Origin of the sequence: Streptomyces sp. NPDC006365, assembly GCF_042870755.1 — a bacterium.
GTDB lineage: Bacteria > Actinomycetota > Actinomycetes > Streptomycetales > Streptomycetaceae > Streptomyces > Streptomyces xiangluensis.
This window is the reverse complement of record NZ_JBIAHS010000011.1, coordinates 167,084-279,888: the sequence shown is the minus strand read 5'-3', so window position 1 is coordinate 279,888 and position 112,805 is coordinate 167,084. Positions and strand designations below refer to the sequence as shown.

General features: G+C 70.0%; 95 protein-coding genes and 3 pseudogenes (1 of these 98 cut by a window edge). 62 read left to right on the top strand and 36 right to left on the bottom strand.

The genetic code is table 11. From position 1 onward, the window contains the following. The first annotated feature begins 672 nt into the window (after nucleotides 1-672). Nucleotides 673-1,845 carry an ROK family transcriptional regulator gene (locus ACFYO0_RS28535; RefSeq protein ID WP_388681605.1) on the top strand — a complete coding sequence of 391 codons (1,173 nt, stop codon included), beginning with the start codon at nucleotides 673-675 and terminating at the stop codon, nucleotides 1,843-1,845. A gap of 171 nt (nucleotides 1,846-2,016) precedes the next feature. On the opposite strand, the gene ACFYO0_RS28530 is transcribed toward ACFYO0_RS28535, so the two are convergent. Further along, a complete protein-coding gene (locus tag ACFYO0_RS28530; protein WP_388681602.1) occupies nucleotides 2,017-3,369 on the bottom strand; it encodes an MFS transporter in 1,353 nt (450 codons plus the stop codon). A 588-nt stretch (nucleotides 3,370-3,957) separates the two neighbouring features. Between ACFYO0_RS28530 and ACFYO0_RS28525 the strand changes: the two genes are divergently transcribed. The 14 genes and pseudogenes from ACFYO0_RS28525 to ACFYO0_RS28460 form a co-directional block, all read left to right on the top strand. Further along, on the top strand, nucleotides 3,958-4,824 hold the full coding sequence (locus tag ACFYO0_RS28525; RefSeq protein ID WP_388681621.1) for a 2-amino-3,7-dideoxy-D-threo-hept-6-ulosonate synthase: 867 nt from the start codon (nucleotides 3,958-3,960) through the stop codon (nucleotides 4,822-4,824). Continuing rightward, nucleotides 4,821-6,053 (top strand): 3-dehydroquinate synthase II family protein, encoded by a 1,233-nt coding sequence (locus tag ACFYO0_RS28520; RefSeq protein WP_388681599.1) that lies wholly within the window; start codon nucleotides 4,821-4,823, stop codon nucleotides 6,051-6,053. Before ACFYO0_RS28525 ends, ACFYO0_RS28520 begins: the two co-directional genes overlap by 4 nt. Further along, a complete protein-coding gene (locus ACFYO0_RS28515) occupies nucleotides 6,053-7,477 on the top strand; it encodes a class I adenylate-forming enzyme family protein (protein ID WP_388681596.1) in 1,425 nt (474 codons plus the stop codon). Before ACFYO0_RS28520 ends, ACFYO0_RS28515 begins: the two co-directional genes overlap by 1 nt. 131 nt (nucleotides 7,478-7,608) lie before the next feature. After that, nucleotides 7,609-7,884 carry an acyl carrier protein gene (locus ACFYO0_RS28510; protein ID WP_386342343.1) on the top strand — a complete coding sequence of 92 codons (276 nt, stop codon included), beginning with the start codon at nucleotides 7,609-7,611 and terminating at the stop codon, nucleotides 7,882-7,884. After that, a complete protein-coding gene (locus ACFYO0_RS28505; protein ID WP_388681593.1) occupies nucleotides 7,881-8,192 on the top strand; it encodes an acyl carrier protein in 312 nt (103 codons plus the stop codon). The genes ACFYO0_RS28510 and ACFYO0_RS28505 overlap by 4 nt, the downstream gene beginning before the upstream one ends. Next, a complete protein-coding gene (locus tag ACFYO0_RS28500; RefSeq protein WP_388681591.1) occupies nucleotides 8,182-9,402 on the top strand; it encodes a beta-ketoacyl-[acyl-carrier-protein] synthase family protein in 1,221 nt (406 codons plus the stop codon). The genes ACFYO0_RS28505 and ACFYO0_RS28500 overlap by 11 nt, the downstream gene beginning before the upstream one ends. Beyond that, on the top strand, nucleotides 9,399-10,250 hold the full coding sequence (locus ACFYO0_RS28495; protein WP_388681588.1) for a hypothetical protein: 852 nt from the start codon (nucleotides 9,399-9,401) through the stop codon (nucleotides 10,248-10,250). The genes ACFYO0_RS28500 and ACFYO0_RS28495 overlap by 4 nt, the downstream gene beginning before the upstream one ends. Beyond that, entirely contained in the window at nucleotides 10,237-11,919 is a 1,683-nt protein-coding gene (locus ACFYO0_RS28490; protein WP_388681586.1) for a class I adenylate-forming enzyme family protein, read from the top strand. Before ACFYO0_RS28495 ends, ACFYO0_RS28490 begins: the two co-directional genes overlap by 14 nt. Then, entirely contained in the window at nucleotides 11,916-12,470 is a 555-nt protein-coding gene (locus ACFYO0_RS28485) for a hypothetical protein (RefSeq protein WP_388681584.1), read from the top strand. The genes ACFYO0_RS28490 and ACFYO0_RS28485 overlap by 4 nt, the downstream gene beginning before the upstream one ends. A 3-nt stretch (nucleotides 12,471-12,473) precedes the next feature. Then, on the top strand, nucleotides 12,474-13,394 hold the full coding sequence (locus ACFYO0_RS28480) for an NAD-dependent epimerase/dehydratase family protein (RefSeq protein ID WP_388681582.1): 921 nt from the start codon (nucleotides 12,474-12,476) through the stop codon (nucleotides 13,392-13,394). Next, nucleotides 13,391-15,361 carry an FAD/NAD(P)-binding protein gene (locus tag ACFYO0_RS28475; RefSeq protein WP_388681580.1) on the top strand — a complete coding sequence of 657 codons (1,971 nt, stop codon included), beginning with the start codon at nucleotides 13,391-13,393 and terminating at the stop codon, nucleotides 15,359-15,361. The genes ACFYO0_RS28480 and ACFYO0_RS28475 overlap by 4 nt, the downstream gene beginning before the upstream one ends. 5 nt (nucleotides 15,362-15,366) lie before the next feature. After that, entirely contained in the window at nucleotides 15,367-16,782 is a 1,416-nt protein-coding gene (locus ACFYO0_RS28470) for an adenylosuccinate lyase family protein (protein ID WP_388681578.1), read from the top strand. Further along, nucleotides 16,779-17,972 (top strand): annotated as a pseudogene (locus tag ACFYO0_RS28465) (MFS transporter); the annotation flags it as partial. The gene ACFYO0_RS28470 and the pseudogene ACFYO0_RS28465, both read left to right, overlap by 4 nt. A 418-nt stretch (nucleotides 17,973-18,390) precedes the next feature. Beyond that, nucleotides 18,391-18,516, top strand: a pseudogene (locus ACFYO0_RS28460) (SDR family NAD(P)-dependent oxidoreductase); the annotation flags it as partial. A 3-nt stretch (nucleotides 18,517-18,519) separates the two neighbouring features. Here ACFYO0_RS28460 and ACFYO0_RS28455 read toward each other — a convergent pair. The 5 genes and pseudogenes from ACFYO0_RS28455 to ACFYO0_RS28435 form a co-directional block, all read right to left on the bottom strand. Next, nucleotides 18,520-19,400: pseudogene (locus ACFYO0_RS28455) on the bottom strand (IS200/IS605 family accessory protein TnpB-related protein); the annotation flags it as partial. Between the two features lie 8 nt (nucleotides 19,401-19,408). After that, the gene (locus tag ACFYO0_RS28450; protein ID WP_388681575.1) at nucleotides 19,409-20,332 is read right to left on the bottom strand and encodes a carbamate kinase; all 924 of its coding nucleotides are present in this window, start codon (nucleotides 20,330-20,332) and stop codon (nucleotides 19,409-19,411) included. 63 nt (nucleotides 20,333-20,395) lie between these two features. Beyond that, nucleotides 20,396-21,304: a universal stress protein gene (locus ACFYO0_RS28445; protein ID WP_388681572.1), complete on the bottom strand. Its 909-nt coding sequence runs from the start codon at nucleotides 21,302-21,304 to the stop codon at nucleotides 20,396-20,398. Nucleotides 21,305-21,725: 421 nt separating this feature from the next. Next, nucleotides 21,726-22,631 carry a universal stress protein gene (locus tag ACFYO0_RS28440; protein WP_388681570.1) on the bottom strand — a complete coding sequence of 302 codons (906 nt, stop codon included), beginning with the start codon at nucleotides 22,629-22,631 and terminating at the stop codon, nucleotides 21,726-21,728. A gap of 303 nt (nucleotides 22,632-22,934) precedes the next feature. Further along, nucleotides 22,935-23,960 (bottom strand): 2-hydroxyacid dehydrogenase, encoded by a 1,026-nt coding sequence (locus ACFYO0_RS28435; protein ID WP_388681567.1) that lies wholly within the window; start codon nucleotides 23,958-23,960, stop codon nucleotides 22,935-22,937. Between the two features lie 290 nt (nucleotides 23,961-24,250). Here ACFYO0_RS28435 and ACFYO0_RS28430 point away from each other — a divergent pair, with 290 nt between their 5' ends. Further along, a complete protein-coding gene (locus ACFYO0_RS28430; protein WP_388681564.1) occupies nucleotides 24,251-25,822 on the top strand; it encodes an oleate hydratase in 1,572 nt (523 codons plus the stop codon). 120 nt (nucleotides 25,823-25,942) lie between these two features. Here the strand turns inward: ACFYO0_RS28430 and ACFYO0_RS28425 are convergent, their stop codons facing one another. Together ACFYO0_RS28425 and ACFYO0_RS28420 are read right to left on the bottom strand one after the other, a co-directional pair. Then, nucleotides 25,943-27,070, bottom strand: a complete 1,128-nt coding sequence (locus ACFYO0_RS28425) for a tetratricopeptide repeat protein (RefSeq protein ID WP_388681561.1) — start codon at nucleotides 27,068-27,070, stop codon at nucleotides 25,943-25,945. Beyond that, nucleotides 27,067-28,383, bottom strand: a complete 1,317-nt coding sequence (locus tag ACFYO0_RS28420) for an AAA family ATPase (protein WP_388681558.1) — start codon at nucleotides 28,381-28,383, stop codon at nucleotides 27,067-27,069. The genes ACFYO0_RS28425 and ACFYO0_RS28420 overlap by 4 nt, the downstream gene beginning before the upstream one ends. Before the next feature lie 239 nt (nucleotides 28,384-28,622). Here ACFYO0_RS28420 and ACFYO0_RS28415 point away from each other — a divergent pair, with 239 nt between their 5' ends. Together ACFYO0_RS28415 and ACFYO0_RS28410 are read left to right on the top strand one after the other, a co-directional pair. Beyond that, nucleotides 28,623-30,845: a DEAD/DEAH box helicase gene (locus ACFYO0_RS28415; protein WP_388681556.1), complete on the top strand. Its 2,223-nt coding sequence runs from the start codon at nucleotides 28,623-28,625 to the stop codon at nucleotides 30,843-30,845. A gap of 244 nt (nucleotides 30,846-31,089) precedes the next feature. Then, nucleotides 31,090-32,670, top strand: coding sequence for a S8 family serine peptidase (locus tag ACFYO0_RS28410; protein ID WP_388681554.1), 1,581 nt, complete (start codon nucleotides 31,090-31,092; stop codon nucleotides 32,668-32,670). Nucleotides 32,671-32,718: 48 nt separating this feature from the next. On the opposite strand, the gene ACFYO0_RS28405 is transcribed toward ACFYO0_RS28410, so the two are convergent. After that, nucleotides 32,719-33,930, bottom strand: coding sequence for a serpin family protein (locus ACFYO0_RS28405; RefSeq protein ID WP_388681552.1), 1,212 nt, complete (start codon nucleotides 33,928-33,930; stop codon nucleotides 32,719-32,721). A gap of 33 nt (nucleotides 33,931-33,963) precedes the next feature. Between ACFYO0_RS28405 and ACFYO0_RS28400 the strand changes: the two genes are divergently transcribed. From ACFYO0_RS28400 to ACFYO0_RS28375, 6 genes are all read left to right on the top strand, one after another. Then, nucleotides 33,964-35,223 carry a DUF4190 domain-containing protein gene (locus tag ACFYO0_RS28400; RefSeq protein ID WP_388681550.1) on the top strand — a complete coding sequence of 420 codons (1,260 nt, stop codon included), beginning with the start codon at nucleotides 33,964-33,966 and terminating at the stop codon, nucleotides 35,221-35,223. 166 nt (nucleotides 35,224-35,389) lie between these two features. Further along, a complete protein-coding gene (locus tag ACFYO0_RS28395; protein ID WP_388681548.1) occupies nucleotides 35,390-36,142 on the top strand; it encodes a GntR family transcriptional regulator in 753 nt (250 codons plus the stop codon). 216 nt (nucleotides 36,143-36,358) lie between these two features. Then, on the top strand, nucleotides 36,359-36,550 hold the full coding sequence (locus ACFYO0_RS28390; protein ID WP_388681546.1) for an SPOR domain-containing protein: 192 nt from the start codon (nucleotides 36,359-36,361) through the stop codon (nucleotides 36,548-36,550). 10 nt (nucleotides 36,551-36,560) lie between these two features. Further along, nucleotides 36,561-36,986 carry a (deoxy)nucleoside triphosphate pyrophosphohydrolase gene (locus ACFYO0_RS28385; protein ID WP_388681544.1) on the top strand — a complete coding sequence of 142 codons (426 nt, stop codon included), beginning with the start codon at nucleotides 36,561-36,563 and terminating at the stop codon, nucleotides 36,984-36,986. A gap of 200 nt (nucleotides 36,987-37,186) precedes the next feature. After that, on the top strand, nucleotides 37,187-37,645 hold the full coding sequence (locus ACFYO0_RS28380) for an ATP-binding protein (RefSeq protein ID WP_388681542.1): 459 nt from the start codon (nucleotides 37,187-37,189) through the stop codon (nucleotides 37,643-37,645). A 251-nt stretch (nucleotides 37,646-37,896) separates the two neighbouring features. Then, nucleotides 37,897-40,581 (top strand): SpoIIE family protein phosphatase, encoded by a 2,685-nt coding sequence (locus tag ACFYO0_RS28375; protein ID WP_388681540.1) that lies wholly within the window; start codon nucleotides 37,897-37,899, stop codon nucleotides 40,579-40,581. Between the two features lie 33 nt (nucleotides 40,582-40,614). On the opposite strand, the gene ACFYO0_RS28370 is transcribed toward ACFYO0_RS28375, so the two are convergent. From ACFYO0_RS28370 to ACFYO0_RS28355, 4 genes are read right to left on the bottom strand one after another with little or no spacing between them, the layout of a single operon-like run. Further along, entirely contained in the window at nucleotides 40,615-41,385 is a 771-nt protein-coding gene (locus ACFYO0_RS28370) for a succinate dehydrogenase/fumarate reductase iron-sulfur subunit (RefSeq protein ID WP_388681537.1), read from the bottom strand. Beyond that, a complete protein-coding gene (locus ACFYO0_RS28365; RefSeq protein WP_388681534.1) occupies nucleotides 41,382-43,325 on the bottom strand; it encodes a fumarate reductase/succinate dehydrogenase flavoprotein subunit in 1,944 nt (647 codons plus the stop codon). Before ACFYO0_RS28365 ends, ACFYO0_RS28370 begins: the two co-directional genes overlap by 4 nt. Continuing rightward, nucleotides 43,325-44,146, bottom strand: coding sequence for a hypothetical protein (locus ACFYO0_RS28360; protein ID WP_344394048.1), 822 nt, complete (start codon nucleotides 44,144-44,146; stop codon nucleotides 43,325-43,327). Before ACFYO0_RS28360 ends, ACFYO0_RS28365 begins: the two co-directional genes overlap by 1 nt. 20 nt (nucleotides 44,147-44,166) lie before the next feature. Continuing rightward, nucleotides 44,167-44,454 (bottom strand): hypothetical protein, encoded by a 288-nt coding sequence (locus ACFYO0_RS28355; protein WP_388681532.1) that lies wholly within the window; start codon nucleotides 44,452-44,454, stop codon nucleotides 44,167-44,169. A gap of 381 nt (nucleotides 44,455-44,835) precedes the next feature. Here ACFYO0_RS28355 and ACFYO0_RS28350 point away from each other — a divergent pair, with 381 nt between their 5' ends. From ACFYO0_RS28350 to ACFYO0_RS28315, 8 genes are all read left to right on the top strand, one after another. Then, nucleotides 44,836-47,154: an ABC transporter family substrate-binding protein gene (locus tag ACFYO0_RS28350; RefSeq protein ID WP_388681529.1), complete on the top strand. Its 2,319-nt coding sequence runs from the start codon at nucleotides 44,836-44,838 to the stop codon at nucleotides 47,152-47,154. A 252-nt stretch (nucleotides 47,155-47,406) separates the two neighbouring features. Then, nucleotides 47,407-49,314 (top strand): translational GTPase TypA, encoded by a 1,908-nt coding sequence (typA, locus tag ACFYO0_RS28345; RefSeq protein ID WP_388681526.1) that lies wholly within the window; start codon nucleotides 47,407-47,409, stop codon nucleotides 49,312-49,314. Nucleotides 49,315-49,743: 429 nt separating this feature from the next. Next, complete coding sequence (locus ACFYO0_RS28340; protein ID WP_388681523.1) at nucleotides 49,744-50,781, top strand: ABC transporter permease; 1,038 nt, start codon at nucleotides 49,744-49,746, stop codon at nucleotides 50,779-50,781. 104 nt (nucleotides 50,782-50,885) lie between these two features. Next, on the top strand, nucleotides 50,886-52,682 hold the full coding sequence (locus tag ACFYO0_RS28335; RefSeq protein WP_388681520.1) for an ABC transporter substrate-binding protein: 1,797 nt from the start codon (nucleotides 50,886-50,888) through the stop codon (nucleotides 52,680-52,682). A gap of 108 nt (nucleotides 52,683-52,790) precedes the next feature. Then, a complete protein-coding gene (locus ACFYO0_RS28330; protein ID WP_388681518.1) occupies nucleotides 52,791-53,768 on the top strand; it encodes an ABC transporter permease in 978 nt (325 codons plus the stop codon). A 10-nt stretch (nucleotides 53,769-53,778) separates the two neighbouring features. After that, nucleotides 53,779-54,840, top strand: coding sequence for an ABC transporter ATP-binding protein (locus ACFYO0_RS28325; protein WP_388681515.1), 1,062 nt, complete (start codon nucleotides 53,779-53,781; stop codon nucleotides 54,838-54,840). Nucleotides 54,841-54,853: 13 nt separating this feature from the next. Beyond that, nucleotides 54,854-55,990, top strand: a complete 1,137-nt coding sequence (locus tag ACFYO0_RS28320) for an ABC transporter ATP-binding protein (protein ID WP_388681513.1) — start codon at nucleotides 54,854-54,856, stop codon at nucleotides 55,988-55,990. A gap of 240 nt (nucleotides 55,991-56,230) precedes the next feature. After that, the gene (locus tag ACFYO0_RS28315; RefSeq protein WP_388681510.1) at nucleotides 56,231-56,617 is read left to right on the top strand and encodes a VOC family protein; all 387 of its coding nucleotides are present in this window, start codon (nucleotides 56,231-56,233) and stop codon (nucleotides 56,615-56,617) included. A gap of 149 nt (nucleotides 56,618-56,766) precedes the next feature. Here the strand turns inward: ACFYO0_RS28315 and ACFYO0_RS28310 are convergent, their stop codons facing one another. Next, the gene (locus tag ACFYO0_RS28310) at nucleotides 56,767-58,887 is read right to left on the bottom strand and encodes a prolyl oligopeptidase family serine peptidase (protein WP_388681507.1); all 2,121 of its coding nucleotides are present in this window, start codon (nucleotides 58,885-58,887) and stop codon (nucleotides 56,767-56,769) included. A 155-nt stretch (nucleotides 58,888-59,042) separates the two neighbouring features. On the opposite strand from ACFYO0_RS28310, the gene ACFYO0_RS28305 reads away from it, so the two are divergent. From ACFYO0_RS28305 to ACFYO0_RS28290, 4 genes are all read left to right on the top strand, one after another. Next, nucleotides 59,043-59,237: a hypothetical protein gene (locus ACFYO0_RS28305; protein WP_388681505.1), complete on the top strand. Its 195-nt coding sequence runs from the start codon at nucleotides 59,043-59,045 to the stop codon at nucleotides 59,235-59,237. 149 nt (nucleotides 59,238-59,386) lie between these two features. Beyond that, nucleotides 59,387-60,301 (top strand): N-acetyl-1-D-myo-inositol-2-amino-2-deoxy-alpha-D-glucopyranoside deacetylase, encoded by a 915-nt coding sequence (mshB, locus tag ACFYO0_RS28300; RefSeq protein ID WP_388681503.1) that lies wholly within the window; start codon nucleotides 59,387-59,389, stop codon nucleotides 60,299-60,301. Continuing rightward, nucleotides 60,301-60,741: a DUF6113 family protein gene (locus ACFYO0_RS28295; protein ID WP_388681501.1), complete on the top strand. Its 441-nt coding sequence runs from the start codon at nucleotides 60,301-60,303 to the stop codon at nucleotides 60,739-60,741. The genes mshB and ACFYO0_RS28295 overlap by 1 nt, the downstream gene beginning before the upstream one ends. A 166-nt stretch (nucleotides 60,742-60,907) precedes the next feature. Further along, entirely contained in the window at nucleotides 60,908-63,550 is a 2,643-nt protein-coding gene (locus ACFYO0_RS28290; protein WP_388681499.1) for a hypothetical protein, read from the top strand. Between the two features lie 5 nt (nucleotides 63,551-63,555). Here ACFYO0_RS28290 and ACFYO0_RS28285 read toward each other — a convergent pair whose 3' ends face one another. Further along, entirely contained in the window at nucleotides 63,556-64,458 is a 903-nt protein-coding gene (locus ACFYO0_RS28285) for a tetratricopeptide repeat protein (RefSeq protein ID WP_388681497.1), read from the bottom strand. A gap of 84 nt (nucleotides 64,459-64,542) precedes the next feature. Beyond that, nucleotides 64,543-65,523 (bottom strand): GNAT family N-acetyltransferase, encoded by a 981-nt coding sequence (locus tag ACFYO0_RS28280; protein WP_388681495.1) that lies wholly within the window; start codon nucleotides 65,521-65,523, stop codon nucleotides 64,543-64,545. A gap of 191 nt (nucleotides 65,524-65,714) precedes the next feature. Here ACFYO0_RS28280 and fdxA point away from each other — a divergent pair, with 191 nt between their 5' ends. Both fdxA and ACFYO0_RS28270 read left to right on the top strand, forming a co-directional pair. Next, entirely contained in the window at nucleotides 65,715-66,035 is a 321-nt protein-coding gene (gene fdxA / locus ACFYO0_RS28275; RefSeq protein ID WP_018089397.1) for a ferredoxin, read from the top strand. Nucleotides 66,036-66,156: 121 nt separating this feature from the next. After that, nucleotides 66,157-67,248 (top strand): bifunctional succinyldiaminopimelate transaminase/glutamate-prephenate aminotransferase, encoded by a 1,092-nt coding sequence (locus ACFYO0_RS28270; protein ID WP_388681492.1) that lies wholly within the window; start codon nucleotides 66,157-66,159, stop codon nucleotides 67,246-67,248. 68 nt (nucleotides 67,249-67,316) lie between these two features. On the opposite strand, the gene ACFYO0_RS28265 is transcribed toward ACFYO0_RS28270, so the two are convergent. Continuing rightward, nucleotides 67,317-67,781 carry an ATP-binding protein gene (locus ACFYO0_RS28265; RefSeq protein ID WP_388681489.1) on the bottom strand — a complete coding sequence of 155 codons (465 nt, stop codon included), beginning with the start codon at nucleotides 67,779-67,781 and terminating at the stop codon, nucleotides 67,317-67,319. Between the two features lie 351 nt (nucleotides 67,782-68,132). Beyond that, the gene (locus tag ACFYO0_RS28260) at nucleotides 68,133-69,107 is read right to left on the bottom strand and encodes a heavy metal transporter (protein ID WP_388681487.1); all 975 of its coding nucleotides are present in this window, start codon (nucleotides 69,105-69,107) and stop codon (nucleotides 68,133-68,135) included. Nucleotides 69,108-69,214: 107 nt separating this feature from the next. Between ACFYO0_RS28260 and dapE the strand changes: the two genes are divergently transcribed. Then, entirely contained in the window at nucleotides 69,215-70,294 is a 1,080-nt protein-coding gene (gene dapE, locus ACFYO0_RS28255) for a succinyl-diaminopimelate desuccinylase (protein WP_388681484.1), read from the top strand. A 123-nt stretch (nucleotides 70,295-70,417) separates the two neighbouring features. After that, nucleotides 70,418-71,176: a TIGR00730 family Rossman fold protein gene (locus ACFYO0_RS28250; RefSeq protein WP_388681481.1), complete on the top strand. Its 759-nt coding sequence runs from the start codon at nucleotides 70,418-70,420 to the stop codon at nucleotides 71,174-71,176. A 548-nt stretch (nucleotides 71,177-71,724) separates the two neighbouring features. Here the strand turns inward: ACFYO0_RS28250 and folP are convergent. Then, nucleotides 71,725-72,585, bottom strand: coding sequence for a dihydropteroate synthase (gene folP / locus ACFYO0_RS28245; RefSeq protein WP_388681478.1), 861 nt, complete (start codon nucleotides 72,583-72,585; stop codon nucleotides 71,725-71,727). Nucleotides 72,586-72,765: 180 nt separating this feature from the next. Between folP and ACFYO0_RS28240 the strand changes: the two genes are divergently transcribed. Then, nucleotides 72,766-73,116: a DivIVA domain-containing protein gene (locus tag ACFYO0_RS28240; RefSeq protein ID WP_388681476.1), complete on the top strand. Its 351-nt coding sequence runs from the start codon at nucleotides 72,766-72,768 to the stop codon at nucleotides 73,114-73,116. After that, nucleotides 73,113-73,694 carry a DNA-3-methyladenine glycosylase I gene (locus tag ACFYO0_RS28235; protein ID WP_388681474.1) on the top strand — a complete coding sequence of 194 codons (582 nt, stop codon included), beginning with the start codon at nucleotides 73,113-73,115 and terminating at the stop codon, nucleotides 73,692-73,694. The genes ACFYO0_RS28240 and ACFYO0_RS28235 overlap by 4 nt, the downstream gene beginning before the upstream one ends. Before the next feature lie 52 nt (nucleotides 73,695-73,746). Here ACFYO0_RS28235 and ACFYO0_RS28230 read toward each other — a convergent pair whose 3' ends face one another. Continuing rightward, complete coding sequence (locus ACFYO0_RS28230) at nucleotides 73,747-74,562, bottom strand: enoyl-CoA hydratase/isomerase family protein (protein ID WP_388681472.1); 816 nt, start codon at nucleotides 74,560-74,562, stop codon at nucleotides 73,747-73,749. A gap of 367 nt (nucleotides 74,563-74,929) precedes the next feature. Here ACFYO0_RS28230 and ACFYO0_RS28225 point away from each other — a divergent pair, with 367 nt between their 5' ends. After that, complete coding sequence (locus tag ACFYO0_RS28225) at nucleotides 74,930-75,097, top strand: DUF3117 domain-containing protein (RefSeq protein ID WP_003966491.1); 168 nt, start codon at nucleotides 74,930-74,932, stop codon at nucleotides 75,095-75,097. Nucleotides 75,098-75,247: 150 nt separating this feature from the next. Here ACFYO0_RS28225 and ACFYO0_RS28220 read toward each other — a convergent pair whose 3' ends face one another. After that, nucleotides 75,248-75,946 (bottom strand): O-methyltransferase, encoded by a 699-nt coding sequence (locus ACFYO0_RS28220; RefSeq protein WP_344394133.1) that lies wholly within the window; start codon nucleotides 75,944-75,946, stop codon nucleotides 75,248-75,250. Between the two features lie 213 nt (nucleotides 75,947-76,159). On the opposite strand from ACFYO0_RS28220, the gene sigE reads away from it, so the two are divergent. From sigE to ACFYO0_RS28195, 5 genes are all read left to right on the top strand, one after another. Further along, nucleotides 76,160-76,861, top strand: coding sequence for an RNA polymerase sigma factor SigE (sigE, locus tag ACFYO0_RS28215; protein ID WP_165341134.1), 702 nt, complete (start codon nucleotides 76,160-76,162; stop codon nucleotides 76,859-76,861). Beyond that, nucleotides 76,858-77,808, top strand: a complete 951-nt coding sequence (locus ACFYO0_RS28210) for an anti-sigma factor family protein (RefSeq protein ID WP_388681469.1) — start codon at nucleotides 76,858-76,860, stop codon at nucleotides 77,806-77,808. The genes sigE and ACFYO0_RS28210 overlap by 4 nt, the downstream gene beginning before the upstream one ends. A 139-nt stretch (nucleotides 77,809-77,947) precedes the next feature. Further along, nucleotides 77,948-79,861: a trypsin-like peptidase domain-containing protein gene (locus ACFYO0_RS28205; protein ID WP_388681466.1), complete on the top strand. Its 1,914-nt coding sequence runs from the start codon at nucleotides 77,948-77,950 to the stop codon at nucleotides 79,859-79,861. 185 nt (nucleotides 79,862-80,046) lie between these two features. Continuing rightward, nucleotides 80,047-80,493 (top strand): sec-independent translocase, encoded by a 447-nt coding sequence (locus ACFYO0_RS28200; protein ID WP_388681463.1) that lies wholly within the window; start codon nucleotides 80,047-80,049, stop codon nucleotides 80,491-80,493. Nucleotides 80,494-80,738: 245 nt separating this feature from the next. After that, a complete protein-coding gene (locus ACFYO0_RS28195; protein WP_388681461.1) occupies nucleotides 80,739-81,398 on the top strand; it encodes a hypothetical protein in 660 nt (219 codons plus the stop codon). A gap of 78 nt (nucleotides 81,399-81,476) precedes the next feature. On the opposite strand, the gene ACFYO0_RS28190 is transcribed toward ACFYO0_RS28195, so the two are convergent. From ACFYO0_RS28190 to ACFYO0_RS28180, 3 genes are read right to left on the bottom strand one after another with little or no spacing between them, the layout of a single operon-like run. After that, nucleotides 81,477-82,610 carry an Mrp/NBP35 family ATP-binding protein gene (locus ACFYO0_RS28190; RefSeq protein ID WP_388681458.1) on the bottom strand — a complete coding sequence of 378 codons (1,134 nt, stop codon included), beginning with the start codon at nucleotides 82,608-82,610 and terminating at the stop codon, nucleotides 81,477-81,479. Between the two features lie 43 nt (nucleotides 82,611-82,653). After that, nucleotides 82,654-83,232, bottom strand: coding sequence for a DUF1003 domain-containing protein (locus ACFYO0_RS28185; protein WP_388681456.1), 579 nt, complete (start codon nucleotides 83,230-83,232; stop codon nucleotides 82,654-82,656). Beyond that, complete coding sequence (locus tag ACFYO0_RS28180; RefSeq protein ID WP_388681453.1) at nucleotides 83,222-84,508, bottom strand: magnesium transporter MgtE N-terminal domain-containing protein; 1,287 nt, start codon at nucleotides 84,506-84,508, stop codon at nucleotides 83,222-83,224. The genes ACFYO0_RS28185 and ACFYO0_RS28180 overlap by 11 nt, the downstream gene beginning before the upstream one ends. Before the next feature lie 188 nt (nucleotides 84,509-84,696). Between ACFYO0_RS28180 and ACFYO0_RS28175 the strand changes: the two genes are divergently transcribed. Beyond that, complete coding sequence (locus ACFYO0_RS28175; RefSeq protein WP_388681450.1) at nucleotides 84,697-85,449, top strand: hypothetical protein; 753 nt, start codon at nucleotides 84,697-84,699, stop codon at nucleotides 85,447-85,449. A 100-nt stretch (nucleotides 85,450-85,549) separates the two neighbouring features. Here ACFYO0_RS28175 and ACFYO0_RS28170 read toward each other — a convergent pair whose 3' ends face one another. Both ACFYO0_RS28170 and ACFYO0_RS28165 read right to left on the bottom strand, forming a co-directional pair. Then, nucleotides 85,550-86,068, bottom strand: a complete 519-nt coding sequence (locus ACFYO0_RS28170; RefSeq protein ID WP_388681448.1) for a hypothetical protein — start codon at nucleotides 86,066-86,068, stop codon at nucleotides 85,550-85,552. A 63-nt stretch (nucleotides 86,069-86,131) separates the two neighbouring features. Further along, nucleotides 86,132-87,241, bottom strand: a complete 1,110-nt coding sequence (locus tag ACFYO0_RS28165; RefSeq protein WP_388681446.1) for a magnesium and cobalt transport protein CorA — start codon at nucleotides 87,239-87,241, stop codon at nucleotides 86,132-86,134. 504 nt (nucleotides 87,242-87,745) lie between these two features. Here ACFYO0_RS28165 and ACFYO0_RS28160 point away from each other — a divergent pair. The 4 genes from ACFYO0_RS28160 to ACFYO0_RS28145 all read left to right on the top strand — a co-directional run bounded on the left by ACFYO0_RS28160 (nucleotide 87,746) and on the right by ACFYO0_RS28145 (nucleotide 90,724). Then, on the top strand, nucleotides 87,746-88,342 hold the full coding sequence (locus ACFYO0_RS28160) for a suppressor of fused domain protein (protein WP_388681444.1): 597 nt from the start codon (nucleotides 87,746-87,748) through the stop codon (nucleotides 88,340-88,342). Between the two features lie 124 nt (nucleotides 88,343-88,466). After that, the gene (locus ACFYO0_RS28155; RefSeq protein ID WP_386342211.1) at nucleotides 88,467-89,108 is read left to right on the top strand and encodes a DUF6758 family protein; all 642 of its coding nucleotides are present in this window, start codon (nucleotides 88,467-88,469) and stop codon (nucleotides 89,106-89,108) included. Nucleotides 89,109-89,190: 82 nt separating this feature from the next. After that, a complete protein-coding gene (locus tag ACFYO0_RS28150; protein WP_388681441.1) occupies nucleotides 89,191-90,057 on the top strand; it encodes a PHP domain-containing protein in 867 nt (288 codons plus the stop codon). A 61-nt stretch (nucleotides 90,058-90,118) separates the two neighbouring features. Further along, nucleotides 90,119-90,724 carry a MarC family protein gene (locus ACFYO0_RS28145; protein ID WP_344394089.1) on the top strand — a complete coding sequence of 202 codons (606 nt, stop codon included), beginning with the start codon at nucleotides 90,119-90,121 and terminating at the stop codon, nucleotides 90,722-90,724. 78 nt (nucleotides 90,725-90,802) lie between these two features. On the opposite strand, the gene ACFYO0_RS28140 is transcribed toward ACFYO0_RS28145, so the two are convergent. Continuing rightward, entirely contained in the window at nucleotides 90,803-90,955 is a 153-nt protein-coding gene (locus ACFYO0_RS28140; RefSeq protein WP_328768821.1) for a hypothetical protein, read from the bottom strand. A 210-nt stretch (nucleotides 90,956-91,165) separates the two neighbouring features. On the opposite strand from ACFYO0_RS28140, the gene ACFYO0_RS28135 reads away from it, so the two are divergent. Continuing rightward, nucleotides 91,166-92,080: an NYN domain-containing protein gene (locus tag ACFYO0_RS28135; RefSeq protein WP_388681438.1), complete on the top strand. Its 915-nt coding sequence runs from the start codon at nucleotides 91,166-91,168 to the stop codon at nucleotides 92,078-92,080. Nucleotides 92,081-92,084: 4 nt separating this feature from the next. Here ACFYO0_RS28135 and ACFYO0_RS28130 read toward each other — a convergent pair whose 3' ends face one another. Continuing rightward, a complete protein-coding gene (locus tag ACFYO0_RS28130; RefSeq protein WP_388681435.1) occupies nucleotides 92,085-92,981 on the bottom strand; it encodes an alpha/beta fold hydrolase in 897 nt (298 codons plus the stop codon). 118 nt (nucleotides 92,982-93,099) lie between these two features. Next, nucleotides 93,100-95,289, bottom strand: coding sequence for a DEAD/DEAH box helicase (locus ACFYO0_RS28125; protein ID WP_388681433.1), 2,190 nt, complete (start codon nucleotides 95,287-95,289; stop codon nucleotides 93,100-93,102). A 469-nt stretch (nucleotides 95,290-95,758) separates the two neighbouring features. Between ACFYO0_RS28125 and ACFYO0_RS28120 the strand changes: the two genes are divergently transcribed. Further along, the gene (locus tag ACFYO0_RS28120) at nucleotides 95,759-96,517 is read left to right on the top strand and encodes a ferritin-like fold-containing protein (RefSeq protein WP_386342199.1); all 759 of its coding nucleotides are present in this window, start codon (nucleotides 95,759-95,761) and stop codon (nucleotides 96,515-96,517) included. A gap of 120 nt (nucleotides 96,518-96,637) precedes the next feature. On the opposite strand, the gene ACFYO0_RS28115 is transcribed toward ACFYO0_RS28120, so the two are convergent. From ACFYO0_RS28115 to ACFYO0_RS28100, 4 genes are all read right to left on the bottom strand, one after another. Continuing rightward, nucleotides 96,638-96,904, bottom strand: a complete 267-nt coding sequence (locus ACFYO0_RS28115) for a hypothetical protein (protein WP_388681430.1) — start codon at nucleotides 96,902-96,904, stop codon at nucleotides 96,638-96,640. A gap of 205 nt (nucleotides 96,905-97,109) precedes the next feature. Continuing rightward, nucleotides 97,110-97,337 carry a DUF3107 domain-containing protein gene (locus tag ACFYO0_RS28110; protein WP_033319983.1) on the bottom strand — a complete coding sequence of 76 codons (228 nt, stop codon included), beginning with the start codon at nucleotides 97,335-97,337 and terminating at the stop codon, nucleotides 97,110-97,112. Nucleotides 97,338-97,472: 135 nt separating this feature from the next. Beyond that, complete coding sequence (locus ACFYO0_RS28105; RefSeq protein ID WP_344394096.1) at nucleotides 97,473-98,114, bottom strand: TetR/AcrR family transcriptional regulator; 642 nt, start codon at nucleotides 98,112-98,114, stop codon at nucleotides 97,473-97,475. A gap of 183 nt (nucleotides 98,115-98,297) precedes the next feature. Further along, nucleotides 98,298-98,528, bottom strand: a complete 231-nt coding sequence (locus ACFYO0_RS28100) for a hypothetical protein (RefSeq protein ID WP_388681427.1) — start codon at nucleotides 98,526-98,528, stop codon at nucleotides 98,298-98,300. Between the two features lie 251 nt (nucleotides 98,529-98,779). On the opposite strand from ACFYO0_RS28100, the gene ACFYO0_RS28095 reads away from it, so the two are divergent. The 7 genes from ACFYO0_RS28095 to moeZ all read left to right on the top strand — a co-directional run bounded on the left by ACFYO0_RS28095 (nucleotide 98,780) and on the right by moeZ (nucleotide 107,727). Next, nucleotides 98,780-99,772, top strand: coding sequence for an alpha/beta hydrolase (locus ACFYO0_RS28095; protein WP_388681425.1), 993 nt, complete (start codon nucleotides 98,780-98,782; stop codon nucleotides 99,770-99,772). Between the two features lie 8 nt (nucleotides 99,773-99,780). After that, the gene (locus ACFYO0_RS28090) at nucleotides 99,781-101,433 is read left to right on the top strand and encodes a DUF3152 domain-containing protein (RefSeq protein ID WP_388681423.1); all 1,653 of its coding nucleotides are present in this window, start codon (nucleotides 99,781-99,783) and stop codon (nucleotides 101,431-101,433) included. A gap of 236 nt (nucleotides 101,434-101,669) precedes the next feature. Beyond that, complete coding sequence (locus ACFYO0_RS28085; protein ID WP_388681421.1) at nucleotides 101,670-103,373, top strand: glycosyltransferase; 1,704 nt, start codon at nucleotides 101,670-101,672, stop codon at nucleotides 103,371-103,373. After that, nucleotides 103,370-104,632: a hypothetical protein gene (locus ACFYO0_RS28080; RefSeq protein WP_388681418.1), complete on the top strand. Its 1,263-nt coding sequence runs from the start codon at nucleotides 103,370-103,372 to the stop codon at nucleotides 104,630-104,632. The genes ACFYO0_RS28085 and ACFYO0_RS28080 overlap by 4 nt, the downstream gene beginning before the upstream one ends. Nucleotides 104,633-104,788: 156 nt before the next feature. Beyond that, nucleotides 104,789-105,748: an NAD-dependent epimerase/dehydratase family protein gene (locus ACFYO0_RS28075; RefSeq protein WP_388681415.1), complete on the top strand. Its 960-nt coding sequence runs from the start codon at nucleotides 104,789-104,791 to the stop codon at nucleotides 105,746-105,748. Continuing rightward, nucleotides 105,736-106,485 (top strand): spherulation-specific family 4 protein, encoded by a 750-nt coding sequence (locus ACFYO0_RS28070; protein ID WP_388681412.1) that lies wholly within the window; start codon nucleotides 105,736-105,738, stop codon nucleotides 106,483-106,485. Before ACFYO0_RS28075 ends, ACFYO0_RS28070 begins: the two co-directional genes overlap by 13 nt. Before the next feature lie 63 nt (nucleotides 106,486-106,548). Continuing rightward, nucleotides 106,549-107,727: an adenylyltransferase/sulfurtransferase MoeZ gene (gene moeZ / locus ACFYO0_RS28065; RefSeq protein ID WP_388681410.1), complete on the top strand. Its 1,179-nt coding sequence runs from the start codon at nucleotides 106,549-106,551 to the stop codon at nucleotides 107,725-107,727. A gap of 86 nt (nucleotides 107,728-107,813) precedes the next feature. Here the strand turns inward: moeZ and ACFYO0_RS28060 are convergent, their stop codons facing one another. From ACFYO0_RS28060 to ACFYO0_RS28050, 3 genes are all read right to left on the bottom strand, one after another. Further along, complete coding sequence (locus tag ACFYO0_RS28060) at nucleotides 107,814-109,370, bottom strand: alpha/beta fold hydrolase (protein WP_388681407.1); 1,557 nt, start codon at nucleotides 109,368-109,370, stop codon at nucleotides 107,814-107,816. Between the two features lie 116 nt (nucleotides 109,371-109,486). Next, a complete protein-coding gene (locus ACFYO0_RS28055) occupies nucleotides 109,487-111,037 on the bottom strand; it encodes an alpha/beta hydrolase (RefSeq protein WP_388681405.1) in 1,551 nt (516 codons plus the stop codon). 99 nt (nucleotides 111,038-111,136) lie between these two features. Then, nucleotides 111,137-112,805, bottom strand: the 3' portion of a protein-coding gene (locus ACFYO0_RS28050) for a lysylphosphatidylglycerol synthase domain-containing protein (protein WP_388681403.1). It continues 1,133 nt past the right edge of the window; only the last 1,669 of its 2,802 coding nucleotides appear in the window; its start codon lies beyond the right edge, outside the window — the gene reads right to left on this strand; it ends in the stop codon at nucleotides 111,137-111,139.

Below are 112,805 nucleotides of genomic sequence, written 5' to 3'. Positions count from 1 at the left end.
GAAGCCCGGCTCCAGCGGCTCGATCACGAACCGGGAACGGAACTCGTCGACGACCTCTTCGGTCAACGAGGGACGCTGAGCAATCAGCACGGGGTGTTGCCTCCAGTGGTTTTGCGCCCGCTATGTGACGCCGTAGACATTACGAAGGGTACGGGCCGTACGGGCGATACGGTCTCCGGCGAGGCTGAGCCGCCCGTCTCCCCAACTCAACCAGGAGGCTTCGGGTCCCCCTGGGAACAGGAACAGGCCGACTCCCGCTCCAATGCGTCTCTGCATCCCTTGAGTGCTGCACCTCAGCATCGATCCAGCTATACGGCGCGCATGAAGCGGGGCGCTTCCCAGAGCTCCCGTTCTGCCTCCTCATCCATTTTCTCAGAGGAGTTCTCCGCGTTTCCCGCCTGCCACGCCCGGAGCCCTCCCCGTGAACCTTGCACTGCCTGACGCCGATAGACGTCAAGGCCGCTGTGGACACCGTTCCCCAGGAGGCGATCGTCGGCGGACGGCGGCCAACCGTCACCGCGAAGAGGCCATCCGACAGCTGCGCCATCTGTCGGGCCTGCCGAACCTCCTCGGCTGCTGTGATCAGCATCTTCGCCGACGCCCACGGGCAACTCGGCAAGTCCGGCAGAGATCACTGGTTCGGACTGCGTATGGCCTCGCTAAGGTCATGAGGTGAGCAGCATCAACCCCACACCACGCGACCACAACAAGGCAAGTGTCCTTGGCGTGCTTCTCTCCCATGCGCCGTTGACCCGGAACGATCTCATCGAGCTCACGGGGTTGAGCAAGGCGACGGTGTCGCGGGCCGTCGAGGAACTGCGCTCTGACGGGTTCGTCGTGGACGGGGGAGTCGACGCCGTCGCCGGGCGTGGCCGTCCGTCGACGTACCTCGATGTGCCCGAGACGGCCGGACACGTCGCGGGGGTCGGCTTCGGCGCCGTGACCACCGGCGTGCTGGTCACCGACCTACGCGGCCGTGAGATCGGGCACGTGATCGTTCCGACGGTCGAGCACCACGACGTCCCCGCTGCCGGCCGGTGGCTGGTCGACCTGATCGCGCAGACCAGCGCATCCGCACGAGGGCCACTGCGCCAGGTCGTCGCGGCACTGCCCGCCCACGTCCGCGACGGCGCCGAGGTCTTTCGGCCTGCCGATCCGATGAAAACCTTCGCCGGCAGAGACCTCCAGCGAACCGTCGAAAAGCTCGTCGATGCTCCAGTGACCTTCGACAGTGACGCGAACGCGTCCTTGCTCCAGGTGCTCACGGACGACGCGAGCATCCATAACGCCGCCCTGTTCAGCGTCAGCAGCACCCTGAATTTCGCCACCTGCAGGGACCAGGATCTGGCTCGGGGACGTACTCCTGCGTTCGGCGACATCGGTTCCCTCTCCTCGGGCATCGAAGACCGCACTCTCGACGGGCTGCTGAGCACCGCAGGGCTTGTGAAGTTCGCTCGTGAACACGGACTGGACATCGAACGCGTCGAGGACCTGTGGCTGGCACCTCAGGACCATCGAGCCCGTGCGGAGATACTCAAGGCGTTCACGACGGCGGTCACGACCGCCGTGAGCATCGTCGCCGTGACACTCGATCCCGAATCCGTCTACTTCGTCGGCCGGTTGCGCCCCTTGGTGGACGAGGTGCTCCCCGACGTACGCAAGCGACTCGACCAGACCTTGCCTGCCATCCCCCGGATCACGACCGTCTCCCAGGTTCTGGGACTCTCGGTAGCACGCGGCGCGGTGCATGCCTGCCTGGCCATGACCCACAACCGCCTACGGGACGCGCTGCTCAAGGCACGCAGTCAGGGACCGCGGCAGGGGCAAGCTGCGCCGGCATTCTGATCCGGACCGCGAGCATGGCGGCCATCCTTGCTTACCACTGGCTTCGGGGTGCCTTTCAGGGCTCGCCCGCCAGCTTCCCCACGCTCAGCAAGCCCACTGGGAGCACTCCGGTGCATGCGGTTTGCCGCGGACACCGGCCCGGGTGGGTCAGGAATACGAACCGTCAGCCGGTCAGGCGTCGAATTCGTGATCGCGGGTCTCCGGCAGGGCAAGCAGGCACAGGAGACTCAGCAGGCAGAGCCCGCCGGTGTAGAAGCCGAGGACGAGCGGTGATTCCCAATGGCTGTGCAGCCAGGTGGCGACGAGAGGGGCGAAGCCGCCGCCGAGGGTGTTCGCGAGGATGAAGGCCGCGGAGGCTCCGGTGTAGCGCAGCCTGGCGGGAAACAGCTCGGCGAGGAAGGCCGCCACCGGGGAGAACATCAGCGCGAGCAGCATGAGTCCGACGGTGTAGGCGCCGGTTATCAGCAGGGCGTTGCGCGAACTCAGCGAGGCGTACATCGGCACGGCCCACACCACACAACCGGCGGCTCCGGTCAGCATCACCGGGCGGCGGCCGATCCGGTCGGCCAGCCTGGCGACCGGGAGGGTGATGGCGATTCCGGCCGCCGCGCCGATGCTCGCGGCGGTCAGCATCGTGTTCTGGGGAATGCCGAGCGACTTCGGCCCGTACGAGATGCTGTAGACGATCGTCAGGTAGTAGACGGCCGAGCCGCCGATCGCCGCGCCGATACCCAGCAGCAGCCGGCCGGGGTGCTGTCTGACGAGCGCACCGAGCGGAAAGCGGGACGCCGGTGCCTGTGCCGTACGGCGAGCCGGAGAACTGAACACGGGTGACTCGGAGACAGTCGTGCGCACCCACAGCCCGATCACGACCAGCACGGTGCTGAGCAGGAACGGGATCCGCCAGGCACCGTTCGTGAAGCCGTCCCGGCCGGCGATGTGGAGGGTGGGCAGGATGACGGCGCTGGACAGCAGGAAGCCGAGCGATGGGCCGACATTGGGGATGGACGCGTACAGCGCACGGCGTCCGGGCGGCGCGTGCTCCGCGGCAAGCAGCACCGCCCCGCCCCATTCGCCGCCCATGCTCACGCCTTGCAGCAGACGCAGCGTCACCAGCAGTACGGGAGCGAGGAGTCCGGCGGTCCCGTACGTGGGGAGCAGGCCGACGCCGACCGTTGCCACGCCCATCAGCAAGAGGGACGTGACCAGGGCCTGTCGGCGGCCCAGCCGGTCACCGATGGTCCCGAACAGTACGACGCCGAGGGGGCGGGAGAGGAAGGCCGCGGCGAACGTGAGGAACGCGGCCAGGGAGGAAGCGGTGGCATTGCCGGAGGGGAAGAAGGCGGGGCCGAGGACGAGCGCGGCGGCAGTGCCGTACACGGCGAAGTCGTAGTACTCGATCGTGGTGCCGACCAGGCTGGCGACGGCGACCCGCGACGCCTCGCCCTTCGCTGCCGCCGATGGTGCCGCGGCCGGTCTGGGGCCGGCGGCCTCGGGAACGGTCTTGGACGTTGAATCGGGCATGGGGGGATCACTTCCGGTACGCCCGGAGCGGAGGAACGGTCCGGGTCCAGGTGGGGGACGGCCTCGCATGTAACACGAACCGGAGTGCGCCTGTCACCCTAATCTCGGGAATTCAATTTCAACAAGGATGCCGCCTCGTCCGATTTACCGAACAAGGCCGCCGGGATCCGTGAAGGAATAAGCACCCATTGACACGTGGCACTGACAAATAAGGCCTCGATGCGGCTGTGAGCAAGGGGAGGCCGCCTCGGTGTGCATACAGCACACTGCACCCACCTTCTGACGATTTACTGCACAAAGCCCCCACGAACACCACACCTCGGCCCCGTCAACCCCCTCATTCCTGTCAATTCGCTGTCAATATTCATGCGACGGATGGCATGGAAATTCACCGGGGATCACACCTTGCCAATCGGAGATCACCCATGAATGCTTACGCGAGGTCGAACTTGAAAGTTCTACAACCCTCGTTTTTCGGACACCGGGACCCCAAACGGAATGATGCTGTTCGACTTTCCGAAAGTGTTCAATCGAAGCCGCTGCCGGACCTTTGCCATGCAGCCTTTGGGCTGGGGAGGCGCATTATCCATGCTGAAAACTGGCAAGCCATTGCGTATACGAAGACTGTCGTTGGCGGGTGATGACCGGTACTTGTTCGTCCCGCTCGACCACAGCGTGTCGGACGGCCCGCTCGTCCCCGCCGGCCAATGGGACGATCTGTTGCGGGCGCTGGTCGCCGGCGGGGCCGACGGGATCATCGTCCACAAGGGACGTGCCCGTGCCCTCGCACCGGAGGTCATCAGAAGCTGCGCGCTGGTGGTGCACCTGAGCGCCAGCACCGCCTGCTCCGCCGATGTCGATGCCAAGGTGCTGGTCGGCGACGTCGAGGAGGCGCTGCGGCTCGGCGCGGACGCGGTCAGCGTCCATGTGAACATCGGCTCGGACACCGAGGGCCGGCAACTCGCGGATCTGGGGGCGGTGGCCCGCTCCTGCGATGACTGGGGCATGCCGCTGATCGCGATGATCTACCCGCGGGGCCCCCGGATCGAGAACCCGCGCGATCCCGCCCTCCTCGCGCATCTGGTCAATGTCGCCGCGGACCTGGGTGCCGACATGGTGAAGACCTCTGTCGCCCTGCCGCTCGACCGGATGGCCGAGGTGGTGGCCCACAGTCCTATCCCCGTCCTGGCGGCCGGAGGGCCGCCGGACGGCTCCGACCTCATCGAGTACGGCACCGCGGTGATGGCCTCCGGCTGTCAGGGGCTGGCCGTCGGTCGCCGGATCTTTTCGGCCCCCTCACCCGCCTCTCTGGTGGCCGGGCTCGCCGCGGTGGTGCACGGCCGCGGGGCGGACGGCACCACGCCGGGGGACACCGGACAGGCGACGCACCCAGACGGAACAACCGATGACATGGGCATGACTCACTACTCGACGATCGTGGCAGGTGTCGCATGAGGTTCGCGTGGATCGATCTCCGTGAAGTCCCACGGCCGCAGCTCCAGGCGGTGGTGGACGCGGCCATCCACACCCGGATGGCCGGGGTGCTGGCCACAGATGCCGAGCTGCTCGGGACGCTGCCTCCGACCATCACCCGGGTGCTGGTCCCCGCGAGTCCGGCCACGGCCGGCCCGAAGAAGCCGGGCGACAAGGAGGTGCAGGGCACCGGGGGCACGAAGGACGCCAAGGGCGCCAAGGAGGCCAAGTCCGCGGTCGACGCCACTTCCTCAACCGCCGCCACCTCCCCGGCCGGAGCCGGAATCGACGTCCTGCTGCGGCAGTTCAGCACCCAGGACGAGCTGGACGCGCTCGCCGCCGACAACCGTGCCGCCGGTGGCGCGCCCGCCGTCGGCCTCATCGACGTACGGGACGACCGCACCCTGCAACTGTCGTGTGCGGGCGCCGTGGCGCTGCCGTACACCGTCATCCACTTCGCCGACCCGACCAAGATCCCTCTGGAGATCGTGCTCGCCGCAGCGGACTCCGCCGACGGCAAGCTGGTGACCGTCGTCGACGACCTGGAGGAGGCTGCGATTGTCTTCGACGTCCTTGAGCGCGGCTCGGACGGCATCCTCTACGCGCCCCGCAGTGCCGACGAGGTGTTCGCGCTGGCACGGCTGCTGGAGGCCACTACACCCCAGCTGGAGCTCTCCACGCTGACCGTGGAGAGTATCCGGCACGTCGGGCTCGGCGACCGCGTCTGCGTGGACACGTGCTCGCACTTCGATGAGGACGAGGGCATCCTCGTCGGCTCGTACTCCTCGGGGTTCGTGCTCTGCTGCAGCGAGACCCACCCGCTGCCGTACATGCCGACCAGGCCGTTCCGGGTCAACGCCGGTGCCCTGCACTCGTACACGCTGGGGCCCGACAACCGCACCAGCTACCTGAGTGAGGTCGGCTCCGGCAGTGCCCTGCTGGCGGTCGGCGCCGACGGTCGAACGCGGCGGGTCGTGGTCGGCCGGGCCAAACTCGAATCCCGGCCGCTCCTTGAGATCCGCACCCACGCCGAGGACGGACAGCTGGTCAGCCTGACGGTGCAGGACGACTGGCACGTACGGGTGCTCGGCCCGGGAGGGAAGGTCCTCAACGTCACCGAACTGCAGACCGGTGACGAGCTGCTCGGCTATCTGGCCCGGGACAAGCGCCATGTGGGCCTGCCGATCGGCGAGTTCTGCAAGGAGGTCTGATGGGCGAGTTCGCAGACCTCGCAGACCTCGTGGATGACGCGGACGACGAGATGGGCCCTTTCATCCAGCGGCTGTTCGACGCGCGGGACGACGGCCTGCCGTATCTGACGCATCAGCAGGAGACCGTCACCCGGGCCGAGTTCGGGGAGCGGGTCGCCAAGCAGGCCGCGATCTTCGCCGGATACGGCATCGGCCCCGGCAGCACGGTGGGCCTGCGGACACCGCCCAGCTTCACCCAGGTCGAGGTGCTGCTCGCGCTCTGGCGGCTGGGCGCCCAGGTGCTGCTCTTCGACTTCCGGCTCAAACCGGCCGAGGTGGAGGCGCTCTGCGCGTCCTGCCGGCCGCAGTTCATGGTCAGCGCCGGTGTCAACGTCCGGGCGACGTTCGGTTTCCGGCCCGAGTACGAGCTCGTCACCGAGTGCCGCGGCACAGGCCGGGCCGCCACCACCGGACACCGGCTGGTCCAGTTCAGCTCGGGCTCCACCGGGCGGCCGAAGGTGATCGGCAGGACCGCCCGCTCGCTCGCCGCCGAGGTGGAGGCGTTCGCCGCGGTCCCCGGCATGCCGGGCGAGGGCGACCGGCTGCTGCTGCTCAGTTCGACGGCGCACAGCTTCGGCCTGATCGGCGGGCTGCTGCACTCGCTGGCGGCCGGTGTCTCCGTGGTCTTCGCACCCCGGGTCTCCGCCCGCGATCTGCTGCGGACCGCGGTGGACCACCGGATCACCGCCGTCTTCGGGGTGCCGATGCACTACGAACTGCTCGCCGCCGCCGTCGATCCCACCGCACTGCCCGACCTGCGGATCGCGGTGTCGGGCGGTGAGCTGATGCCCCCGGAGGTCGCGGCACGGTTCGCCGAACGGTACGGCGTCGCGGTCGGCGAGGCGTACGGGACCACGGAGACCGGCATCGTCGCCATCGACGTCGGCGGCACGCTGCGACGGTCGGTCGGCCGGGCCGCACCGGGTGTGGTGCTGCGGGAGCACAAGGGTGAACTGGACGTCGCCCTCGATGAGTCGCCGTATCTCTTCGACTCGGGAGGCACCCAGTACGCGGACGGCTGGCTGCACACCCGCGACCGGGCCACGGTGGACGGCACCGGAGCAGTCCGGGTGCACGGCCGCGCCGACTCCCTCGTCGTGATCGGCGGGCTCAAGGTGGACCTCACCGAGGTCGAGAACGTGATCCGCGAGCACCCGGCGGTCGAGCAGGCGGTCCTGGTCCACGAGGGCATGACCGAGGCGTATGTCGCGGTGGCCGCCGGGTATGAGCCCCCCTCCGCCGAAGAGCTGCTGCGCTGGTGCCGGGAGCGGCTGGCCGACTACAAGCTGCCACGGGTGATCCGGCTCCTGGAGTCCCTGCCCCGCACGTCCAACGGAAAGCTGGTGCGCCACGCGGCCACGCTGCGGGAGCGCTCCGCCGGGTGAGCCGGGGTATCGCCGGTTGTTTGTTGTCTGCGGGCCCTGTTGTGGCTTGTCGTGCCCCCTGGCGGAGCCGCAAACGTCACAGCCTCGCGCCCCTGCGGGGCACCCATTTCCTCCCTCACTGGAGATTGATCATGAGCACGTCAACCTTGGAAGACGAGATCCGCGAGTTCGTCCTGACCGCGGTCATCGACGAGATGAACATCCTGCCGAGCCGCGAAGGCCTCACGGACGAGAGCCCGGTGACCGTCGGCGGGCTGGATGTGGACTCACTGAGCCTCATCGAGCTCACCTTGCGGCTGGAGTCGCGGTTCGGCGTGGAGATCCCGGACACCGACATCGAGCCCCTGGCCTCCCTGACCCTCGGCGGACTCGTCGCCGAGGTCGTCCGACGCGGTGCGAAGGCATGAGCGCGGGAGCCACGGCGAGCGACGCGGACTCCTCGCTGTCCGCCATCACCACCGACACCGTCCGGGAGCTGCTGTCGGACCGCAAGATCTTCCCCGGGCTGCCCGACGACCTCGACGAGGATGCCGAACTGGTCCTGGACTCCCTCGGGTTGGTGTGGCTGCTGCACGTGGTCGAGGAGCGCTATGGCCTGGTCGTGGAACCCACCGACGAGGACATCGCCGGGCTGACCTCGCTCCGGCGGCTCGCTGGGTTTCTGCGCGCTGCCCAGACGGACCGGGCGGAGGGGGGCGGCCACGATGATCGGTGAGGTGACGGTGACCGGATTCGGCGTACGCACCGCGTTCGGTACGGGCACCGAGGCCCTCCGGCGCGGGGTCTTCGCGGGAGTCCCTTCGTTCAGGCCCACCACGAGGTTCGACACCGGCCCGTACCGTACGCCGATGGCGGCCGCAGCCCCGGACGGACCCGACGCGGTCGAGGACTGGGCGCTGCGGCACGCGCTCGCCCAGTGCGGCGCGGAAGCCCTCGACATGGCCGGCCTGCGCCCGGGCAGGGAGGCGGCGGTCCTGCTCGGCGTCGCCGGGGACCACACCGGCATCACCCGCTACTGGCGAACCGCCGCCGACTCCCCATCCCCAGAGCCCGTCCCGGACGGCCCAGGCGACCGGGACGGCCCGGACGGCACAACGTGCCGGAACGCCGACGCCGTGCCCGCGCACCTCGCCGAGTTGCTGGCCAAAGGCCTCGGGCTCACCGGGCCGCGGCTCACCTTCACCAATGCCTGTGTCGCCTCCGCCGCCGCGATCATCCACGCTTGCCGGCTGATCTCCTCCGGCCGGATCGATACGGCGGTCTGCGCGGGCGGATACCTGGTGGAGGAGGAGACCTTCGGCAAGTTCGACTCCGGCCGGGCACTGTCCCGCGACGGCATGGTGCGCCCGTTCAGCGCCGACCGCAGTGGACTGCTGCTGGGCGACGGGGTGGCGGTCGTCGTGCTGGAGTCCGCCGAGCACGCCCGGCGCCGCGGTGCCCGGCCGCTGACGACCATCGCGGGCTGGGGCGCGGCCACGGACGCTCACCACATCGCCCAGCCGCACCCGGAAGGTGTTGGCCTCGCACGTGCGGCGCGGCAGGCACTGCGGCTCGCAGGGGACCCGGACGGGGCCGCCCTCGGCTATGTCAACGCCCACGGCACCGGCACGAAGTACAACGACGGGGCCGAGACCCGTGGACTGCGGGCCGCCTTTCCGGAGCGGGCCGAGTCGATACCGGTCAGCTCCACCAAGAGCACCACGGGCCACCTCCTGGAGGCGGCGGGCGTCGTGGAGTTCGTGATCACGATGCTGGCCCTGATGGACGGCGTACTGCCGCCGACCGCCGGATACGGCCGGCCGGACCCCGAATGCGACCTGGACTACGTACCGAACCAGCCGCGCCAGGCCGACCCGCGCCGGGCCCTCACGATCAACGCCGCCTTCGGCGGCGCCAACACCGCACTCGTGCTGGAGCGGCCATGACGACCGAGAAGACGGTGCTCCGCTCGCCCCTCGGCATCCTCGCGACCGCCACCGCGACCCACGGCACCGGGCGGTCCGAGGACCACGCGGACCACGCGGACCACGCTGACAACACAGACATCCCGCTGCCGAGGCTGCCCGGCTTCGTGGAGTCGGCCTTCAGCCCGCTGGCGTACGAGGTCAGCAGGCAGTGCCTGACCGAACGGCCCGGGGACGGCGCGCGTACCGCCGTGGCGCTGGCCACTCTGATGGGGGACACCACCACGGCGGACCTGGCCAGCCGGCGCATGGTCTCCGGGCGGGTCCACAACCCGCTGCTGTTCATGCAGGCCACCGCCAATGCCGTACTGGGCTATACGAGCCAGGAGTTCGGGATCACCGGACAGACGTTCAGCCTCTCCACCCTCGACGACCCGGTGGCCGAACTGCTGGCCATGGCCGATCTGCTGCTGGAGGACCCGGAGCTGGACCGGGTCCTGGTGCTGGGCGTGGAGTTGGGGGGTGGCGAGCGTCTGGCCGCGGCGTACCGGGAACTGGCCGCCGACAGCGGCCGCCCGGTCCCGGACCTGCCCGCGACCGCCGGCCTGGCGGCGGCAGTGCTGCTGGGCCGTCCCGGAGGCGAGGCACCGGTGTCGGTCCGGTCGGCCGAGGCGTACGACGCCGACGACACAGGGGCGGCCGGGCATCCCGGAAGCATCCAGGGCCTGTTCGACCTGGCCGCCGCCCACCGGCGACTGCTGCGGGACGGCGGCAGCCACCTCCTGGTGACCGAGCCCCAGTCGCCCGCGTTCATCCTCACCGCCGGCACCGAAGCAAGGAACGAGACGGAGAACCATGCTCATCAGTAGGCAGGAGCGGGCACGGATCTGCTCCGACACCGAACTCGGCGCCGGCAACGTCCTGGAGCGCCTGAAGGCGTACGGCCGCCCGCTCGACGAGCCCGTGCTGCGGACGGACGGCAGCTGGCAGGCGCCGGACGGTTGCCGTCCCGAGGTGCTGACGCTCGGGCAGCTGCACGAGGTGGTCGAGACGTACGCGGGCTGGTACGCCGGTCGGGGTGTGAGGCCCCGCGACCCGGTCGCCGTGCACAGCCACTCCAGTGCCGAGTTCGCGGTGAACTTCCTGGCGCTGACGGCCCTCGGGGCCATCCCGTCGTTCGTGAACGGCAACCTGGCCCCGGAGATCGCCCGGGAGTACGTACGCAGACAGGGTGCAGTGGGCGCGTTCACGGACCGGGAGCACCATGAAGTGCTGTCCGGGCCGGGTCTCGGCTTCTGCGTCACAGCTGCCGAAATCCGGCCTGAGCACCGCGAGTTGCTGCCGACGTCCTTCCCGTACCGGCACGACGCGACCGATCCGGTGCTCATCTCGCACTCCTCCGGCACCACCGGTATGCCCAAGGGCGTGCCGCACACCCACCGGACGCTGATGTACGCGCAGGTGCACCGGCTCCGCTACTCCACCGGGACCGACATGGAGCGCACCCTGGTGGGGCTGCCGGGCGCGCACAACGCCATGGTGGCGACGCTGTTGTACTGCCTGCTGCTGCGCACCGACATCAAGCTGCTCTCCAGCCAGCGCGGCACCGATGTGCTGGACGGCATCGAGGAGTTCCGCCCGACCACGGTGCTGGCCTTCGCCGGGACCTTCGGCGAGATGGCCGCGGAGGACCTGGCGGACCGTGACCTGTCCAGCGTGCAGGTGTGGTTCAACACCGGGGACGCGGCGCACGAGGCACACATCCGGGCCCTGGTGCCGTACGGCAGCCACGTGAAGATCGGCAAGGACCTGCGCCGCACGCGGGTCGAGGGCTCGGTCTTCGTGGACGGGCTAGGCTCGTCGGAAGCCGGCTACTCGGTCTTCCACAACCGGCACACCAAGGACACGTCGGCCTACTCGCGCTGTGTCGGCAGGCCGATCAGCTTCGCCGAGGCCGCCGTGCTCGCCGAGGACGGCACCCCGCTGCCTCCCGGGGAGATCGGCCGCCTCGGGCTGAAGTCGCCGACACTCACACCCGGTTACTGGAACGACTCGCTGACCTGGAACCGGATGCGGCTGGGCGGCTACTGGCTCACCGGGGACCTCGCCCACCAGGACGAGCGGGGCAACTTCTACCACCTCGACCGGGCGCCGGACGCCATCCGGACCCGGAAGGGAATCCTGTTCAGCACCCGTACCGAGGAACTGCTGCTCCGGGAGCTGCCCGAACTGGCCGACTGCACCGTCGTCGGGGTCGCCCCCGAAGGCGTACGAGCCGACTGGGACGGCGACGGAGAAGCCGAGGCGTACGCACTGCTCCAGCTCTCGGAGGAGCACAGCGGTGATGACGGCGGTGATGACGGCGGTGACGGCGACGAGGCGTGGACCGGGCGGGTCAACGCCGCCTTGGCGGGAGCCCGATTCCCCCCGGTGACCCGGGCCCTGCGGATGAAGCCCGACGACGTGGCCAAGGGCGCCACCGGCAAGGTCCTCAAACGAGTGATGCGCGACCGGTTCGCCGCCAAGGAGCAGGCATGAGTACGGAAACGGGTGCCGGCGAGGTCAACCACCGCGCCCGGGCGTCGGAAGCGTATCGGCTGTGGTGGCAGCACGACGCCAACTGGTACCAGGGGGTGGCCGCGCGGTTCGGGCAGCAGGCCGCGAACGAGATCAACGCAGAGGCGATGCGCAAGGTCGCCCTCAAGGTCGCGCAGCAGGTCGCTCGCCGGAGCGGCGCGCTCCCGGACACCGGTGACAACGGCAAGGACCTGGAGGAGCTGCGCCGCCGGTACGACGACTGCGGGGGCCGCATGTTTCCGCCGGAACTGCGCAACGCCTCCACCGAGGTGCAGGGTGACGACCTGATCGTGCTCACATTGCGGCGGAACTTCGCCATCACGATGGTGCGGATGTCCGGTTCGCTGGAGGGCTACCGGTGCCCGTGCACCGACATCCACGCGGGCTGGTCCGAGGGACTCGGCGTGACCCTGACGGAGAACCGGGCCGAGAGCTGTCTGCGGGACGGGGACAAGGCGTGCCGCCTGCTGATGCGGGTCGCCACTCCTGTCGCTTCTGGTGGGGAGGGCTGAGCCGTGCGGGTGCTGGTCGCCGGGGCCACCGGAGTGGTCGGACGTCCGCTGGTGGGCGCGCTGCGGGCGCGAGGACACCAGGTGAGCGCGCTGGTACGTCACGAGTCCGGGGCCCCGGAGGCGGACGCGGTCGTGGTCGCCGACGCCCTCGACCGTCAGGCTCTGCTGGCAGCGGTGTCGGCTGCCAGGCCCGAGGCGGTCGTCCATCAGATGTCGGCGTTGCGGCTGCTGCGCGACGACCCCGCCGGGGCCTTCGCGCAGACCGCGCGGCTGCGTACCGAGGGCACCGCCAACCTGGTCGCGGCGGCCCGGGCGGCCGGAGCGCGGCGGCTGGTCGCGCAGTCCATCGCCTTCGCCGCCGCACCGGCCGGGGATCCGGTCCTCGACGAGGACGCGCCGCTGTACGTGGACGCCCCCGACCCGGGCTGGGCCGCCACCGTACGGGCCGTCGCCGAGCTGGAGCGGCTGGTCCTGGGCGGCGGTCCGGACCTCGCGGGCGCGGTGTTGCGGTACGGCACGCTGTACGGCGCCGGGACCGCGTACGCCCGTGACGGCGGGACCGGGCAGCGGGTGCTGGCCGGGAAGCTTCCGCTGCCCGAGGGCGGCTCCGGGATCATGTCGTTCCTGCATGTGGAGGACGCCGTGGGGGCCGCGGTGGCGGCCGTGGAGTCGGATGCCACCGGGGTCTTCCATGTGACGGACGACGACCCGGCCCCGGCCGCGCAGTGGCTGCCGCTCTACGCCCGCACGCTGGGCGGCCCGCCCCCACGCACGGTTCCGGCGGCGATGGCGCCCCGTTTGCTCGGCTGGTTCATGGCCCACCAGCTCACCGCGGCGCGCGGGGCGGCGAACGACCGGGCCCGTGCGACGCTGGGCTGGAAGCCGCTGCGGCCGAGCTGGCGCGACGGGCTGGGCGGGGAATGACCGAGCCGGCACGGAGCGGGCCCGGTGACGCCCTCGTTATCTGTGTGATCGGTGCCGGTCCACGCGGGCTCTCGGTCCTGGAGCGGATCTGCGCCAACGCCGACGGCACCGCCGGGACCACCCGTCCGGTCGTGGTCCACCTCGTCGACCCGTACCCGCCCGGCGCGGGCGCGGTGTGGCGTACCGACCAGCCGGGCGAGCTGCTGATGAACACGGTCGCCTCCCAGGTGACCCTGTTCACCGACGACAGCGTGGACTGCGTGGGGCCGTCGGTGCCGGGTCCCAGCCTGTACGAGTGGGCGCGCATGGTCAGCCAGGGAGCGTTCGCCGAGGGCTGCCCGGACCGGGTCCTGGACGAGGCGCGGTGGCTCGGCCCGGACTCCTACCCGACCCGGGCATTCCACGGCCACTACCTGAAGTGGGTGTTCCGGCACCTTCTGCGCATCGCCACTCCCCGAGTGACGGTCCACACGCACCGGGCGACCGCGGTCGCGCTGGACGACGCCCCGGACGGGCGGCAGACGGTGACACTGGAGGACGGCGGCCTGCTGTCCGGGATGGACGCGGTGGTCCTGGCGCTCGGCCACGGGGAGCTGACCCCGAGCCAGGACGAACGGGAGCTGCGCTCCTTCGCCGACCGGCACGGCCTGGCCTATGTGGGTCCCGCCAACCCGGCCGACGCCGATCTGAGCGGCATCCCGCCGGGCACGCGGGTGGCGCTGCGCGGGCTGGGGCTGAACTTCTTCGACCAACTGGCGCTGCTCACCGAGGGCCGCGGCGGCACATTCAAGGAGAGCCAGTCCGGACTCGTGTACCTCCCGAGCGGCAACGAACCGGTCCTGTACGCCGGTTCGCGGCGCGGTGTGCCGTACCACGCCCGGGGCGAGAACGAGAAGGGCGCACTCGGCCGCCACCACCCCCGGTTCCTGACCCCGGAGGCCATCGCCGGGCTGCGGCGGGCGGACGGCGGGCGGCTCGCCACCTTTCGCAGTGACATCTGGCCGCTGATCGACCGGGAGGTCCGCACCGTCTATCACGAGGCGTGGGTCCTGGCCGCTCACGGGCCTGGGGCCGCCGATGAGTTCGTACGGTCCTGTCTTGCCGGGGCCGGGGAAGTGGCCCTGCTCGACCGGTACGCGGTGCCGCCCGGTGAGCGGTGGGACTGGCAGCGGATCGAGCGTCCCTACGGCGAGCGGACCTTCGCCGGCCGGGGCGACTTCCGGCACTGGCTGCTGGACCACCTGCGGCGGGATGTCGCCGAGGCCCGGCTGGGCAATGTGAGCGGGCCGCTGAAGGCCGCGCTGGACGCCCTGCGGGATCTGCGCAACGAGATCCGGCTGGTGGTCGACCACGGCGGTGTCTCCGGTGAGTCGTACCGTGCCGAACTGGACGGCTGGTACACGCCGTTGAACGCGTTCACCTCGATCGGTCCGCCGGCCTTCCGGATCGAGCAACTGATCGCGCTGATCGAGGCCGAGGTGCTGCATATGGTCGGTCCGCGGATGCGAGTGCGGCCCTCGGCACCCGAAGGCGGTTTCCTCGTGGACGCGGAGCTGGTGTCCGCGCCTCCGGTGCTGGTGAGCGCGCTGATCGAGGCGCGGTTGCCCGTTGTCGATCTGCGGCGGAGCACGAATCCGCTGCTGCGCGGGCTGCTGACGGCCGGCCAGTGCGGCCCGTACCGGCTGACCGGTTGGGAGACGGGTGGACTCGCGGTGACAGGGAGCCCGCCCCGGCTTGTGGACGCGGCGGGCCGGGCGCATCCGCGCCGGTTCGCCTTCGGGGTGCCGACGGAGGGCGTGCGCTGGGTGACGGCGGTCGGCATCAGGCCGGGCGTCGGCTCGGTGACGCTGGAGGACTCGGACGCGATCGCGCGGGCGGCTCTGCGGTTGGCGGGGAACGAAGTGGCGTTGTCCGCCAGTACTTTGACCTTACGTCAGACACCGGATGCAGGGGGCCGAAGAACGTGAACGGGATGTCCGTGGGCACCGACTCGGGCCTGCTCGCCCCGACCTGGGCGGGCACGCCCGTCGCGGCCGAGGTGACCGACGAGGCATGGCTGCAGGCGATGCTGGACGCCGAAGTGGCGCTGGCCCGGGCCCAGCACGCCGTCGGGCTGACGCCCGCCGCGGCGGTGGAGGCGATCGCCTCGGTGGCCCGCGCGGACCGCCTTGACCTGGTCGCCCTGGCCCATGAGGCCCGGGCCGCGGCCAACCCGGTCGTGGCGCTGGTGAGCGCCTTCACCGAGGTGGTCGTCGCCAGGGACGTGGCAGCCGCCGAGTACGTGCACCGCGGATCGACCAGCCAGGACATCCTCGACTCGGCGGCCATGCTGGTCGCCCGCAGAGTGCTCGGCCTGATGGCCGCCGACCTGGAACGCACCGGCGCCGCCCTGGCCGCGCTGGCCGACACCCACCGCCACACCGTCCTGGCCGGGCGCACCCTGGCCCAGCACGCGGTGCCCACCACCCTCGGCCTCAAGGCAGCGGGCTGGCTCCAGCTCGTCGCCGACGCCCTGGCCCGGGTCCGTACGGTCGCGTCCGCGCTACCGGCCCAACTCGGCGGCGCGGCAGGCACCCTGGCCGCGTATCGCGAGTACGCGGCATTGGACGGCGGGGTGGGTGAGGGCGGCGTCGAGTTGCTCGGCCCGTTCGCGGAAGCCCTGGGGCTGGCCGAACCGGTGCTGCCGTGGCACACCGTGCGCACTCCGATCGCCGAACTGGGCGCGGTGCTTCAGCTGGTCACCGGAGCGCTCGGGAAGTTCGCGCTCGATGTGCAGACGCTGTCCCGTACCGAGATCGGCGAGGTGTCCGAGCCCGCCGCCGCGGGACGCGGGGCCTCTTCGGCGATGCCGCAGAAGCGGAACCCCGCGCTCGCCACGCTGATCGTGGCGGCGGCCCGTCAAGTGCCCGCCCATGCCCTCGTACTGGCCCAGTGCATGCTCGCCGAGGACGAGCGGCCCGCCGGGGCGTGGCACGCGGAGTGGCACCCGCTGCGGGAGGCGCTGCGGCTGGCGGGCGGGGCCACACACACGGCCGTCGAACTCGCGGAGGGGCTGATCGTGCACCCCGAGCGGATGCTCGCCAATCTCGAACTGACCGGCGGCGCCATCGTCACCGAACGGCTGACGGTGGCGCTCGCCCCGGTGTTCGGCAAGGTACGGGCGAAGAAGCTGCTGACCGCCGCCTCGGCCGAGGCCGCCGACACCGGGCGCACGATCGGCGAGGTGCTGTCCGGCCATCCCGACGTGGCGGCCCGGTTCACCGCCGACCAGCTGTCCGAGCTGCTCGACCCGGCCCGCTACACGGGTGCCGCCGACGCGCTGGTCGACCGGGCGCTGCGCGTGTACGGGGACCTCGGCGACACCACGGACGACGGAGGCACCCGATGAGCACGGTGAGCCCGACGGAGGAAAAGGCCGCGCCGTCCCGGTCGTGGCCCGTCCTGGTGGTCGTGGTCTGCGCCCAGATGCTGATCTGGCTCGACACCTCGGTCCTCAACGTCGCTGTCACCACTCTCGCCGACCCGGACGAGGGCCTGGGCGCGACCCCCGCCGAACTGGAGTGGGTGGCGAGCGCCTACACCCTGGTCTTCGCCGGCACCCTCTTCGCGGGCGGCGCGCTGGCCGACCGGTTCGGCCCCCGCACCACCCTCATCGCCGGTCTGGCACTGTTCGGCGCGGCCTCCGGAGCCGGGGCGTTCGCCGGGAGCCCGGCCTGGCTGATCGTGGCGCGGGCCTTCATGGGCGCGGGCAGTGCGCTGCTGATGCCCGCGACTCTGTCGGTCATCGTGCAGAGCACTCCGGAAGAGAAACGCACCCGGGCGATAGCGATCTGGAGCTCGTCCAGCGGTCTGGGCGTGGCCGTCGGCCCGGTCGTGGGCGGGGCGTTGCTCAGCCATTTCTGGTGGGGTTCGGTGTTCCTGGTCAACGTGCCGATCGTGGCCCTGTGTCTGGCCGGGGTGGTGGCCGTCGTACCCGAACTGAAAGGTCCCCGGCGCCGGGTGCTCGATCTGCCGGGGATGGGCCTCTCGGTGCTCGGTCTTGGCGGTGTGGTCTACGGGATCATCGAGCTCGGCAACGGACGGACGTGGTCCGGCCCGCACGTCCTCTTCCCCCTCCTCCTGGGCGGCGCACTGCTCACCGCCTTCGTGGCCGGTCAGCGCAGGTCCCCGGTCCCCAGCCTGGACCTGCGACTGTTCCGGCAGCCCGGGTTCACTGCCGGGAGTGTCGTGCTGCTGATCGCGTTCATGGCGCTGGCCGGGCATCTGTTCTACGCGGCCTTCTATCTCCAGGGGCCCCGCGGCCTCTCCCCAGCCGAGGCCGGAACCGTGATGATCGCCGCCGCGGTCGGCATCGTCCTGGGCAGCCAGGCCTCCCCGGCGATGAGCCGGTTGCTGTCGGCCCGGTGGACGGTCGCGGCCGGAGTCCTGGCCACGGCCGCCACGTACGTCGGTTATCTGTGGTTCGACGGACGGACCCCCGTCCTGACCGTCGCCGCGCTGCTGTGGGTGCAGGGGTTCGGGATGGGTCTGGTCGGTACGCCGGTCACGGCCGTGATGATGAGCGGGGTGCCGCCGCATCTCGCGGGCGCCGGATCGGCCGTCAACAGCGTGACACGGCAGGTGGGCGGGACGCTCGGCGTGGCGATGGCCGGCTCGGTCCTCTCCGGGGTGTACCGGGCGCGGATGGCGGACGCCGAACTGCCGGGTGACGCCCAGGGGTTGACGGCGAGCGCCGAAGAGCAGGCCCGGACCTCGGCCGAGGCGGCACGCTCGCTGGCCGGTTCGCTGCGTCTGCCCGAACTGGCGGCCGCGGCCGACCGCGCCTTCCTCGACGCGATGTACGCGGCCACGTTCTGGACCGCCGTACTGGCCCTCGCCGGGTTCGCCGTGTCCGTCGTCGGGCTGCGCGCGCGGGACGTCAACAGCGGGAACAGCGGAACGGGAACGTCGGAAGCGGCGAAAGCACGGGCACAGCGGAAGAGGAACGGAGGGGACGATGGAACAGGCACCGGCTCGGTCGGTTCTCGTGACCGGGGGGAACAGGGGGATCGGGCTGGCCACGGCACGCCGTTTCGCGAGGGCGGGGGACCGGGTCACGGTGACCTACCGGGGCGCTGAACCGTTCCTAGGGACTGAGCGGGAGTGAGTCCTGCTGCCAGGACCCGTGCTCAGCCGAACGCCCCGAACGGTGTTGGGCGTTCTGGTTCCCCGCGTTCGCTCCGCACCCGGCGCCAGCGGATCGTGTCCGTGGTCCGGGGATGCGGGGGCGGGGTCCCTCACGCCCCGGAACGCCCGATGAGGCCTGACGGTCCGATGCCCCACCGCATCACTCCGGTGCTGTGGGGGCGGTGCCGTCCGTCGCCGGATCGGGTGTCCCTGGGCGCGCCTGCCGATCGCCACGGCGGCTGCGTCGTGGCGTGTGGTGGTGCGGTTCTTACTGGTGAGGGGCTTTTGCCAGTGCTGGGCGCCCCACTTCGAGGTGTACGCGGGGTCGACCGCGATGATCGCGATGCCGATGGCGTCGGCCATCGAGGACAGCCGGGCCCGCAGTCTGCCGGTGGGCATGCCGGAGATCAGCTGCCTGAACCGCTTGCGGCGTCCGTGCTTCTCACGGGTCTTCTCCGCGGTGAAGTCCAGATCTTCGACGGCGATCGCGGCCACGCCGCAGGCCTTCGCCCAGTGCAGCAGCCGGGTCAGGGCGTGCCGGACCTGCGCGTCGCGGTGATCCGCGGTGCCGGACAGGTCGTAGAAGAAGTGCCGGGGATTGCCGACCGGGTTGCCGTGCACGTCGAGGCGCCAGGCGGCCAGGTGATCGGCGTTGGTGTCCACCGCGATCACCCCGTCGGCGAGGGCGGACTCCAGCGGGATGATCCGGGTCGGCGGAGACTGCCAGGCAGCGGTCACATACCAGCGGTTGCGGCCGGTGTCGTAGTGGATGCGGTAGGCGACGGCCCTGTTGACCTCGACCCGGTCGGCCCACTCGGTGCCCCGGTGGGCGAAGCGGACGACGGAGTTCAGCCGATGGCAAGGTCGGGGCGGACGAGCGTTCCCGATCTGCCGTGGACGATCTCGTACGCCGCGTCGAGGGCACCGATCGCGGCCAGGCCGCCGGTGCGTTCGACGAACCGGGCGGCGGCCTCCGTCTTGGGTCCCATCGAGCAGTCGGGGAAGCCGGCACGGCGCAGGTCGTCCGGGGTGGCGTCCAGGACGGGGTGCTGGTCGGCGGTGCCGTAGCCGGTGTAGACGTTCGGTACGTCGGTGAGGATGAGCAGGAAGTCGGCCTTGAGGTCCTCGGCGAGCAGGGCCGCGGTGAGGTCCTTGTCGATGACCGCGTCCACTCCGCGCAGGGCGCCGGTGTCGCTGTCGGCGGTGACGGGAACGCCTCCGCCGCCGGCGCAGATGACCAGAACGCCGCAGGTGAGCAGGTCGTGGATGGTCTCGGTCTCGACGATTCCCTCGGGCGCGGGTGACGCGACGACCTGGCGCCACCCGGCGGCGTCCTTGGCGATGTGCCAGCCGCGCCTTCGTGCGAGGGAGCGGGCGACGTCCCGGGGGTACACGGGGCCGACGCGCTTCGTGGGCCGCGCGAAGGCCGGATCGTCGGCCCGTACCAGGGTGTGGGTGACGAGTGCGGCGATCTTGTGGCCGGGCAGCGCGTCGTACAGGGCTCGGACCAGCAGTGAGCCGATCAGGCCCTCGGTCTGGGCGCCCAGGAGGTCCAGCGGATAGGGGGCGGTCAGGACCGGGTCGGCCGCGCTCTCCATGGCGAGGAGGCCGATCTGCGGCTCGTTGCCATGGGTGATGACGACCTCGTGTTCGAGGGCGAGGCCGGCGACGGCGGTGGCCACCCGGTCGATGTTCGCCCGCTGTACGGCCGCGTCGGGGCGATCACCCCGGCGCAGCAGGGCGTTGCCGCCGAGGGCGATGACGATGCGCACGGTTCGGTCCTCCAGGGTGGCGAGAGAGGTACGGCCTTGTTCGGGAGCGTCCGGGGCGCCGGTTCAGGCGTGCGGTACGACGGCGACGGGGCAGCTGACGTGGTGCAACGCCGCGTGCGTCACGGGTCCGATGTGCGTGCCGAGGTGGCTGTCCCGTGTGCGGCGCCCCACCACGACGAGGGAAGCTCCGGACGACGCGCGCACCAGTGCCGTGGCCGCCCTGCCTTCGGAGACGGTCTCGGTCACGGAGATCCCGGGGAACTTCTCGCACCACGGCCGCAGCGTCGCGATGACGGCGCGTTCCCGTGCCGCGAGGAGCTCCGGCCCGGACCCTGTGACCGCGTGCAGGTCGGCGCCGTCGGCCGACGGAACGCTGAAGGCGTGGATCACGTGCAGTGCGGAGCCGTAGCGGCGGGCGGCCTCGAAGGCGAACTCGATCAACTCGTCGCAGGGGCGCCGGGTGTCCAGTCCGAGAACGACATCGCGGTACGGGATCTCGGGGATCTCCTCCGGCGAGACACCGTCAGGTGCCGGAAGGTGTTCGTCGGCGGAGGTCTCGCCCGCGCGGACGAGCACGACGGGGCGCGGCGACCTGGCGACGACCCGCTGGGACACCGAGCCGACCAGGAATCCCACGGCACCGCTGAGCCCGCGGGAACCGAGCACCAGGAGCTCCGCCTCCTCGGCCGCCGCGAGCAGGGCGTCGACCGCGGAGTCGGCCACCACCTCGTCGACGATCTGCAGTCCCGGGTGCGCGGCACGCACGCTGCCGACCGCTCGGTCCAGAGTCTGCTGGGCCCACTCGTGCTCGCTCGTGCCTGCCGGTACGGAGGAGGCCGGGCGGGGGTGCCACTTCCACGCGTGCACCAGCCTCAACGAGGTTCCGCGACGCAGGGCTTCCCGGGCCGCCCAGTGCGCGGCCGCAAGGCTCTCGGTGGAACCGTCAACTCCCACGGTGACGTGCCGAAGCATGCCGTCTACCTCCTCCGTCCGAGCCTGTATTGCTCTCCCGGTACGAGCCTTGTGCAGGAACAGCCTTCTGCGCAGGGGCCGTACAGGCCCTTCCTGGACCCGTTCGGCCCCAACTCCAGCCCCACAACGTGCGCTCCGTACCTCCGTACTCGCGTGGCTCAGTGACGTACCAGAGCCCTCCGCGGTCGACCCGACCCCCCGGTCGTCCGCGTGGCCGTCGACCGGCGACGGCTGCGGCGCCGTTGTGCACGTAGGGCCCGTAAGGCCCGTAGCGCCAGCGCATCGAGCGCGGCGCCGAGCACATAGGTGACCGCCATGGAGATCCCCAGGAGGATGGCGAACAGCCTCCAGAACTCCGGCGTCAGTGACGTACCCACGATGCACACCCCCTCTCAGCCGCTCCTCCTCAGGAGCGGTGAGTTCAGTCGTGCGCGACGACGGCGACGGGAGCCGTGGCGTGGTGCAGCACGGCGTGCGTGACAGGGCCGATGTGCGTGCCGAGCAGGCCGCGGCGGATCCGGCGGCCGACGACGACGAGGGAGGCCCCGCGGGAGGCGTCGACCAGCTGGGCGGCGGGACTGCCGGAACGGGATTCCTCAACGACATGCACGGCCGGGTACTTCTCCTTCCAGCGGTGCAGCACCTCGGCCAGCGTGGCAGCGTCCTGCTTGGCCAGCACGGCGTTGAGCTCGGGGTCTGCGGGCAGGCCGTAGGCGAAGTACGGCGGCAGGTCCCAGGCGTGGACGACCCGCAGGGGCGTGACACGGCGGGCAGCCGCCTCGAAGGCGAAGGTGAGCAGCGTGTCATCGGGGTGGTCGGTGTCGAGTCCGAGGACGACGGGCTCGGACAGGTCCGCAGCGAACGGGACGGCGGACGGATCCATCGCATGCCCGTCCGCGGCCTGCCCCCCGGCCCGCACGAGGACCACCGGCTGCTCGGCCTGCGCCACGACGGCCTGGCCGACGGAGCCGACGAGGAAGCCTCCGATGCCGCTCAGCCCCCGGGAGCCGAGAGCCAACAGCTCGGCGTCCTTCGCCGCCTGAGTCAGCACCTCGGCGGGCCGACCGGGCACCTGCTCCACGGTTACGTCCAGTCCGGGGTGACGCAGACGGAGCGCTTCGACCACTTCGCACGCGATCCTTCCCCAGCCTTCGGACTGCGCCTCACCACCGAGGAGCGGCGCCATGGCCATGGGCGCGGGGACCGGCTCCCAGACATGGACCAGCTTGAGCGGAAGGAAACGCCGCTTCGCCTCACGGGCCGCCCACTCGGCGGCGGCACGGCTCTCGGCCGAGCCGTCGAGACCTACGACAACAGTGCGGACCATGGCTTCTGCCTCCTCAATGGGGATGTGATTCCAGCGTGGTGGTGTGCGGGCCGGTGGTGCAGGGGCCGCAGGTCCCCGACCGGGGCCGGTGGGCCCTGTCGGCCGGCCGGTACGGGGCAGGCAACGGCCTCTTCCCCGGGCCCGTTGGACAGGCGGCAGCCACAGGACGTCCCGGACGGGGCGTCGCGCCGCGCGGGCTTCCCCGGTGGTGCCGTTCGGCCCCATGGCTGGGGCCGGTCGCCTCGCGCCAGGAGTCTGCCCCTGACGGCCTCGTCAGCCGTCCCGGTGCGGGAAGGCGTCCGGTCACCGCACCGTGCCGGTCTGGCCCCGGGAGACGAGGGTGTTGTCATTGGTACGGTCGGCGAAGTGGTCCGCGACGTTGCCCACGGTGGTGGCGGCGATCTGGCCGACGGCGTCCCGGGTGAAGTAGGCCTGGTGCGAGGTGACCAGGACGTTGTTGAAGGTCATCAGGCGGGCGAGGCGTTCGTCGGTCATCACCTCAAGGGACTTGTCGAGGAAGAACACGCCGGCCTCCTCCTCGTACACGTCCAGACCGACACCGCTCAGCCGTCCCGCGCGCAGCGTCTCCAGCAGCGCGTCGGTGTCCACGAGGCCGCCGCGGCTGGAGTTGACCAGGATCGCGTCGTCCTTCATCAGGGCCAGGGCGCGGGCGTCGACAAGGTGGTGGGTGTCCGGCAGCAGCGGTACGTGCAGGCTGACCAGGTCCGCCTCGGCGAACAGGCGCTCCCTCTCGACGTACTGCATGCCCAGGGCCAGGCAGTCGGGGTTCTCGGCGACGTCCCAGCCCAGCAGCCGCATCCCGAAGCCGTGCGCGATCCGCGCGAACGCGGCCCCGATCTTCCCCGTGCCCACCACCCCCGCGGTCCGCCCGTGCAGGTCGCGGCCGATCAGTCCGTCGAGCCGGAAGTCGAACTCCCGCGTGCGGTGCGCGGCCCGCACGATCCGCCGGTCGACGGCGAGCGCGAGCGCCCAGGCGAACTCGGCCACCGAGTACGGCGAGTAGTACGACACCCGCGCCACCGTCAGCCCCAACTCCTCGGCGGCCGTCAGGTCGATGTTGTTGTAGCCGGTGGCCCGCTGGGCGATCATCCTGGTGCCGCCCTTGGCCAGCGCGCGCAGCACCTCGGCGTCCAGGGTGTCGTTGACGCTGCTGAGCACCACCTCATGCCCCGCCGCGATGGGGGCGGTGTCCCGGTTCAAGAACAGCCCCAGACAGCGCAGGTCATGCGCGGCGCCGAACTCCCGGTCGAACGCGTCCCGCAGCAGCGGCTGTTCGTCCGCGAGGACGCCGTACGCGACGATCTCCACGTGGTTCTCCTCCCACAGGGACGGCTGATCACCTCTCCACCGTATGGCCGCAGCGATACGGCCAAAGGGCCCGACGGACCTCGAGGGCAAAGCCCGCGTGGGGTCGCAGTGGTACCTGGTCGGCCCGCCGTGCCGTCCACGTCCGTCCACGGGACGGGGGCGCCGCGATATCAGGTCCGGGCGGGCCGTAAGGCGGTGACCATCGGCCCAGTGACGGCGGTCGCGGCGTCAGGAACCGTGGGTGGGGTGGGTCCGATCGACGGGCGAGGACGAGGACGAGGAGCTGTGTGATGGCGAAGGCGTATCTGGTGGGCAGCGGCATCGCGGCGCTGTCCGCGGCCACGTTCCTGATCCGCGACGGCGGTTTCCAGGGTTCGGACATCCACCTCTTCGAAGGGCAGCGGAACCTCGGCGGCAGCCTGGACGCGGGCGGCACGGCGAACACCGGCTACACCATGCGCGGCGGGCGGATGTTCGAGGCCGAGTACCGCTGCACGTACGACCTGCTGTCCGGCATCCCCACCCTGGACGACCCGTCGGTGTCGGTGACGCAGGAGATCCTGGCCGGGCACGAGGAGTTCGCCCGGGACGACATCGCCCGCCTCGTCGACGGCGACGGGAAGATCGTCGACACCCGCTCGATGGGGTTCACCGAACACGACCGCCTGGACCTGGTGCGCTGCCTGGCCGCCCCCGAGGGACACCTGGACGGCAAGCGGATCACGGACTGCTTCGGCGAGCACTTCTTCACCACGAACTTCTGGTTCCTGTGGTGCACCACATTCGCCTTCCAGCCCTGGCACAGCGCCATCGAGTTCCGCCGCTACCTCAGGCGCTTCATCCACCTCCTCCCCGAGTTCGCCTCCCTGTCCGGCATCCACCGCACCCGCTACAACCAGTACGACTCCATCGTGCGCCCCCTGACCGCCTGGCTGCGCGAACGGGGCGTCACCGTCCACACCGGCTGCCACGTCACCGACCTCGGCCTCATGCCGGGACGCCGTAGCACCACGGTCACCACCATCTACCTGTCCCGGGGCGGCCTCGACGAGAAGATCACCGTGTCCCCCGAGGACCTGGTCCTGGTCACCAACGGCTCCATGACGGACGCCTCCAGCCTCGGCTCGCACACCGCCGCGCCCCCGCCGGCTCCCCACCGCTCGGACGCCTGGCTGCTCTGGCACCGCCTGGCCAGGGGACGCGACGACTTCGGTAACCCGGACGCCTTCGACAAGCACGTCAAGGAGTCCCGCTTCGCGTCGTTCACCGTCACCGCCAAGGATCCCGCCTTCCTCGACGCCCTGGAGAAGTTCAGCGGCCGCGAGACCGGCCGGGGCGGCCTGATGACCTTCACCGACTCCAACTGGCTGCTCACCATCGTCGCCAACCGCCGGCCCGTCTACCGCGATCAGCCCGAGGGCGTCTCCGTCTGGTGGGGCTACGGCCTGCATCCCGGCCGAGCCGGCAACCACACCCCCAAGCCGATGACGATGTGCTCCGGCCGGGAGATCCTCGAAGAGGTCCTGCACCACCTGCCGTTCGGCGAGCCGACGGCAGCCCGCGTCCTGCAGACCTCCACCGTCGTGCCCTGCCTGATGCCGTATGTCACCAGCCAGTTCCTGTCCCGCCGCCGCGGCGACCGGCCCAAGGTCGTACCCGAGGGATCGGTCAACCTCGCCTTCATCGGGCAGTTCGCCGAGGTGCCGGACGACGTCGTCTTCACCGTCGAGTACTCCGTACGCACCGCCTGGACAGCAGTGGCCCAACTCCTCGGCCTCGACAAGCACCCGCCAGCGGTCTACAAGGGCCACCACGACCCCCACGTCCTGGCCGCCGCCCTGGAAACCATGCACCGCCGGTAACCGCCCGGGCGGTCGACCGACGCGTTCAGGTCGTACGCGGCTCCGCACGCCCGAGGCCGCCCCGACGCCACCCGCCCCGCGTACTCATTGCTCCGACGCGGGCGAAGAGGGGGCGCGACCTCAGCGCGTCATCCTCCGGTCGAACCAGATCGTGGCGAACGTCGGCACCAACCCGGCCCAGAAGATCACCTGCGGTACGGCACGGTCCGTCCACGGGATCTCCGCGATCAGCAGGGCGCACAGCATCGCCCAGGCCCCTTGGGCCAGCGTGACCCGGGCCCAGAGGCCGCGGCGAATCAGTGAGAGGACGTTCAGCCGGACGCCGGCGCGTCGGCGGCGGTAGCGCAGGAGGGCGCCGAAGATCCAGATGGCGGTCATGGGGACGAGGAACCACAGGCGTTGGCCCAGTGAGAGCGGCAGATCCCGCTGCACTTCGCCCTCGACGGCGAACAGGTCCAGCATCGTTCCGGCGAGAGCGAGGCAGAGCAGGGCGAGCCATCGGGTGCCGCGCAGCAGGCGGTAGGTGGCCCGGTCGAGTTCGCGCTGCATGGACGGGGAGTCGGGCGCGGCGGCTAGTGCGTCGGCGTACAGGTCCGCGGCTTCGGAGGCGGTGACGCCCTGGGCGCCGGCTGCTTTCCTGGTCTGCCGTGCCAGGGCCTCGGGGTGGTTGGGGTTGATCTGGAGGATGGCGCGTTCGAGCTGGTCGGCGACGGTTTCGTTGCCCGAGTAGCTGGCTATGCGCCAGGCGATCTCGTGGGCGTAGACCTCCTCGGGGCCCAGGCGCAGCGCCTCCATGGCCAAGTCGGCCGCCTCGCGGGAGACGCTGTCGACTTCGCGGGTACTCACCTTCGCGGCGCCGGTCGCCTTGGCGTAGCGGACCAGCGATGCCCGCCACACGGCGTCGGCGAGCAGTGCGTAGCCGAACCAGTGGTGCGGATCGACGCGGACCGCTTCGCGCAGCACCGGCTCAGCTTCGAGCCATCCCCTGCCCGGTGTGTCGCACAGCGTCCGAGCGCGCAGGATGAGCGCGCCGTAGTCCTCGGGTGCGAGTTCGAGGGCCTCGTCGGCCGCCTCCAGCGCCTGCTGCGGCTGCTCCGTGTTCAGGTGGCAGTAGCCGATCTTGACCCAGGCGCGTACGTCGCCGGGGTCTTCGGCGAGGCGCCGGCCCAACAGCGCCTGGGCCTGTTCGTAGCGTTCGAGGTCGATGAGCGCCTGGGCCTGTTCGACGGCCGGGTGCAACGTGGTCATAGCTTCCGCTTCTTCTTCAGGTAGGCCACCAGGTCGTCGTACATGCCGCCCTCGTTGGCGAACATGGCCACGTTGCGGGCGGAGGCGAACCACGGCTCGGCCGACGGCACGGTCTCCTTGGCGGCGGCCAGCAGGTCCTTCATGCCGATCATGCGCACGGTGCCGGTGCGGGCCGAATCGAGCAGGGCCCGCTCGGCTGCGGCCTCGCACAGGTGGGCCAGGTCGGCCCCGGACAGTCCCTCCGTGGCCTTGACCAGCTTGCCCAAGTCGACGTTCTCCACGGGACGTTCACGCAGGTGGTAGCGGAGGATCGCCTCGCGGGCGGGTGCGTCGGGCGGCAGCACGAGCAGGGTGCGGTCCAGGCGGCCGGGGCGGCGCAGGGCGATGTCCACGTCCCAGGGCACGTTGGTGGCCGCCAGCACGAACACGCCGTCATTGGCGGCCGCGTCGATGCCGTCCAGCTCGGTGAGCAGCTGGTTGACGGTGTTGCGCATGCCGCTGTTCTGTGTGCGGCTGCGCTTGCCGCCCAGTGCGTCCAGCTCGTCGAGGAAGACCACGCAGGGGGCTTGGCGGCGGGCGTTGGCGAAGATCTCGTGCATGTTGCGCTCGGAGTTGCCGATCCACATGTCGAGCACGTCATTGACCGACACCGACAGGAAACTCGCCCCGAGTTCCCCGGCGATCGCGCGGGCGATGAAGGTCTTGCCGCAGCCGGGCGGCCCGTACAGCAGCAGTCCGCCGCGCAGGGACTTGCCGTACAGCTTGCGCAGTTCGGGATTGCGCATCGGTGCGAGGAAGGCCGCCTCGAGACGGTCCTTGACCTCCTTCATGCCACCGACGTCTGCCAGGCGCACGGTGCCCGGCGCTTCCGTGTCCCATGCGGTCGCGTCACCCGGGTCGCCGCTGCCGTCGACTGTGAGTGGGGCCTCGACGAAGCGGGGCGGGACGAGATCGCCGACCTCTTCCTCGGCGGCCCGCCAGTCGTAGCCGTCGCGGGATTCCGGGGCGGGGGCCGGGGGCCGTTCGGACGGGGGGACCCCTGGCGGTGGTGCGGTGGCGGAGGCCGGTGCCAGTGGACCAGCGGGCGCCTCGCTCGGTGCGGCTGCGGTTCCGCCCATGGCCCGGACCATGAGCTCACGCGCCTGAGCATCAGCCGGCGCGTGCTGCAGCGCTACGGCCGCCTCCGTGACCGCTGCATCGAAGTGCCCCGCGGTCAGGAGCAGTTCGGCCAAGTGCAGCCGCAGCGGTACGTCATCGGGCGCGGCCGCAACGGCCGAACGCAGGCTCTGTATCAGAGGGGATTCGGCCGACATGGTTCACACCTTACGTATGCGACGGCTGTGACCGTCGGGTGCCCTTGGGACTGGCCCCGGTCGCCACTGGTGGAAGTGCCGTGCCCCGCCCAGGAGATGGCGGCCACGTGGCGCACGTACCACCGCCTCCGAGACCGACCGCCACTGTCAGACCCCCGTGGAAGGATGGCCCTCATCGCGTGAGACGGCGCGGCAACGGCCTGGGAACAGCGCAAGTACGGGGCAGAAAAAGGGGCGGCATGGCACACGGCGAGGGGGCGAACGGCGGCCCCGTGTTCGCGCCCGTGGGGCGGAAGGCGCGCCACGTGCTGGCGCGAGGGGAGCGGCTGCAGCAGGACGCTCGGGCCGTGCTCGACGATCACCGGCGGGCAGTCGATGAGATCCGTGCCGCGCTTGCGCCGATCCAAGCCGAGCTTGTCGTCGAGGAGTTGGCGGGCATTCCCGTTTCGCGGCTGAAGGACGCCACCGAGGGGCGGTTGCGGCTCGCTGCCCTGGAGGCGGCCGGGGTCGGGTCCGTGCGGGAGGTGTATGAGGCGAGCCGGTATGAGTTGCGGCAGATTCCGGGGGTCGGTGCGCAGACCGCCGATCAGGCGCTCGCCGCGGCCCGGCAGATCGCCCGGGCGGTCGAGGAGACGGTGTCCGTACGGATCGATGTCGATCACCCGGAGCCCCGGACCACCGCTCTTGTGATCGCGCTGCGGCGGCTCGTCGAGGCGGGGCCCGAGTTGCGCCGAGCCGTGGACGCAGCCGAGCGGCTGGACCGGAGGCTGAAGGTGCTGCTTCCGGCGGCCCGGCCCGCCGGTGGGCGGCTGCGGATGGCGCTGTCCACGAAGGCCCGGCGGGAGAGCGCGCTCGTCGCGGTCGCGGAACTGCATGAGCTGACGGCCGATTCCGGGGACGTACGACTGCTGCTGGCGCAGGCCTCCACCGATCTGCTGCGCGAGTCCGCCTCAGAGGCCGAGGCGTGGGTCGACTTCGAGCTGCGTTCCACGGAGTACTACAGCCAGCTCGCCGAAGTCGCAGGCAGCGCTCCCGACGTAGCGGCCGCCGAGGGCTTTCTGCCGGCGGAGGTCGCCGAGCGGGTGCATGCGCAGGGGCTCGACGACACCCATCGCCGAGTCTCGCTGCGCGGTTACCAGTCCTTCGGTGCGCGGTTCGCGCTCGCACAGCGGCGGGTGGTGCTCGGTGACGAGATGGGGCTCGGCAAGACGGTCCAGGCCATCGCCGTGCTCGCGCACCTGGCGGCGCAGGGACACAGTCACTTCCTGGTGATCTGCCCGGCGAGCGTACTGATCAACTGGACCCGCGAGATCCGCGCGCGCAGCACCCTTCGGGCGATGCCCGTGCACGGTCCCGAGCGGCAGCACGCGTACGGGGAGTGGCGTGAGCGCGGCGGAGTCGCCGTCACCACCTTCGACGTGCTGCACAGCCTGCCCGCGCCGGACAGAGCGACCGCGCCCCCGGCGGCACTCGTCGTCGACGAGGCCCACTACGTGAAGAATCCCGACGCGCGCCGATCCCGCGCCGTCGCCACCTGGACCGACCGGTGCGAGCGGGTCCTGTTCCTGACGGGTACTCCGATGGAGAACCGCGTCCAGGAGTTCCGTACGCTCGTCCGCTACCTCCAGCCCCAGCTGGTGCCCCACATCCAGGGAGGCGACGCGGGTGGGGGTCCCCCCGCTCGAGCGAAGCCGAGAGTGGGGGAGGGCCCGCACACGTTCCGCAAGTCCGTCGCCCCCGCCTATCTGCGCCGCAACCAGCAGGAGGTACTCACCGAACTGCCCGCGCTGCTCCAGGTCGACGAGTGGGAGGAGTTCAGCGCCGCCGACCAGGAGGCGTACCGCGACGCGGTCGCCGCCGGGAACTTCATGGCGATGCGCAGAGCCGCGTATGCGGACGCCGAGCGGTCCGCGAAGCTGCAACGCCTGCGCGAGCTGGTGTCCGAGGCCGCTGAGAACGGGCTCAAGGTGGTCGTCTTCTCGTACTTCCGGGACGTGCTCGGTGTGGTCCGGCAAGCCCTGGGCGATGGCGCGTTGGGGCCATTGTCCGGTGGTGTGCCGGCCGCTCGCCGGCAGCAGCTGGTCGACGAGTTCACGGCCGCCTCCGGTCACGCCGTACTGCTCTGCCAGATAGAGGCCGGCGGTGTCGGCCTCAACCTCCAGGCGGCGTCCGTCGTGATCCTCTGCGAGCCGCAGGTCAAGCCCACCCTGGAGCACCAGGCCGTCGCCCGCGCCCACCGTATGGGCCAGGTCCGCCCGGTCCAGGTGCACCGCCTCCTCGCCACGGACAGCGTGGACGACCGCCTGCTGCGCATCCTGGAGAACAAGGCCCGCCTCTTCGACGCGTACGCCCGCCGCAGCGATGTCGCCGAGGCGACCCCGGACGCCGTCGACGTCTCGGACGGCACCCTGGCCCGCCGCATAGTCGAGGAGGAGCAGCAGCGGCTGGCCACCGTCACATGAGCGCCCCGCGGCGTCGTTTATGACGTTGTGTCATGACTGGCATATGGCGCCTGTGTTACGTCCGTGCAGGGCTCTTGTGCAATTCCTGTGGAAGCCTCAATCTTTCGGCTGAAGCACAGGGTTGTCCCCGAACTTGGCATGACCCTGTCTTCTTTTGTGTGCCCGCACCAGCCCGCACCACCTGCGTGTGCTCCACCGGCACCACCCCCCACAAGCGCGCCACCGATTGAGGAGGATCCCTCAGATGGCAGTGATGCGTCATGCCCGTCGAAGACTTGCCGGAATCGGCACCGGAATCAGCGCGACGGCCCTTGTCGCCGGCCTTGTCACCGCTCTCCCCGCCCAGGCCGCCGCGGCCCCCGTGGGCCCCGTCCAGTACGCAGACGCACCCGGGACGATCGCGAACAGCTACATCGTGACCCTCGACGCGGACGCCGCGAAAGCCGGTTCCGCGGAGGGGAGGGCACTCGCCAAGGAGTACGGCGCCAAGATCGAGCGTACGTACAAGAAGGCGCTGAACGGTTACGCCGTCGAGGCCACCGAGGCCGAGGCGAAGAGGTTCGCCGCCGACCCGGCTGTAGCCTCCGTCGTCCAGAACCGCACCTTCACGATCACCGCGACCCAGCCCAGTCCGCCCTCCTGGGGCCTGGACCGCATCGACCAGGCGGCCCTCCCGCTCAACCAGAGCTACACGTACGACGACACCGCGGGTGAGGGCGTCACCGCCTACATCATCGACACCGGTGTCCGCATCACCCACACCGACTTCGGCGGCCGGGCGGCCAACGGCTACGACGCCGTCGACAACGACAACACCGCCCAGGACGGCCACGGCCACGGCACGCATGTCGCGGGCACGGTCGCGGGCACCGCGTACGGCGTGGCCAAGAAGGCGAAGATCGTCGGCGTGCGCGTACTCAACAACTCAGGCCAGGGCACCACCGCGCAGGTCGTCGCGGGCATCGACTGGGTGACGAGCAACGCCGTCAAGCCGGCCGTCGCCAATATGAGCCTCGGCGGCCCCACGGACACCGCGATCGACACCGCCGTACGCAACTCCATCGCCTCCGGTGTCACCTACGCCGTGGCGGCCGGCAACGAGTCGACGAACGCCTCGACCCGTTCACCCGCCCGCGTCACCGAGGCGATCACCGTCGGCGCCACCACCAGCACCGACGCCAGGGCCAGTTACTCGAACTTCGGCACCGTCCTGGACCTCTTCGCCCCGGGCTCCTCCATCACGTCCACCTGGGCCACGAGCGACAGCGCGACGAACACCATCTCCGGTACGTCCATGGCTACCCCCCATGTCGCCGGAGCCGCCGCCCTCCACCTGGCGGACAACCCCACCGCCACCCCGGCCGCCGTCCAGACCGCACTGGTCAACTCCGCCACCACCGGAGTGGTCACCAGCCCCGGCACCGGCTCGCCCAACCGCCTCCTGCGCGTTGGCAGCGGCGGCACCACCCCGCCGCCCACCGGCTCGCGCTTCGAGAACGGCGGCGACTACACGATCAGCGACAACGCCACGGTCGAGTCACCGCTCGTGGTCACCGGCGTCACGGGCAACGCACCCTCGGCCCTGAGCGTCCCGGTCAGCATCGTCCACACATACATCGGCGACCTCCAGGTCCAGCTGATCGCCCCCGACGGCACCGCCTACACGCTGAAGGCGTACGGCACGGGCGGCTCCGCCGACAACATCAACACCACGTACACCGTGAACGCCTCGTCAGAGGTCGCGAACGGCACGTGGAAGCTCAGGGTCAGCGACAACGCGGCGCAGGACACAGGACGGATCGACTCCTGGGCGCTCCAGTTCTGAGCCTCGTCAGGAGCCGATCCTCGGCAGCCCAACGTCAATGACGCAACATCAGTAACCCTCGTCCTCGCGGTACGGCTTCGGGTCCGTGACCCAGCCCGCCGCGAGGACGAGGCGCGAGCGGCGGTGGACGGCGAGGAAGGCGAAGGGGCGGTCGAAGCGGGCGTCGATCCTGGTGGTCACGTAGCGGCGTTCAGGCGGTGCGCTGCCGGGAGCAGCGGCGATGGCCGTCACCGCCGCCGCACGGAAGCCCAGCGCGCCGAACCTCGCCATGGTGGACTGCCGTGCCGACCCGACGGCCAGCGGAAAGCCGCTGATTCCGGGAAAGTGTCCGCGCGAGGTGTCGCGCGCCGTCGTGAGGCCGAACATCCGGTGCAGCTCCAGCAGATCGTGGTGCGCCGTCATGTCGTAGGCCACGGTCGTCACGTCCAGCGTCGGCGGCCGGGGCCGCATACGGCTTACCTTCTCGACGCGCAGCCCGGGTCCCGCGTCCCCGTATGGGAGTTGAGGACCGGATACGACCGGATGCGTGTCCTCGAGGATGCCGATGCCAGTCCCCACCACCTGACCCGGCGTCATCGCCTCTTCCCCGAGCAGCAGATGGACGTCGATGCCGGTGCTGCCCAGCACCTTCACCTCCGTGACGCACCCCTCCGGAGTCTCGGCCACGCCAACCCGGTCCAACAGGACGCTGCTGCGGTGCAGCCCCAGGAGCGTACGCCCGCGCCATGGTCCGTGAGCCGCCCGCACGGGGCACTCCTTGAAGGGGCGCAGCCACTGCGTACGCATGGCCAGCGCACTCGCCAGGACCAGCTCGGTGTCCGGCGTCAGCACGACCGGCATGCGCTCGACCAGCCCACCAGTGCGCTGCGCCGCCCATCCGTCCAACGCCGCGCGATCGGTGGCCTCGTCCCCTGTGAGCACCCCGTGCGTCTGAGCGGGCAGCCCTTTCGCCCACTCCGCCCGCAGCTCCAGCGTCCGCCTGGTCCACAGTCCCAGAGCCGAGTCCAGCCCTCGCACCATGCCCAGGGCACCCATCAACTCCCGCCCCGCACAAGCCGCTTCCTCGGCCGGCCGCCCCACCGCCTCGGCCAGCTCCGCGCGCGCTGCGCCACCCGCGCCGTCCGCCAGAAAGGCGAGCAACGGCCAGACCCCGGCGGCAGAGAAGACGGTGCCGCCCGTCGCCGCCTCGGCCCACCGCGCCGTCAGCCCGTTGACCGCGCCGATCGTCGTCCCGGCCGGCACCATTGACGCGTTCGTCATCCGCGTTCCGCCCCCATCCGCCCCACGCTTACCATGCGCCTGTCGTACGTCAGTTCTCGAACCGCTCGGACGAGGAGCACGGTACTAGTGGACATACCTCCGCCCCCTGGGCCCCAGCAGCCCCCAGGCGGCCAGTACCCGCCTCCCGGCCCGTACGGCGCGCAACCCGGCCACGGTCAGGCACCGGGCCCGTACGGCTATCAGCACTGGGGCCAAGGCCACCCCCCGTACACCCCTCCCCTTCCCCCTCCTCCCGTCAATGGATTCGCCATCGCCGCGCTGGTGCTCGGCATCCTCTGCTTCCTGCCGCTGATCGGACTGATCCTCGGCGTCATCGCGCTGGCGCAGATCAAGAAGAAGGGCGAGCACGGCAAGGGCATGGCGCTCGCAGGCGTGATCCTTTCGGGGCTCGGTACGGCCTTCCTCGCGTTCGCATTCGCGAGCGGGGGAGCGGCCGAGTTCTGGGAGCGCTTCAAGGAGGGCGCACAGGAGGGCACGGCCTTCTCCGTCGACAAGGGCGAGTGCTTCGATACGCCGGAGGGCTCGCTGGAGGGCGTGGCGTACGACGTCGACAAGGTGCCGTGCGCGGACAAGCACGACGGTGAGGTCTTCGCGAACTTCCAGATGGGCGACGGCAGTTACCCGGGTGACGCGGCCATCACCGAGGCAGCCGACGAAAAGTGCTACACACTTCAGCCCGCGTACGCGATGGACTCCTGGGCCGTGCCCGACAATGTCGACATCTACTACTTCACCCCTACCCGCCAGAGCTGGGGCCTGGGCGACCGCGAGATCAGCTGCTTGTTCGGCAACAAGGAACCGTCCGCCGGCCTGACCGGCTCACTGCGCAACGACGCGACCACGCTCGACGCCGACCAGATCGCGTACCTGAAGGCGGAACAGATCCACAACGAGGCGATGGAGTCGGCACCCGCGGAGGAGTACGTCGAGGACGACCTGCCCGGTCACAAGCAGTGGGCGGCACGAGTCTCCGGCGCCCTGACCGAGCAGGTCGGCATGCTTCGCGCCCACGACTGGGGCGCCGAAGCGCAGGGTCCGGTCACCGCGCTGGTCAAGGACCTCGACACGGCCCAGAAGGAGTGGCAGCAGGCCGGCAAGGCCGACGACGCGGACGCCTTCTACGAGCACTACGAGAAGGGCGTGAACCTCACCGACCCCAAGCAGACGATCACCGCACGCAAGGCCTTGGGCCTGGCCACGAACCTGCCGACGTACTACGAGGACGAAAACGGCGAAGGCGGCGGCACGGGGGGCGGCGGCGCCGAAGTGTGACCGTCGGCGAGAGCGGATCTCGGCGGCCATAGCCGAGAGAAAGCACCTGGTAAAGACCCGCCACACCCCATGTCATCACATCGAGTGAATCTCTGGCCCTTACTTGCCCAGGGCAACCCTGGGTTGCCACGCTGTTGCTGTCTGTACAACCTGATGGGAGCGGCCAGTGGCATTCGGTGAGCAGCCGGCGTACCTCCGCGTCGCGGGTGATCTCCGCAAGAAGATCGTCGACGGTTCGCTGCCACCCCACACCCGGCTCCCGTCCCAGGCCAGAATCCGCCAGGAGTACGGAGTTTCGGACACGGTCGCCCTGGAGGCCCGCAAGGTGCTGATGGCCGAGGGCCTGGTCGAGGGCCGCTCGGGATCCGGTACGTATGTGCGCGCTCGCCCCGTGCCGCGCCGCATCGCCCGCTCCGGTTACCGGCCGGAGACCGGCGCCACCCCGTTCCGCCAGGAGCAGGCCGACGCCGAGGCGCGCGGCACGTGGGAGTCGCACAGCCGGCAGGCCGAGGCAAGCGCCTCGGTCGCCTCGCGGCTGGCCATCGAGCCTGGTGACCGCGTGATGTGCACGCAGTACGTGTTCCGGGACGGGGGTGAGACGATCATGCTCTCCACGTCCTGGGAACCGCTGGCCGTCACGGGCCGTACGCCCGTGATGCTCCCCGAGGAGGGCCCTCTCGGCGGCATGGGCGTGGCCGAACGCATGGCGGCGATCGACGTCATCGTCGACAACGTCACGGAGGAAGTCGGCGCACGGCCTGGTCTCGCCGAGGAACTCGCCGCCCTCGGTGGCGTTCCCGGCCACGTGGTCCTGGTCATCCAGCGCACGTTCTTCGCGTCGGGCCGACCGGTGGAGACGGCGGATGTGGTGGTACCGGCCGACCGGTACCGGGTGTCGTACCACTTGCCCGTGCGGTAGCCCCCGGCGGCTGGGCGGGGCGCCTACGGGGGTGGGGTGTTGGGTTCGTGGGCGCGAGCAACCGCAACGAACCCGCTCCTGAAAACGAACCCAATCTGTAAAAACCCATGCGCGCTGCGTGAAGGTTAGGCGTAGGCTCGGGCATATGCGGATTGCGGTTGCGGTGTCCTTATGGAGCGGGTCGGAGTGCGGGTCGGAACGCGGAGGGGGAGCGCGATGAGCGACGGCACCATCACGCTGCCCTGGCTCGTCGTACGACGCGACGACAACGGCAACCGCTACACCGTCAGCAGGTGCGCGACCAGGATCGAAGCCGAGAAGATCGCGGGCCGCCTCGAAGGCCACGGCCCCAACCAGCTGTACTTGATCGAGTGCATCGAACAGAACGGCCAGAACGGAAGCCCGTAGTCTCCACCGCATGACGGAACGGATCGTGGTGGTAGGGGCCGCCGTACTGAGCGAGGGCGAGCGCCGCCTGCTCGCCGCCCGCCGCAGCGCACCCCCGGACCTGGCCGGCCGCTGGGAACTCCCCGGCGGCAAGGTCGAACCCGGCGAGACCCCCGAGCACGCCCTCGTACGCGAGCTGCGCGAAGAACTCGGCGTGGAGGCGGAGCCGCTGGCCCGGATCCCGGGGGAGTGGCCCCTGAAGCCCCCGTACACCCTCCACGTCTGGACCGCCCGGCTGCTCCCCGACTCCGCCGACCCGAAACCCCTTGAGGATCACGACGAGTTGCGCTGGCTGGCACCGGACGAGATCTGGGACGTCGACTGGCTGGATCAGGACGTACCGGCCGTCATGGAGGTCGCGCGTCACGCCTGGCAAGATCCGGCACCGGAGGCGTGAGCTCCGCGGCGTGGGGTACGCGGACGCCACCAGTGCTGTGACATACGCAACTCCGTACACCATGCACGCAAGTGTGGGACGTCGTGGCATACGGACTTCGCCCCGTGCGCGCGGCCTCCGCCCGGTACGCCCGAGGCGCCCGTACGCCGTTCGTGCCACAGTGAGCCCCGGCGCGCGGTACTCCGCCCCGCATACCGGGTATGTCCCCATTAACCCCGCGAAACCGGACTACATCCGCTTCAGGCCCGGGAGTGATCCGCGTGATCCACACCGATGGCAAGGTCGCCGAGTGGACCTTCCCCGCGGATCCCGGTTCCGTACGAGCCGCCCGTACCTTCGTCCGGAGCCAGCTGCGCGCCTGGGGCCTCGAATCCCTCGGTGACGTGACCGCGCTGCTGGTCAGTGAGCTGGTCACCAACTCCCTGCAGCACGCCATGGGGCCCATCGACGTTCGCCTCGTGCGCCCCACGGAGCCTGTCGACGGCCTGCTCGTGGAAGTCTCCGACCCCCTGCCGGACCTGCCGCACGAGCGCGCCGCGCGCCCCGAGGACGAGGGCGGTCGCGGGCTCCACCTCGTGGCTTGCTCCGCGCGCCGCTGGGGCACCCGCCCTGGCGCGGCGGGCAAGACGGTGTGGTTCGAACTGGCTCCGCCGGACTGAGCGGTGGCGATTCACGAGTCAGCCGGTGCCGCAAGGGGCTGGCCGGTCCTGAGGGCTTGTAGGAGTCTGTGATTCGACGGGGCGCGCCCTGGTTAGAAGACTGGGAGTGTGTGTCGCGGCCGGTCCAAAATGCATCGGGACCGTGCTGTGATCGTGAACACCGTGTTGTGCGGCGCCGTACTGCTGGATACTGCGGGCAGCCGCCCCCGGTGACCGATGCCGGACGCGGTGAGCTGGAGGGGACGGTTCGCGTGAGCGAGATACCAGCGAAGGCCACGGAGACTGCGGAGTCCATGGAGTCCGAGGACCCGGGGGGCGACGCGAGGGCCGGTGTGCCGGTCAGTGGCGTCGACGGCGGGGTCGACGGCGAGGTCGACGGCGTGGTGTGGCAGAGCAGTCCACCCGGCTCGATCTACGACTACATCAAGGTCGCCTCGTTCTCGATCGGCCCCGACGGCCTCGTCGACCAGTGGAGTCTGCGCGCGGAGAAGCTCTTCGGCATCAGGGCCGAGCGGGCCGTGGGCATGGATCCCATCGAGGCCTTCGTCGATCCCGATCTGCGTGAGCGCGGCCAGCGGAAGATGGCCGAGATCCTCGACGGCCGGGAATGGACGGGCGTCGTCCCCTTCCGGGTGCCGGACGACGCGGAGTCCGGTGCGGGCACGGAGGGACTTGCCGAGGTCTACGTCATGCCGACGCGCACGGAGGAGGGCGAGAAAGCCGCCCTGTGCATCGTCGTCGACGTCCGCACCCTGCGCGGAATTGAGACGGATCTGGCTGCCGCGCAGGCGGTTTTCGGCCAATCCCCGTTCGGCTTCCTGCTGATCGACACGGAGTTCAAGATCCGCCGGGTCAACGAGCGGTTCGCCCTGGTCTTCGGCGGCACCGCCAACGACCACCGCGGACGCACCGTCAGGGACTATCTGGTGCCCCACGAGGCCGAGCGGGTCTCCGCGACGCTGCGCCGCGTCCTGGAGACCGGCGAATCCGTCACCGACATGCAGGTCACGGGCACCGTGCCCGGCTCGCCCGAGCGCCGGAACTGGTCCGTCAACCTCTATCGCGTGGAGAGCGGTGCGGGCCGGCCGATCGGCATCGCCTGGCTGGGCACCGACGTCACGGCGCGTCGTGCCGCCGCCCGCGAGGCCGCCGCTGCCCGGCGCAATCTCGCCCTGCTGAACGAGGCCGGGGCGCGCATCGGCAACTCCCTCGACCTGGAGACCACGGCCCGCGAACTCCTCGACGTGGCCGTCCCCGGCTTCTGCGACCTCGCCTCCGTCGACCTCTACCAGGGGCTGCTCGCCGGCGACGAGACGCCGCCCGGGCTCGCCGACGGGAGCGCGGAGCTGCGCAGGGTCGCCTTCGCCAGCGCCGTCTCCGACGCGCCCTTCATCGGCGGCCCCGAGCCGGTGAACGTCGGCGCCGTGCACCACTTCGCGTTCAACTCGGAGTGCGCGGACGCCCTGCGCACCGCCCGCCCGAAGACCGTCCTCGGCGAGGAGGGTGGCCTGATCCAGTCCACGCTCGCCGTTCCGATGGTCGCGCACGACACGGTCGTCGGCCTCGTCCAGTTCTCGCGTACGAAGGGCAGCGAGCCGTTCGGGGATCGGGATCGCGGCCTCGCGGTCGAACTGGCCGCGCGCGCCGCCGTCTGCATCGACAACGCCCGCCTGTACCGCCGCGAGCACCAACGCGCGTTGATACTCCAGCGCTCCCTGCTGCCCCCGGGCGACCCGGAGGCCTCCGGCCTGGACATCGCCTGCCGCTACCTTCCCGGGAACGCGGCGACCGAGGTGGGCGGCGACTGGTTCGACGTCATCGAACTCCCCGGTCACCGCACGGCCTTGGTCGTCGGCGACGTGATGGGCCGCGGTCTGCGCGCCGCCGTCGCCATGGGTGAACTCCGTACGGCCGTACGCACCTTGGCACTGCTCGACCTCGAACCGGCCGAGGTCCTCTCGGCGTTGGACGAGATCGCCCGCGGCCTCGGCACCCCCGGCGGCATTCAGCAGGCCACCCGCACCGCGGGCCGCCAGTCGCAGCGCGACGCCGACCTCTCCGAGGTGTACCTCGCCACCTGTGTGTACGCGGTCTACGACTCCGTCACGCGCCGCTGCACATTCGCCAACGCGGGCCATCTGCCGCCCGTACTGGTGGAGCCCGGTGAGAACGCGCTGATGCTGGACGTGCCGCCGGGCATGCCGCTCGGTGTGGGCGGAGAGCCGTTCGAGGAGGTGGAGGTCGAACTTCCCGAAGGTTCGCTTTTGGCGCTCTACACGGATGGACTGGTCGAATCGCGCGACCACCCGCTGGACGAGGGTCTGCAAGCGTTCGTGGGCGCTCTGACGGACCCGCCCCACCCGTCACCCGGCCACCACCCGGGGACGGCGGCGTGGCGCGCCGACACCTCCCGATCCCTGGAGGACGTCTGCGACCACGTCCTCAACACCCTCGACACCCATCACGGCGAGGACGACATCGCGCTTCTGATGGCCCGTGTCCAGGGACTGCCCGCCGAGTCCGTAGGCGACTGGACCCTGCCGCGCGAGCCGCGCAGCGTGGGCCGGGCGCGCGAGTTCGCCCGTGGCCAGCTCCTGAGCTGGGACCTCGAACCGCTCGTCGACACCGCGGAGTTGCTGGTCAGCGAGCTGGTGACCAATGCCCTGCGCTACGGCGAGGGTGACATCAGGCTCCGGCTGCTGCTCGACCGCACATTGGTCTGCGAGGTCTGGGACGCCGGCCTGGTCCAGCCCCGCCGCCGCCGCGCCCGCGACACGGACGAGGGCGGCCGAGGGCTGCAACTCGTCGGTCTCCTGAGCGCCGCCTGGGGCTCTCGCCGCACCCCGCGCGGCAAGACGGTCTGGTTCGAACTCCCCCTGCCGAACGGCGACACAGGCCTCACGGACCCGGCGGAAGCCTTGCTGAGCCTGTTCTAGGAGGAGCCAGAGGTCCCAGGAGTCCGGGAGGATCTAGGAGGTACGCCTCTTGATCTTCGACCCCAGCCACACCAGCGGGTCGTACTTGCGGTCGACCGCCCGTTCCTTCAAGGGAATCAGGGCGTTATCCGTGATCTTGATGCCCTCGGGGCAGACCTCGGTGCAGCACTTGGTGATGTTGCAGTAGCCGAGGCCGTGTTCGTCCTGGGCAGTGGTCTTGCGGTCCAGTCCGGTCTCGGACGCCGCGTCCAGCGGGTGCATGTCCAGCTCCGCCACCCGCATCAGGAAACGGGGCCCCGCGAACGCCGGCTTGTTCTCCTCGTGGTCCCGGACCACATGGCAGGTGTCCTGGCACAGGAAGCACTCGATGCACTTGCGGAACTCCTGCGAGCGGTCCACGTCCTCCTGCATCATCCGGTACTCGCCGGGACCGACACCGGCGGGCGGCACGAAGGACGGCACCTGCCGCGCCTTCGTGTAGTTGAAGCCGACGTCGGTAACGAGATCCCGTACAACGGGAAACGCCCGCAAGGGAGTTACCGTGATCGTCTCCTCGCGCGAGAACACCGACATACGCGTCATGCACATCAGCCGCGGCCGGCCGTTGATCTCCGCCGAACACGAACCGCACTTGCCCGCCTTGCAGTTCCACCGCACGGCCAGATCCGGGGTCTGGGTCGCCTGGAGCCGGTGGATGATGTCCAGCACCACCTCACCGTCGTTGACTTCGACCTTGAAGTCCTCCAGGCCACCGCCCTCGGCGTCCCCGCGCCACACCTTGAAGCGGGCCTCATAGCTGCTCACTCGTACAGCTCCTCTTCGGCGAGGTACTTGACCAGCTCTTCCTTGTCGAACAGGGCGAGCAGGTCCTGGCGGATGGGCTCGGTGGTCTCCCGGAGGAGCTTGATCTGGCCGCGTACCGGATCCGTGGCCGCCAAGCCGCCCGTGGGATCGGTCAGCTGGCAGAGCAGGTTGATCCGCCGCCACTCCCGCTCCATCGTCGGATGGTCCTCACGGGTGTGGCCGCCGCGCGACTCCGTACGCTCCAGGGCGGCGCGCGCCACGCACTCGCTGACCAGCAGCATGTTGCGCAGGTCGAGCGCGAGGTGCCAGCCGGGGTTGAACTGCCGATGCCCCTCGACTCCCGCCCGCCGCGCCCGCACGCGGAGGTCTGCCAGCTTCTTCAGCGCCGACTCCATCTCCGCCTCCCGGCGGATGATGCCGACGAGGTCGTTCATCGTCTGCTGGAGCTCCTGATGGAGGGTGTACGGGTTCTCCGGCGGCCGTCCCGCCTCCTCCGCACCCGCCTCGGGGCCCTCCGCGGAGAACGGCCGCAGCGCCTCCGCCGCCGCCGCGTCGATCTGGGCATCGTCCACCGCGGGCCGCTCGCCCGCATCGGTCGCGTACCTGGCGGCGTGCAGCCCGGCCCGGCGGCCGAAGACCAGCAGGTCGGAGAGCGAGTTGCCGCCGAGCCGGTTGGAGCCGTGCATACCGCCCGCGACCTCCCCGGCCGCGAACAGCCCAGGCACCCCGCGCGCCGCCGCCGTGTCCGATTCGACCGCGATCCCACCCATCACGTAGTGGCAGGTCGGCCCGACCTCCATCGCCTCGGCGGTGATGTCGACGTCGGCGAGTTCCTTGAACTGGTGGTACATCGATGGCAGCCGCCGCTTGATCACCTCGGCCGGCATACGGGTCGACACATCGAGGAAGACCCCGCCGTGCGGCGAACCACGGCCTGCCTTGACCTCCGCGTTGATGGCCCGCGCCACCTCGTCACGCGGCAGCAGCTCGGGCGGACGCCGGTTGTTGTCCGGGTCCTCGTACCAGCGGTCGCCCTCCTCCTCGGACTGCGCGTACTTCTCCTTGAACACGTCCGGGATGTAGTCGAACATGAACCGCTTGCCCTCGGAGTTCCGCAGAACCCCGCCGTCCCCGCGCACCGACTCGGTGACGAGGATGCCCTTCACCGACGGCGGCCAGACCATGCCCGTCGGGTGGAACTGCACGAACTCCATGTTGAGGAGGGGTGCCCCGGCCAGCAGCGCCAGCGCGTGCCCGTCCCCGGTGTACTCCCACGAGTTCGACGTGACCTTGAAGGACTTGCCGATGCCACCGGTGGCGATCACGACCGAAGGGGCTTCGAGGACGAAGAATCGGCCGGACTCCCGCTCGTAGCAGAAGGCACCGGAGACCCGCTCCCCGTCCTTCAGGATCCGCGTGACCGTGCACTCCTGGTAGACCTTCAGCCGCGACTCGTAGTCGCCGGTCTCCTTGTGGTCCTCCTGCTGCAACGACACGATCTTCTGCTGGAGCGTGCGGATCAGCTCCAGCCCCGTACGGTCGCCGACGTGCGCGAGCCGCGGGTACTCGTGCCCGCCGAAGTTGCGCTGGGAGATCCGCCCGTCCTTCGTACGGTCGAAGAGGGCGCCCCAGGTCTCCAGCTCCCAGACGCGGTCCGGGGCCTCCTGCGCGTGCAGCTCGGCCATCCGCCACTGGTTGAGGAACTTGCCGCCACGCATGGTGTCGCGGAAGTGCACCTGCCAATTGTCCCCGGCGTTGACGTTGCCCATCGCCGCCGCGATGCCGCCCTCGGCCATCACCGTGTGCGCCTTGCCGAACAGCGACTTGCAGATCACGGCCGTACGCGCGCCCCGCTCCCGCGCCTCGATCGCGGCCCGCAGCCCGGCGCCGCCCGCGCCGACCACGACGACGTCCCACTCCTGCCGGTCAACTACGGGCATCAGAACAACCTCGGATCGTCAAAGGCACCGGACGCGACCAGATACACGTAGAAGTCGGCGAGCGCCACGCTCACCAGCGAGGCCCAGGCGAGCAGCATGTGCCGGGCGTTGAGCTTGCCGACCCACTGCCACATCCGGTAGCGCACGGGGTGCTTGGAGAAGTGCTTGAGCTGCCCGCCGACGATGTGCCGGCACGAGTGGCAGGAGAGGGTGTACGCCCAGATCAGCACGATGTTGACCAGGAAGACCAGGGTGCCGAGACCCATGTGGCCCCACTCGTAGTGCTCGTCGCGGAAGGCGAGCACGGTGTCGTACGTGAGGATGCCGGCGACCAGGATCGCGGCGTAGAAGAAGTAGCGGTGGATGTTCTGCAGGATCAGCGGGAAGCGGGTCTCGCCGGTGTACTTCTTGTGCGGCTCGGCGACCGCGCAGGCCGGGGGTGAGGCCCAGAAACCCCGGTAGTAGGCCTTGCGATAGTAGTAGCAGGTCAGCCGGAAGCCCAGCGGGAAGATCAGGATGAGCAGGGCGGGGGACAGGCCCCACCAGCCGCCGAAGATCTCCCAGTTCGGGCCCGCCCGCATCGGCTCGCAGTTCTCCGCCAGACAGGGCGAGTAGAACGGCGAGACGTACGGCGCCGCGTAGTAGTCGGTGTTCGCGAACGCCCGCCACGTCGAGTAGACGACGAAGGCCAGCAGACCGGCCGCGGTGGTGGCAGGCGCCAGCCACCAGCGGTCCGTCCGCAGATGCGGGGCGGCGATCGCGGCGCGCGTGGGGGTTCTTACGCCGCCGCTGTTCAGTTCGGGTTCCGTACCAGTGGCCAAGGGGGTGGACTCCAGTCGGATCAGGGTGCGTGCCGGTCGCGGGCGCCGAGACCCTCGTCGTCCGAGTCCGTCCACAGAGTGCTGTCGTACGGGGTGTCGGGGATGGACACGAGGTCGGGACGCCGCGGTGCCTTGAGGCCGGGGGCGGCCTCGCGCAGCAGCGCCACGCTCTCGCGCAGGTGGTCGGCGTCGGTGCGCACACGGCGCATCTCCAGACCGCCACCGATCTGCTGTTCCAGGCGCCCCACGGACCGGTACAGGTCGTCGAGAGCGCGCTGGACTGTTGTCAGGTCGTCTTGCACGGACATGACTTGCCCTCACTTCCGCGGACCCTGCGGCCCAAGGCGGCAACGTTCATGCGCCTGCGAGTGTCGCGCGTCACATCGGCCCCTGTGAAGGGATCTGCACGGATTAACCGATCGTGTCGCGCATTCACGCCACACGCGCGCCCCCGCTGTCGGCAGTGCGCCCTTTGCTAGGCCGCATGGGTGAGCTTTCGCTCACCCCTCGCCGTGGCGCCGCTCCGACTCGGGGGCTTGCCCCTTCAGTAGGGCAATAGATCTGATCAACTCCATAATACGGCCAAACGTGATCTAACTCACCAAACGCGACATTCCGCGTGTTCAGCCCAAGTGACTCAGCCCGTGTGTTCAGCCCACGTGATCAGAACCGCCCCGGAGGTATCAGTCATGTCCCACCACGGCGTCGGACCGCGCGCATCCATGCGCTCGGTCGCGTTCCTCACGGCGGGCGTGCTCGCGGTGACCTCCCTCGCCGCGTGCAGCGAGGAGGACCCGGCCTCCCGGCCCCTCGCCGGGCAGGACATCGCTCCCGCGGAGCGTGACCGGATCGCCGACGGCGGCACCGTGCGCTGGGCCGTGGACACCGTCCCGGCGACCCTCAACACCTTCCAGGCCGACGCCGACGCGACCACCTCACGCGTGGCCGGCGCTGTCCTGCCCTCGATGTACCGGCTCGACGAGAAGGGCAGGCCCGAGCGTAACCCCGACTACCTGGAGTCCGCGGAGATCGTCGAGCGCGAGCCCAAGCAGGTCGTGCTCTACAAGCTCAACCAGCAGGCCGTCTGGAGCGACGGCCGCGAGATCGGCGCCGCCGACTTCGCCGCCCAGTGGCGCGCCCTGTCCGGCAAGGACACCGCGTACTGGACGGCCCGCAACGCCGGCTACGAACGCATCGAGAAGATCGAGCGCGGCGACGACGACCTCGAGGTACGGGTCACCTTCAACAAGCCGTATGCGGACTGGCGGTCGCTGTTCTCGCCGCTGTACCCGAAGGACGTGATGGGCACCCCGGACACCTTCAACGACGGCGCCCGCCGCAAGCTGAAGGTCACCGCCGGTCCCTTCAAGATCGACAAGGTCGATCGCAAGGCCGGCGACGTCAGGCTGAAGCGCAACCCGCGCTGGTGGGGCCACCAGCCCAAACTCTCCGAGCTGGTCCTGCGCGCCGTACCGCGCAACAAACGCGCCGCCGCGCTCGCCGCCGGCCGGCTCGACCTCGCCGAGATCGACGCCTCCGCGGCGCGGCGCATCACAGCCGCCGCCGGCGCCAAGGGATCCGCCGGGGCACCCTTCGCCCACGGCCCCGGCACCGAACTCACGCCCGCCCGGGCACTGCGCTCCTGGGCGATCGCGAACGGCTCCGACGAGGAGGCGGCCGACGAGGAGGTCACCGCCCGCGAGCAGCGGAGCAAGGAGATCGCGAAGTACCGCGAGGAGCAGTCGGCCTTGCGCCGCTTCGCGGTCCGCAAGTCCCTCGAACCCGTCTACACACAGCTCGCCCTCAACGGCGCCGAGGGCCCGCTCGCCGACGAGCGCGTCCGCCGCGCCGTGGCCCGCGCGCTCGACCGCGACGAACTCGCCAGGGTCGTACTCCAGCCTCTCGGCCTGCCCGCCGAACCCGTCGGCAGCCATCTCGCCCTCGCCGGTCAGGCCGCGTACGCCGACAGCAGCGGCGCCCTCGGTGAGCAGGACACCGAGGAGGCCCAGGCGCTGCTCTCGGACGCTGGCTGGAAACGGGGCGGGCCCCTCAAGGAAAAGAAGGGGGAGAAGGAGAAAGCGGCGAAGGGGGCGGGCAGCGAGGCCTCCGAGAACTCCGAGAACTCCGAGAAGTCGGACGACGACACGTACATCGTGGGCGAGGACAACAAACCCGGTGCGGCGTACGACCCGGCCTCCGGCGAGGCGTCGTACGGCGAGGGTTCCGGCGACGACAGCAAGCCCGCCGACCACGGCACCTCCGCCGTGCTCGCGCCCGCGCCCATCGCCCAGCTGCGCACGGCGCTCCTCGACCAGGCCTCCGCGCAGGCCGAGGAGGCCGACGAGGAGCAGGAGGAGCAGGAGCTGGCGCAGGAGGGGAAGCTCAAGCGCGGCGGGGCGCCAGGAGCCTACGCGCCGAAGGGCACCGCCGCCCCCGCGGGGGCCGCGGCCGGTCCGCTCGCCAAGGACGGCGAGGCCCTGTCGCTGCGCTTCGTGCTCCCGTCAGGGCCCGGCACGGAGTCGCTGCGGGCGGTCGGTGAGCGCATCGCGCGGATGCTGGCCGACATCGGCATCCGTACGGAGATCTCCAAGGTCTCCGACGCGAGCTACTTCAAGGACCACATCGCCTCGGGCCAGTACGACCTGGCGCTCTACTCCTGGCCCGCGTCCGCCTTCCCCGCCACGGACGCCCGCCCCATCTACGCCAAGCCGGTGCCCGCCGCGGACGGCTCCCTCAACGTCGAGCAGAACTTCACCCGCGTCGGCACCGACCAGGTCGACCACCTCTTCGACCAGGCCGTCGCCGAACTGGACGAGAAGGAGTCCCGCTCCCTGGTCCGCAAGGCCGACGCCCGGATCTGGGCCGCCGCCGGCTCGATCCCCCTCTACCAGCGCCCGCAGCTCGTAGCGGCCCGCCCGAACCTGGTCAACGCGGGCGCGTTCGGCTTCGAGACACCGGTGTACGAGGACATGGGCTACCTGAAGAAGGGCATGAAGCGAACGTCGTGACCTTGGCGCGCCCCTGAAGGAGGCCGCAGGCCTTTCTTCAGGGGCGCGGGGCTGTGACATATGCGACTCCGCCGCGTGGGCGCGACCAGCCCCAACGGACCTGCGCCGTGGGCACAGGCAGAACCCGTCGAGCCCCAGCGGCCGGCGGCCCCGTACCATGGGGTAAGGCCGTGGCATGTTCCGCCCGGCAGGGCCCGCGTAACGCAGATGTACGCGTCGGCCGTTCACTCACCCCGGGAGAAGCGCCTCACTATGGCCACGCGCCACGACATTCGTAACGTCGCCATCGTCGCCCACGTCGACCACGGCAAGACCACTCTGGTCGACGCCATGCTCAAGCAGGCCGGTTCCTTCGCCGCGCATGCCGCTGAGTCGCTCGACGACCGCATGATGGACTCGAACGACCTGGAGCGTGAGAAGGGCATCACGATCCTCGCCAAGAACACGGCGGTGAAGTACCACCCGAAGGATGGCGGCGACGTCATCACCATCAACATCATCGACACCCCCGGCCACGCCGACTTCGGCGGTGAGGTCGAGCGCGGTCTGTCGATGGTCGACGCGGTGGTCCTGCTCGTCGACGCCTCCGAGGGCCCGCTCCCGCAGACCCGCTTCGTGCTGCGCAAGGCCCTCCAGGCGCGGCTGCCCGTCATCCTGTGCATCAACAAGACGGACCGCCCGGACTCCCGTATCGACGAGGTGGTGAACGAGGCGTACGACCTCTTCCTGGACCTCGACGCCGACGAGGACCAGATCGAGTTCCCCATCGTCTACGCGTGTGCGCGGGACGGAGTGGCCTCGCTGACCAAGCCGGAGGACGGCACCGTCCCGGCCGACAGCGACAGCCTGGAGCCGTTCTTCTCCACGATCCTGGCGCACGTCCCGGCCCCGACGTACGACGAGGAGGCCCCCCTCCAGGCGCACGTCACCAACCTGGACGCCGACAACTTCCTCGGCCGCATCGCGCTGCTCCGCGTCGAGCAGGGCGAGCTGCGCAAGGGCCAGACGGTCGCCTGGATCAAGCGCGACGGCACCGTCGCCGGCGTACGCATCAGCGAGCTGATGATGACCGAGGCGCTCACCCGCAAGCCCGCCGAGAAGGCCGGCCCCGGGGACATCTGCGCTGTCGCCGGTATCCCCGACATCATGATCGGTGAGACCCTCGCGGACCCCGAGAACCCCGTCGCGCTGCCGCTCATCACGGTCGACGAGCCGGCGATCTCGATGACGATCGGTACGAACACCTCGCCGCTGGTCGGCCGCGGTGGCACCGGCAAGGGCGCGGACGCCAAGGCGGCCGTCAAGGACCGTAAGGTCACGGCGCGTCAGGTGAAGGACCGTCTGGACCGTGAGCTGGTCGGCAATGTCTCCCTGCGGGTGCTGGACACCGAGCGCCCGGACGCCTGGGAGGTCCAGGGCCGAGGTGAGCTCGCGCTCGCGATCCTCGTCGAGACCATGCGCCGGGAGGGCTACGAGCTGACGGTCGGCAAGCCGCAGGTCGTCACCAAGGACGTCGACGGCAAGGTGCACGAGCCGGTCGAGCGCATGACGATCGACGTGCCCGAGGAGCACATGGGCGCGGTCACACAGCTCATGGGTGTCCGCAAGGGCCGGATGGACAACATGTCCAACCACGGCTCCGGTTGGGTGCGGCTGGAGTTCGTCGTGCCGTCCCGCGGTCTCATCGGGTTCCGTACGGAGTTCCTGACGAGCACGCGCGGCACGGGCATCGCGCACTCCATCCACGAGGGCCACGAGCCGTGGTTCGGCGCTCTCCAGACCCGTAACAACGGTTCACTGGTCGCCGACCGCTCCGGCGCCGTCACCGCGTTCGCGATGACGAACCTTCAGGAGCGCGGCGTGCTCTTCGTGGAGCCGGGCACCGAGGTGTACGAGGGCATGATCGTCGGCGAGAACTCGCGCGCCGACGACATGGACGTGAACATCACCAAGGAGAAGAAGCTCACCAACATGCGGTCCTCCACGGCCGATGTGACGGAGTCGATCGTCCCGCCGCGCAAGCTCTCCCTGGAACAGTCGCTGGAGTTCTGCCGCGACGACGAGTGCGTCGAGGTCACTCCGGAGTCCGTTCGCATCCGCAAGGTGAAGCTGGACGGCCGCGAGCGCGCCCGCGCCGCGAGCCGCGCCAAGCACGGCTGACGCTCCTTCACCGAGGGTTCATCTCAAGCCCGTTGACCCGGTTCTCCGCTGAGAGGAGGGCCGGGTTTTCGGTGCGCCTTCAGGCTCCGTGCGGAGGGGCGTGGGGGACGTGGTGGCGCGTTCTCATGGGGTTCGCTGTCCGTGCGCTGTCAGCGACGTTCGACTATCGGAGAGCGAGCGATCAAGTTTCGGACATGTAAACAGAAAACGCTCCCCGTATGTCCGTTATGGGAAAATTCCATCTCACCTGTCAAGCGCGATCAGGTGTCAGTCTTTGCAATTTTTGCTCAAAATATGGACGGTAGGGAGATCCCTATGTCTTCCGGGCTTGACGCGCGTTGATTCCCTTGGCGAAAGTTCCCCCAAACCACAGAACCTGCCGGTATCTGTGCTGCGCTCAACTTTCCGTCCCCCGGGGGAAGAACACACATGACAAGTCCAACCAAGGCCGAGGGCTCAGGCCCGTCGGTCGCCTTGGACCCTGAGCTGGCGGCGACCACCGAAGTTGCCAAGCCCAAGAAGCTTGAGGGCCGTTCCCCCGGCCAACTGATGTGGCAGCGGTTCAAGCGTGACCGTACAGGGATGGTCTCCGCCGGTGTAGTGATTTTCTTCTTCGTCGTCTCCGCACTGGCGCCGGTGATCTCCAAGCTGTACGGCAAGGACCCGTACACGCTGTACGCGCAGGAGCCGGAATATCCGTTCCTGCTCGACGACTTCGCGATGCCCAGCGGGTCGTTCGGCGGTGTCTCGGGCGATTTCTGGCTCGGTGTCCAGCCTCAGCTGGGCCGCGACGTGTTCACGATGCTGCTGTACGGCATCCGCAACTCCCTCTACATGGCCGTGGTGCTGACGCTCCTGTGCGTTGTCGCAGGCGTCCTCATCGGCCTGGTCGGCGGCTACTTCGGCGGCAAGGTCGACTACTGGCTGGGCCGGGTCACGGACTTCTTCCTGTCGTTCCCCAACCAGCTGTTCTTCATCGCCTTCATGCCCGTCGTCACCGCGATGTTCGTCTCCCCGACGGATGAGACCCCCACCTACCTGCGGGTGGTCGCGATCATCCTGGTGATGTGGTTCCTCGGCTGGATGCCCATGGCCAGGCTCGTCCGAGGCTCCGTGGTCTCACTGCGTGAGCGCGAGTTCATCGAGGCGGCCAAGGTCTCCGGCGCCTCGCGGTGGCGGATCGTCCGCAAGGAGGTCCTGCCGAACGTCGTCACCCCGATCCTGGTGCAGGCCACATACACGCTGCCCAGCTCCATCCTGAACATCGCGTTCCTCTCATTCGTCGGGGTCGGCCTCGTCGAGCCGACTCCTGACTGGGGCCGGATGTTCAGCATCGGTGCCGAGAACTACGAACAGAACCCGTCGTTCCTGCTCTTCTCGGGTGGGGCGCTGGTGATCTTCATTCTGGCCTTCAACCTCCTCGGTGACTCCGTCCGTGACGCGTTCGACCCGAAGACCGGACGGTGAAAACGTCCACGAGCCGGGGGGTGGCTGCCGCCCCCGACGCCGGGCAACCGGATGGCCAGGCAGCACTTCTGGATAACGACCGACAGGTAGGTGCATAAAGCATCATGAAGCCCATCCGATCGCGCTCTGTGAGAGCCATTGCCGCCATTGCGGTGGCCGGCTCGCTCGCGCTCACCGGCTGCTCCAGCGACAGCGGCAATGAATCCAAGGACCGGGCGAAGACCCAGGACGACGCGGCGACGCAGCAGAAGCCCGTCCAGTACGCCGACGCCGCGGCCTCCAACGGCCCCGCGGCGGAGGTGGCGGGCGCCAAGTCCGGCGGCACGATCAACGTCTACATGCAGTCGGACCTGTCCCACATGGACCCGGGTCAGATCTACGTGAGTGACGCGGGCCAGTTCGCCAACCTCGTGCACCGCGGTCTGACGAACTTCCAGGAGGACAAGAACGGCAACCTGACGGTCGTCGGCGACATCGCCACCGACTCGGGTCAGTCGTCCGACGGCGGCAAGACCTGGACGTACAAGCTCAAGTCGGGCGTCAAGGACGAGGACGGCAACGTCATCACGTCCAAGGACGTCCGCCACACCATCGAGCGCCAGTACTCGGAGGTCATCTTCGACGGCCCGACGTACGTCCAGACCTGGCTCTCCGGTGCCGACTACCGCAAGGACCTGCCGGACGGTCCGTACAAGGGCAAGCACCTGCCGGACTCCGTCCTGGAGACCCCGGACGACGAGACGGTGGTCTTCCACTTCAACCAGCCGCGTCCCGACCTGCCGCAGGCGCTCGCCATGGCCGGTTACGCCATCGTGCCCGAGAAGCAGGACACGAAGGAGAAGTACGACAAGGCTCCGGCAGCGCTCGGCCCGTACAAGATCTCCGAGTACAAGGCCGGCAAGTCCCTGAAGCTGGTCAAGAACACCCAGTGGGACCCGAAGACCGACTCGGTCCGGCACCAGTACGTCGACGGCTACAACTTCACCACGACGATCGACCAGGCCAGCCAGACCAAGCGGCTGATCGCCGACCAGGGTGAGGCCAAGAACGCGATCCAGTGGACCGACCCGGTGGACACGGCGCAGATCCAGGACGTCGTCTCCGACGCGGCGGTCAACAAGCGCACGGTCAAGGGCTACCAGCCCTACGTCTGGCAGATGAGCTTCAACCTTGACAAGATCAAGGACAAGAAGATCCGCGACGCCATCACCTACGCGATCCCGGCCCAGGCCATGGTCCAGGCCGACGGCGGCCGGTACGGCGGTGAGATCGCCGGTGGTCTGTTCGCCCCGACCCTGCCGGGCTTCGACGCGAAGTACGACCCGTACGGCAAGCTCAAGAAGCCCAACGGCGACCTCGCGAAGGCCAAGGAGCTGATCAAGGAGGCGGGCGTCAAGGAGGGCACCAAGCTCACCTACGCGTACTCCAACAGCCCGCGCGGCCAGGCGCAGCAGGTCATCATCGTGGACGCGCTGGAGAAGCTCGGCTACGACGTCCAGGCCAAGGAGATCGACCGGGCCACCTTCTACGAGCAGATCGGCAAGCTCAAGAACCCGTACGACCTCTACATGACCGGCTGGGGCCAGGACTGGCCGTCCCAGTCCACGGTCGTGACCCCGGTCTACGACGGCACGCAGATCGCCGACGGTGCGCCGAACTACTCGCACATCAACGACCCGCAGGTCAACAAGCTGATCGAGGAAGCTCTGAAGCTGGAGCCGGCCGAGGCCGCCGCGAAGTGGGAGCAGGCGCACAAGCGCATCCTCGAGGAGATCAACCCGGCTGCCCCGGTGTACTACTCGAAGACCATCCAGCTCTTCGGGTCGAACATCGGCGGTGCGACGTACAGCACCGAGTCGAGCTACATCGACATCAACAATGTGTTCCTGAAGCAGCCGTAACCAAGCGCCACGGCTGATCCGTGGGGGTGCGCGCCAGGCGGAGCGCACCCCCACGGGCACCCATCCCCCTCACCGCACCGCCGCTTCCGAAGAGAGCAGCCGCCCGCCATGCTTCAGTTCCTCATCCGCAGGTCGATCGGCGCGGTCGTGATCATGTTCCTGATCGCCGCGTTCACGTTCTTCTTGTTCTACGCAGTTCCCCAGGACTTCGCCGCCCTTTCCTGCGGCAAGAACTGCTCGCCGGAGAACCTCGCTGTCATCCGGGAGAACCTCGGTCTGGACAAGCCCATCACCGCGCAGTTCTGGGACTTCATGATCGGCATCGTGGCCGGCCGCGACTTCGCTGTCGGGCACTGCTCGGCCCCCTGCCTGGGTGTCTCCTTCAAGACCGGCGACTTCGTCTGGGAGTCCCTCATGGACCGGTTCCCGCTGACGCTGTCGCTGACCATCGGCGGGCTCGTCATCTTCCTGCTGTTCGGGCTCGGCACCGGCATGCTCGCCGCCTGGAAGCGCGGCACCGTGGTCGACAAGCTCGCCAGCGGCGCGTCCATCGTGCTCAGCTCGTTCCAGATCTACCTGCTCGGCCCGATCGTGCTCGGCATCTTCGTCTACTCGACGGGCTGGATGGAGAACCCCAAGTACGTGCCGTTCACCGAGAACCCGGGCGCCTGGTTCATCGGACTGCTCATCCCCTGGGTCGTGATGGCCACGATCTTCACCGCCCAGTACACCCGTATGACCCGCTCGACCATGATCGAGCAACTGCAGGAGGAGCATGTCCGCACCGCGAGAGCGAAGGGCATGTCCCAGAAGTACGTGTTCTTCCGCTACGCCTGGCGCGGTTCACTGATCCCGATCGTCACCATCCTCGGCCTGGACCTCAGCTCACTCCTCGCGGGTGGTGTGGTCACCGAGTTCACCTTCGACCTGGCGGGCATCGGACGGCTCGCGGTGGAGTCGTCGTTGACCAAGGATCTGCCGCTGACGATGGGGGCCATGCTGTTCGGAGCCTTCTTCATCCTGATCCTGAACATCCTCGTGGACATCGCCTACGCGTTCATCGACCCGCGCGTGCGCCTCAGCTAGGAGAACGACCGTGACCACACTGACCAAGGTCGAAGACGCCCCGAACCCGACCGGGTCGGACGCCTTCCTCTCGGTCCGGGATCTGCGGGTGCAGTTCTCCACCGAGGACGGCGTCGTCAAGGCGGTCGACGGCCTCTCCTTCGACGTCGAGCGCGGCAAGACCCTGGGCATCGTCGGCGAGTCGGGCTCCGGCAAGTCCGTCACCAACCTGACGATCCTCGGGCTGCACAGCCCCAAGACCACCACCGTCGAGGGCGAGATCGTCCTGGACGGCAAGGAGCTGATCACCGCCTCCGAGAAGGAGATGGAGAAGCTCCGCGGCAACAAGGCCGCGATGATCTTCCAGGACCCGCTGACCGCGCTCTCGCCGTACTACACGGTGGGCCGCCAGCTGTCCGAGCCGTTCATGAAGCACACCGGAGCCTCCAAGAAGGAGGCGAAGGCCCGGGCGATCGAGATGCTCGACAAGGTCGGCATCCCGCAGCCCCAGACGCGCTTCCACGACTACCCGCACCAGTTTTCCGGCGGTATGCGCCAGCGCGCGATGATCGCCATGGCGCTGATGTGCGACCCCGACCTGCTGATCGCCGACGAGCCGACCACCGCGCTCGATGTGACCGTGCAGGCCCAGATCCTGGACCTGTTGCGGGACCTCCAGCAGGAGTTCGGCTCCGCGATCATCTTCATCACCCATGACCTGGGCGTCATTTCGCACATGGCCGACGACCTGCTGGTGATGTACGCGGGCCGGGCCGTGGAGCGGGGCAGCACCCGCGAGGTGCTCAGGCAGCCCCAGCATCCGTACACTTGGGGCCTGTTGAGCTCGATGCCGAGGCTCGGCGGCAACCTGAACGAGGCGCTCACCCCGATCCCGGGGTCGCCGCCCTCTCTCCTCACCCCGCCGTCCGGCTGCCCCTTCCACCCGCGGTGTGCCTTCCAGGAGACGGTCGGCAACCGCTGTGTGGACGAACGGCCGTCACTGGCCGACGATGCCCGTGCCGCGGCCTGCCACCTCACGGCGGAGCAGAAGCAGACCATCTTCATCGACCAGATCCAGCCCCGGCTGCGCTAGGGAGAACCGAGACATGAGCGACAACCTCACCCTCCCCGCACCGCAGGACTCGACCGGTACCTCGGCCGAGACGCTCCTCAGCGTCGAGGGCCTGACCAAGCACTTCCCGATCTACGGCGGCTTCCCGATCAAACGAAAGGTCGGCGCCGTCCAGGCCGTCGACAGCATCGACCTGAGCGTCGGGGTCGGCGAAAGTGTCGGCCTGGTCGGCGAGTCGGGCTGCGGCAAGTCGACAACGGGCCGGCTGATCACGCGGCTTCTGGAGCCCACCGGCGGCAAGATCACATACGCGGGCCAGGACATCACGCACGCTTCTCGCAAGCAGCTCGCACCCGTACGGTCCGAGATCCAGATGATCTTCCAGGACCCGTACTCCTCGCTGAACCCGCGGCAGACCGTCGGCACGATCATCAAGTCGCCGATGGAGGTCAACGGCATCAACCCGGAGGGTGGCAGGGAGAAGCGCGTACGCGAACTCCTGGAGCTCGTCGGCCTCAACCCCGAGCACTACAACCGCTTCCCGCACGAGTTCTCCGGCGGTCAGCGCCAGCGCATCGGCGTGGCCCGCGCCCTGGCCCTGCAACCGAAGCTGATCGTCGCGGACGAGCCGGTGTCGGCCCTGGACGTGTCGATCCAGGCGCAGGTCGTCAACCTGCTGCAGAAGGTCCAGGAAGAGATGGGCATCGCCTTCCTCTTCATCGCCCACGACCTCGCCATCGTGCGCCACTTCTCGCAGCGCGTGGCGGTGATGTACCTCGGCAAGGTGGTGGAGGTCGGCGACCGTGACTCGATCTACAACCGCCCCCGGCACCCTTACACCCATGCCCTCCTCTCGGCGGTCCCCGAGGTGGCCACCGAGGAGTCCGAGGACCGCGAGCGCATCCGCCTCGCCGGCGACGTACCCTCCCCGATCCACCCCCCGTCCGGCTGCCGCTTCCGCACACGCTGCTGGAAGGCGCAGGACAAGTGCGCCAGCGAGGAGCCCCCGCTGATCCAGCTCTCCGGCAACCGCGGCGGCCACCTGACGGCCTGCCACTTCCCGGAGGAGCCGACCACGGAGGCGCGGGACGAGGACGTGGTGATGGACCCGGCGCTGAAGGCGCTGGAGCAGGATGTGGCCGAGGTGAACGCGAAGGTCACGAAGGGCTGACCCAAGTATCCGCGGAAATGTGACAGTTCCTGGGGCGACTGTCACATTCGCGCAGCCCACACCCTCGCAACCGTCATTGCCACCACGCTCAGGGTCCTGTGTGCCTTCCTCCGCGGCGTCAAGGGCGCGACTCTCCGCCAGGGGACACAGGAAAGCGGATGACTCGGCGCAGCCGAGTTGCCTACGCTGCGGTGCCCGCGCGCTGAAGCCGCGGTCCAACGAGTCGTGTGGAGACATCAGTTGCCCCTGAGCATCAGGCACATCACCTTTGACTGCACCGGAGACCCGTACGAGCTGGGCCTGTTCTGGAGCAGCCTCTTGGGACGCCCGCTGGCCGACGACGACAAGCCCGGCGACCCGGAGGCCTTCATCGCGGACCCCGCCGGCGGGCCCACGCTGCTCTTCGTACGGGTCGAGGAGGGGAAGGCGGCCAAGAACCGGCTCCACCTGGATCTGCAGCCGAAGGGGCTGACCCGTGCCGAGGAGGTTGAGCGGGCACTCGCGCTGGGCGCGAGACTGCTCGACGACCGTACGCGGCCCGACGGCGGCGGGTGGGTCGTGCTGGCCGATCCCGAGGGCAACGAATTCTGTGTGGAGCGCGAAGCGTCCACCGATGAGTCGGCATAGCGGCACAAATGCACATCAACTGCGTTAACACGTAAGCAACTTCGCTGACCCGATACCGATATACGGACGCGTCAAGCTCGACAGCGTACGGCCGTGCGGGTGCCGTAGACCGGCCGGGGCGCGCCATGTCTCCCCGGCCGGTCGCATGCTCAGGGCACGTTCAGGGTCCGCTTCAGGAAGTCGACCTGGAGCAGCAGCAGGTTCTCGGCCACCTGTTCCTGCGGGGTCATGTGCGTGACTCCGGAGAGGGGCAGGACCTCGTGGGGGCGGCCTGCGGACAGTAGGGCGGAGGACAGGCGCAGGCTGTGGGCCACCACTACGTTGTCGTCGGCCAGGCCGTGGATGATCATCATGGGGCGGGCCGGCTCGGTGGCGTTCACCAGGCCGTTGTCGTCGATCAGGGAGTTCGCGGCGTAGACCTCGGGCTGCCGGTTCGGGTCGCCCAGGTAGCGCTCCGTGTAGTGGGTGTCGTACAGGCGCTGGTCGGTGACCGGGGCGCCCACGACGGCCGTGTGGAAGACGTCGGGGCGGCGCAGCACCGCGAGGCCCGCCAGATAGCCGCCGAACGACCAGCCACGGATGGCGACCCGGTTCAGGTCCAGTGGGAAGCGCTCGGCGAGCGCCTGGAGCGCGTGGATCTGGTCGTCCACGACGATCGCGGCCATGTCGTCCTTGATCGCCTTCTCCCAGGCGGGTGAGCGCCCCGGCATCCCGCGCCCGTCCGCGACGATCACCGCGAAGCCCTGGTCGGCGAACCACTGCGAAGTGAGGTACGGGTTGTGCGCCGCCAGCACCCGCTGTCCGTGCGGGCCGCCGTACGGGTCCATCAGGACCGGCAGCGGACCGCCGGTGTGGCCCGTGGGGAGCACGACGGCGCACGGCACACGGCGCTCGCCCGCCTCCATGAGCGTCACGCGCGGGCTCAGTGCGGGGTCTTCGGCGTACGAGGCCACAGTCGCCGCCGCCTTGCCCTCGCGAAGCACCCGCACCTGGGCGCCCGGCCGGTCGGGTACTGCCGAGACGAGCACCGTTACAGGGCCGGAGCGCACCGCCGAGTGCACCCCGGGCTCCTGCGAAAGCCGTTCCACGCCAAGGTCGTTGACCCGGTAGACGTGGACCTCACCGGTCTCCGGAGTGGCCGCCGCCTCGCCTGCCGACGCGGACACCAGCACATCGTCGTCAGAGACGTCGAGCACCGCCCGTACGTGCAACTGCGGTCCCGTCAGAGGGCGTTCACCCACCGCGAGCACCCGTGCCCCGCCCTCGTCGGCGATCCGCACGAGCTGTCCACGGGGACTCCAGCACGGCACGCCGGGGAAAAGATCCAGCCATTGTGGATCTTCGTCCGCGTGCACCATCCGGGTCGCTCCGGTCTCGGGATCCACGGCCAGATAGAGCTGGCTCCTCTGGTCCCGCGCCTGTACGAGCAGGAGCGGCGCCCCGGCCGCCGACCAGTGCACTCGTGCCAGATAGGGGTAGCGCGCCCGGTCCCACACGACCTCCGTGCGCGCCCCGTCGAGCCCGAACACGAAGAGGCGTACGTCCGCGTTGTCGGTTCCGGCCGCCGGGTACGCGACCTCCTGCGGAGTCCGCTCCGGCCGTGCGGGGTCGGCGATCCACCAGCGGCGTACGGGCGCGTCGTCGGCCCGCGCGACCAGCAGCAGGTCCGAGTCGGGTGACCACCAGAAGCCGCGCGAACGGCCCATCTCCTCCGCCGCGATGAACTCGGCCAGGCCGTACGTGACCGTCTCCGACTCGGGCTCCGCGAGTGCCCGGTCGCCCTCACCCTCGGCGCCGGTCACCCGCAGGGCGCCCCCGGTGACGTACGCCACGAGCCGTCCGTCGGGGGACGGGCGCGGGTCCAGCACGGGGCCGGGAACGGGCAGTTCACGTGCCGTACCGGCCCGCAGCTCGGCTGTGAAAAGCCGCCCGGACAACGCGAAGGACGCCAGCTCCACCGCCCTGTCGGTGGCATAGCCGACGATGCCCTCGCTGCCCTCCCGGCTGCGCTCCCGGCGTGCTCTCTCCTCGGCCGACAGCCTCTCGGCGGCGCCGCCGAGCAGCGCCTGCGGGTCGGCGGCGACGCGTTCCTCTTCTTTCTCGTCCACATCGAGGACCCACAGCAGATTCGCCCGGTCCGTACCCGAGCGGGACCGCAGGAACACGACCCGGGAACCGTCGGGCGCCACGGTGAAGGCGCGGGGTGCGCCGAGCGTGAAGCGCAGGGTGCGTGCCTGCCGGCGCGGAAAGGAGAGAGGCTCGGTGGTCATGCCCCGACCATATTGGCCATGCGCCCCCTTGTGCGGCCGTGCGCCGATCGATGCGCACGGATGGATAGTTATGATCAATGGCGCTGCCTGGGTATGAACCTGCTGGCTGCCGTACTGACCAAACGTGTCCCCGGGAACCTTGGAGGTGAACCGCCGTGGCACTCTCGATTTCGGCGGTGGTGCTGCTGGCGATCATCGTCTTCCTGCTGGTCAAGAAATCAGGACTGAAGGGCGGGCACGCGGTCGTCTGCATCCTGCTCGGCTTCTACCTGGCCAGCTCGACGATCGCGCCCACGATCAGTGAGCTGACGACGAACATCGCGGGGATGATCGGGGACATCAAGTTCTGAGGCGTGCCTCATGGGCGGCGCCTCATAGGCATGCGCCGGGTCCGTGGGCGGGCGGGGCCGGGGGAGCCCCGTAGGGACTGACGCCCGGGAAGTCTCGTACGGACGGGGCTCAGGGAGCCGCGTACCGGCGGGGCTCATAGGGTGGGCCCATGACGGAACTGCCCGGCCGCCGACTGCTCCTGGTGCACGCGCACCCGGACGACGAGTCGATCAACAACGGCGCGACCATGGCCCGGTACGCGGCCGAGGGCGCCCACGTCACCCTGGTGACCTGCACACTGGGCGAGCGGGGCGAGGTCATCCCGCCCGAGCTCGCCCATCTGACGGGCGAGGCCCTCGGCAGCCACCGCCGCACGGAACTCGCGGCGGCGATGGACGCGCTCGGCGTGCACGACTTCCGCTCCCTCGGCGGCCCCGGCCGCCACCAGGACTCCGGGATGATGGGCCTGGCCGACAACGACGACCCCCGCTGCTTCTGGCAGGCGGACCTCGACGAGGCCGCCGCGGAACTCGTCGGGGTGATCCGCGAAGTACGCCCCCAAGTGCTGGTCACCTACGACCCTGACGGGGGTTACGGCCACCCCGACCACATCCAGGCCCACCGGGTCGCGATGCGCGCCGCGGACCTGGCCGCCGAGCGGGACTTCCGCCCGGACCTGGGCACACCGTGGACGATCCCGAAGATCTACTGGAACCGCGTACCGCGCTCCGTGGCCGAAGAGGCCTTCGCGCGTCTCAAGGACGTACTGGACGAACTGCCCTTCCCCGCCTCCGCCGCCGTCGACGACGTGCCGGGCGTGGTGGCCGACAACCTGATCACGACGGAGATCGACGGCACGGCACACGCCGCCGCCAAGGCCGCGGCGATGCGGGCGCACGCCACGCAGATCGAGGTCGTCGAGCCGTGGTTCGCGCTGTCGAACCAGCTCGCGCAGCCGATTTTTCTCATGGAGTACTACGAGTTGGTGCGCGGTGAACGGGGTGGTGCACGTTCCGGGGCGCCGGAGACAGACCTGTTTGCGGGGATTGCAGGGATTTCGGGGACTTCTGAGGTGAGTGCGTGATGAGTACGGCGAACAGATCAAGTGCCAGTAGCGCCGGTACGGGGAGCATGCTCGCCCAGCCGTTGGGGCCGCCGTCGGGGGGAAGGATCGCCGCCTGGCTGGGGCTGTTTGTGCTGGGTGCCGTGGTCGGGGCGGCCGGGGCACTGGTCCAGTCGGGCTGGTTCCCGGGCGGGTTGCTGCTCGCTCTCGCGGGTGCGGCCGGGCTCTTCCTGGGCGGAGCGCGGGCGCTCGGCAGCCGGGCCGGGGCGGTGGCACCCGCGGCCGGATGGATGGTCGCCGTCATCCTGCTCACAGCCAGCCGCCCGGAAGGCGACTTCCTCTTCGCCGCGGGAGCCGGGTCCTACCTCTTCCTGCTCGGTGGGATGGCTGTGGCTGTGATGTGCGCCACCCTTGGTGGGGGGCGGCAACCATCCGGCTCTGCCGCCCGACTTGGCAAGTGACGTACTACTTCGCCGCAGAACGCGCGTGGGGGTCCAGTGTGGGTTTCCTCAGCGGTCGCCGGATAAGCACCAGAGGTGGCCAGTATGGTGGTGCGCGCCGCCGAGCCGCCCGAAACGAGGTTGAGGTCGAGTACACGGGCGGCGGAGCCAATCGGGAGAACCTGCCTTGAGTCGTGAAACTGACAGTTCGTCCTCCGGGCCCAACGGGCGCGGCGGAACCGCCTACCCGTCGGGTACGCCGCCGTACGGGACCCCCACGGGTTCCGAAGACGGTGCTGACGCGGGGCGTTCCGCTGGTGAACGGCCGGAGGAAATCAAGACCGAGACCACGCTGACGACGCGGATCCGGATCAACATCCCTGGATCGAGGCCCATTCCGCCGGTCGTCGTGCGGACGCCCGTCGGGGACTCGGAGAGTTCCGGCAGCGGTTCGACGAGTGCGACCGGTGCCAACGGGTCGGCCGGCTCGGCCGGACCGGCGTCGGCCGCGGCCGAGCCGGGGCCGAGCGCTTCCTCGGGTGCGCCCAAGTCCCCGGATCCCGCGCCCTCTTCCGGTTCCGGTTCCGGTGCCGCCGCCGAGGAGAAGACGAGCGACTGGTTCGCTCCTCGTAAGTCCGGTGCGCCCAAGGGCGGTCAGGGCGGTGGCTCGACCAACGGGGCGGGTGTCTCCGGCGGTTCGGCTGGTACGGGCACGGGTGCCGCCGCAGGCACGGGTACTGCCGGTTCTCGTCCCGGGGGCGCCGGTGCGCGTCCTGGTGGAGCGCCTCGGCCCGGTTCCGGTGGTGCCGGCGCGAACGGTACGAATGGTGCGGGGCTGCCCGGCGCGGGCGGCACCAGTGCCGTGGCGCCGGGGCATGGTGGCGGCACCGGGTCCTTCGACGTTTCCGGTGTGCTGGCGGCGGGGCCGCTGGGGGCCGGTAGCGGGGGTGGTCCCGGGAACGCGAACGGGGCCAACGGTGGTGGCGCCGGTGACGATGCGTCGCGGCGCGATGATCTTCCGTTCTTCTCCGAAGGGGGCCGGGGCGCCCAGGGCGGTCCTGGTGGTCCGGGCGGTCCTTCGGGGCCGACCGGCGGACCGGCCACGGGAGACGGGCCCATGGCGGCGCCTGGCGGTGCAGGGCGGCCGCGGGGCCAGGGAGGCCCTGACAGTTTCGGGGGCCCTGGTGGGGTCGGTGGGCCGGGAGGTCTGGGCATCCATGGTGCTTCCGGTGGACCGGGTGCTCCTGGCGGGCCTGGCGGATCCGGCGCTCCGGCCGGTGGCCCTGGTGGTCCCGGGGGTCCGGGTGGTCCTGGATCCCTGGGTGGTCCGAACCGTGCGGGTGGCCCGAATGCTCCGGGCCGTCCCGGCGGATCCGGTGCCCCGGCCGCTGACCCAGGTCGTCCCGGGGGTCCGATCGGTCCTGGAGGCGCCGGTGGATCCGGTGCTCCGGCCGGTGGCCCAGGTGGTCCCGGGGGTCCGGGTGGCCCTGGTTCCCTGAGTGGTCCGAACGGGCCCGGCGGCCCGCGCGGATCCGGCGTCTCGGTCGGTGGGCCGGGTGGCCCCGGTTCCCCGAGTGGTCCGAACGTGCCCGGCGGATCCGGCGCCCCAGCAAGTGGCCCCGGCGGCCCAGGTCGTCCCGGCGGTGGGATGAGTGACGACACCGCGATCCTCACCCCGCAGAAGCCCGTGCCCGAACCGCCCGGTTACGGCGGCGGGCCCGGGGAGAACGTCTCCGGGCACACCCTGACCAGCGGCATTCCCGTCGTACCGTCGCACCAGAACCCGTTCGGACCCGGTGCGCCCTCCGACGGCCCGCTGCCGCACCAGTCCCCGAAGCTGCCCGAGCCGGTCTCGCCGACCGTGCCCGCGGCCTCGAAGCCGAAGAAGAAGGGGCGGAACAAGCTGGTGCTCCTGGGGGCCGGCGTGGTGGGCGTTGCCGGTATCGCGTACGGCGCCGGACTGCTCATGAACAGCTCCGACGTGCCCAAGGGCACCACCGTGATGGGTGTCGACATCGGCGGCGGCACCCGTGACGAGGCCGTCAAGAAGATGGACGACGCCTTCGGGAAAAATGTGGAGCAGGCGCTGAAGCTGTCCGTCGACGGCGAAACGGTCTCGCTCCAGCCGGAACAGGCGGGCCTCCAGTTCGACAGCCAGTCCACGGTGCGTGCCGCGGCGGGCAGCGACTACAACCCCGTGTCGGTGATCGGTTCGCTGTTCGGCGGCGAGCGCGTCGTCGAACCCGAGATGCCCGTCGACGAGGAGAAGCTGCGGGCCGCTCTGGCGCGCGCCGCGGGCGGCGCCGGAACGGCGACCGAGGGCACGATCAAGTTCGAGTCGGGCAAGGCCGTCCCCGTGTACGGCAAGCCGGGCAAGTCCATCGCCATCGACCAGTCGATGAAGGCCGTCGAGGAGGCGTACCGCACGCAGGTGGAGACCGGCAAGCCGGGCGCCGTTCAGGTTCCGACCACGACGAAGGAGCCGACGATCACGAAGGCCGAAGTCGACCGGAAAATGAAGGAGTTCGCGGAGCCGGCGATGTCCGAGCTCGTCACCGTTCAGGCCGACGCGGCAAACAGCATCCAGTTCGGACCCGTTTCACTGCCGAAGATTCTCGGTTTCAAGGCCGTCAACGGCAAGCTTGTGGAGACGTACGACCTCGAGGCGCTCAAGGAGGCGTACGGCACCACCTTCGACGGCGTGCAGATCGAGGGCGCGAGTGGGAAACGCAAAGTCCTGCCGCAGGACGTCGTCTCCGCGCTGGGCAAGGCGCTGCGCGGCAAGACGCCCGAGGAGCGCATCGGAGTCATCGAGACCAACCCGAGCTGACCGCTTCAGTTGAGCATCGCGCGGGCCGCGCGCGCCTGTTGGCGTACGCGGTCCGCTGCGGGTTCGTCGACCGGGGCCACGATGTCGGCGTACGCGTCGAGTTCTGTCGCGCCTGCCAGGAAGTCACCGTGCTGGACGAGGAGTTGGGCACGGTCGTAGCGGAGGCGGGCGGGGTGGGACGGGAGCAGTAGGGAGAGGTCCACGGCCCACAGGGCGACGTCGCCGCGTTCGGGGCGGGCGGCGGCCCAGGCGCGGATGTTGTTGAGGATGCGCAGGACGACGTCGAGCGGGTCGGCGGGCGTGAGCATCGACGGGTCGAGGGGCGCACCGGTGGCGCCCGCCACGAGCAGCTCCGCGTCGGGGCCGGTCATCACGCGGCCGCCGTCAAAGGGGTCGGCCAGCACTTGCTCCTCGAATTCAGTACTGCGCGAAGCTCCTTGCGGGTCGGTGGTCGGGTGACGGGCGGGAGGCCCGAAGCCGACCACGAAGTGCCCGGGGAGGGCCACCCCGTACACGTGTGCCCCCGCCCTGCGTGCGACCTCCATCCACACGACCGAGAGCAGGATGGGCAGCCCGCGTCGCCGCCGCAGCACCTCGTGCAGGAGCGAGGACTCCAGCCGCTGGTAGTCACCGGCGCTGCCGCGGAACCCGCAGCGCCCGCCGAGATGTTCGGCCAGCGCCGTGGCCCAGGCCTGGGGCCCGCCCGGCCGGAACGGCAACTCCCCGGCCAGCCGGTCCAGTTCGATCTGCGCGGCGTCCATCCCCGCCTCGTCCAGCGCTCCGTCCGCCTCGGCCCCGATGAGCAGGCACAGCGTCGCAAGATCGGGCCGCTCGGCCCGCGCCTCATCAGCGAACCACCGCCGCCATGCGGCGCTCCGCTCCGGCCCTGGAGGATGAGGTGGACCCATAACTGCCTCGTGCCCTTTCACACCGATCGCTACCGCCGCGCGGCTCCAACCACCAGTCTCACCGCACCACCGACCTCCGTCGCGCTACGGCTCCCGGTAGTGGTGGTACGCATGATGCGCCGCGAACCCCATCCCTCCGTACAGCGCCCGCGCCCCTTCGTTGTCCGTCTCCACCTGCAACCAAGCTGCCGAGGCGCCCTCCGACAGGGCCTGGCGGGCCAGTGCGCCCATCACCGTCGTGGCCAGACCCTGACGGCGAAGGGACGGATCCACCTCGAGCGCGGCGAAACCGGCCCAGCGGCCGTCCACCACGCAGCGGCCGATCGCCGCCGGGGAAGCCGGATCGGTGCCGGGCACCGTCGCGAACCACACCGAAGGCCCTCCCCCACTCTCGACTTCCCTCGAGCGGGGGGACCCGCATCCCAGCACCCTGAGGGCCACCTCGCTCATGCCCTTGCGCTGGTAGCGGCTGAGCCATGCCTCGTCCGCCGTGCGGGAGAGGAGCGCCGGACGTGGGGGGTCGGGAAGATCGCCGAGCGGCGCCAGCGCGCCCGTCCACAACTCGGCGCTCACCTCACGCGTCCAACCCCGCCCCTCCAGTTCCGCACACAGCAACTCCTGCGTGCCCTCGGCGCCGGTCGCGGTCTGGACGTACGCGGGCAGACCACGGGCCGCGTACCAGTCCCGTACGAAAGCCAGCGCCTCGTCGAGCGGCAGGCCGGGATCGCCGAGCGGGAGCACCGAGTTCGCCCGCCGGGTAAATCCGGCGGCGGCCCGCAGCTCCCAGTCTCCGAGACGTTCCCGTTCCACCGGCTGCCAGCCCCGCGCGGCGACCCGCGCCAGCTCCTCGTACGACGCCGAAGGGCCCCGGCGACGTGCAGGTGCCGACGGCACCACCTTCCCCGCGACCAGCGACGCTTCCGGGATGCGGACACGTTCCCCGGACCGCCGTGTGATCAGCAGCACACCGTCGTCCCATGATGTGAGAACGCCAACCGTGTCGGTGAACCTCTCACCCTTCGGAGCGTCTTCGTTCAGCTGCCGTACCGAGACACGTTTGCCCACGTCAGCAGGGGTAACACGGACCTCGAGCCGTATATGCGAGGAGAAATCCACAGCTCAGTACAACCCTCCTGTTCGGATCACGCCCGGGAACGGAGATACTAGGTGCGGGCATCGACGACGCCGCGCTCCCGCGCGCCAGGCGGCGGAGCCTGAGGAGGCCCGCCAGCGCCCTATCGAGGAGGAACGACAGCGTGACCTACGTCATCGCGCAGCCTTGTGTCGACGTCAAGGACAAGGCGTGCATCGAGGAGTGCCCGGTCGACTGCATCTACGAGGGCTCCAGGTCCTTGTACATCCACCCGGACGAATGCGTCGACTGCGGAGCCTGTGAGCCGGTCTGCCCGGTCGAGGCGATTTTCTACGAGGACGACACTCCGGAGGAGTGGAAGGACTACTACAAGGCGAACGTCGAATTCTTCGACGAACTCGGCTCGCCCGGCGGCGCCAGCAAGCTCGGCCTGATCGAGCGCGACCACCCCTTCATCGCAGCGCTGCCGCCGCAGAACCAGTAAGCGACGCCCGCATCCGCGTCGCCTCGGTCCCGTACGCCCTGATCGCCTTGATCGCCGTACGGGACCGAGGTGTTTGCCCGAGCGGCCCGGCGCCCTGCCGCCCAAGCAGAAAGTGAACCCCGTGTCCGCAGTCTCCGACCGGCTTCCCACCTTTCCCTGGGACAAGCTGGAGCCCTTCAAGGCGACGGCCCGCGCTCATCCGGAGGGCATCGTCGACTTGTCCGTCGGCACCCCGGTCGACCCGGTTCCCGAGCTGATCCAGAAAGCTCTGGTGGCCGCGGCGGACTCGCCCGGCTATCCCACGGTGTGGGGTACGCCGGAGCTGCGGGACGCGCTCACGGGCTGGTGCGAGCGGAGACTGGGCGCGCGCGGCCTCACCCACCGCAATGTCCTGCCGGTCGTCGGCTCGAAGGAGCTGGTGGCCTGGTTGCCGACCCAGCTGGGCCTGGGACCCGGGGAGAGGGTGGCCTATCCGCGCCTCGCCTACCCGACGTACGAGGTCGGGGCCAGGCTGGCTCGCGCGGATCACGTCTCGTACGAGGATCCGACAGACCTGGACCCGACCGATCTGAAGCTCCTCTGGCTCAACTCTCCCTCGAACCCCACGGGCCGCGTCCTCTCCCAGGACGATCTGACCCGGATCGTCGCCTGGGCGCGCGAGCACGGCATCCTTGTCTTCTCCGACGAGTGCTACCTCGAGCTCGGCTGGGAGGCCGACCCGGTCTCGGTGCTGCACCCGGATGTGTGCGGCGGCTCGTACGAGGGCCTCGTGTCGGTCCACTCGCTCTCGAAGCGGTCGAACCTCGCGGGCTACCGGGCCGCGTTCCTGGCCGGTGACGAGACCGTCCTCGGCGACCTCCTCCAGATCCGCAAGCACGGCGGCATGATGACGCCCGCGCCGACGCAGGCCGCGGTGGTCGCCGCCCTCGGCGACGACACCCACGTGCGCGAACAGCGCGAGCGTTACGCGGCCCGCCGTACGGCCCTGCGAGAGGCTCTGCTGCTGCACGGCTTCCGCATCGAGCACAGCGAGGCGAGCCTGTACCTCTGGGCGACCCGGGACGAGTCCTGCTGGGACACGGTGGCCCACCTGGCGGAGCTGGGCATCCTGGTCGCACCGGGCGACTTCTACGGGCCGGCGGGCGAACGGTTCGTCCGCGTGGCACTGACGGCGACGGATGAGCGGGTACAGGCAGCCGTGGGGCGCCTGTAGGTCTCGTACGTACGGCGAAGGGGTCCAGGTGGTGTGCACCTGGACCCCTTCGCCGTACGAGCGTGGTGTCAGCCGACCGGCAGGGTCTTCGCCGGCAGCGTGTCCGTGCCGGGGAGGCCCCCCTTGGTGAGGCCGTCCGTCGGCAGGGGCGCCCGGCCCGACTTGGCGGTGTCACCGGCCACGTCACTCGCGGAACCGGCGACATCCCCGGCGGCGCGCTGCGCGACGGGCGCCGTCTGCTTGACGGCCTTGCCCGTGGTCTTGACTGCCTTGCCACCCGTCTTGCCCGTGGTCGGCACGGCCTGCTTGACGGCCTTGTTCTTGCCGGCGTCGCTCGCGAGGTCGGTGGTGGTCTGCGTGGCACCGTCGACGGTGGTGCCCGTGTTGTCCAGCGCGGACATCCCGCCGAGGTCGGGGGCAGCGGGCAGCTGGGGCGCCGCGCTGGCGGAGCCGGCCGCACCGACCCCGGCAGCCGCTCCCGCTGCCACGAGCAGCGCGGTACGGGCGATCCGGCGGGTCAGGGGGAGGGACATAATGCTCCTTAGACGGGGAGAATACGGTGAAGTGTGCGACCGGGTCCGGGAGTTGGCGGTGGTCGACTGGATGTCGGCCAACTGGCTGCGGTTGATCGTTCCGGGCTCGGACGCAGTGACTACCGCTCGAAGTCCGCGAAGGTTGCGGTGGCCCGACGTAAAGAGTTGGCAATGCGTCGCATTATCGGCTGTGGAGGAAACCGGGCAAAGAAGCCCCGGTGCGAAAGTCTGCTGAATCCTTACGGCCCTTGATTCCCAAGGGATTCGGTCGGTTCGTGAGTGGCCGGACGAATCCCGTGCGTGCCGTGGACATGGCGCCCACGGGGTCCCTCCAACGGGTGAGGAGCCGTACTACTGCCCCGTGACGATTCGGACTTCGCCTGTGGACTTCCGGGAACTCGAGGCATCTGCGCGCCATTCGCTGCGGGTGTTCCCGGCCGTCCAGGCCCGACCCGCGTACGAGACGCGCTTGATGTGCAGCGCGGAGGCGTTGGCCACCGCCCAGTGCGCCAGCCCCCAGCCCCGCTGCCGCTCGCCGCTCCCGGCGGCCGGGGGGTCGGGGACGGGGATGGTCAAGGTGCGGGGGCTCACGGGACCGCCCGCACCGGTGGACGCATCCGACGGCGTGGCGCCCGCGGTCGGCTTCAGCTTCCGCTCCGCACCCGCCTCTTGGAACATGTCCTGCCCGAAGTCCCGTACCAGCGCGGCGCGCACCGCGTCCGGTCCGCCGGGCCGCGTCTCCGGGCGCCCTTCACAGGTGAGCGTGCCCGCCGCGCGCCCCGTCAGTGCCGCGGCCAGCAGGGTGGCGTCCGTTTCATGCTTCGCATACGCGTCCGGGAAGCCACTGCGCTGCACGCGCTGGGCGGCGACGGTGAGCGGCAGCTCCGAGTAGTCCGGCACCTTGGCCAGGTGCTCGTAGAACTCGCCCGCCGCGTACGCCGGGTCCATGACCTGCGTCTGTGTGCCCCAGCCCTGCGAGGGCCGCTGCTGGAACAGGCCCAGCGAGTCGCGGTCGCCGTGGTCGATGTTGCGCAGGCCGGACTCCTGGAGCGCCGTCGCGAGGGCGATCGTGACGGCGCGCTCGGGCATGCCGCGGTTGGTGCCGACCACCGAGATCGTCGCCGCGTTCACCGCCTGCTCCGCCGTGAACTCGTATGACACGCCGTCGCCTCTGTCCGAGACGACCGTGCACCGCGGAGTGCCCGTGCCCCCGGAGACGTACTGGAAGGTGAGGTACGCCGCGAGGGCGAGCAGCATCGCAAGGGCCGTGCCGAAACGGGGGAGGCGGCGGCGACGGCGGTTACTGATGGGTTCACGCACGCCCATCAAGGTAGCGAAGGGCGAGGGGTGGATGACGGGACTATGGACATTTGGTCAACAAGCTGTGGGGGATGTCTCCAAGCCGACCGAGGGCCCGCGCTAGGGTCGACGGCATGGCCGACACCCCGCTTGACCTCACCCTTGACGCCGCCCGGCTCACCGCGCAGCTTGTCGACCTCCCTTCGGAGAGCGGCAGCGAGAAGCCCCTCGCGGACGCCGTCGAGACCGCGCTGCGTGCCCTGCCGCATCTGACGGTCGACCGGTACGGCAACAACGTCGTCGCCCGTACGCATCTGGGGCGGGCCGAGCGCGTGATCCTCGCCGGGCACATCGACACGGTGCCGATCGCCGGCAACGTGCCCTCGCGCCTGGACGAGGACGGCGTGCTGTGGGGCTGCGGTACCTGCGACATGAAGGCGGGTGTCGCCGTGCAGTTGCGTATCGCGGCCACTGTGCCCGAGCCCAATCGAGACCTCACATTCGTCTTCTACGACAACGAAGAGGTGGCCGCTCACCTCAACGGTCTGAAGCATGTGGCCGAAGCCCATCCGGACTGGCTGGAGGGCGACTTCGCGGTTCTGCTGGAGCCCTCGGACGGGCAGGTGGAGGGCGGCTGCCAGGGGACGCTCCGGGTGCTGCTGAAGACGCGGGGCGAGCGGGCCCACTCGGCGCGGAGCTGGATGGGCTCGAACGCGATCCACGCGGCCGCCCCGATCCTTGCGCGCCTGGCCTCCTACGAGCCGCGGTATCCGGTCATCGACGGGCTGGAGTACCGCGAGGGGCTCAATGCCGTCCGGATCGAGGGCGGAGTGGCGGGCAACGTCATCCCCGACGAGTGCGTGGTCGCCGTCAACTTCCGTTATGCGCCCGACCGTAGCGAGGAGGAGGCGTTGGCCCATGTGCACGAGGTGTTCGCGGACTGCGGGATCGAGGAGTTCGTGGTCGACGACCACAGCGGGGCCGCGCTGCCCGGTCTGTCCCACCCGGCGGCCGTCGCGTTCACCGAGGCGGTCGGTGGCACTCCGCAGCCCAAGTACGGCTGGACGGACGTCTCCCGCTTCAGCGCGCTCGGCGTCCCCGCTGTCAACTACGGTCCCGGGAACCCGCACTTGGCACACAAGCGTGATGAACGGGTCGAAACGGGGAAGATCCTGGCGGGGGAGGAACGCCTGCGGGCCTGGCTGACGTCCTGACCCGTACGTGAGGGCCTGCCCCGTACTTGAGGGCGGTTCATGGCGGACATGCCGGCGTCCCCCCTCCGTAACCCGCGTAGACCTACGCTGGGGTGGAACGACCTGCAAGCGGAGGGAGCGGACATGGCTACTGGCGACCCGGAGGGCAAGAAGCGGCCACCGGAGGAGCAGCAGCTCGGCCCCGTGTTGCGCAGGCGAGGCCAGGTGCAGGCGAGCACGACGGACCAGCGGCTCCTGGACGCGGGCGGGCCCTCGGACTGGGTGCACACCGACCCCTGGCGGGTGCTGCGCATCCAGTCGGAGTTCATCGAGGGTTTCGGCACGCTGGCCGAACTCCCGCCCGCGATCAGTGTGTTCGGCTCGGCCCGTACGCCCGCGGGGTCGCCGGAGTACGAGGCCGGGGTCGCGCTCGGCCGGGGGCTGGTGGAGGCCGGGTTCGCGGTCATCACGGGTGGTGGGCCGGGTGCCATGGAGGCCGCCAACAAGGGCGCATGCGAGGCGAGGGGTATCTCGGTCGGGCTCGGCATCGAGCTGCCCTTCGAGCAGGGGCTGAACCCGTACGTCGACATCGGGCTGAACTTCCGCTACTTCTTCGTGCGCAAGATGATGTTCGTCAAGTACGCGCAGGGGTTCGTGGTCCTGCCCGGTGGCCTCGGCACGCTGGACGAGCTGTTCGAGGCGCTGACTCTGGTTCAGACCCAGAAGGTCACGCGCTTCCCCATCGTTCTCTTCGGTACGGAGTACTGGGGCGGGCTGGTCGACTGGCTCAAGAACACCCTCATCGCCCAGGGGAAGGCGTCGGAACAGGACTTGCTGTTGTTCCACCTGACGGATGACGTGGATGAGGCGGTGGCGTTGGTGTCCAAGGAGGCGGGGAGGTAGGGGGAGGGGTTGTTTCGCCCCCGCCGCCCCTTCCCATTCCCGTCCCCTGAGCTTCGCCCCAGGCCCCACCAGGGGCTGCGCCCCCCCGGACCTCCATCGGCCTGACGGCCTCGTCCTCAAGCGCCGGACGGGCTGATTGATGCCGGCCTGGGCTGCAGAGTTCCGCCTGAGCGGCGGAATCTCAGCTGCCGAATTCAACCTGGGGTCGTTCAACCTGGGGTCGCGAAAATTCGGCCCCCTGGGGGCACCTCCCAGCAGTAGCTGGGGGGAGGGGCGGGGGTCCGGGGGCGGAGCCCTGAGGGGCCTGGGGCAGTGCCCGTCGGCAGCGCGGCCGGCACGCCGAAGGCCCGCCTCGTACACGGTGTCGGCCTCTGCCACCGCTTCTCTTGTGGGGCTCGGTGGCGGAGCCCCCATGGCAGTCCGGGGCGCGCAGCCCCGAAGGGAGTCTGGGGGCGCAGCCACCAGCGAGGCTCTGGGGCTGGCCCCAGGGATGGGACGGGTAGGGGCGGCGGGGGCGAAGAGCCCTCCCCGGCGGCACCCCGGCAGGACTACGCCAGCCCTCGACGGGCAACCGCCGGCGGCCGATGGCCGGCGATCGACGCCACCATGTCCAGGATCTGGCGGGTCTCGGCGACCTCGTGGACGCGGTACACCCGCGCCCCCAGCCATGCCGAGACGGCCGTCGTGGCGAGGGTCCCGAGGACCCGTTCCTTGACCGGCTTGTCCAAGGTCTCGCCGACGAAGTCCTTGTTGGAGAGGGAGACCAGCACGGGCCACCCCGTCGAAACCATCTCGCCCAGCCGACGCGTGGCCTCGAGACTGTGCCGCGTGTTCTTTCCGAAGTCGTGCCCGGGATCGATGAGCACGGACTCCCGCGGCACCCCGAGCGAGACCGCCCGCTCGGCCAGCCCACGGGTGACCGACAAGATGTCGGCCATGACATCGTCGTAGGCGACCCGATGCGGCCGCGTACGAGGCCGCGCACCCCCCGCGTGCGTACACACCAGCCCCACCCCGAACCGCCCGGCGACCTCCGCGAGCCGCGGATCGACTCCGCCCCACGCGTCGTTGAGCAGATCCGCACCCGCCTCGCAGACCGCCTCACCGACCTCGTGCCGCCAGGTGTCGACGCTGATGATCACGTCGGGGAACCGACGCCGCACCTCGGCGACGAAATCGACCGTGCGTCGCGCCTCCTCCTCGGCCGTCACCTCCTCCCCGGGCCCGGCCTTGACCCCACCGATGTCGATGATGGCCGCGCCCTCTGACACCGCCTCCGCCACGCGTGCGAGCGCCGGCTCGTCGCGGAAGGTGGCCCCCTGGTCGTAGAAGGAGTCGGGGGTCCGGTTCACGATCGCCATGATCACCGGCTCATGCGCGTCGAACTCGCGCCTGCCCAGCCTGAGCATCCCCTGTGACCTCTCCCAGTCGTTCGCAGTGGTCGCCGTTCCGCCACCTGGATCGGCCGCCTGTGACCCTAACTGTCAGAGTCGCATGGCACGATCGAAGCCTGACACTTTCCGCGTCGACGCGTACCGCGTCGGCAACAGCCGGCGGCAGCCGGCGGCAGAGCGTGGGGGACCGCAGCGATGTTCATGTTCTTGTTCCTGGTCGTCGCCCTCGTCGTGGTCGTCGGCGCGGTGACCCTCTCCGTGGTGGGCGGCGGCGACGGCACCGCCCTCCCCGAGGCCCCGCCCGAGCACTTCGTGGATCCCCTGCCCCTGGACCGCCCGGTGCACCGCGGCGACGTGGAACTGATGCGCTTCCCGGTGACCGTCCGCGGCTACCGCATGGCGGACGTCGACGACGCCCTGGGTCGCCTCGCCGCCGAACTGGCCGAGCGCGACGCCCGGATCGCCGACCTGGAGTCCGCGCTGGCCGGAGCCAGGGCGGACCTGGACGTCTCCCTGGACAAGCACACGGAGGACGACCACCGGTGAGCGAGGCACTGAAGGGACCCGACGGAGCGCTGCGCTGCCCCTGGGCCCTGTCGACCGAGGACTACGTGACGTACCACGATCAGGAGTGGGGCCGCCCGGTCCACGGCGACGACGCGCTGTACGAGCGGCTGTGCCTGGAGGCCTTCCAGTCGGGCCTGTCCTGGATCACGATCCTGCGCCGCCGTGAGGGCTTCCGCGCGGCCTTCGCCGACTTCAAGATCGCCGAGGTGGCCACCTTCACGGACGCCGACAAGGCGCGGCTCCTCGCCGACCCCGGGATCATCCGCAACAGGGCCAAGATCGAGGCGACGGTAGCCAATGCGCGCGCGCTGGCGGACTGGGCACCGGGCGAGCTGGACGAGCTGATCTGGTCGTACGCGCCGGACCCGACAACCCGCCCCGCGCCGAAGACCCTCGCCGATGTCCCGGCGGTGACAGACGAGTCCACGGCCCTCTCCAAGGCTCTGAAGAAGCGCGGCATCCGCTTCGTGGGCCCGACGACGGCGTACGCGCTGATGCAAGCGTGCGGCCTGGTGGACGACCACTTGCTGGATTGCGTGGCCAGGAGCGCCCCATAGGGACGAGGGACTGCGGACCAGCCACAGCCGGTCCGCAGTCTCCATGGGAGCCTCATCGACCCAGATACTTCGGCTTCTCCTTGTTGACGAACGCCTGCACGGCGATCACGTGATCCTCCGACGCCCCCGCCCGCGTCTGCAGTTCGTCCTCCTTCTCCAGGGCCTCGTCCAGGGAGTGGGACAGGGCGTAGGAGAGGGATTCCTTGAGCGCGGCGTACGCGAGCGTCGGCCCCTCGGCCAGAGTGCGGGCCACCTTCACGGCCTCGGCGGCCAGCTCGGCTGCGGGGACGAGGCGGTTGGCGATGCCGAGTTCGTACGCCTCCTGGGCCGTGATGCTGCGGGGGAAGAGCAGCAGATCGGCGGCCCGGCCGGGGCCGACAATGCGCGGCAGCGTCCAGGAGAGGCCCGAGTCGGCAGTCAGCGCGACCCCGGCGAACGAGGTGTTGAAGGAGGCCGTATCGGCGACGATGCGGTAGTCCGCGGCGAGCGCGAAGCCGAAACCTGCGCCGGCAGCGACACCGTTGACGGCCGCCACCACGGGCTTCGCCGCCCCGGTCAGGGCCCGCAGGGTCGGGTTGTAGTGCTCCCGCACCGTGCTCATGACGCCCCCGCCGTCCTGCTCGGCGGCCGACTCGCGCAGCGCGAGCAGCCCGCCGACGTGCTCTTTCAGGTCCTGGCCCACGCAGAAGGCCCGGTCACCGGCGGCGGTGAGCAGCACGGCCCGTACGGAGTCGTCCGCCGCTGCCGCCTGCGCCGCGTCCCGGAAGGCGACCTTGGTCTCGGTGTTCATCGCGTTCATCGCCTCGGGGCGGTTCAGCGTGATCGTCGCGAGTCCGTCGCTCACCTCGTAGAGCACGGTGTCGGCCATGGTGGGTCCCCTCCGGTGTCACGGCTTCGTCGTCGTCTTCGTCGTCGTTTCGTGGTCGTCCGAGGACAGCATGGCGTAGATCACGAGGAGTGGGCTGCGTTCAGACATGTGACCTGCGTCAAAGAATTCCGGCGCCCGAAAGTCGATGCGGCGGCGCAGTATCGCAGTCACATCGCCGAATTGAGTGGTTTTGCTCAAGCGCGTTGCGCAAGCGATGCCGACTGATGTTGGTCATCGGGTCCTGAGATGCGGGATAATGGCTTGGAAGCAATGTGTTCGATGCCGGTGACGCGTGTCCTGCAAGAGGACGTGTGCCCTCGAAGGGGCCGTCGGCGACGATGAGCTGGTTTCAGGAAGGGGAACGAGCATGGCGGCCATGAAGCCGCGGACGGGTGATGGCCCGCTCGAGGTGACCAAGGAGGGGCGGGGCATCGTCATGCGCGTTCCGCTCGAAGGCGGCGGTCGACTCGTCGTCGAGCTGACCCCTGACGAGGCCGACGCGCTCGGCGACGCCCTCAAGAAGGTCGTCGGCTGACGCGGGAGCGACGAAAAGGTTTTTGAGTCGCCCCGGCACCGCGGTTGGTGCCGGGGCGCTGTCGTTCCAGGGTTACGTGACTGACGTACGCCCAGGGTGTTCGTGCACGTCATCGGTGAAGGCGGGAAGGCGGGAAGGCGGCGCGACGGCTCAGCGCTTGACCGCACACAGCAGGCCGTCGCCGACCGGCAGTAGCGAAGGCACCAGGTCCTGGTTCTCGCGGACCGTGCGAAGCAGCTCGCGCTGGCGCAGTACCTCCGTCGGCTGCGGGCCCGAGTCCACTGTCCGGCCGTTGGAGAAGACGCCTTCGAAACAGACAAGGCCGCCGGGGCGCAGCAGGCGCAACGATTCAGCGAGATAGTCCAGATATTCCAGGCGGTCGCCGTCGCAGAAGACGAGGTCGTATCCGGAGTCTGCCAGCCGGGGCAGAACATCCAGGGCGCGGCCCGGAATGATGCGCGCGCGATTACTGGCGAAGCCGGCGGCTCGGAAGGCCTGCCGGGCGAACTGCTGGCGCTCCGGCTCCGTGTCTACGGTGGTCAGTACACCGTCCGGCCGCATGCCGTGCAGCAAATGAATTCCGGAGACTCCGGTTCCGGTTCCGATCTCCGCCACCGCCTTCGCACCCACGGTGGCGGCGAGCAACCGCAGTGCGGCGCCGGTGCCGGGCGACACCGAGCGCAGCCCTGCCTCCCGGGCCCGGTCCCGGGCCCAGCGGAGCGCGTCCTCCTCGGCGACAAAGGCGTCGGCGAACGCCCAGCTCGTCTGCCGGTTGCCGCTAATGGCCCTCTCCCGTCCCCGTGGTTGCCTGGGCGTGACTGTATCCGTTGCCGTCGGGAACCCGCAGATGGGACCGGGCGTTTAGAGGGGTGCGGAACGACGCGGGGGTAGCCGATGGACAAGGACGCCGAGCAAGTGCTGACGCAATCGCGGAAGCGCGTATCAATTTCTCGTAAAACCGCTTATCCGGAGCTAACGGGCGAGGTGGCTATGGTAGGGGCTCCACTGGACACCACCAGAGCCGACAGGGGAGGTGCGGCTGCGCCTGGGGATCGAGGAGGGGTGCTGAGGCGCCTGCTCAGATCGGCGGGTGAGCCGAAATCCGTGACCGACACCGCTGACAAGTACCGCGCTGCCGATTCCGCTCAGACCGCGACCTTCACGTCCGACGCGGACTCGCAGGCGTGGACTCCGCCCACCTGGGAGGAGATCGTCAGCATGCACAGTGGCCGGGTCTACCGGCTCGCATATCGCCTGACGGGCAACCAGCACGATGCCGAGGACCTGACCCAGGAAGTCTTCGTCCGGGTCTTCCGCTCCCTGTCCACCTACACGCCCGGCACCTTCGAGGGCTGGCTGCACCGCATCACCACCAACCTCTTCCTGGACATGGTGCGCCGCAAGCAGCGCATCCGGTTCGACGCGCTCGGCGACGACGCGGCCGAGCGGCTGCCCAGCCGTGAGCCATCACCGCAGCAGGTCTTCAACGACACGCATTTCGACGCGGACGTCCAGCAGGCACTCGACACCCTCGCGCCCGAATTCCGTGCCGCGGTCGTCCTGTGTGACATCGAGGGGCTTTCGTACGAGGAGATCGCCGCGACCCTGGGCGTCAAGCTCGGCACGGTCCGCAGCCGGATCCACCGCGGCCGCTCGCAGCTCCGCAAGGCCCTTGCCCACCGGTCGCCCGAGGCCCGCGCCGAGCGCCGTGGCCTGGTCGTCACCGGAGTGCCCGCTCTGGGAGGAGGGGGCGCGACCGCGTGAGTGGATCACGTCCTACGCCGGCAGAGCAGCACCTGGGAGACCGACTCTCCGCCCTGGTGGACGGAGAGCTCGGTCATGAGGCGCGTGAGCGCGTCCTGGCCCACCTCGCGACCTGTGCGAAGTGCAAGGCCGAGGCCGATGAGCAACGACGACTGAAGAACGTATTCGCGGAAGTGGCTCCACCTCCGCCCTCCGAGAGCTTCCTGGCCCGCCTCCAGGGGCTGCCCGGGGGAAATGACGGGGACGGGGGTGGCTCCCGGCTGAGCGGAGGACGCTTCGGCTCGTCCGGTGCCTTCGGCGTGAAGCAGGACCCGGGCTTCGGTGTGCGGCACGACCCGTTCGAGTATGTGCCGAGCGGCCCGCATGCCGCAGTGCTGCCCTCGGAGCAGCGCGGGTTCCGCATCCATGACATCAGCAGACGTGAAGCTGACCGCTCGGCCTCACGCGGGCTGCGCTTCGCGTTCGTGGCGGCCGGGGCCGTATCGCTGGCCGCGGTCGCACTCGGCGGGGTGTCGACCGGTGTGCCCGACAGCGTGGACGCACGGGGCGGGTCCGGCTCGGGCAGCAATGTGACCCCGGCGCGTACGCAGGGCACGGGAGCGTCGACGACACCCGAGCAGCGCCGCCGTGGCTTTGCGCCGCTGCTCGCACAAGGACAGCGTTCCTTCACCGCGGAGCAGGTCGCGCCGACCGCGGTGTCCGCACCGCTGCTGCCCGGAGCGCACCCGCCGCTCGGGCAGCAGGAATCGCGTCCGCCGCATGCGCTGACCGCTCCCATGGTGGCCGGCGCCGCCGCGATGTCCCCGTTCATACGTCCCCTGGACACGCCCCCACCGGTCACGCTGACCTCGTGGTCGACGGCGTCTCAGTTCTCGACGCCCGGTCTGTCGGCCGTCGTGCCGCTGCCCGAGTCGTCTGCCTCGCCCTCGCCTCCCTCCGCCCGCTGAACCCGCCCCCTGCGCGACGGCTGGTGAACCTGGTTGAATCCAGGGATGGGCCGCGCCTGCCGGAGGGACCCGGGGCGCGGAGTCGACAATCCGCGGCGCCCGCCGACGTGCCGGGCCGCGGGCCAGGTGTGGGGAGAGCATGGACGAGGGGAAGCAGTCCGCTTCCGCGGGGAACGGGACGAATCCATCCACGCCTGATGGCTCCCCGACCCCGATCGGGCACACGGAGAACGCCGCGAGCGGGCTCCGCAGTGAGAACACCGAGGGCGACTTCGAACTGGAGCGGCCCGCGAGCGCCGCGCCGGTCGCGTCGGACGAGGTCCGCGGCGGCGCAAGCACGTCTGCCGGCCGCGCACCCGTTGACGGCACGCCTGCTGACCATGTGCCCGCGGACCGTGCGCCCGGTGGGCGGGCCCAGCCTCTGCACGATCCGGATCCGTACAGCACGCCTCCGTACGGGGAGCCTGGGCCCTACGCGCCCGCGCCGCCGGTGCAGCATCCGGGGACGACTCCCGCGCAGGGTACGGCCGTTCCTGCGGCGACACCGGGGCACGGCACCGGCACGCACCGGGCGACCGCCGGCCATGGTGTGCCCGGACAGGCCGTGACTCCGCCGCCTCAGAACGGTTCTGCCGGAGCCGCGGTTCCGACGCACGGCACTGCCGCGCCCGGAGCGGACCCCGCCCACGGCACCCACGTGCCCGCCGCCCCCGCAGCGCCCGTTCTGCCCGGCCCTCGCCCGGACCAGGTCCATGCTCACCATCCGAGCCCGGCCCCGGATCACCAAGCCCAAGTCCAACAGCCTCACGCCCCGGCCCAAGTCCCGCAGTTCCCTCATGTCCCTCAAGCCCCCCAACCCTCCATTCCCTGGCAGCACTACGACCCCTGGGCCGTCGCCCCCCTCCAGCAGAACGGGGCCGTCGTCGACAGCAAGAGCAGCCGGCGTGGACGGGGCAGGCGGCTGCTGGTTCTCGGAGCCGTGCTCATCGCTCTGGTGTCCGGAGGCCTTGGCGGCGCCGTAGGGGCGTATCTCGAGCGGAACGGGGGGATCGAGGACATAGAGCTGCCGCAGGCCGGGACGGAGGCCAAGGGGCGGGCGCCGGACAGCGTGGCCGGGATCGCGGCCAGTGCGCTGCCCAGCGTGGTGACCCTGCATGTGAGCGGGTCCGAGGCGCAGGGCACGGGCACCGGCTTCGTGCTCGACGAGCGCGGACACATCCTCACCAACCATCACGTCGTGGAGCCCGCCGGAGCGGGCGGCGACATCTCCGTGACCTTCAGCGGAGGCGAGAGCGCCAAGGCCAAGCTGGTCGGCGGCGACACCGGTTACGACCTCGCCGTGGTGAAGGTGAGCGGGGTCAGCGGCCTCAAGCCCCTGCCGCTCGGCAACTCCGACAACGTCCAGGTCGGCGACCCGGTGGTGGCCATAGGGGCACCGTTCGACCTCGAGAACACCGTGACCTCCGGGATCATCAGCGCCAAGGAGCGGCCGATCACCGCGGGCGGCGAGTCGGGCGACGGCAGCGACGTCTCGTATGTCGACGCCCTGCAGACCGACGCCCCGATCAACCCCGGCAACTCGGGTGGTCCCCTCGTGGACTCCAAGGCCCGCGTCATCGGCATCAACAGCGCCATCCGCTCCGCCGACAGCGGCTCCGACCTGGAGGGCGGCCAGTCCGGATCGATCGGACTGGGCTTCGCCATCCCCATCAACCAGGGCAAGCGCGTGGCCGAGGAGCTGATCAACACCGGCAAGGCCACGCACCCGGTGATCGGTGTCAGGCTCGACATGGATTACACGGGCGACGGCGCCCGCGTCGGCACCAGGGGCGGCGACGGCCCGCCGGTCACCAAGGGCGGCCCCGGCGACCGGGCCGGCATCAAGGCGGGCGACGTCATCACCGAGGTCGACGGCCGGCCCGTCCGCTCCGGTGAGGAGCTCATCGTCAAAACCCGCGCCCACCGCCCCGGCGACCGTCTGGAGCTGACCGTGGAGCGCGACGGCAAGGAGCGGACGGTCTCCCTCGTCCTCGGCTCCGCCGATGGCGACTGACAGGCCCAGAGGGGACAACAAGCGACGGGAACCCACAGGAACCCATCACGAACTGACAGCAACGGCACGAGTAGAACGCCGGGACAGTACCGGACAGACAGGAACGCCGGGTACCGTGGATCCGGCCCGGACCACGGAAGAATCCCGCCGAGGCCGAGGCCGAGGACATCCCAAGGAGCTGCAAGGTGTTCAATGACATAGGAGCCCTCGAGCTGGTGGCGCTCGTTGTCCTTGCCGTGCTCGTCTTCGGCCCGGAGAAGCTCCCGAAGATGATCCAGGACGTCACGCGCACCATTCGCAAGATCCGCGAGTTCTCGGAGAGCGCCAAGGCGGACATCCGTGAGGAGCTGGGCCCCGAGTTCAAGGACTTCGAGTTCGAGGACCTCAACCCCAAGACGTTCATCCGCAAGCAGCTGGACAACGACGACCTGGGGCTCAAGGAGATCCGTAACGGCTTCGACCTGAAGAAGGAGATGGCCGAGGTCACGGACGCGGTGCACGGCCGCGAGGCGGAGTCCGCCTCATCCTCCTCCACCACCTCCTCGGCCTCCGGCGGCACCGTCGACATGACGAAGAAGCGCGAGAAGCTCGAGCCGGCCGAGCGCCCCCCGTTCGACGCGGACGCGACCTGAGGCGTGCACCGACCTGAGGCGTACGCCCCCCGAGCCGTTTGCCTCCGAGCTCCAAGCCCCCCGCGCCACCGAGTTCTGCCTGCTCACAGCGGCGCAAGCTGACGCGTACCCGACCCACCCGCCGACCGGTTTCACAGCTCGCTCTCGAGGGGTGGCTATCCTGCCTAGTTGTTGTGCGGACTGGAGGGACGCCCGATGGGGGGCGGGCCGTTTCGGTCCGACGAGAGCGAGGAGGCGTCCGGGCAATGGAGACGACAAGTCGGGCAGGCGCGCAGGCGTCGGACGCGGAGGGCGGACAACCGGTCCCCTCCGCCCGGGGCACGGTCGACGGCTACCTGCTGGCGCCCTTCCCGTGGTACGGCCTCGACGAGGCCTTCACGGGACCGCGCTGGCTGATGCAGGTCGGCACCGCGGCCGATGGTGCCGTCGAGCACGGATCGATCGGGCACGGCGACGAGCCGTCCGTACGCAGTGAGTCGAAGACGGACGACAAGGAGCGTTTCGCGGTCGTGGTGACCATCGCGGCCAACCCCGTGCGGCGCAGTGCCGACGGCACCGGGCTCCTGGAGGCCACCTCGGTGTCCTCCGCGGCCTGGCTCGCGGGCGTGGGACTGCTGAACTGCACCTGGCCCGGCCAGATGGACCACACCCTGCGCGACGACTGGCTGGACCAGCAGACCGAGACGGCGTGGGTCCTCGCGGACGACCTGACCGGTCCGGACTGGTCCCGCCTCTCGCTCCCCGTGGACGGCACTCCGGCGTCCTTCCACTACCGCGAGTCCGAGTTCGGCTGGGTCCTCGCGGGCTCCACGCAGCAGGGCGTGCACCTGGGCGCGTACGGGCGGGGGATGAGCGCGTACGGTTTGGGCTTCTCGGTGGTCAAGGACATCACCGCGTACGTCTAGCCGATACGCGGTTCGATCAGTCGGTACGAGGGTGGGGGCGCCGTTTCGCGAACCGGCGCCCCCACCCTCGTACCGGCCTCAGAACTTGTTCCTCGGTGTGATCCCCAGCGACATGCCCGACAGCCCCCGCTGCCTGCCGCCCAGCTTGCCCGCGATCGAGCGCAGGGCCGAGCCCGCCGGGGAGTCGGGATTGGTCAGGACGACCGGCTTGCCCTCGTCGCCGCCCTCGCGGAGGCGGACGTCGATCGGGATGCTCCCCAGGACCGGGACCGTCGCGCCGGTCGTCCGCGTCAGGCCGTCGGCGACGGTCTGGCCGCCGCCCGTGCCGAAGACGTCGACCATCTCGCCGCAGTGCGGGCAGGGCAGACCGGACATGTTCTCCACCACGCCCACGATCTTCTGATGGGTCTGGACGGCGATGGAACCGGCCCGCTCGGCGACCTCAGCGGCGGCCTGCTGGGGCGTCGTCACAATCAGGATCTCGGCGTTCGGCACCAGCTGCGCGACCGAGATCGCGATGTCGCCCGTGCCCGGAGGGAGGTCCATCAGGAGGACGTCCAGGTCACCCCAGTACACGTCCGCCAGGAACTGCTGCAGCGCGCGGTGGAGCATCGGGCCGCGCCAGACGACCGGTGCGTTGCCCGGGGTGAACATGCCGATCGAGATGACCTTCACGCCGTTCGCGGACGGCGGCATGATCATGTTCTCGACCTGGGTCGGACGCCCGTCGGCGCCCAGCATGCGGGGCACGGAGTGGCCGTAGATGTCGGCGTCCACGACACCGACCTTCATACCGTCCGCCGCCATCGCCGCCGCCAGGTTCACGGTCACGGACGACTTGCCGACGCCGCCCTTGCCGGAGGCGACCGCGTACACGCGCGTGAGCGAGCCGGGCTTGGCGAACGGGACCTCGCGCTCGGCCTGCCCGCCGCGCAGCGCGGATGCCAGCTCGCGGCGCTGCTCGTCGCTCATGACGTCGAGCGTGACGTCGACGCGGGTGACACCGTCGACCGCCTCGACCGCCCTTGTCACGTTCTCCGTGATCGTCTGGCGCATGGGGCAGCCGGAGACCGTCAGGTACACGGTGACCGCGACCGCGCCATCCGTCCCGATGTCCACCGATTTGACCATCCCCAGCTCGGTGATGGGTCGCTGGATCTCGGGGTCGTTCACCGTCGCCAGCGCTGCGCGCACCGCGTCTTCCGTAGCCATAAGGACGATGGTACGGCGCTTCCACCCACGCCCGAAAAGCCTGTCAGCGGTCGCCTACGTCACGTCCCCGCGGGTGTTCTGCCGGGAATACCACCCGTCCGTCGGGTCGCCGCTCCTCCAGGCCTCTGACCAGGTCCTCGAGTTCGGAGCGGATCCAGTCGCGGGTGGCGACCTCGCCGAGACCGGCACGCAGGGCTGCGATCTCACGGGTCAGGTACTCGGTGTCCGCGATCGACCGCTCGTTCTGCTTGCGGTCCTGTTCGAGATTGACCCGGTCGCGGTCGTCCTGCCGGTTCTGCGCGAGCAGGATGAGCGGGGCGGCGTACGAGGCCTGGAGCGAGAGCATCAGGGTCAGGAAGATGAACGGGAACTCGTCGAAACGCAGGCCGCTGGGCGCGGCGACGTTCCACAGCACCCACACGATGATGACGACGGTCATCCAGACGAGGAACCGTCCGGTGCCGATGAACCGCGCGATCCGCTCCGACAGCTTTGCGAAGGCCTCCGGGTCCCACTCGGGCACCAGCCTGCGGCGCGGCGGCAGAGGCTGGTCGAGCCGGATGCGCGGGCGCCCGGTGACGCCCACGGGGACCCGCTCGCGGGTGTCGCGCTCAGGAACCATGAGCGGCCCCCTCGGTCTCCGCGTCCAGATGGAACTCCGTCTCGCGCCAGTCCTCGGGCAGCATGTGGTCGAGTACGTCGTCCACGGTCACCGCGCCGAGCAGCGACCCGCCCTCATCGACCACGGGCGCCGCGACCATGTCGTACGCGGCGAAGAAGCCGGCCACCACCGGCAGCGTGGCCTCCGGTTCGAGCGGCTGGAGAACGTCGTCGAGGAGCGCGCTGACCAGCGTGTACGGGGGGTCGCGCAGAAGCCGCTGGAAGTGCACCGTGCCGAGGTACTTGCCGGTCGGCGTCTCGTCGGGCGGACGGCACACGTACACCTGGGCTGCCAGCGCGGGGGAGAGGTCGGGGTTGCGGACCCGGGCCAGCGCGTCGGCGACCGTCGCGTCCGGCTGCAGCACGATCGGCTCGGTCGTCATCAGGCCGCCGGCGGTCCGCTCCTCGTACGCCATCAGCCGCCGTACGTCCGCCGCCTCGTCCGGGCGCATCAGCGTGAGCAGTCGCTCCTTGTCCTCCTCGGGCAGCTCGGCCAGCAGGTCGGCCGCGTCGTCGGGGTCCATCGCCTCCAGGACGTCGGCGGCGCGCTCCTCCTTGAGCTTGCCGAGGATCTCGATCTGGTCGTCCTCGGGCAGCTCTTCGAGCACGTCGGCGAGCCGGTCGTCGTCCAGGGCCGCGGCCACCTCCGCGCGCCGCTTGGACGAGAGGTGATGCAGTACGTTCGCGAGGTCGGCCGGGCGCAACTGCTCGAAGGTCGCGAGAAGACTCTCGGCGCCCTGCCCCTGCTCCTCCAGCGAGAACCCGGTGACGGCGGACCACTCGACCGTCAGCGTCTCGCCCTTGGACCGCCGGAAGGTGCCGCCCTTCCCCTTGCGTACGAAGACCCGGTCGATCTCCCAGTCGCGGCGTGCGGGAAGCTGCTGGACCGACACATCCAGGACCGTCACCTCCTCACCGGTCTCGACGTGTTGTACGCGCCGGTCGAGCAGTTCGCCGATGACGAGCCGTTCGGTGGGCCGCTGCTCGAAGCGCCGTACGTTCAGGACGCCGGTGGTGATGACCTGGCCCGACTCGATGCCGGTCACCCGCGTCATGGGCAGGAAGATGCGGCGGCGCGTGGACAGCTCGACGACGAGGCCGAGCAGCCGGGGCGGGCGCCTTCCCACCCGCAGCATGGCGACGAGATCGCGCACCCGGCCCACCTGGTCGCCGTTGGGGTCGAAGACGGCGACGCCGGTCAGGTGTGAGACGAAGATCCGGGGAGCGCCTGCGGCCATGCCGCACACCTCCTCCCTCCTTACGGATCTCTTATCGATATATCCGCTTTTGCGGGCTTCAGGCTAGCCCGTCCCGACTGGACACGCCCCGGCGGTGAGCCCGGACGGACTGCCTCCGGAGCGCCGAGACGGCACAGGTACGCTGCCGTACGCCGTTGAGGACTCCCGAACGAGAGGCGCCCCCACCCGTGACCGCAATTCCCCAGGGCCGTACCCACCGGGCCGCACTCATCAGCGCGATGTGCGCACTGGTCGTGACGGGGACAGGACTGACGGGCTGCGGCGGCGAGGACCCGAACGCGGGCACCAACGGGGTCGGTAAGCTCTCCGCGCAAGAGATCCAGGCCAGGACGAACCGAGCGGCCCGGGGTGCGGACGCGGTCCACCTCTCCGGCTCGGTCGTCAGCAACGGGCGTACGTACAAGCTCGACATGCGCCTCAAGGCCGACGGCGGCACCGGTTCCGTCACCACGCAGGACACCACCTTCCGGCTGCTGCGAGTCGGCGAGCACCTGTTCCTGAAGGCCGACGCGGACTTCTGGGCCGACGACAAGGACGGCAAGGGCGAGGCGGACGTACAGGCCGCCGAGAAGCTCGACGGCCTGTACGTGAAGGTCCCGCAGGGCGACCCCGCCTACCAGCGCTTCAGCGGCTTCACCGACAAGGACGTCCTCCTGGACGGCCTCCTCACCCTCCACGGCACCCTGGCCACAGACGGCCACCATGAACGCTCAGGCATCCGCACGATCCGCATCACCGGAGACAAGGGCTCCGGCGGCACCCTGGACGTCTCCCTGGAGGGCAAGCCCTACCCCCTGCTCCTGGCCCGAGCAGGCGGCGCGGGAACGATCCGCTTGACCGACTGGGGCAAGGACTTCCCCCTGGAAGAACCGGCAAAGGACGAGATGGTGGACTACGGGCAGCAACTGCCGGAGTCGTAAGGGCTGAGCGGGGATGCGGGGCACCTGTTGAAGCCCGCCGCAGGGAACTTCGCGACCAGCCACAACGAACCCGCAGCTCAGTACCGTCCCGCCGGCGCAGCTACCGCCGCTTCCGGCCACGGAACAGAAGCCGATGCACCCCCGCCGGGGCCGGCTGACGCGTAGTCGCGGGAGTCGCCCGCGGCGCAGCCGCAAGTGACCCGTCGGGCAGCGGCGCCGTACCCCCCGTCGGCTCCAGACGAAGCACCCGACACTCCCGAGCCCACCGCTCCGGCATGGCCTCGCCATCCGGAGCGTTCAACCGCTTGCCCTTCAGCTCGGCGATCGCGGCGTCCCACTCGGGGGATCCGGGAGCCAGCTCCACGACCTTCGCCGCCCAGGAAACAAGCCGCCCGCCCTTGTCCTTGCTGCGTACGGTGACCACCGCCTCGCCCCCGTCGACCAGCCCCGGCAACGGCTGTTCACCGGGCCCGTCGCCGACCAGGCACACGGCACCCTCGAACCACACATGCCACAGCGCGCGGTTCGGCACCGGTGCGCCGCCACCCCGCACCCACACGAGCGCGGACTTCTTGGTGGCCTCCTCGACGAGGGCCTGGTCGAGCAGCTCATCCGTCATGGCAGCAAGGGTATCGAGCCCGCTCGCATCGACCCGTGCCCGCTCACCGCAGTCCGGGCCGGCTCACAGCCATCCGTTGCGCTTCAGCGTGCGGTGGATCGCGAAGCAGATACCCACCGTGACGCTCAGCACCAGCGGGTACCCGAACTTCCAGCGCAGCTCCGGCATGTAGTCGAAGTTCATGCCGTAGACGCCACACATCATCGTCGGTACGGCGATGATCGCCGCCCAGGACGTGATCTTGCGCATGTCCTCGTTCTGCGCGACCGATGCCTGGGCGAGATTGGCCTGGAGGATCGAATTGAGCAGCTCGTCGAACCCGAGGACCTGCTCCTGGACCCGGGCGAGGTGGTCGGCGACATCGCGGAAGTACTTCTGGATGTCGGGGTCCACGAGCCGCATCGGCCGCTCGCTCAGCAGCTGCATGGGCCGCAGCAGCGGGGACACCGCCCGCTTGAACTCCAGGACCTCACGCTTGAGCTGGTAGATCCGCGCAGAGTCGACACCGCGCGAGGTGCCTCCCTTGCGCCCCGGCGAGAACACCGCCGTCTCGACCTCGTCGATGTCGTCCTGCACGGCGTCCGCGACCGCGATGTACCCGTCGACGACATGGTCGGCGATGGCGTGCAGCACGGCCGACGGCCCTTTGGCGAGCAGCTCGGGGTCGTCCTGCAGCCGGTGCCGCAGCGCCCGCAGCGAGCCCTGCCCGCCGTGCCGAACGGTGATGAAGAAGTCCCGTCCGGTGAAGCACATCACCTCGCCGGTCTCCACGATCTCGCTGGTGGCGGTGAGTTCGGCGTGCTCGACGTAGTGGATGGTCTTGAAGACGGTGAACAGCGTCTCGTCGTAGCGCTCCAGCTTGGGCCGCTGGTGGGCGTGCACAGCGTCCTCGACGGCGAGCGGGTGCAGCCCGAACTCGCTGGCGATGACGGCGAATTCGTCCTCCGTCGGCTCGTGCAGCCCGATCCAGGCGAAGCCGCCGTCACGGCGCACCTGAAGCATCGCCTCATGCGGCGTGAGGGTGGCCGGGAACGCGACGCGGGCGCCGTCGCGGTAGATGGCGCAGTCCACGACAGCCGAGTTCGTCCCGGCCTCGCGGGTGCTGTCGTATGTGCCGCCGTCCTTGCGCAGTGAGGGGCGGACCGCTGCGCGCAGGTCTCGGATCATCGACATGGCAGGCTCCTTCGCGTACGAGCCGCCCGGCAACGGTTGGAACTGCCCGGAATGGGGACGTCCTGACTGAGGATGTTTGGCACGTCCGCAAAGCGGGGAGCACCGCACCGTCGCGGTGGCAGCTTCGCTACTGATACAGATCAGACAGATCAGGCAAAAACGAAGTGCTCTTCCGTCGTGCACCGACACGCATGACGCGAGTACGGGAGGCGGCAGCCAGTAGAGCTCGGATTGTGAGGAACTCAGCAGCCGGAAGAGCGGGTAGTACTACACGGTCGACTTCGATCCATGGAGCCCCACCTCCTCCGGCCGGTCCCCCGTAGGGGAGATCCATCCCCCGTAGGGGAGTGTCGCGCGTCGGGACTGGAGAGCGACGCTTCTGCGTGCTGCCCCGACCAGCGGCCAAGACTATCAGCCGACTGGCCTGTCAAGCCGCCCCTTTGGCCTTGCCGCTCCCGGGAACCGGGCAGAACCCCCCGAAAAGACGCAGCATATGCTCGCCATATGGCTGATGTTCTTCCTTTGGTGGAGGCCCGGTTGCGTACCGCGCTGGGCGAACCGGACGCGCGCGCCGCGGTCACCTTCCTCGGCACGGACCGCATCGAGGTGCTCCGCTTCAGCGGCGGAGCCGCCGGGGAACAGATCGTCCGCTACGCCACGCTCGGCATGTCCGCGCGGCCGATGGCGGACCCCACTGCGGCCCTCGCCGACCCGATCGAGGGCCCGCGCGCCGAGCTGGTCCTCTCCGTACGCGCGGGCGTCGCCGACACCGACAAGGTGCTCCGCCCGCTCGCCGTACTGGCAGCGTCTCCGCAGGTCGAGGGCTTGGTCGTGGCCCCCGGAGCCTCGCTCGACGTCGGCGATCCCCTGTGGCCGGGCGCCCCGTTCACCTCCGTACTGGTCGCTGAGCCGGGCGGCCTCGTCGAGGACCTGGACCTGGACGAGCCCCTCGATCCCGTACGTTTCCTGCCGCTGCTCCCGATGACGCCGAACGAGGCGGCGTGGAAGCGGGTGCACGGCGCGCAGGCCCTCCGGGAGCGCTGGCTCACCGGCGGAACTGACCTGCGCGATCCCTTGCGTAAGTCCGTATCTCTCGACTGAACCCAACCGACCGCTGGATTCGTCCAGTTGGGAATGTCACACTCGTTCAGTCGGCGGCGACGTGGCTCGCCGGACGGGTGATCGTCCTTGACGCGGCGACAGCCGGGGAGGACCGTTGGGGCCTATGAGGGGCGAACCCAGTTGCCCGAAGTGTGGTGGCCGGGTCAGGGCTCCCGGACTCTTTGCCGACTCCTGGCAGTGTGATGTGCACGGCCCTGTGCACCCGCTGCAGCCCGTGATCCCGCCCAGCGTCGAGGCCCTCAGCGTCGTGGTGCACCGTGCGCGCGTGCCGGTGTGGATGCCCTGGCCGCTGCCCGTCGGCTGGCTCTTCACGGGTGCGGCCTTCGCGGGCGACGACCGCAGCGGCGGCCGTGCCACCGCCGTGGCCTGCTCGGGCCCGGGCCCGCTCGGAGGTGTAGGAGAGCTGGTGCTCGTTGCCGAGGAGCTCGGCGTGGGCCTCGGTGCGCGATACGCGGGAGTCGACGGCCCGGACCCGGGCCCGTACATGAACGTCGAGAAGCCGGCCCAGGCGAAGGTCCTCGCGGCGGGCCGCCCGACCCCCCTCTGGCTGGTCTCCGGCACCCCCGACGACCGCGCCGTCTTCGCCGGAGAGGCGCGCGGCCTGTGGCTGTGGGCGGTCGTCTGGCCCGAGCAGTCGGGCCTGCTGATGTACGACGAGCTGGTACTGACCGACCTGCGGGACGCGGGCGCGGAGGTGGACCTGCTGCCGTGCGGGGCGTTGTCACCGCGGATCCTGGAGCCCTAGGGGGCTCAGGGCGGGGGCGGGTGCGGCTCCCGTTACCCTGGAGTGTCCCCTTCCGCCCGGTCAGAGCCTGGAGTCCTCGTACGTGCGCATCGATCTGCACACCCACTCCACGGCTTCCGACGGTACGGACACCCCCGCCGAGCTGGTGCGCAATGCCGCCGCGGCCGGTCTGGACGTCGTCGCGCTGACCGACCACGACACCACCCGGGGATACGCCGAGGCCATCGCCGCGGTTCCGGAAGGCCTCACTCTCGTCACCGGAGCCGAGCTCTCCTGCCGTCTCGACGGCGTGGGCCTGCACATGCTGGCGTACCTCTTCGATCCCGAGGAGCCCGACCTGCTGCGCGAGCGCGAGCTCGTACGCGACGACCGGGTGCCGCGGGCCCACGGCATGATCCGTAAGCTCCAGGAACTGGGCGTGCCGGTGACCTGGGAGCAGGTGGCGCGGATCGCGGGCGACGGGTCCGTGGGGCGGCCGCACATCGCGACCGCGCTGGTCGAGCTGGGCGTCGTGCCCAGCGTCTCCGACGCCTTCACGCCCGACTGGCTCGCCGACGGCGGCCGGGCCTACGTCGAGAAGCACGAGTCGGACCCCTTCGAGGCCATCCGGCTGGTCAAGGCCGCGGGCGGCGTGACCGTCTTCGCGCATCCCGCCGCGGCCAAGCGGGGCCAGGTCGTGCCGGAGTCCGCGATCGCCGCGCTCGCGGCGGCCGGACTCGACGGGATCGAGGTCGACCACATGGACCACGACCCGGCGACCCGGGCCCGACTCCGCGGCCTGGCGGCCGAGTTGGGGCTGCTGGCGACCGGGTCCAGCGACTATCACGGCAGCCGCAAGACGTGCGTGCTCGGGGAGTTCACCACGGACCCCGAGATCTACGGGGAGATCACGCGGCGAGCCACGGGGGCGTTCCCGGTGCCGGGTGCGGGCGGGGCCGCGGGAGTCTGACCCTCTCCTGTCCCGGGGGCTCTGCCCCTCCCCGTCGCACCCCTCCCCACCAAGGCTCACCGTGTTCGACCTCGCCGTCTTCGGCTCACTCTTCCTCACCCTCTTCGTCATCATGGATCCCCCGGGGATCACCCCGATCTTTCTCGCGCTGACGTCCGGACGGCCGGCGCGGGTGCAGAAGCGGATGGCGTTCCAGGCCGTTTGCGTGGCCGGCGCTGTGATCACCGTGTTCGGACTGCTCGGGCACCAGATCCTGAACTACCTGCATGTGTCCGTGCCCGCGCTGATGATCGCCGGCGGCCTGCTGCTCCTGCTGATCGCCCTCGATCTGCTCACCGGGAAGACAGACGAGCCCAAGCAGACCAAGGACGTCAACGTCGCCCTCGTACCCCTGGGCATGCCGCTGCTCGCGGGACCGGGCGCGATCGTGTCCGTCATCCTGGCGGTGCAGAAGGCCGACGGCGTAGCGCCACAGGTGGCGGTGTGGACCGCGATCCTCGCCATCCACGTCGTGCTGTGGCTGGTGATGCGGTACTCGCTGCTGATCATCCGAGTCATCAAGGACGGCGGGGTCGTCCTGGTGACCCGGCTCGCCGGCATGATGCTCTCCGCGATCGCCGTGCAGCAGATCATCAACGGGGTCACGCAGGTGATCCAGTCGAGCTGAGCGGAGCCGAACACGCAGAACCCCGTACGGCATCGATGCCGTACGGGGTTCTGAAGTGTGCTCTCGGGCGTCCGCGCGTTATGAGGCCGGGGCTTCGGCCGGGCGGATCAGGATGCGCTGGCCGATGGCGGCGGCCTGCTGCACGATCCGGTTGACGGAGGCGGCGTCCACGACAGTCGTGTCCACGGCGGTGCCGTCGACGTCGTCGAGGCGCATGATTTCGAAGCGCATATGGCTTCTCCCTTCGTCTGGTCATCCTCCTGAAGGAGAACTACTGGTGGGCGGAACATGGGGCGTCTGTGCCCTGGGTTCCCCAACGAGTCAACGGGATGCCGGTAACAAACATTCCCTACGCTAAATAAATTTTTCGAACGCCTAATTACTTGTGGGTAGTGGACCGCTTGTGTTCACACAGTGACGTCCTGCGACAATGAGGCGCATATGAATGACGACTTCGCGGGAAGCGACGCACTGGCCGCCCTCGGTGCGCGTATGGACCGCACGAACGAGCTGCTCCAGCGCATGCTCGCCGAGGTGGCGAAGACGCCGTCGACCCATGCGATCTTCGTCGACGCAGGTTATCTGTACGCAGCCGCGGGGCGGCTCGTCGCCGGTACGGAGGACCGCCGGGCCTTCGATCTGGATGCCGAGGGCCTCATCGAGGCACTCATCGACAGAGCGCGCACGATCTTCGCGGACAGCAGGCTGCTGCGCGTCTACTGGTACGACGGGGCGCGCCGACGCATCCATACGGCGGAGCAGCAGTCCATCGCCGAGCTGCCCGACGTCAAGGTCCGGTTGGGCAACCTCAACGCCAACAACCAGCAGAAGGGCGTCGACTCCCTGATCCGCAGCGACCTGGAGTCACTGGCCAGGCACCGCGCCATCAGCGACGCCGCACTCATCGGCGGCGACGAGGACCTGGTCTCCGCGGTCGAGGCGGCGCAGGGGTACGGGGCCCGGGTCCACCTCTGGGGCATCGAGGCGCCGGAGGTGCGCAATCAGGCGGAGCCGCTGCTCTGGGAGGTCGACAGCCAGCGGACCTTCGACCTGGAGTTCTTCAAGCCGTACGTCTCCCGGCGGACCGCCGCCTCGTACGAGGCGGCGGCGGGGGCTCGGCCCACGCGGGAGGACGTGCGGTTCGTGGGAGCGCAGATCGCCGCACAGTGGCTGGGGGCGCGAGGGCGGGAGGCGCTGGCCGACCTGCTGCCCGGGCATCCGTATCTGCCCGGGCCTGTCGACCAGGATCTGCTGGTGGAGGCGGAGGGCTTGCTGCAGTACTCGCTACGGGGACAGGCGGATCTGCGGCGGGCGTTGCGGGACGGGTTCTGGGGGCACTTGCAGGCTCAGTACTGAGCCCTTACTCGGTCTGGTCGGTCTGGTGCCAGAAGGTGGCCAGGGCTTCTGCCGTATCCAGGGGGCGGTCTGTGTTGGGGGAGTGCTCGGCTCCGCGTACGACCGTGCGGTGGGCTGTGAGGCGTACGGCCATGTCGTCGAGGAGAGGCACCGGCCAGGTGCCGTCCTCTTCACCCGACAGGACGTGCAAGGGGATCCGTACGGCGGCCAGTTCGGCGACACGGTCGGGTTCCGTACACAACTGGCGGCCTGCGGCGATGAGTTGAGCGGGGCTGTTGCCGAGCCAGCGTTGTCTGAGCACTTCGAGGTCGTCGAGTCCGGCGTCCAGGTCCTGCTGGTCGGCCGCGTCCTCCGGGGGCTCCAGTGCCTGGATCGCGTCCCAGACCTGCGCCATGTTCATCACGGCGAGCGCGTCCCGCAGCAGCTTGACGCGCAGCTGTTGTGATGCGGAGATCTCGGCCGGCCCTGAGGCGATGAGGGTGAGCGAGCGGAAGCGGGTGGAGTCCAGCAGTACGGCGGCTCGGGCGACCTGTCCGCCGAACGAGTGGCCGACGAGGTGGACCCGTTCCTGCTGTGTGTCGGTGAGCGTGTCGACCTGGGCGAGTACGTCCCGCGCCAACTCGCCCTGCGCGTAAGGGGCTTCGTCGTCTCTCGGGCCAGGCGTCTCGTACTGGCCCCGTCCGTCCACGGCGACGGTCCGGTATCCGGCCGCGGCCAGGGGTTCGTGCAGGGAGATGAAGTCCTCCTTGCTGCCGGTGAACCCTGGCAGCAGAAGCGCGGTTCCCTTCGCTTCGACGCCGGTTGCCACAGGGGCGTCGATGACGGCGAACTCACCGCGCGCGGTGCCGAGCCGATACGCACGGGCGCCGGGCGGCGGGACAAAGGTGGCGGGCCTGCTCATAAGGAGGAGGCTATCTGGGGAAGCTGTCGGGCGGGTTGCGGGGCGGGTGGCCTTTCCGCGCCACGGCGACGGCAACGGCCCGGCCCCAAGTGCCGGGGCCGGGCCGTCGGAGAGAGGCTCAGCTCTCGGTTGCCTCGGTGGCTGCCGCCTTCTTGCGCGTGCGACGGCGGGGCGTCGCCTCCGGCGCTTCCGCATCGGCGGGCGTGGCCGCCGCCTTGCGGGTGCGCCGGGGCTTGGCCGGGGCCTCGTCCGTGACAGGCTCGGCCGCCTGAGCCGGGATGTCGGCTTCCGCTGCCTTACGGGTGCGGCGGCGCGGCTTCGCCTCGGTGGCCTCGGCGGTGTCCACGGCGGCCTCAGTAGCGGCCGCGGTCTTGCGGGTCCGGCGCGGCTTGGTCTCCGCCGCCTCGACCGCTGTGCCTTCGGCCGTGTCGAGCGCGGCCTGTGCTGCCTTACGCGTACGGCGGCGCGGTGTGGTCGCGGGCTCCTCCGTCGCGGTCGCCTGGGCCGGGATGTCGGCCTCGGCGGCTTCGGCAACCTTGCGCGTACGGCGACGGGGCTTGGCCTCGGTCGCCTCGGCGGTGTCCACCACTGCCTCGGCCGTTGCCTTGCGGGTCCGGCGCGGCTTGGTCTCCACCGCCTCGCCCACGGTGCCGTCCGCCGTCTCCACAGCCGTTTCGGCGGCCTTGCGGGTACGGCGACGGGGCTTGGCCTCGGTCGCCTCGGCGGCTACCTCCGTGGCTTCCTCGACGACGGTGGCCGCTGACTCAGCGACCTCCGCGGTCTCCGCCGTCTTGCGCGTACGACGCCGACGCGGCTTCGGCTCGGCCGACTCCACGAGCTCAGCCGTCGGCTCGATGGTCTCCGACGTGGTGCCCTCGGCCGTGGCGACGGCCGTCTCGGCCGACTCCCCGGCACGCGTCCGGCGACGGCGACGTGGGGTGCGCGGCTCGGCTGCCGGGGTCTCAGCGGTGGCCACCGGGTCCGTGGCATCGACCGGCGCACCATTGCGCGTACGACGGCGTCGACGCGGCGTACGCGCCGGGCGCTCGCGTTCGCTCTCACGCTCCCGCTCCGGGGCCGAGGAACGGCCACTGCGACCGCGCGCACCACGCCCGCCGGTCTCACCGAGGTCCTCGACCTCCTCGGCCGCGAGCCCGGCGCGGGTGCGGTCGGCGCGGGGCAGGACGCCCTTCGTGCCCGCCGGAATGCTCAGCTCCTCGAAGAGGTGCGGGGACGTGGAGTACGTCTCCGGCGGATCGTTGAAGCCAAGCGCCAGCGCCTTGTTGATGAGCTGCCAGCGCGGGATGTCGTCCCAGTCGACGAGCGTGATCGCGATGCCCTTGGCGCCCGCGCGACCCGTACGGCCGATGCGGTGCAGGTACGTTTTCTCGTCCTCGGGCGACTGGTAGTTGATGACGTGCGTCACGCCTTCGACGTCGATGCCGCGCGCGGCCACGTCGGTGCAGACGAGCACATCCACCTTGCCGTTGCGGAAAGCCCGCAGCGCCTGCTCACGCGCGCCCTGACCGAGGTCGCCGTGGACCGCGCCGGAGGCGAAGCCGCGCTGCTGCAGCTGGTCGGCGAGGTCCGCCGCCGTCCGCTTCGTACGGCAGAAGACCATCGCGAGCCCGCGGCCGTCGGCCTGCAGTATGCGCGAGACCAGCTCGGGCTTGTCCATGTTGTGCGCGCGGTAGACGAACTGCGCGGTGTTGCGGACCGTCTGGCCCTCGTCGTCCGGCGCCGTGGCGCGGATGTGCGTGGGCTGCGACATGTAGCGGCGCGCGAGACCGATGACGGCGCCCGGCATGGTCGCCGAGAACAGCATCGTCTGGCGGCGGGCCGGCAACATGTTGATGATCTTCTCGACGTCGGGCAGGAAGCCCAGGTCGAGCATCTCGTCGGCCTCGTCGAGGACGAGCGCGCGCACGTGCTTGAGGTTGAGCTTCTTCTGTCCCGCGAGGTCAAGGAGCCGGCCCGGGGTGCCGACGACCACGTCGATACCCTTCTTCAGGGCCTCGACCTGCGGCTCGTACGCCCGGCCGCCGTAGATGGCGAGAACGCGTACGTTACGGACCTTGCCCGCGGTGAGCAGGTCATTCGTGACCTGCGTGCACAGCTCGCGGGTGGGGACCACGACGAGTGCCTGCGGGGCGTCGGTGAGCTGCTCGGGCTGGGCCCGACCGGCCTCGACGTCCGCGGGGACGGTGACGCGCTCGAGGAGCGGGAGGCCGAAGCCCAGCGTCTTGCCGGTGCCGGTCTTGGCCTGGCCGATGACGTCGGTGCCCGAAAGGGCGACGGGGAGCGTCATCTCCTGGATGGGAAAGGGGTTGATGATGCCGACGGCTTCGAGCGCCTCGGCTGTCTCGGTGAGGATCCCGAGATCTCGGAAGGTTGTAGTCAGGGTGCTGCCTCTTCTGTGTGTGCGACACGAGGCGAGCGCGGGGGTCGTTGAACCGTGCCGGGGGACGTCGGCCGCTTGAAAGGCGGGCCTTGGTGGCACGGGACCACTGCCGACGCTCGAGCGCTCTTGCCGCTGAGGGTCTCTCCGGACTCCGTACGCACTGTGCCTTACGGACGAGGAGAGCTGTCGGGTCGGAGCCGATCGGGCCACCGACCGGGCATCCTCATTCATATGGCCCGTTGAGATACGTAGATCAGCTCAGCGGGCTCATTACCACCATACCCCGGAATCGCGCATATGCGTTGGTCGATTTGGTCACGTAGTGGTCGTCACACTGGCTGACCAGGGGCTTACGCCTTGCTGTGAGCGGGCTATTGTGCGCTTCATGACGACGCCCGACAACACCGCCGACACTGCCGCCGACACCTCCGCCGAAAACACCGGAGTCGCCGCCCAGGACTGGACGAAGGCCTCCGTCGATCCCCAGTACCGCGCCGCGGTCGTCGACCTGCTCGGAGCGCTCGCGTACGGGGAGTTGGCGGCGTTCGAGCGGCTCGCGGAGGACGCCAAGCTGGCACCGACGCTCGCCGACAAGGCGGAACTCGCGAAGATGGCCTCGGCGGAGTTCCACCACTTCGAGCAGTTGCGTGATCGGCTCGCGGCGATCGGGGCGGAGCCGACGGAGGCGATGGAGCCGTTCGTCGCGGCGCTCGACGGCTTCCACCGGCAGACGGCGCCGTCGGACTGGCTGGAGGGTCTCGTCAAGGCGTACGTCGGCGACTCGATCGCCAGCGACTTCTACCGCGAGGTCGCGGCGCGGCTCGACTCCGATACGCGTGCCCTGGTCCTCTCCGTACTCGACGACACGGGGCACGCGAGCTTCGCCGTCGAGAAGGTGCGCGCCGCGATCGACGCGGACCCGCGCGTGGGCGGACGGCTCGCGCTGTGGGCGCGACGGCTGATGGGCGAGGCGCTGTCCCAGTCCCAGCGCGTGGTCGCCGACCGGGACGCTCTGTCGACGATGCTCGTCGGCGGGGTCGCGGACGGCTTCGACCTTGCGGAGGTCGGCCGGATGTTCTCCCGTATCACGGAGGCGCACACGAAGCGGATGGCTGCGTTGGGCCTCGCGGCCTGAGCGCATTTGACGGCCGGTTCGTCGCCCGCGGGTCCGTTGCGGCCTGGCGCGCAGTTCCCCGCGCCCCTCAAGGCACGCTTCACTGGGCGTCGGTTGGACCGGAGCCGTCAGGGTCCCTGTTCAAACCGTCGCCGAGTGGCGGCGCAGTCTTCCCGCCGGGCGGAGGAGCAGGGACACGGACGCCGTGGCAACGGCCACCGCGCCGGTGAGGACCAGCAGTAGGTTTCCGCCCAGCGCGCTGTGCGTGAGGAACGCGCCGAACAGGCCTCCGGCTGCGCCCGTCGACAGGACCAGTCGGCGGGCGGGGAGGCGGTGCGGCAGGCGGTACATCGCCAGCCAGGCCACTGCCAGACCGAGGATCGCGGAGCCGAGCGCTTCCAAGAACATTGGGTGGGGTCCCTCCCGCACGGCCGTGTGCACTTCGGTCGTAGCCCGTCTTACCCGTGGCCCGCGGAACGCAATCATCCCCTGTGGGTGGTCTGTGCTCCGTCTGTGGAGGTCGCGCGGGCAAGAAAATGAGGGGGCATCCGCAGTGGTCGGCATGACAAGGGCCCCGAGGCTTCAAGCCACGGGGCCCTTTGTCGCGATGTGACTACAGCGCGCCGAAGCCCACCTTGCGCGGGGCCGGCTCGCCGATCTCCACGTACGCCAGACGGTCGGCCGGGACCAGGACCTTGCGGCCGTGGTCGTCCACGAGGCTCAGCAGCTGCGACTTGCCGGCCAGCGCTTCGGACACCGCCCGCTCGACCTCCTCGGCGGTCTGACCGCTCTCCAGAACGATCTCGCGAGGCGCGTGCTGCACGCCGATCTTGACCTCCACGGCTATGTCCCTCCGACGGTCACTGATGTGCGCGTTCGTCCGCGCCGTACGCAGCACACATTAGCCCGGTGAGGGGACGTACACGCTGCGTCCAAGAACGCCAGGAGCGAACAGCGGACGGGAACAAGGACGCGCTCAGTGGTGCTCACTGCCGTGCAGTGGGAAGCCGGCGATGCCGCGCCAGGCCAGCGAGGCCAGCAACTGCACCGCCTGGTCACGCGGCACACTGCGGTCGCTGTGCAGCCAGGAACGCGCCACCACTTGCGCGAGCCCGCCCAGACCCGAGGCGAGCAGCATCGACTCGGCCTTGGACAGGCCGGTGTCCTCCGCGATGACCTCGCTGATCGCCTCCGCGCACTCGAATGTGACCTTGTCCACGCGCTCCCGCACCGCGGGCTCGTTCGTCAGATCGGACTCGAAGACGAGCCGGAATGCGCCGCCGTCGTCCTCGACGTACACGAAGTACGCGTCCATCGTGGCCCGTACGCGCTGCTTGTTGTCGGTCGTCGAGGCCAGCGCGCCCCGGACCGCCTGGAGCAGTGACTCGCAGTGCTGGTCCAGCAGGGCCAGGTAGAGATCGAGCTTGCCCGGGAAGTGCTGGTAGAGCACCGGCTTGCTGACTCCCGCGCGCTCGGCGATGTCGTCCATCGCGGCCGCGTGATATCCCTGCGCGACGAACACTTCCTGGGCTGCGCCGAGGAGCTGGTTGCGTCGGGCACGGCGCGGCAGGCGTGTGCCCCGCGGGCGTGCCGCCTCTGTCTGCTCGATGGCTGTCACGCCGCCTCCCAAAATCGTCCACGTGCGGTGTGCGCCGCGCCGCCATCGTACTTTTCGGTAACCGTGCTGTGCGCGGTGCGAGCGCAGAATTTCATGGACCGGACGCCGGTGAAAACCGCACAGAGCGCATCAAATAGCAACGTGCCGGGCAGGCCGGCATCCCGGATGCGCGCCTCGGAGCGGTTACCGGTAGTCGTCTTCGTCGAGTTCGATGATCCTTGCCTGCTCCGCGCGGTCCGCCTCGTTCGCGTTGTCCAGGTTGGCGCGGTCTGAGCCGCTCACTGGCTCGTCCCGGTGGGGTGCGAGCTCCGCGTGCTGTTCGGCGGCGTCGGCCTCGGGAGCCTCCACGTCGAATTCGGTGGAAGTTGAATCAGCTTCGACGAGAGTCTCGGGGTCGGTGGGGTCGACGGTCATGGAGTCCTCTTCCCGAGTGGTGCGAGTACCTGCTTGCACAAGTACGAGTGCCCTCGTTCACGAAGCGTATGAGAGTGCAGATCGAGTCGCTACGCGATCCCTGGTGACCGACGCCGATTTGGCGGGGCTGCGGCGGGGGCCTGTGATGGTGGTCCGGACGGGCTTGTCGCCGTCACTTGTCACGGAATTCGATGGGGACTTGTGATGGCGAACACACGATCCACCACGTGATCGTCTCGTAACATTGCTGCATGTCTTCGACCGATCTGCCGTCCGTCCTGGCCACCTCTGTCGCGCCGAAAGTCGGTGCCGTCAGGGTGGCGGCGGGGGAGCGGCTGCGCAAGGTCGGGCTGCCCGGGATCACGCTGACGATCCGGTCGAGACCGCCGGCCCGCGAGGGGCTGCCGCCCGCGTTGTATGTGCATGGGCTGGGCGGTTCCTCGCAGAACTGGTCGGCGCTCATGCCGATCCTGGACGGCCTCGTGGACAGCGAGGCCGTTGATCTGCCGGGCTTCGGCGACTCACCGCCGCCGGACGACGGCGACTATTCGGTGACCGGGCACGCGCGCGCGGTCATCCGCTATCTCGACTCGGCCGACCGCGGTCCGGTGCACCTCATCGGGAACTCGATGGGCGGCGCGGTCACGACGCGCGTCGCGGCCGTACGTCCCGATCTCGTGCGAACGCTCACGCTGGTGTCGCCCGCGCTGCCGGAGGTCCTGGTGCAGCGCTCGGCGGTGCCGACGGCGCTGCTGGCGCTGCCCGGGGTCGCGAGCGCATTCACCCGCTTCACCAAGGACTGGTCCGCCGAGCAGCGCGTACGAGGCGTCATGGCGCTCTGTTACGGGGATCCGACCATCGTGACCCCCGAAGCGTTCCGCAACGCGGTCGAGGAGATGGAGCGGCGGCTCTCCCTCCCGTACTTCTGGGACGCCATGGCGCGCTCGGCCCGCGGCATCGTGAACGCGTACACGCTGGGCGGCCAGCACCGGCTGTGGCGTCAGGCCGAGCGGGTGCTCGCCCCGACGCTGCTCATCTACGGTGGCCGGGACCAGCTAGTCTCGTACCGCATGGCCCAGCGAGCGGCGCGAGCCTTCCGCGATTCCCGGCTGCTCACGCTCCCGGACGCGGGGCATGTGGCGATGATGGAGTACCCCGAGACCGTGGCCACCTCGATCCGTGAACTTCTCACGGACTCCGGCGAGTTGGCCGACGCCGGCACAACGAACAGTGCAGGGAGCTGAGGCGGCGCGTGGGACGTCACAGCCGACGTGGGTCGGCCCGCAAGGGCGACACCGCCGACATCCCCGTGGTTCCGGGAGGCCGTCCGGAGCCGGACACCGGACGACGCCGGAATCCCTCCGGACCGCAACCCCGGCCGCAGCCGACACCGATGGGCGGCGGCCCCGGCACACCGGCGGGCGGGGTTCCGCGGCTGCCCGAGGGGTGGGTACCGCGTCCGGATGCGCAGGGGGTTCCGAGGTTCCCCGACGGGACGCCCGCGGGCGGGGTTCCGCGGTACGCCGACGGCACTCCGGCTCATGGGGTTCCGCGACTGCCGGACGGTACGCCCGCGCGTGGGGTTCCGCGGTACGCCGACGGCACTCCGGCTCAGGGAGTGCCTCGGCTTCCTGACGGTACGCCGGCTCATGGCGTTCCGAGGCTTCCTGACGGTACGCCCGCTCATGGCGTCCCGCGTTTCCCCGACGGCACGCCTGCCCACGGTGTCCCCCAGGTCCGTGGTGCGCATCCCGAGCAGCGGGAACCCGGCGGCGGCTGGGGGGTGTTCAGCGGGGCGCCCGGGTATGGCGCGCCCCAGGGGCCGTACGCGGGGAGTCCCGGCGCATCGCAGGCTGCTGGTCCTGGGCCCGCCATACCGCAGCAGCGGCAGGTTCCGCCGCGTCCGACGGGTCCCCGCCAGGCCTACGTCGACGCCTTCGACGAGGGCGACGACGTCTTCGCGCGGCGCTCCGCGAACCAGGCACTCCACTCGGACCCGTACGGCTCCGCCACCGAAGCCAACGACCGGTACCTCGACCCCGGGGAAACCGAGCACAAAGCGCCCCCAGGGCCCGACCGGACGGAGAAGGCCAAGGGTGGCAAGGGCTGGACCTTCACCGGGATCGCGGCCGCCGCCGTCACCACCGTGCTCGCCGTCGTCGTGGCCGGGCAGGTGACCGACGGGCGCGAGGACACCTCCGCGCGCCCGCCGGCCTCGGGTGGCGTGGACCGGGAAGTCAAGGACTCCGCGGCGCGCGGCAACACCAGGCCGACGCCCCCGCCCGAAGTCGAGGGCGCGACTCCGCCGACGTACGGGCAGTTGATGGCGAAGAAGTATCCGCTGGACGCGAACCTCAAGGGCGGCGGGGAATTCGAGGCGGTCCGCGGATTCGACCAGGCGCCCGGCACGGGACAGAAGTTCACCTATCGCGTGGACGTCGAGAAGGACCTCGGCCTCGACGGCGGACTCTTCGCGCAGGCCGTTCACAAGACCCTGAACGACGAACGGAGTTGGGCCCACGACGGTGCCCGTACCTTCGAGCGGATCTCCACCGGGCAGCCCGACTTCGTCATCACGCTGGCCAGCCCCGGCACCACCGCGTTCTGGTGCGCCAAGTCGGGCCTGGACACCACTGTGGACAACGTCTCCTGCGACTCCGCGGCCACCGACCGCGTGATGATCAACGCGTATCGCTGGGCCCGGGGCGCCCAGACGTACGGCGACAAGATGTACGCGTACCGGCAGATGCTGATCAACCACGAGATCGGCCACCGGCTCGGCTATGGTCATGTGACCTGTGACAAGGACGGCGAACTCGCGCCCGTCATGCAACAGCAGAGCAAGTTCCTCGAGCGCAACGGAATCCGGTGCCGGGCCAACCCCTGGCCGTTTCCCGGAGCTTGAGACGCTTGCGGTACGTACTCGATTGATCTCTTAGCGCGACGAAACGCGGTCCGCGCGGGAAAGTTACGACCGTTCACCCCTTTTGGTGGCGCGATGGACAACCGTCCATCGCGCCACCGTCATGTCCGCGTACGTTCGTCCCGCTGTGAGTCGCCGGGCAACGGCGGCTCCCCATACGGAAGATCAGGGGTGCACTCGTGCGCATCGGACTGCTTACGGAGGGTGGCCATCCATATGTGAGCGGTGACGCCAGGCTCTGGTGCGACCGGCTCGTACGCGGGCTCGGGCAGCACGACTTCGACGTCTACGCGCTCAGTAGGAGCGAACGACAGCAGGGCGAGGGCTTCATCGAGCTGCCGCCCCAGGTCGGCCGCGTACGCACGGCGCCGTTATGGACCGTGGGCGAGGACGGCGTCACGTTTGGGCGCAGGGCGCGGCGGCGGTTCGCCGAGTGCTACGGGGAGTTGGCGGCGGTTGTCTGTGCGGGGGCTGCCGTGGCGGGGGACGCAGCCGGGGCGACCTCCGGGGATGGCGCATCGGGTGTGGCGGACCGTTTCGGCAATGCGTTGTACGGGCTTGCTGAACTCGTCCGGGAGGAGGGCGGCGGCCTGATCGGAGCCCTGCGTTCCGAAAGCGCCGTGCGCGCTCTGGAGAGCGCCTGCCGCGCGCCCGGCGCACTGCCCGCCGCGCGCGGTGCGCGTGTCCCGGATGTGCTCACCGTCGCCGACCGGATCGAGCGCACCCTGCGGCCGCTGTCGCTCGACTGGTACGGCGAGCAGGAGGGACTCGGCTCCGTCGACCTGTGCCACGCCACCTCCGGGGGCGCCGCGGCCCTGCCCGGGCTGCTCGCACGGCACTTCTGGGGCGTGCCGCTGCTGGTCACGGAGTACGGCGTGCAGCTGCGGGCGCACTACTTGGGCTCGCGTGAGGAGTCCGGCCCGGCGCGGGCGCTGCTCGCGGCGTTCCAGGGGCGGCTCGCGGCCGAGATGTACCGGCAGGCCGCGCTCATCACGCCCGGTAATACGCACGCCCGCCGCTGGCAGGAGCGCTGCGGCGCCGACCGCGCCAAGCTCCGTACGGTCTATCCGGGCATGGAGGCGTCCCCCTTCTGGGAGGTGGGCGAGCGAGCGGAGTGCGCCGATCCGGACACGCTGGTCTGGGTCGGGCGGATCGAGCCCGGCAAGGATCTCGTCTCGCTGCTGCACGCCTTCGCCCAGGTCCGCAAGGGGCGGCCGAAGACCCGGTTGCGGATCGTGGGCGCGCCTGCCGAGGGACCGGGTGCGGCTGCGTATCTGTCCGACTGCAAGGCGCTGGCCGCGCGGCTCTTCCCCGATGGGGCGGAAGGCGTACGCAGGACCGGTGGCGGCCCGGTGTCGTTCGAGAAGATCGGCGGGCCGGACCTGCCGAGCCTCGCGAAGGCGTACGCGGCCGGGGCCGTGGTCGTTCTGTCGAGCGTCGTCGAGGGCTTCCCAATGAGCCTTGTCGAAGCGATGTTCTGCGGGCGCGCCACGGTGTCCACGGACGTCGGCGCGGTCGTGGAGGTCATCGGAGGTACGGGTCTGGTGGTGCCGCCGCGCAATCCGCGGGCGCTTGCCGAGGCGTGCGTCGCTCTGCTGCGCGACCCCGAGCGCCGTGCACTCCTCGGTGCGGCGGCACGCGCGCGTGCCCTCGAACTGTTCACCGTCGAGCAGAACATCGCGGCGTTTCACGGCATTTACCTGGAGATCGTCTCGCACTGCCCGGTCCGCCGAGCCGATGCCACCGGCGAACCGCTGCCCTTCGCCGTACCGGCCGAGGCTCATGTGCGGGGTACCTGGGCCGAGTCCGGAACCCGACCGGCATCGGCGAGCGGTCCGCGGTGGGCTGCGGGATCCGGGGCGGCGGGCGCTGTTTCCGGCCCGGCGCAGGAGCCGGTGCCCGCCGGGAAGGGGGCGCCATGAGCGGGTGGCAGCGCGACGTGGACCTGCCGGAGGCGCCGGGCGGTGTCACGGCGTGGGATGCGGCCGCCTCCGACGAGGAGTGGCTGGTGACTGCTGGAGCGCCGGGTGCCATGGACGCTCCAGGGGTGCGGGGTTCGTCGGACGAGTCCGACAGCCCGGTCGCCGTGGACCCCGTAAAAGCCCTGATGCACCGTCACCGTGAGCTGTGTGAGCGGGCCGTGGATCCGTTGGAGATCGCGGCGGGGCTGGAGGCGCACGGGGTGACCGACCGGACCGTGGCCCGCTTCCGGCACCGCGACGTGTTCTCGCTGGCTGAGGAGATCTACGCGCGCGTGCCCCGCGACGACGAGACGGGCCCAGGGACAGCTGCGGTCAACTTTCCAAAGGTGCGCACCGATTGGGCCCTGCTCGCCCTGCTGCCGGGCGCCGTGTGTGCGGCGGCGGTGACCGGGCTGCGCCTCACCGAGACCAGGCCGCGCCTCGCCGTCGTGGTCGCCGTCCTGGGCGTACTTGCCCTCGCCCTGAGCCTGCGCCTGGCTCTTGGTCGCGGCCCCCTGCACACCCCGCGCGCGTGGCGCACGACGAAGGGCACGCGCGCGTGGACCTGCTGGCTCCTCGCATACGCCCTCCTCGGCAACGGCGTGCTCGGCGCCGCCCTCGCGAGTGGCCCGGACAGGTGGCCGAACGGTGACCTCCACAGCCCTTGGCCACTGCCTCTCTCGTCGGTGACGGCCCTGGCCCTGGCCTGTGTCCCGGCGGCCGGGTGCGCCCACCTCTTCGCCGCGCGCGCCCGGCGCAGGCTGGCCGCCAGCCGAGCCCTTGAGGAATTCGCCACCTCCCTACGGCCCCTGCTCCTGGGCGTGTTCGGGTTGTTCCTCTGCGTCCTGGGCGGACTGATCGCGCTGTGCGGGACGCTGCTGGACGAGCCCGCCGCTCCCGCCGCGTACGCCGGGACCGGCGCCCTCGGCGCGCTCCTCCTGCTCGCCCGGCTGCTCACCGTGCACGGCTTCACGCATGCCCCGGCCGTCGTACTGGCTGCCGCGGGCGCGACCGAGGCGACGGCTGTGGCGAGCGTCTTCGCGGGCCGCCTGCCCGGCTGCTCGTTCCTCGCCGTTCCCGTCGAGACCGTGGTCGACGCATGGGGCCCCGGTGCCGTGCCGACCCTTGTGTGCGGGGCCGCGGCGCTCGTACTCCTCGTCCACGCGACCAGGACCCTCACCCGGGCCTCGGCCCACGCGGACCACGGCGGGACGCCGTGAATCGCATCCCCAGCCCGGCACTCGCCCCCCGTGCCGAGCGCCCCCCTCCCGCGGGGCGGACACCGCGGGCCTCCCTGACGAACCAGGGAAACATCCTCGAAGGAGACAAGAAATGATCACCGTCCGTATCGGAGAATCCACCCCAGGAGCCGCCCGATGAGGGTGCTGCTGATCGGAGCCAACGGATTTCTGGGCCGGTACGTCGCCGACCGACTCCTCGCCGACCCGGCCGTGCAGCTCACCGCGCTCGGCCGGGGGGACGACGCGGATGTACGGTTCGACCTCTCCAGCGGCAGTCCGGGCGCACTGACCCGCTTCCTGGACGCGGTGCACCCCGGCGTCGTCATCAACTGCGCGGGCGCCACCCGCGGTGGCGCCCGCGAACTGACCCGGCACAACACCGTCGCCGTCGCGACCGTCTGCGAGGCCCTGCGCCGCAGCAGCTGCGGGGCACGCCTCGTGCAGATCGGCTGCGGTGCGGAGTACGGTCCCAGCCAGCCCGGTTCCTGCACGGCCGAGGACGCCACGCCGCGTCCCGGCGGCCCGTACGGCGTCAGCAAGCTTGCCGGCACAGAACTCGTCCTGGGCTCCGGCCTGGACGCCGTCGTCCTGCGGGTCTTCTCGCCCGCCGGACCCGGCACCCCCGCCGGCTCGCCCCTCGGCCGCCTCGCCGAAGCCATGCGCCGGGCCATGCAGTCCGGCGACGGCGAACTGAAGGTGGGTGGACTCGGCATCCAGCGCGACTTCATCGACGTACGCGATGTCGCGCGCGCCGTCCACGCCGCCTCCCTCTCCGCCGCACAGGGCGTCATCAACATCGGCTCCGGACGTGCCGTACGCCTCAGGGACGCCGCAGCGGTCCTCGCGCGCGTGGCCGGCTACGGCGGAGCACTGCACGAACTCGACGTCCCGCCGGGAATCGTCAGGCCATCCATCGGTCACCCCCGCTCCGAACCCGAGCACACGGCTCCGGCCGCGCACCCCTATCCCGACGGCTGCGGCAGCTGGCAGCAGGCCGATGTGCGCACCGCACGCGACCGGCTCGGCTGGCGGCCCCGCATCCACCTCGAAGAGTCCCTCGCCGATATCTGGATGGAGGCGGCATGCCGCATCTGACCAGCACCGCGGTGGGCACCGCGAGCACCGACATACGTTTCGGCTTCGGCGTCCGCGGCTATGCACACCCCCTCGTCGCCCCTCTCGAATGGGGCGAACTCACCCGCCCCGGCACCCCCTTGCACTGGGTCGTCCTCAACGTCGCCGACGGTCCGGGCATCCGGCCCGACCCGCACTGCCTCGCCGCAGCGGGGCGTCTACGCAACGCGGGCGTCCGGGTCCTGGGGCACCTGGATGTGAGATACGGCGCACGCACCTTCGCTGAGCTGATCTCGGATGCGCACCGGTATCTCGACTGGTACCGGGTCGACGGCTTCTATCTGGACCGCTGTCCCACGAATCGGACAACGCTCCCCGAGGTGATCCGTACGGCCACGACCCTGCGCGCGTTCCTCGGCGAGGGCCATATCGTCCTGGGGCACGGCTCCCACCCGCACCCCGGATATGCCGAATTCGCCGACCAGTTGGTGACTTTCTGCGGCCCTTGGAGCGAATACCGCTGGTCGCAGGTGGCGGAGTGGACCGCCGACCACCCGCCCGAACGCTTCTGCCACTTCGTGCACAGCGTGCCCCGCGGTCATCTCGAGGAGGCGCTGCGCATAGCCCGCTGGCAGGGTGCCTCGACGATCTACTTCACCGACCGCACGGACCGCGGCGGTTGCGTCGTCCCCTGGGAGACCATGCCCGGCTACTGGGACGAAATCGTCTCGCGGGTCGGAACGGGTGTCTCGGAATGAAGAGGGGCGTGGCAGTGTTACGGCAAGAACAACTGTAGTGATTGACCGACCAACGGAGTCCCCGTGTCGCTGCCACCCCTGGTCGAGCCAGCTTCTGAGCTCACCGTAGACGAGGTCCGCAGGTACTCCCGCCACCTGATCATCCCCGACGTAGGGATGGACGGGCAGAAGCGGCTGAAGAACGCCAAGGTGCTCTGTGTGGGCGCCGGCGGCCTGGGCTCGCCCGCCCTCATGTACCTGGCCGCGGCGGGCGTCGGCACGCTCGGCATCGTGGAGTTCGACGAGGTCGACGAGTCGAACCTGCAGCGCCAGATCATCCACAGCCAGGCGGACATCGGCCGCTCCAAGGCCGAGTCGGCCCGCGACAGCGTGCTCGGCATCAACCCGTACGTGAACGTGGTCCTTCACGAAGAGCGGCTCGAAGCCGAAAACGTGATGGACATCTTCAGCCAGTACGACCTCATCGTCGACGGCACCGACAACTTCGCGACCCGCTACCTGGTCAACGACGCGTGCGTGCTCCTCAACAAGCCGTACGTCTGGGGCTCGATCTACCGCTTCGACGGCCAGGCCTCCGTGTTCTGGTCCGAGCACGGCCCCTGCTACCGCTGCCTCTACCCGGAGCCCCCGCCGCCGGGCATGGTCCCCTCCTGCGCCGAGGGCGGCGTCCTGGGCGTGCTGTGCGCGTCCATCGGCTCGATCCAGGTCAACGAGGCGATCAAGCTCCTCGCGGGCATCGGCGAGCCGCTCGTCGGCCGACTGATGATCTACGACGCCCTGGAGATGCAGTACCGCCAGGTCAAGGTCCGCAAGGACCCGAACTGCGCCGTCTGCGGCGAGAACCCCACCGTCACCGAGCTCATCGACTACGAGGCCTTCTGCGGCGTCGTCTCCGAGGAGGCCCAGGAGGCGGCCGCCGGCTCGACGATCACTCCCAAGCAGCTCAAGGAGTGGATCGACAATGACGAGAAGATCGAGATCATCGACGTCCGGGAGCAGAACGAGTACGAGATCGTCTCGATCCCGGGTGCCAAGCTGATCCCGAAGAACGAGTTCCTCATGGGCACCGCCCTGGAGAGCCTCCCGCAGGACAAGAAGATCGTCCTGCATTGCAAGACAGGTGTCCGCAGTGCGGAAGTCCTCGCCGTGCTCAAGTCTGCTGGTTTCGCGGACGCGGTGCACGTCGGTGGCGGCGTGATCGGCTGGGTCAACCAGATCGAGCCCGAGAAGCCGGTGTACTAGACGCAGGCTCAGGCTGTGCGGAGTGGGGCCCGGCACCGGGTGTGCCGGGCCCCTTCCTGTTGTGCGAGCTCCTGTTGCCCAGTGGGCTACGACTCGCAGACCTTCCCGTCCTCCGGCACCTTCCCGTCCAGCAGATACGCGTTCACCGTGTCGTCCACGCAGGAACTGCTCCCGTACGCCCCATGCCCCTCGCCCTTCCAGGTGAGCTCGACACCGACGTCCTCGCCCAGCTCGTCCGCCATCTTGCGGGCACCCTCGTACGGTGTCGCCGGGTCGCCGGTGTTGCCCACGACCAGGACGGGATCCGCTCCTGGCGCGCTGACCTCCGGGGTCTCGTGCTGACCAGCCACCGGCCAGTTGTGGCACCAGCCCGCCGTGTCCCAGCCCATGAACTCGCCGAAGACGGGCGAGATCTTCCGGAACTGGGGGAGCAGCTTCTTCGTCTCCTCGATCGTCGGCCGCTCCTTGTCGTCCAAGCACGATATGACCCGTTGTGAATGCGTCGTCGTGCCGTAACGACCCGTTGCGTCACGCTCGTTGTAATTGTCGGCGAGGGCCAGCAGTTCCGAACCGTCGCCCTGCTCGGCCGCATCCAGCGCGCTGGTCAGGCCGGCCCAGGTCTGCTCGCTGTAGAGCGGCAGGACAATGCCGGTGAGCGCCAGCGTCTGGGTGAGCTTGCGGCCGCTCGATGTCGGCAGCGGCTCGGCGTCGATCTTCTTCAGCAGGTCCGCGATCTTCTGAGAGCCCTCTTTCGGGTTCTCCCCGGTGGACTTGAGGTAGTTGTCCAGGGCGCGCTGGAAGCCGCGCGTCTGGTTCTTCGCGTGGCCGACCGTTCCCGCACTCGGGTCGACGACCGCGTCCAGTACGAGTCGGCCCACGTTCTGGGGGAACAAGTGGGCGTAGACACCGCCCAGTTCGGTGCCGTACGAGATGCCGAAGTAGTGCAGCTTCTGGTCGCCGAGTACATGGCGCATCAGGTCCATGTCGCGGGCTGTGTCGGTCGTCGAGACGTGTGCCATGAGCGGGCCCGCCGACTCCTGGCAGCCCTTGCCGAAGTCGGCGGAGTCCTTGAGGTAGGAGGTCTCCTCGGCAGCTGTGTCCGGCGTGGAGTCGACCGACTCGGCGGCCTGGATCTCCTTGTCGCTGCGACAGCGCACGCCCCCGCTGGCCGCGACGCCGCGCGGGTCGAAGCTCACCAGGTCGTATCGCTCCTGCAGTTGGGACGTCAGTGCCGCGTAGGACGGCATCATGGAGATGCCCGAGCCGCCCGGGCCGCCGAAGTTGAACAGCAGCGAGCCGATGCGGGAGTCCTCGTCGGTGGCCTTGCCGCGGATCAGAGCTATGCCGATCGTCTCGCCCGTCGGCTTCTCCCAGTCCAGCGGGACCTTGAGCGTCGCGCACTGCCAGTCGTCGCCCGGCGCGGGGCCGTCCGAGGTGGCCCCGCAGCGGCCCCAGTCGAGCTTCTGTGAGGTGAGCGAGGCCGGAAGCTTCGCCGTCGGACCGGACGGCGCCGCGGTTGGCGTGGCGCTGGCCTTTCCGTCGTCGTTGCCCTCGTCGGACGAGCCGCCACCGCAAGCCGCCGCAAGCCCGGTGACCAGCACCGCGGCCGCGGCCAGCGCCGTGGATCGTACGAAACGCGCCATGTGCCCCTTACCCCCTCGCAAGTCATCCGCACGAGCCGCGAATGACGGTCAGGCCATAGTAAGCAGACCACGAGTGAAGCCGTGTAAGCCTGTGGATAACCCTGTGACCTGCACTTTTATGGGCAAACCTGGCCCGTCGGCGGGACCCTGCCGTCCAGCAGATAGCCGTCCACCGCGTCACGCACGCACTTGTTCCCGCTGCCGTACGCGCCATGCCCCTGGCCCCGGTACGTCAATTCGACGCCCACACCCTTGCCCAGCTCGTCCGCCATCTTGCGGGCGCCCTCGTACGGCGTGGCCGGGTCGCCGGTGTTGCCGATCACCAGGATCGGTGCCGCCCCGGGGGCGCTCACGTCTGGGGTGTCGGCGGCTCCCGGCACGGGCCAGTCCGTGCAGCCGAGCAGACTCCACGCCACATAGTCGCCGAACAGGGGAGAGGCCGTGCGGAACCGCGGAAGCTTCGCCTCCACATCGGCGGTGGTGTAACGCGCCTTGTTGTCCGCGCAGTTGATGGAGACGTTGGCGGCGACGCTGTTGCTGTACTCGCCGTTCACGTTCCGTCCGTTCATCGCGTCGGACAGCAACATCAGAACCGTGCCGTCGCCGGCGTACGCCCGCTGGAGCCCTTCGGTGAGGTACTCCCAGTAATCCTGTGAGTAGAGCGCCTGCAGGATGCCACTGGCGGCGACAGTCTGGGTCAGCTCGCGCGGGAAGACGCCCGGGACCGGCCGGCTGTCGAGGTCCTTGAGCAGTCGGGCGATCCGGTCCTTGACGTTCTGCACGGTGTCCCCGAGCGGGCATGCGTCCTGCTTGGAGGTGCAGTCCTCGGCGAAGTTGTCCAGCGCGAGCTGGAAGCCCTTGGCCTGCCCGAGCGAACCCTGCTCCGGACTCCGCGTCGGGTCCACAACAGCGTCGAAGACGGCCCGCCCCACCTTCTTGGGGAACAAATGGGCGTACACCCCGCCTAGTTCGGTGCCGTACGAGATGCCGAAGTAATGCAGCCTGTCGTCGTCGAGGACCTGCCGCATCAGGTCCAGATCGCGGGCCGCGTCGGTGGTGCGCACGTGCGGGAGGAACTTTCCGGAGTTCTTCTCGCAGGCCGAGTTAAACGCTTTCGTGTCCTCCAGGAGCGTTCTCTGCTCTGCGGCGTTGTCGGGGGTGGCGTCCTGCTGGAAGTACTCGTCGAGCTGTTCATCACTCTGGCACTCCACGCCCGCGCTGCGGCCGACCCCGCGCGGGTCGAAGCTGACCAGGTCGTAACGGGTACGCAGGTGCGCGAACTCCTTGGCGAACGCGGGCAGTGTGGCCACTCCCGAGGACCCGGGGCCGCCGAAGTTGAAGATCAGTGAGCCGATCCGCCTCTCCTCGGCGCCGCTCGCCTCCGCCCGGATCAGCGCGAGCCCGATCGTGTCTCCCTCGGGTTCGTCCCAGTCGAGGGGCACCTTCAGCGTCGCGCACTGCCACTTGTCGCCGTTCGGCAGGGCCGACGGGGCCTCTCCGCCTCCCTGGGCCTCGGACGGTGGCGGGCAGTCCTCCCAGCTCAGCTCCTGCGCCGCCTGGTCCTCGTGGTCCTTGTCGGCGGCGTCACTGCCGCACCCGGCGACGGTCACGGACAGCACAAGGACGGCGGCCAGGGCAGCGGCTCGCAGCCGGGAAGGATTCGGCATGGTCCCATCCTGAGGTGGCGGGGGACGGGACGCTCGGGGCGCGGGCTGTGCGGGTGAGGGTCAGATGTGTTGCCGGGACGTCGGGGACGGGCGATACGCCTAAAGCGCTCCCTTGCGTGTCAGATGGTTGAAGAACAGCCAGCCGGGCAGCACCGGCAGCCACAGCGTGAGCAGCCGGTAGAGCAGCACCGCGGGAGCCGCGACCTCCTTGGGCAGACCCACGGCGATCAGACCGACCGTGAGGGTCGCCTCGACCGCGCCCACGCCCCCTGGGGTCGGAGCAGCCGAGCCCAGCGCGTTGCCGGCGAGGAAGACGACGGCGACGCTGGCGAGGCTGAGCGCGGGCGTGTCGTCGCTGCCGAATGCCCTGATCGACGCGTCCAGGCACATCACGAAGCAGGCCGTCAGCAGCACCATGCCGCCGATACCGGTGATGAGCTTCTGCGGTCGCTGGAGCACGTCGAGCATGCGGGGCACCACACCCGCGAAAAGCGACCGCACACGCGTGACGACGAATTTCCGCAGGAACGGGATCGAGGTCATCACCAGCACCAGCACCGCGACCGTCAGCAGACCCGCGATCACCGTGCGGGACGGCGACAGCGACGGCGTCTTCTCCGTTCCGGTCAGATAGCCGAAGGCGAGCAGCAGCAGGATGTGGCTGCCCAGACCGAACAACTGTGAGGCACCGACGCTCGCCACCGCCAGGCCCGGCCGCACTCCGGCGCGCTGCAGGAAGCGCGTGTTCAGGGCGACGCCGCCCACCGCCGCGGGTGCCACGATCTTCACGAAGGACCCGGCGACCTGCGCCGCCACGGCCCGCAGGAAGGGCACTCGCTCGGGCACGAAGCCCAGCAGGCTCATGGCCGCCGCGAAGTAGCTCAGCGCCGAGAAGAGCACGGCCGCTGCGACCCAGCCCCACTCGGCGTTGCCGAAGAGTGTGCCGAACTCGATGTGCGTGAGCTGCGACAGCAGGAAGTACGCGCCGATGGCACCGGCGATGAAGCTGATCAGCGTGCGCGGCCGGATGCGCTCCAGGCGGGCCGGTTCGACCGGCGCCTGCGGCCTGATCAGCAGTACCTGGTGACGGATCTGGGTGAGCAGATCCTCCTCGCGTGCTTCCTCCAGGGCCTCGTCGATCGCCCGCTTCTCGGAGCGCTTCTCGGCCCGTACGGCCTTCTTGTCGGGCTTTTCGAGTACGACTGGCCCGGTGGTTTCCTCGGCCTCCTCTTGGGCGCGCCCCGGCCTGGCATGCCGAGAGGCCTCCAGCACGGCCTCCCGCTCCCGCTGCGCCCGCTCCCGGGCCAGTTTTCGCAGCGTCGCGCGCGTGGCGCGCGTCAACGCGATGGGCTGCAGCATCGGCAGGCAGTCGGCGACCGTGTCGGGGCCGAGCACCTCGACCGCCGAGGCCACCGCACGCTCCGCGCCGACCCGCAGGGCCAGCGCGGTCACCAACTGGGCGATGTCCATACGCAGCAGCAGCTCACCGGCCGCGATCTCACCGCCGCGCAGATCGGTGAGGATCACCGTGCCGGAACGATCCACCAGAATCGCGTCGCCGGCCAGCCTGCGGTGCGCGATGCGCCGCGACTGCAACGCCTGCACCTGATGCCAGGTGTCGCGCAGCAGCTCGTCGGTGATCTCCTCGTCCGGCAGGGAGTCCAGGGTGTGCCCGCCGGTGTGCTCGTAGACGAGCATCACTGCGTCCGGGCCCAGTTCGGAGGTGGCGATCAGCTTGGGCGCGTTGGCTCCGGCCGCGATGGCCGCG

Coding starts and splice junctions, on each gene's coding strand:
- ACFYO0_RS28530 (WP_388681602.1), bottom strand. CDS start 3,369: ATGCCCGATTCAACGTCCAAGACCGTTCCCGAGGCCGCCGGCCCCAGA.
- ACFYO0_RS28525 (WP_388681621.1), top strand. CDS start 3,958: ATGCTGAAAACTGGCAAGCCATTGCGTATACGAAGACTGTCGTTGGCG.
- ACFYO0_RS28520 (WP_388681599.1), top strand. CDS start 4,821: ATGAGGTTCGCGTGGATCGATCTCCGTGAAGTCCCACGGCCGCAGCTC.
- ACFYO0_RS28515 (WP_388681596.1), top strand. CDS start 6,053: ATGGGCGAGTTCGCAGACCTCGCAGACCTCGTGGATGACGCGGACGAC.
- ACFYO0_RS28510 (WP_386342343.1), top strand. CDS start 7,609: ATGAGCACGTCAACCTTGGAAGACGAGATCCGCGAGTTCGTCCTGACC.
- ACFYO0_RS28505 (WP_388681593.1), top strand. CDS start 7,881: ATGAGCGCGGGAGCCACGGCGAGCGACGCGGACTCCTCGCTGTCCGCC.
- ACFYO0_RS28500 (WP_388681591.1), top strand. CDS start 8,182: ATGATCGGTGAGGTGACGGTGACCGGATTCGGCGTACGCACCGCGTTC.
- ACFYO0_RS28495 (WP_388681588.1), top strand. CDS start 9,399: ATGACGACCGAGAAGACGGTGCTCCGCTCGCCCCTCGGCATCCTCGCG.
- ACFYO0_RS28490 (WP_388681586.1), top strand. CDS start 10,237: ATGCTCATCAGTAGGCAGGAGCGGGCACGGATCTGCTCCGACACCGAA.
- ACFYO0_RS28485 (WP_388681584.1), top strand. CDS start 11,916: ATGAGTACGGAAACGGGTGCCGGCGAGGTCAACCACCGCGCCCGGGCG.
- ACFYO0_RS28475 (WP_388681580.1), top strand. CDS start 13,391: ATGACCGAGCCGGCACGGAGCGGGCCCGGTGACGCCCTCGTTATCTGT.
- ACFYO0_RS28470 (WP_388681578.1), top strand. CDS start 15,367: ATGTCCGTGGGCACCGACTCGGGCCTGCTCGCCCCGACCTGGGCGGGC.
- ACFYO0_RS28445 (WP_388681572.1), bottom strand. CDS start 21,304: ATGCTTCGGCACGTCACCGTGGGAGTTGACGGTTCCACCGAGAGCCTT.
- ACFYO0_RS28440 (WP_388681570.1), bottom strand. CDS start 22,631: ATGGTCCGCACTGTTGTCGTAGGTCTCGACGGCTCGGCCGAGAGCCGT.
- ACFYO0_RS28430 (WP_388681564.1), top strand. CDS start 24,251: ATGGCGAAGGCGTATCTGGTGGGCAGCGGCATCGCGGCGCTGTCCGCG.
- ACFYO0_RS28425 (WP_388681561.1), bottom strand. CDS start 27,070: ATGACCACGTTGCACCCGGCCGTCGAACAGGCCCAGGCGCTCATCGAC.
- ACFYO0_RS28420 (WP_388681558.1), bottom strand. CDS start 28,383: ATGTCGGCCGAATCCCCTCTGATACAGAGCCTGCGTTCGGCCGTTGCG.
- ACFYO0_RS28415 (WP_388681556.1), top strand. CDS start 28,623: ATGGCACACGGCGAGGGGGCGAACGGCGGCCCCGTGTTCGCGCCCGTG.
- ACFYO0_RS28410 (WP_388681554.1), top strand. CDS start 31,090: ATGGCAGTGATGCGTCATGCCCGTCGAAGACTTGCCGGAATCGGCACC.
- ACFYO0_RS28405 (WP_388681552.1), bottom strand. CDS start 33,930: ATGACGAACGCGTCAATGGTGCCGGCCGGGACGACGATCGGCGCGGTC.
- ACFYO0_RS28400 (WP_388681550.1), top strand. CDS start 33,964: ATGCGCCTGTCGTACGTCAGTTCTCGAACCGCTCGGACGAGGAGCACG.
- ACFYO0_RS28390 (WP_388681546.1), top strand. CDS start 36,359: ATGAGCGACGGCACCATCACGCTGCCCTGGCTCGTCGTACGACGCGAC.
- ACFYO0_RS28385 (WP_388681544.1), top strand. CDS start 36,561: ATGACGGAACGGATCGTGGTGGTAGGGGCCGCCGTACTGAGCGAGGGC.
- ACFYO0_RS28380 (WP_388681542.1), top strand. CDS start 37,187: ATGTCCCCATTAACCCCGCGAAACCGGACTACATCCGCTTCAGGCCCG.
- ACFYO0_RS28365 (WP_388681534.1), bottom strand. CDS start 43,325: ATGCCCGTAGTTGACCGGCAGGAGTGGGACGTCGTCGTGGTCGGCGCG.
- ACFYO0_RS28355 (WP_388681532.1), bottom strand. CDS start 44,454: ATGTCCGTGCAAGACGACCTGACAACAGTCCAGCGCGCTCTCGACGAC.
- ACFYO0_RS28350 (WP_388681529.1), top strand. CDS start 44,836: ATGTCCCACCACGGCGTCGGACCGCGCGCATCCATGCGCTCGGTCGCG.
- typA (WP_388681526.1), top strand. CDS start 47,407: ATGGCCACGCGCCACGACATTCGTAACGTCGCCATCGTCGCCCACGTC.
- ACFYO0_RS28340 (WP_388681523.1), top strand. CDS start 49,744: ATGACAAGTCCAACCAAGGCCGAGGGCTCAGGCCCGTCGGTCGCCTTG.
- ACFYO0_RS28335 (WP_388681520.1), top strand. CDS start 50,886: ATGAAGCCCATCCGATCGCGCTCTGTGAGAGCCATTGCCGCCATTGCG.
- ACFYO0_RS28330 (WP_388681518.1), top strand. CDS start 52,791: ATGCTTCAGTTCCTCATCCGCAGGTCGATCGGCGCGGTCGTGATCATG.
- ACFYO0_RS28320 (WP_388681513.1), top strand. CDS start 54,854: ATGAGCGACAACCTCACCCTCCCCGCACCGCAGGACTCGACCGGTACC.
- ACFYO0_RS28310 (WP_388681507.1), bottom strand. CDS start 58,887: ATGACCACCGAGCCTCTCTCCTTTCCGCGCCGGCAGGCACGCACCCTG.
- mshB (WP_388681503.1), top strand. CDS start 59,387: ATGACGGAACTGCCCGGCCGCCGACTGCTCCTGGTGCACGCGCACCCG.
- ACFYO0_RS28295 (WP_388681501.1), top strand. CDS start 60,301: ATGAGTACGGCGAACAGATCAAGTGCCAGTAGCGCCGGTACGGGGAGC.
- ACFYO0_RS28285 (WP_388681497.1), bottom strand. CDS start 64,458: ATGGGTCCACCTCATCCTCCAGGGCCGGAGCGGAGCGCCGCATGGCGG.
- ACFYO0_RS28265 (WP_388681489.1), bottom strand. CDS start 67,781: ATGTCCCTCCCCCTGACCCGCCGGATCGCCCGTACCGCGCTGCTCGTG.
- ACFYO0_RS28260 (WP_388681487.1), bottom strand. CDS start 69,107: ATGGGCGTGCGTGAACCCATCAGTAACCGCCGTCGCCGCCGCCTCCCC.
- dapE (WP_388681484.1), top strand. CDS start 69,215: ATGGCCGACACCCCGCTTGACCTCACCCTTGACGCCGCCCGGCTCACC.
- ACFYO0_RS28250 (WP_388681481.1), top strand. CDS start 70,418: ATGGCTACTGGCGACCCGGAGGGCAAGAAGCGGCCACCGGAGGAGCAG.
- folP (WP_388681478.1), bottom strand. CDS start 72,585: ATGCTCAGGCTGGGCAGGCGCGAGTTCGACGCGCATGAGCCGGTGATC.
- ACFYO0_RS28240 (WP_388681476.1), top strand. CDS start 72,766: ATGTTCATGTTCTTGTTCCTGGTCGTCGCCCTCGTCGTGGTCGTCGGC.
- ACFYO0_RS28230 (WP_388681472.1), bottom strand. CDS start 74,562: ATGGCCGACACCGTGCTCTACGAGGTGAGCGACGGACTCGCGACGATC.
- ACFYO0_RS28225 (WP_003966491.1), top strand. CDS start 74,930: ATGGCGGCCATGAAGCCGCGGACGGGTGATGGCCCGCTCGAGGTGACC.
- ACFYO0_RS28205 (WP_388681466.1), top strand. CDS start 77,948: ATGGACGAGGGGAAGCAGTCCGCTTCCGCGGGGAACGGGACGAATCCA.
- ACFYO0_RS28195 (WP_388681461.1), top strand. CDS start 80,739: ATGGAGACGACAAGTCGGGCAGGCGCGCAGGCGTCGGACGCGGAGGGC.
- ACFYO0_RS28190 (WP_388681458.1), bottom strand. CDS start 82,610: ATGGCTACGGAAGACGCGGTGCGCGCAGCGCTGGCGACGGTGAACGAC.
- ACFYO0_RS28185 (WP_388681456.1), bottom strand. CDS start 83,232: ATGGTTCCTGAGCGCGACACCCGCGAGCGGGTCCCCGTGGGCGTCACC.
- ACFYO0_RS28180 (WP_388681453.1), bottom strand. CDS start 84,508: ATGGCCGCAGGCGCTCCCCGGATCTTCGTCTCACACCTGACCGGCGTC.
- ACFYO0_RS28170 (WP_388681448.1), bottom strand. CDS start 86,068: ATGACGGATGAGCTGCTCGACCAGGCCCTCGTCGAGGAGGCCACCAAG.
- ACFYO0_RS28165 (WP_388681446.1), bottom strand. CDS start 87,241: ATGTCGATGATCCGAGACCTGCGCGCAGCGGTCCGCCCCTCACTGCGC.
- ACFYO0_RS28160 (WP_388681444.1), top strand. CDS start 87,746: ATGGCTGATGTTCTTCCTTTGGTGGAGGCCCGGTTGCGTACCGCGCTG.
- ACFYO0_RS28155 (WP_386342211.1), top strand. CDS start 88,467: ATGAGGGGCGAACCCAGTTGCCCGAAGTGTGGTGGCCGGGTCAGGGCT.
- ACFYO0_RS28140 (WP_328768821.1), bottom strand. CDS start 90,955: ATGCGCTTCGAAATCATGCGCCTCGACGACGTCGACGGCACCGCCGTG.
- ACFYO0_RS28135 (WP_388681438.1), top strand. CDS start 91,166: ATGAATGACGACTTCGCGGGAAGCGACGCACTGGCCGCCCTCGGTGCG.
- ACFYO0_RS28130 (WP_388681435.1), bottom strand. CDS start 92,981: ATGAGCAGGCCCGCCACCTTTGTCCCGCCGCCCGGCGCCCGTGCGTAT.
- ACFYO0_RS28125 (WP_388681433.1), bottom strand. CDS start 95,289: ATGACGCTCCCCGTCGCCCTTTCGGGCACCGACGTCATCGGCCAGGCC.
- ACFYO0_RS28115 (WP_388681430.1), bottom strand. CDS start 96,904: ATGTTCTTGGAAGCGCTCGGCTCCGCGATCCTCGGTCTGGCAGTGGCC.
- ACFYO0_RS28100 (WP_388681427.1), bottom strand. CDS start 98,528: ATGACCGTCGACCCCACCGACCCCGAGACTCTCGTCGAAGCTGATTCA.
- ACFYO0_RS28095 (WP_388681425.1), top strand. CDS start 98,780: ATGTCTTCGACCGATCTGCCGTCCGTCCTGGCCACCTCTGTCGCGCCG.
- ACFYO0_RS28080 (WP_388681418.1), top strand. CDS start 103,370: ATGAGCGGGTGGCAGCGCGACGTGGACCTGCCGGAGGCGCCGGGCGGT.
- ACFYO0_RS28075 (WP_388681415.1), top strand. CDS start 104,789: ATGAGGGTGCTGCTGATCGGAGCCAACGGATTTCTGGGCCGGTACGTC.
- ACFYO0_RS28070 (WP_388681412.1), top strand. CDS start 105,736: ATGCCGCATCTGACCAGCACCGCGGTGGGCACCGCGAGCACCGACATA.
- ACFYO0_RS28060 (WP_388681407.1), bottom strand. CDS start 109,370: ATGGCGCGTTTCGTACGATCCACGGCGCTGGCCGCGGCCGCGGTGCTG.
- ACFYO0_RS28055 (WP_388681405.1), bottom strand. CDS start 111,037: ATGCCGAATCCTTCCCGGCTGCGAGCCGCTGCCCTGGCCGCCGTCCTT.